This is a genomic window from Candidatus Pantoea multigeneris (assembly GCF_011752615.1).
Lineage (GTDB): Bacteria > Pseudomonadota > Gammaproteobacteria > Enterobacterales > Enterobacteriaceae > Pantoea > Pantoea multigeneris.
The window spans coordinates 57,672-173,014 of record NZ_VWXF01000008.1; the positions used below are offsets into that span (position 1 = coordinate 57,672).

At 52.8% G+C, this 115,343-nt stretch carries 110 protein-coding genes (2 of these 110 cut by a window edge); 42 read left to right on the forward strand and 68 right to left on the reverse strand.

From position 1 onward, the window contains the following. Positions 1-147, reverse strand: the beginning of a protein-coding gene (gene bolA, locus F3J40_RS17540) for a transcriptional regulator BolA (RefSeq protein ID WP_017347878.1). The gene continues 168 nt to the left of window position 1, outside the view; the window shows 147 of its 315 coding nt (coding positions 1-147); its start codon is at positions 145-147; the stop codon falls past the left edge of the window. Positions 148-411: 264 nt separating this feature from the next. On the opposite strand from bolA, the gene F3J40_RS17545 reads away from it, so the two are divergent. From F3J40_RS17545 to F3J40_RS17580, 8 genes are all read left to right on the forward strand, one after another. Next, positions 412-990 (forward strand): lipoprotein, encoded by a 579-nt coding sequence (locus tag F3J40_RS17545; protein ID WP_017347879.1) that lies wholly within the window; start codon positions 412-414, stop codon positions 988-990. A 48-nt stretch (positions 991-1,038) separates the two neighbouring features. Continuing rightward, positions 1,039-2,508, forward strand: a complete 1,470-nt coding sequence (gene ampG, locus F3J40_RS17550; RefSeq protein ID WP_167016603.1) for a muropeptide MFS transporter AmpG — start codon at positions 1,039-1,041, stop codon at positions 2,506-2,508. Between the two features lie 464 nt (positions 2,509-2,972). Beyond that, positions 2,973-3,893, forward strand: a complete 921-nt coding sequence (cyoA, locus tag F3J40_RS17555; RefSeq protein ID WP_167016606.1) for a cytochrome o ubiquinol oxidase subunit II — start codon at positions 2,973-2,975, stop codon at positions 3,891-3,893. Positions 3,894-3,897: 4 nt separating this feature from the next. Then, the gene (cyoB, locus tag F3J40_RS17560; RefSeq protein WP_167016608.1) at positions 3,898-5,880 is read left to right on the forward strand and encodes a cytochrome o ubiquinol oxidase subunit I; all 1,983 of its coding nucleotides are present in this window, start codon (positions 3,898-3,900) and stop codon (positions 5,878-5,880) included. Next, the gene (locus F3J40_RS17565) at positions 5,880-6,494 is read left to right on the forward strand and encodes a cytochrome o ubiquinol oxidase subunit III (RefSeq protein ID WP_017347883.1); all 615 of its coding nucleotides are present in this window, start codon (positions 5,880-5,882) and stop codon (positions 6,492-6,494) included. The genes cyoB and F3J40_RS17565 overlap by 1 nt, the downstream gene beginning before the upstream one ends. Then, entirely contained in the window at positions 6,494-6,823 is a 330-nt protein-coding gene (locus tag F3J40_RS17570) for a cytochrome o ubiquinol oxidase subunit IV (RefSeq protein ID WP_017347884.1), read from the forward strand. Before F3J40_RS17565 ends, F3J40_RS17570 begins: the two co-directional genes overlap by 1 nt. Positions 6,824-6,836: 13 nt before the next feature. After that, positions 6,837-7,724 carry a heme o synthase gene (gene cyoE / locus F3J40_RS17575; protein WP_167016610.1) on the forward strand — a complete coding sequence of 296 codons (888 nt, stop codon included), beginning with the start codon at positions 6,837-6,839 and terminating at the stop codon, positions 7,722-7,724. 130 nt (positions 7,725-7,854) lie between these two features. Beyond that, a complete protein-coding gene (locus F3J40_RS17580; protein WP_167016612.1) occupies positions 7,855-9,219 on the forward strand; it encodes an MFS transporter in 1,365 nt (454 codons plus the stop codon). A gap of 45 nt (positions 9,220-9,264) precedes the next feature. On the opposite strand, the gene adhP is transcribed toward F3J40_RS17580, so the two are convergent. After that, positions 9,265-10,290 (reverse strand): alcohol dehydrogenase AdhP, encoded by a 1,026-nt coding sequence (gene adhP, locus F3J40_RS17585; protein ID WP_017347887.1) that lies wholly within the window; start codon positions 10,288-10,290, stop codon positions 9,265-9,267. A 30-nt stretch (positions 10,291-10,320) separates the two neighbouring features. After that, a complete protein-coding gene (exaC, locus tag F3J40_RS17590; RefSeq protein WP_167016614.1) occupies positions 10,321-11,841 on the reverse strand; it encodes an acetaldehyde dehydrogenase ExaC in 1,521 nt (506 codons plus the stop codon). A 266-nt stretch (positions 11,842-12,107) separates the two neighbouring features. Here exaC and F3J40_RS17595 point away from each other — a divergent pair, with 266 nt between their 5' ends. Then, positions 12,108-13,880, forward strand: a complete 1,773-nt coding sequence (locus F3J40_RS17595; protein ID WP_167016616.1) for a sigma-54-dependent Fis family transcriptional regulator — start codon at positions 12,108-12,110, stop codon at positions 13,878-13,880. On the opposite strand, the gene F3J40_RS17600 is transcribed toward F3J40_RS17595, so the two are convergent. Further along, positions 13,877-14,368 carry a YajQ family cyclic di-GMP-binding protein gene (locus tag F3J40_RS17600; protein ID WP_017347890.1) on the reverse strand — a complete coding sequence of 164 codons (492 nt, stop codon included), beginning with the start codon at positions 14,366-14,368 and terminating at the stop codon, positions 13,877-13,879. The two genes, F3J40_RS17595 and F3J40_RS17600, sit on opposite strands and share 4 nt — an antisense overlap. Positions 14,369-14,498: 130 nt before the next feature. Here F3J40_RS17600 and panE point away from each other — a divergent pair, with 130 nt between their 5' ends. After that, the gene (gene panE, locus F3J40_RS17605) at positions 14,499-15,419 is read left to right on the forward strand and encodes a 2-dehydropantoate 2-reductase (protein WP_167016618.1); all 921 of its coding nucleotides are present in this window, start codon (positions 14,499-14,501) and stop codon (positions 15,417-15,419) included. Continuing rightward, positions 15,373-15,978: a protein deglycase YajL gene (gene yajL, locus F3J40_RS17610; RefSeq protein WP_167016620.1), complete on the forward strand. Its 606-nt coding sequence runs from the start codon at positions 15,373-15,375 to the stop codon at positions 15,976-15,978. Before panE ends, yajL begins: the two co-directional genes overlap by 47 nt. Positions 15,979-16,018: 40 nt before the next feature. Here the strand turns inward: yajL and thiI are convergent, their stop codons facing one another. Continuing rightward, positions 16,019-17,467: a tRNA uracil 4-sulfurtransferase ThiI gene (gene thiI, locus F3J40_RS17615; RefSeq protein ID WP_017347893.1), complete on the reverse strand. Its 1,449-nt coding sequence runs from the start codon at positions 17,465-17,467 to the stop codon at positions 16,019-16,021. 233 nt (positions 17,468-17,700) lie between these two features. Here thiI and xseB point away from each other — a divergent pair, with 233 nt between their 5' ends. The 4 genes from xseB to F3J40_RS17635 all read left to right on the forward strand — a co-directional run bounded on the left by xseB (position 17,701) and on the right by F3J40_RS17635 (position 21,787). After that, complete coding sequence (gene xseB / locus F3J40_RS17620; RefSeq protein WP_167016622.1) at positions 17,701-17,943, forward strand: exodeoxyribonuclease VII small subunit; 243 nt, start codon at positions 17,701-17,703, stop codon at positions 17,941-17,943. Beyond that, positions 17,943-18,842: a (2E,6E)-farnesyl diphosphate synthase gene (gene ispA / locus F3J40_RS17625; protein ID WP_017347895.1), complete on the forward strand. Its 900-nt coding sequence runs from the start codon at positions 17,943-17,945 to the stop codon at positions 18,840-18,842. Before xseB ends, ispA begins: the two co-directional genes overlap by 1 nt. A gap of 19 nt (positions 18,843-18,861) precedes the next feature. Continuing rightward, positions 18,862-20,727 (forward strand): 1-deoxy-D-xylulose-5-phosphate synthase, encoded by a 1,866-nt coding sequence (gene dxs, locus F3J40_RS17630; protein ID WP_167016624.1) that lies wholly within the window; start codon positions 18,862-18,864, stop codon positions 20,725-20,727. 85 nt (positions 20,728-20,812) lie between these two features. Next, positions 20,813-21,787 carry an aldo/keto reductase gene (locus F3J40_RS17635; protein WP_167016626.1) on the forward strand — a complete coding sequence of 325 codons (975 nt, stop codon included), beginning with the start codon at positions 20,813-20,815 and terminating at the stop codon, positions 21,785-21,787. 140 nt (positions 21,788-21,927) lie between these two features. On the opposite strand, the gene thiL is transcribed toward F3J40_RS17635, so the two are convergent. The 5 genes from thiL to nrdR form a co-directional block, all read right to left on the reverse strand. Continuing rightward, positions 21,928-22,905 carry a thiamine-phosphate kinase gene (gene thiL, locus F3J40_RS17640; protein WP_167016628.1) on the reverse strand — a complete coding sequence of 326 codons (978 nt, stop codon included), beginning with the start codon at positions 22,903-22,905 and terminating at the stop codon, positions 21,928-21,930. A 45-nt stretch (positions 22,906-22,950) separates the two neighbouring features. After that, positions 22,951-23,370 carry a transcription antitermination factor NusB gene (nusB, locus tag F3J40_RS17645; protein ID WP_017347899.1) on the reverse strand — a complete coding sequence of 140 codons (420 nt, stop codon included), beginning with the start codon at positions 23,368-23,370 and terminating at the stop codon, positions 22,951-22,953. A gap of 19 nt (positions 23,371-23,389) precedes the next feature. Next, positions 23,390-23,860, reverse strand: a complete 471-nt coding sequence (ribH, locus tag F3J40_RS17650; RefSeq protein ID WP_167016630.1) for a 6,7-dimethyl-8-ribityllumazine synthase — start codon at positions 23,858-23,860, stop codon at positions 23,390-23,392. Positions 23,861-23,950: 90 nt separating this feature from the next. Next, the gene (ribD, locus tag F3J40_RS17655) at positions 23,951-25,051 is read right to left on the reverse strand and encodes a bifunctional diaminohydroxyphosphoribosylaminopyrimidine deaminase/5-amino-6-(5-phosphoribosylamino)uracil reductase RibD (RefSeq protein ID WP_167016633.1); all 1,101 of its coding nucleotides are present in this window, start codon (positions 25,049-25,051) and stop codon (positions 23,951-23,953) included. A 3-nt stretch (positions 25,052-25,054) separates the two neighbouring features. Further along, positions 25,055-25,504: a transcriptional regulator NrdR gene (gene nrdR, locus F3J40_RS17660; RefSeq protein ID WP_017347902.1), complete on the reverse strand. Its 450-nt coding sequence runs from the start codon at positions 25,502-25,504 to the stop codon at positions 25,055-25,057. A 169-nt stretch (positions 25,505-25,673) separates the two neighbouring features. Here nrdR and F3J40_RS17665 point away from each other — a divergent pair, with 169 nt between their 5' ends. The 4 genes from F3J40_RS17665 (at position 25,674) to F3J40_RS17680 (ending at position 29,144) form a co-directional block, all read left to right on the forward strand. Then, positions 25,674-26,234: a DUF3251 domain-containing protein gene (locus tag F3J40_RS17665; protein ID WP_167016635.1), complete on the forward strand. Its 561-nt coding sequence runs from the start codon at positions 25,674-25,676 to the stop codon at positions 26,232-26,234. 168 nt (positions 26,235-26,402) lie between these two features. Beyond that, positions 26,403-27,221, forward strand: a complete 819-nt coding sequence (locus tag F3J40_RS17670) for a UDP-2,3-diacylglucosamine diphosphatase (RefSeq protein ID WP_167016637.1) — start codon at positions 26,403-26,405, stop codon at positions 27,219-27,221. Then, on the forward strand, positions 27,218-28,351 hold the full coding sequence (locus F3J40_RS17675) for a ceramide glucosyltransferase (RefSeq protein ID WP_167016639.1): 1,134 nt from the start codon (positions 27,218-27,220) through the stop codon (positions 28,349-28,351). The genes F3J40_RS17670 and F3J40_RS17675 overlap by 4 nt, the downstream gene beginning before the upstream one ends. Before the next feature lie 94 nt (positions 28,352-28,445). Then, positions 28,446-29,144, forward strand: coding sequence for a glycosyltransferase family 2 protein (locus tag F3J40_RS17680; RefSeq protein ID WP_167016641.1), 699 nt, complete (start codon positions 28,446-28,448; stop codon positions 29,142-29,144). A gap of 86 nt (positions 29,145-29,230) precedes the next feature. Here F3J40_RS17680 and secF read toward each other — a convergent pair whose 3' ends face one another. The 4 genes from secF to tgt are packed head-to-tail and all read right to left on the reverse strand — an operon-like array spanning position 29,231 to position 33,564. Next, a complete protein-coding gene (gene secF / locus F3J40_RS17685; protein WP_167016643.1) occupies positions 29,231-30,199 on the reverse strand; it encodes a protein translocase subunit SecF in 969 nt (322 codons plus the stop codon). A 10-nt stretch (positions 30,200-30,209) separates the two neighbouring features. Then, positions 30,210-32,057 (reverse strand): protein translocase subunit SecD, encoded by a 1,848-nt coding sequence (gene secD, locus F3J40_RS17690; protein ID WP_167016645.1) that lies wholly within the window; start codon positions 32,055-32,057, stop codon positions 30,210-30,212. A 25-nt stretch (positions 32,058-32,082) separates the two neighbouring features. Next, positions 32,083-32,415 carry a preprotein translocase subunit YajC gene (gene yajC / locus F3J40_RS17695; RefSeq protein ID WP_017347909.1) on the reverse strand — a complete coding sequence of 111 codons (333 nt, stop codon included), beginning with the start codon at positions 32,413-32,415 and terminating at the stop codon, positions 32,083-32,085. A 24-nt stretch (positions 32,416-32,439) separates the two neighbouring features. Beyond that, the gene (gene tgt, locus F3J40_RS17700; protein ID WP_017347910.1) at positions 32,440-33,564 is read right to left on the reverse strand and encodes a tRNA guanosine(34) transglycosylase Tgt; all 1,125 of its coding nucleotides are present in this window, start codon (positions 33,562-33,564) and stop codon (positions 32,440-32,442) included. 258 nt (positions 33,565-33,822) lie between these two features. On the opposite strand from tgt, the gene F3J40_RS17705 reads away from it, so the two are divergent. Then, positions 33,823-34,212, forward strand: coding sequence for a hypothetical protein (locus F3J40_RS17705; RefSeq protein ID WP_167016647.1), 390 nt, complete (start codon positions 33,823-33,825; stop codon positions 34,210-34,212). Positions 34,213-34,689: 477 nt separating this feature from the next. Here F3J40_RS17705 and queA read toward each other — a convergent pair whose 3' ends face one another. Beyond that, a complete protein-coding gene (gene queA, locus F3J40_RS17710; RefSeq protein WP_167016649.1) occupies positions 34,690-35,760 on the reverse strand; it encodes a tRNA preQ1(34) S-adenosylmethionine ribosyltransferase-isomerase QueA in 1,071 nt (356 codons plus the stop codon). 164 nt (positions 35,761-35,924) lie between these two features. Here queA and F3J40_RS17715 point away from each other — a divergent pair, with 164 nt between their 5' ends. Both F3J40_RS17715 and F3J40_RS17720 read left to right on the forward strand, forming a co-directional pair. Then, positions 35,925-36,506, forward strand: coding sequence for an ACP phosphodiesterase (locus F3J40_RS17715; RefSeq protein ID WP_167016651.1), 582 nt, complete (start codon positions 35,925-35,927; stop codon positions 36,504-36,506). Positions 36,507-36,634: 128 nt separating this feature from the next. Continuing rightward, positions 36,635-37,447, forward strand: coding sequence for an inositol monophosphatase family protein (locus F3J40_RS17720; protein WP_167016653.1), 813 nt, complete (start codon positions 36,635-36,637; stop codon positions 37,445-37,447). 88 nt (positions 37,448-37,535) lie between these two features. On the opposite strand, the gene F3J40_RS17725 is transcribed toward F3J40_RS17720, so the two are convergent. The 11 genes from F3J40_RS17725 to phoB all read right to left on the reverse strand — a co-directional run bounded on the left by F3J40_RS17725 (position 37,536) and on the right by phoB (position 50,671). After that, positions 37,536-38,171 (reverse strand): LysE family translocator, encoded by a 636-nt coding sequence (locus F3J40_RS17725; protein WP_167016655.1) that lies wholly within the window; start codon positions 38,169-38,171, stop codon positions 37,536-37,538. Beyond that, complete coding sequence (locus F3J40_RS17730) at positions 38,168-38,641, reverse strand: GNAT family N-acetyltransferase (RefSeq protein ID WP_167016657.1); 474 nt, start codon at positions 38,639-38,641, stop codon at positions 38,168-38,170. Before F3J40_RS17730 ends, F3J40_RS17725 begins: the two co-directional genes overlap by 4 nt. Further along, positions 38,634-40,652 (reverse strand): class I tRNA ligase family protein, encoded by a 2,019-nt coding sequence (locus tag F3J40_RS17735; protein ID WP_167016659.1) that lies wholly within the window; start codon positions 40,650-40,652, stop codon positions 38,634-38,636. The genes F3J40_RS17730 and F3J40_RS17735 overlap by 8 nt, the downstream gene beginning before the upstream one ends. A gap of 3 nt (positions 40,653-40,655) precedes the next feature. After that, complete coding sequence (locus F3J40_RS17740; RefSeq protein ID WP_167016661.1) at positions 40,656-41,723, reverse strand: NAD(P)/FAD-dependent oxidoreductase; 1,068 nt, start codon at positions 41,721-41,723, stop codon at positions 40,656-40,658. Further along, a complete protein-coding gene (locus F3J40_RS17745; protein ID WP_167016667.1) occupies positions 41,723-43,021 on the reverse strand; it encodes a lysine N(6)-hydroxylase/L-ornithine N(5)-oxygenase family protein in 1,299 nt (432 codons plus the stop codon). The genes F3J40_RS17740 and F3J40_RS17745 overlap by 1 nt, the downstream gene beginning before the upstream one ends. A 272-nt stretch (positions 43,022-43,293) precedes the next feature. Beyond that, positions 43,294-44,646, reverse strand: a complete 1,353-nt coding sequence (proY, locus tag F3J40_RS17750) for a proline-specific permease ProY (protein WP_167016669.1) — start codon at positions 44,644-44,646, stop codon at positions 43,294-43,296. A 70-nt stretch (positions 44,647-44,716) separates the two neighbouring features. Next, positions 44,717-46,036 (reverse strand): branched-chain amino acid transporter carrier protein BrnQ, encoded by a 1,320-nt coding sequence (brnQ, locus tag F3J40_RS17755; protein WP_167016671.1) that lies wholly within the window; start codon positions 46,034-46,036, stop codon positions 44,717-44,719. Positions 46,037-46,434: 398 nt separating this feature from the next. After that, complete coding sequence (locus F3J40_RS17760; RefSeq protein WP_167016676.1) at positions 46,435-47,541, reverse strand: cobalamin-independent methionine synthase II family protein; 1,107 nt, start codon at positions 47,539-47,541, stop codon at positions 46,435-46,437. 166 nt (positions 47,542-47,707) lie between these two features. After that, complete coding sequence (locus F3J40_RS17765) at positions 47,708-48,634, reverse strand: PstS family phosphate ABC transporter substrate-binding protein (protein WP_167016678.1); 927 nt, start codon at positions 48,632-48,634, stop codon at positions 47,708-47,710. A 19-nt stretch (positions 48,635-48,653) separates the two neighbouring features. Further along, entirely contained in the window at positions 48,654-49,967 is a 1,314-nt protein-coding gene (phoR, locus tag F3J40_RS17770) for a phosphate regulon sensor histidine kinase PhoR (RefSeq protein WP_167016680.1), read from the reverse strand. 14 nt (positions 49,968-49,981) lie between these two features. Next, on the reverse strand, positions 49,982-50,671 hold the full coding sequence (phoB, locus tag F3J40_RS17775; protein WP_017347924.1) for a phosphate response regulator transcription factor PhoB: 690 nt from the start codon (positions 50,669-50,671) through the stop codon (positions 49,982-49,984). A gap of 193 nt (positions 50,672-50,864) precedes the next feature. On the opposite strand from phoB, the gene sbcD reads away from it, so the two are divergent. From sbcD to F3J40_RS17790, 3 genes are all read left to right on the forward strand, one after another. Then, positions 50,865-52,070 (forward strand): exonuclease subunit SbcD, encoded by a 1,206-nt coding sequence (gene sbcD, locus F3J40_RS17780; protein ID WP_167016682.1) that lies wholly within the window; start codon positions 50,865-50,867, stop codon positions 52,068-52,070. Next, positions 52,067-55,738, forward strand: coding sequence for an SbcC/MukB-like Walker B domain-containing protein (locus F3J40_RS17785; RefSeq protein WP_167016685.1), 3,672 nt, complete (start codon positions 52,067-52,069; stop codon positions 55,736-55,738). The genes sbcD and F3J40_RS17785 overlap by 4 nt, the downstream gene beginning before the upstream one ends. Positions 55,739-55,949: 211 nt before the next feature. Further along, positions 55,950-56,309: a cell envelope integrity TolA C-terminal domain-containing protein gene (locus F3J40_RS17790; protein ID WP_240155513.1), complete on the forward strand. Its 360-nt coding sequence runs from the start codon at positions 55,950-55,952 to the stop codon at positions 56,307-56,309. On the opposite strand, the gene qhpR is transcribed toward F3J40_RS17790, so the two are convergent. Continuing rightward, a complete protein-coding gene (qhpR, locus tag F3J40_RS17795) occupies positions 56,269-57,330 on the reverse strand; it encodes an AraC-like transcriptional regulator QhpR (protein WP_167016689.1) in 1,062 nt (353 codons plus the stop codon). The two genes, F3J40_RS17790 and qhpR, sit on opposite strands and share 41 nt — an antisense overlap. Before the next feature lie 140 nt (positions 57,331-57,470). Then, positions 57,471-58,472 carry a phosphotransferase enzyme family protein gene (locus F3J40_RS17800; protein ID WP_167016691.1) on the reverse strand — a complete coding sequence of 334 codons (1,002 nt, stop codon included), beginning with the start codon at positions 58,470-58,472 and terminating at the stop codon, positions 57,471-57,473. Positions 58,473-58,722: 250 nt separating this feature from the next. On the opposite strand from F3J40_RS17800, the gene eat reads away from it, so the two are divergent. Continuing rightward, the gene (gene eat, locus F3J40_RS17805) at positions 58,723-60,087 is read left to right on the forward strand and encodes an ethanolamine permease (protein ID WP_167016693.1); all 1,365 of its coding nucleotides are present in this window, start codon (positions 58,723-58,725) and stop codon (positions 60,085-60,087) included. A 359-nt stretch (positions 60,088-60,446) separates the two neighbouring features. On the opposite strand, the gene mak is transcribed toward eat, so the two are convergent. Beyond that, on the reverse strand, positions 60,447-61,358 hold the full coding sequence (mak, locus tag F3J40_RS17810) for a fructokinase (protein WP_167016695.1): 912 nt from the start codon (positions 61,356-61,358) through the stop codon (positions 60,447-60,449). 135 nt (positions 61,359-61,493) lie between these two features. On the opposite strand from mak, the gene rdgC reads away from it, so the two are divergent. Beyond that, a complete protein-coding gene (rdgC, locus tag F3J40_RS17815; protein ID WP_167016697.1) occupies positions 61,494-62,405 on the forward strand; it encodes a recombination-associated protein RdgC in 912 nt (303 codons plus the stop codon). Between the two features lie 11 nt (positions 62,406-62,416). Here the strand turns inward: rdgC and ppnP are convergent, their stop codons facing one another. The 4 genes from ppnP to aroL form a co-directional block, all read right to left on the reverse strand. Continuing rightward, the gene (ppnP, locus tag F3J40_RS17820; protein ID WP_167016699.1) at positions 62,417-62,701 is read right to left on the reverse strand and encodes a pyrimidine/purine nucleoside phosphorylase; all 285 of its coding nucleotides are present in this window, start codon (positions 62,699-62,701) and stop codon (positions 62,417-62,419) included. Positions 62,702-62,969: 268 nt separating this feature from the next. Next, positions 62,970-63,737 (reverse strand): IclR family transcriptional regulator, encoded by a 768-nt coding sequence (locus F3J40_RS17825; RefSeq protein ID WP_167016701.1) that lies wholly within the window; start codon positions 63,735-63,737, stop codon positions 62,970-62,972. Positions 63,738-64,006: 269 nt separating this feature from the next. Then, positions 64,007-64,186 (reverse strand): YaiA family protein, encoded by a 180-nt coding sequence (locus tag F3J40_RS17830; protein WP_167016703.1) that lies wholly within the window; start codon positions 64,184-64,186, stop codon positions 64,007-64,009. Between the two features lie 103 nt (positions 64,187-64,289). Further along, positions 64,290-64,814, reverse strand: coding sequence for a shikimate kinase AroL (gene aroL / locus F3J40_RS17835; protein WP_167016705.1), 525 nt, complete (start codon positions 64,812-64,814; stop codon positions 64,290-64,292). A 279-nt stretch (positions 64,815-65,093) separates the two neighbouring features. On the opposite strand from aroL, the gene F3J40_RS17840 reads away from it, so the two are divergent. Further along, positions 65,094-65,792, forward strand: coding sequence for a DUF2076 domain-containing protein (locus F3J40_RS17840; RefSeq protein ID WP_167016707.1), 699 nt, complete (start codon positions 65,094-65,096; stop codon positions 65,790-65,792). Positions 65,793-65,794: 2 nt separating this feature from the next. On the opposite strand, the gene F3J40_RS17845 is transcribed toward F3J40_RS17840, so the two are convergent. Then, complete coding sequence (locus F3J40_RS17845; RefSeq protein ID WP_167016709.1) at positions 65,795-66,244, reverse strand: YaiI/YqxD family protein; 450 nt, start codon at positions 66,242-66,244, stop codon at positions 65,795-65,797. Positions 66,245-66,414: 170 nt separating this feature from the next. On the opposite strand from F3J40_RS17845, the gene proC reads away from it, so the two are divergent. Then, a complete protein-coding gene (proC, locus tag F3J40_RS17850) occupies positions 66,415-67,227 on the forward strand; it encodes a pyrroline-5-carboxylate reductase (protein ID WP_167016711.1) in 813 nt (270 codons plus the stop codon). Positions 67,228-67,260: 33 nt separating this feature from the next. On the opposite strand, the gene F3J40_RS17855 is transcribed toward proC, so the two are convergent. The 4 genes from F3J40_RS17855 to F3J40_RS17870 form a co-directional block, all read right to left on the reverse strand. Continuing rightward, positions 67,261-68,793, reverse strand: a complete 1,533-nt coding sequence (locus tag F3J40_RS17855; RefSeq protein ID WP_167016713.1) for an FAD-dependent oxidoreductase — start codon at positions 68,791-68,793, stop codon at positions 67,261-67,263. A 327-nt stretch (positions 68,794-69,120) separates the two neighbouring features. Then, positions 69,121-69,420, reverse strand: a complete 300-nt coding sequence (locus F3J40_RS17860) for a PsiF family protein (protein ID WP_167016715.1) — start codon at positions 69,418-69,420, stop codon at positions 69,121-69,123. A gap of 97 nt (positions 69,421-69,517) precedes the next feature. After that, positions 69,518-69,772 carry an anti-adapter protein IraP gene (iraP, locus tag F3J40_RS17865; protein ID WP_167016717.1) on the reverse strand — a complete coding sequence of 85 codons (255 nt, stop codon included), beginning with the start codon at positions 69,770-69,772 and terminating at the stop codon, positions 69,518-69,520. Positions 69,773-69,960: 188 nt separating this feature from the next. After that, positions 69,961-70,119, reverse strand: a complete 159-nt coding sequence (locus F3J40_RS17870) for a hypothetical protein (protein WP_167016719.1) — start codon at positions 70,117-70,119, stop codon at positions 69,961-69,963. A 759-nt stretch (positions 70,120-70,878) separates the two neighbouring features. Between F3J40_RS17870 and F3J40_RS17875 the strand changes: the two genes are divergently transcribed. After that, entirely contained in the window at positions 70,879-73,980 is a 3,102-nt protein-coding gene (locus F3J40_RS17875; RefSeq protein WP_167016721.1) for a beta-galactosidase, read from the forward strand. Here F3J40_RS17875 and F3J40_RS17880 read toward each other — a convergent pair. Continuing rightward, the gene (locus tag F3J40_RS17880) at positions 73,901-75,184 is read right to left on the reverse strand and encodes a multidrug efflux MFS transporter (RefSeq protein ID WP_167016723.1); all 1,284 of its coding nucleotides are present in this window, start codon (positions 75,182-75,184) and stop codon (positions 73,901-73,903) included. The genes F3J40_RS17875 and F3J40_RS17880 overlap by 80 nt on opposite strands. Positions 75,185-75,569: 385 nt before the next feature. On the opposite strand from F3J40_RS17880, the gene F3J40_RS17885 reads away from it, so the two are divergent. Next, positions 75,570-75,818: a biofilm development regulator YmgB/AriR family protein gene (locus tag F3J40_RS17885; protein ID WP_167016725.1), complete on the forward strand. Its 249-nt coding sequence runs from the start codon at positions 75,570-75,572 to the stop codon at positions 75,816-75,818. Positions 75,819-75,963: 145 nt separating this feature from the next. On the opposite strand, the gene F3J40_RS17890 is transcribed toward F3J40_RS17885, so the two are convergent. Then, positions 75,964-76,260 carry an I78 family peptidase inhibitor gene (locus F3J40_RS17890; RefSeq protein ID WP_017347948.1) on the reverse strand — a complete coding sequence of 99 codons (297 nt, stop codon included), beginning with the start codon at positions 76,258-76,260 and terminating at the stop codon, positions 75,964-75,966. A 455-nt stretch (positions 76,261-76,715) separates the two neighbouring features. On the opposite strand from F3J40_RS17890, the gene F3J40_RS17895 reads away from it, so the two are divergent. Further along, complete coding sequence (locus F3J40_RS17895; RefSeq protein WP_026042634.1) at positions 76,716-77,363, forward strand: CPBP family intramembrane glutamic endopeptidase; 648 nt, start codon at positions 76,716-76,718, stop codon at positions 77,361-77,363. A 108-nt stretch (positions 77,364-77,471) separates the two neighbouring features. Here F3J40_RS17895 and F3J40_RS17900 read toward each other — a convergent pair whose 3' ends face one another. Genes F3J40_RS17900 through F3J40_RS17930 form a run of 7 tightly spaced genes read right to left on the reverse strand, consistent with a single transcriptional unit; the run spans position 77,472 to position 84,616 of the window. Beyond that, entirely contained in the window at positions 77,472-78,620 is a 1,149-nt protein-coding gene (locus F3J40_RS17900) for a hypothetical protein (RefSeq protein WP_240155514.1), read from the reverse strand. Between the two features lie 15 nt (positions 78,621-78,635). After that, a complete protein-coding gene (locus tag F3J40_RS17905) occupies positions 78,636-81,203 on the reverse strand; it encodes a fimbria/pilus outer membrane usher protein (protein WP_167016727.1) in 2,568 nt (855 codons plus the stop codon). A 45-nt stretch (positions 81,204-81,248) separates the two neighbouring features. Then, positions 81,249-82,004, reverse strand: coding sequence for a fimbrial biogenesis chaperone (locus tag F3J40_RS17910; RefSeq protein ID WP_167016729.1), 756 nt, complete (start codon positions 82,002-82,004; stop codon positions 81,249-81,251). Further along, complete coding sequence (locus F3J40_RS17915; protein WP_167016731.1) at positions 82,001-82,726, reverse strand: fimbrial biogenesis chaperone; 726 nt, start codon at positions 82,724-82,726, stop codon at positions 82,001-82,003. Before F3J40_RS17915 ends, F3J40_RS17910 begins: the two co-directional genes overlap by 4 nt. Before the next feature lie 4 nt (positions 82,727-82,730). Further along, complete coding sequence (locus tag F3J40_RS17920; protein ID WP_167016733.1) at positions 82,731-83,297, reverse strand: fimbrial protein; 567 nt, start codon at positions 83,295-83,297, stop codon at positions 82,731-82,733. Further along, complete coding sequence (locus F3J40_RS17925) at positions 83,272-83,988, reverse strand: fimbrial biogenesis chaperone (RefSeq protein ID WP_167016735.1); 717 nt, start codon at positions 83,986-83,988, stop codon at positions 83,272-83,274. Before F3J40_RS17925 ends, F3J40_RS17920 begins: the two co-directional genes overlap by 26 nt. Before the next feature lie 58 nt (positions 83,989-84,046). Further along, entirely contained in the window at positions 84,047-84,616 is a 570-nt protein-coding gene (locus tag F3J40_RS17930) for a fimbrial protein (protein WP_167016737.1), read from the reverse strand. A 749-nt stretch (positions 84,617-85,365) separates the two neighbouring features. On the opposite strand from F3J40_RS17930, the gene F3J40_RS17935 reads away from it, so the two are divergent. Beyond that, positions 85,366-85,548 carry a hypothetical protein gene (locus F3J40_RS17935; protein ID WP_017347950.1) on the forward strand — a complete coding sequence of 61 codons (183 nt, stop codon included), beginning with the start codon at positions 85,366-85,368 and terminating at the stop codon, positions 85,546-85,548. 94 nt (positions 85,549-85,642) lie between these two features. Continuing rightward, complete coding sequence (locus F3J40_RS17940; RefSeq protein WP_017347951.1) at positions 85,643-85,879, forward strand: hypothetical protein; 237 nt, start codon at positions 85,643-85,645, stop codon at positions 85,877-85,879. A 25-nt stretch (positions 85,880-85,904) separates the two neighbouring features. Here F3J40_RS17940 and F3J40_RS17945 read toward each other — a convergent pair whose 3' ends face one another. The 3 genes from F3J40_RS17945 to lldR are packed head-to-tail and all read right to left on the reverse strand — an operon-like array spanning position 85,905 to position 88,362. After that, the gene (locus F3J40_RS17945; protein WP_167016739.1) at positions 85,905-86,330 is read right to left on the reverse strand and encodes an OsmC family protein; all 426 of its coding nucleotides are present in this window, start codon (positions 86,328-86,330) and stop codon (positions 85,905-85,907) included. A gap of 57 nt (positions 86,331-86,387) precedes the next feature. Further along, on the reverse strand, positions 86,388-87,575 hold the full coding sequence (lldD, locus tag F3J40_RS17950) for an FMN-dependent L-lactate dehydrogenase LldD (RefSeq protein WP_167016740.1): 1,188 nt from the start codon (positions 87,573-87,575) through the stop codon (positions 86,388-86,390). Positions 87,576-87,591: 16 nt separating this feature from the next. After that, positions 87,592-88,362: a transcriptional regulator LldR gene (lldR, locus tag F3J40_RS17955; RefSeq protein ID WP_167016742.1), complete on the reverse strand. Its 771-nt coding sequence runs from the start codon at positions 88,360-88,362 to the stop codon at positions 87,592-87,594. A gap of 128 nt (positions 88,363-88,490) precedes the next feature. On the opposite strand from lldR, the gene F3J40_RS25070 reads away from it, so the two are divergent. The 4 genes from F3J40_RS25070 (at position 88,491) to F3J40_RS17970 (ending at position 92,679) form a co-directional block, all read left to right on the forward strand. Beyond that, positions 88,491-88,613, forward strand: coding sequence for a hypothetical protein (locus F3J40_RS25070; RefSeq protein WP_255464880.1), 123 nt, complete (start codon positions 88,491-88,493; stop codon positions 88,611-88,613). Next, positions 88,610-89,989, forward strand: coding sequence for an ATP-dependent RNA helicase DbpA (gene dbpA, locus F3J40_RS17960; protein ID WP_167016744.1), 1,380 nt, complete (start codon positions 88,610-88,612; stop codon positions 89,987-89,989). The genes F3J40_RS25070 and dbpA overlap by 4 nt, the downstream gene beginning before the upstream one ends. A gap of 131 nt (positions 89,990-90,120) precedes the next feature. Then, entirely contained in the window at positions 90,121-91,083 is a 963-nt protein-coding gene (locus F3J40_RS17965) for a chemotaxis protein (protein ID WP_167016746.1), read from the forward strand. 33 nt (positions 91,084-91,116) lie between these two features. After that, positions 91,117-92,679 (forward strand): methyl-accepting chemotaxis protein, encoded by a 1,563-nt coding sequence (locus tag F3J40_RS17970; RefSeq protein WP_167016748.1) that lies wholly within the window; start codon positions 91,117-91,119, stop codon positions 92,677-92,679. Between the two features lie 50 nt (positions 92,680-92,729). Here the strand turns inward: F3J40_RS17970 and F3J40_RS17975 are convergent, their stop codons facing one another. Next, positions 92,730-94,022, reverse strand: coding sequence for an HAAAP family serine/threonine permease (locus F3J40_RS17975; protein WP_167016750.1), 1,293 nt, complete (start codon positions 94,020-94,022; stop codon positions 92,730-92,732). Between the two features lie 498 nt (positions 94,023-94,520). Between F3J40_RS17975 and F3J40_RS17980 the strand changes: the two genes are divergently transcribed. Continuing rightward, the gene (locus F3J40_RS17980; protein WP_167016752.1) at positions 94,521-95,642 is read left to right on the forward strand and encodes an AI-2E family transporter; all 1,122 of its coding nucleotides are present in this window, start codon (positions 94,521-94,523) and stop codon (positions 95,640-95,642) included. Between the two features lie 63 nt (positions 95,643-95,705). Here F3J40_RS17980 and F3J40_RS17985 read toward each other — a convergent pair whose 3' ends face one another. The 7 genes from F3J40_RS17985 to F3J40_RS18015 form a co-directional block, all read right to left on the reverse strand. After that, positions 95,706-96,686, reverse strand: a complete 981-nt coding sequence (locus F3J40_RS17985; protein WP_017347960.1) for a VOC family protein — start codon at positions 96,684-96,686, stop codon at positions 95,706-95,708. Between the two features lie 223 nt (positions 96,687-96,909). Continuing rightward, positions 96,910-98,397 (reverse strand): surface lipoprotein assembly modifier, encoded by a 1,488-nt coding sequence (locus tag F3J40_RS17990; RefSeq protein ID WP_205297416.1) that lies wholly within the window; start codon positions 98,395-98,397, stop codon positions 96,910-96,912. A 109-nt stretch (positions 98,398-98,506) separates the two neighbouring features. Continuing rightward, on the reverse strand, positions 98,507-99,280 hold the full coding sequence (locus F3J40_RS17995) for a Slam-dependent surface lipoprotein (protein ID WP_017347962.1): 774 nt from the start codon (positions 99,278-99,280) through the stop codon (positions 98,507-98,509). A 112-nt stretch (positions 99,281-99,392) separates the two neighbouring features. Then, positions 99,393-100,115, reverse strand: a complete 723-nt coding sequence (locus F3J40_RS18000) for a TonB family protein (RefSeq protein ID WP_167016754.1) — start codon at positions 100,113-100,115, stop codon at positions 99,393-99,395. Then, positions 100,115-102,757, reverse strand: coding sequence for a TonB-dependent receptor (locus F3J40_RS18005; protein WP_167016756.1), 2,643 nt, complete (start codon positions 102,755-102,757; stop codon positions 100,115-100,117). The genes F3J40_RS18000 and F3J40_RS18005 overlap by 1 nt, the downstream gene beginning before the upstream one ends. A 117-nt stretch (positions 102,758-102,874) precedes the next feature. Then, positions 102,875-103,789 carry a FecR family protein gene (locus F3J40_RS18010; protein WP_167016758.1) on the reverse strand — a complete coding sequence of 305 codons (915 nt, stop codon included), beginning with the start codon at positions 103,787-103,789 and terminating at the stop codon, positions 102,875-102,877. 34 nt (positions 103,790-103,823) lie between these two features. Continuing rightward, positions 103,824-104,327: an RNA polymerase sigma factor gene (locus F3J40_RS18015; protein ID WP_167016760.1), complete on the reverse strand. Its 504-nt coding sequence runs from the start codon at positions 104,325-104,327 to the stop codon at positions 103,824-103,826. 331 nt (positions 104,328-104,658) lie between these two features. On the opposite strand from F3J40_RS18015, the gene F3J40_RS18020 reads away from it, so the two are divergent. Continuing rightward, on the forward strand, positions 104,659-105,564 hold the full coding sequence (locus F3J40_RS18020) for a DMT family transporter (protein ID WP_167016762.1): 906 nt from the start codon (positions 104,659-104,661) through the stop codon (positions 105,562-105,564). 4 nt (positions 105,565-105,568) lie between these two features. Here the strand turns inward: F3J40_RS18020 and F3J40_RS18025 are convergent, their stop codons facing one another. The 4 genes from F3J40_RS18025 to F3J40_RS18040 form a co-directional block, all read right to left on the reverse strand. Further along, positions 105,569-105,895, reverse strand: a complete 327-nt coding sequence (locus tag F3J40_RS18025) for a hypothetical protein (RefSeq protein ID WP_167016764.1) — start codon at positions 105,893-105,895, stop codon at positions 105,569-105,571. A 36-nt stretch (positions 105,896-105,931) separates the two neighbouring features. Continuing rightward, on the reverse strand, positions 105,932-107,251 hold the full coding sequence (locus F3J40_RS18030) for an MFS transporter (RefSeq protein WP_167016766.1): 1,320 nt from the start codon (positions 107,249-107,251) through the stop codon (positions 105,932-105,934). Between the two features lie 9 nt (positions 107,252-107,260). Then, complete coding sequence (locus F3J40_RS18035) at positions 107,261-108,058, reverse strand: amidohydrolase family protein (protein WP_167016768.1); 798 nt, start codon at positions 108,056-108,058, stop codon at positions 107,261-107,263. 221 nt (positions 108,059-108,279) lie between these two features. Beyond that, positions 108,280-109,146 carry a DMT family transporter gene (locus tag F3J40_RS18040; RefSeq protein ID WP_167016770.1) on the reverse strand — a complete coding sequence of 289 codons (867 nt, stop codon included), beginning with the start codon at positions 109,144-109,146 and terminating at the stop codon, positions 108,280-108,282. Between the two features lie 717 nt (positions 109,147-109,863). Between F3J40_RS18040 and F3J40_RS18045 the strand changes: the two genes are divergently transcribed. Together F3J40_RS18045 and F3J40_RS18050 are read left to right on the forward strand one after the other, a co-directional pair. After that, positions 109,864-110,841: a DUF1852 domain-containing protein gene (locus F3J40_RS18045; RefSeq protein ID WP_167016772.1), complete on the forward strand. Its 978-nt coding sequence runs from the start codon at positions 109,864-109,866 to the stop codon at positions 110,839-110,841. 30 nt (positions 110,842-110,871) lie between these two features. After that, complete coding sequence (locus F3J40_RS18050; protein ID WP_017347974.1) at positions 110,872-111,903, forward strand: methionine synthase; 1,032 nt, start codon at positions 110,872-110,874, stop codon at positions 111,901-111,903. Positions 111,904-112,046: 143 nt separating this feature from the next. On the opposite strand, the gene F3J40_RS18055 is transcribed toward F3J40_RS18050, so the two are convergent. The 6 genes from F3J40_RS18055 to F3J40_RS18080 form a co-directional block, all read right to left on the reverse strand. Beyond that, complete coding sequence (locus F3J40_RS18055; RefSeq protein WP_205297427.1) at positions 112,047-112,424, reverse strand: type II toxin-antitoxin system YafO family toxin; 378 nt, start codon at positions 112,422-112,424, stop codon at positions 112,047-112,049. Positions 112,425-112,452: 28 nt separating this feature from the next. Next, positions 112,453-112,746 (reverse strand): type I toxin-antitoxin system antitoxin YafN, encoded by a 294-nt coding sequence (yafN, locus tag F3J40_RS18060; protein ID WP_167016774.1) that lies wholly within the window; start codon positions 112,744-112,746, stop codon positions 112,453-112,455. Between the two features lie 220 nt (positions 112,747-112,966). Continuing rightward, the gene (locus tag F3J40_RS18065) at positions 112,967-114,718 is read right to left on the reverse strand and encodes a putative phage tail protein (RefSeq protein WP_167016776.1); all 1,752 of its coding nucleotides are present in this window, start codon (positions 114,716-114,718) and stop codon (positions 112,967-112,969) included. 19 nt (positions 114,719-114,737) lie between these two features. Beyond that, positions 114,738-114,875 carry a hypothetical protein gene (locus tag F3J40_RS18070; RefSeq protein ID WP_167016778.1) on the reverse strand — a complete coding sequence of 46 codons (138 nt, stop codon included), beginning with the start codon at positions 114,873-114,875 and terminating at the stop codon, positions 114,738-114,740. Further along, complete coding sequence (locus tag F3J40_RS18075) at positions 114,872-115,219, reverse strand: DUF7940 domain-containing protein (RefSeq protein ID WP_167016780.1); 348 nt, start codon at positions 115,217-115,219, stop codon at positions 114,872-114,874. The genes F3J40_RS18070 and F3J40_RS18075 overlap by 4 nt, the downstream gene beginning before the upstream one ends. After that, positions 115,216-115,343, reverse strand: the 3' portion of a protein-coding gene (locus F3J40_RS18080) for a lysozyme family protein (protein WP_017347978.1). Its footprint extends 340 nt past the window's final position; only the last 128 of its 468 coding nucleotides appear in the window; its start codon lies beyond the right edge, outside the window; the stop codon is at positions 115,216-115,218. The genes F3J40_RS18075 and F3J40_RS18080 overlap by 4 nt, the downstream gene beginning before the upstream one ends.

Here is a 115,343-nt window from a genome sequence, read left to right on the forward strand (position 1 = left end):
TCCGGTAAAACGCTCACTGACAATCACCACTTTAAAATGGCTTTCTGATCCTGCCGGCACGTTGTGTCGGTAACTTTCGTCGACCACTTCAAGATGTGCCGGTTGGAACGCGTTACGCAATTTTTCTTCTATGTCTTCGCGAATCATGTTTACACTCCTTAACGGCGAGAGGGGTGCCTCATCTGTTTAAATATTAGTAGGTTTTGGCGTCACCGCTCCGGCGCATGATAAAAATCCTGACCTGTATCGCATGATATAGAGGAAAATGGCGAGATCAATCCAGCGTCGCCGTCCTCATGTAAAAAACTCCTTTACAATCAATTTCCGGCAAGTCGGGGCTTTTTTCACCGCACCGCTTTGTTATGATGGCCACAGTTTTGCAAGTCAACCTCAATGCTAACGAGAAAGAGTATGTTAAAGAAACTGTTCTTCCCCCTGCTGGCCGCTTTTATTCTGGCCGGTTGTGCAGCCAGCACCAACACCTTAGATGTTCAACCACGTATTCAACTGCCTTCGCAGGACCCAAGCCTGATGGGCATCACCGTCAGCATCAATGGTGCCGATCAGCGTACTGACCAGGCCCTGGCGAAAGTGAACCGTGACGGTCAACTGGTGACCTTAACCCCTTCCCGCGATCTGCGCTTCCTGCTACAGGAAGTGCTGGAGAAGCAGATGACCGCACGCGGTTATATGGTGGGGCCAAACGGCGCAGTCGATCTGCAAATTGTGGTTAACAACCTGTACGCAGATGTCACTGAAGGCAACGTGCGTTACAGCATTACCACTAAAGCCGATATCTCTATCATCGCGACAGCCCAAAACGGTAACAAGATGGTGAAAAACTACCGTCAGACTTACAGCCAGGAAGGCGCGTTTAGTGCGACCAATGACAAAATCACCAAAGCGGTTAACAGCACGCTGGGTGACGTAATTGCCGATATGGCGCAAGACACCACCATCCATAACTTCATCAAACAAAACGCACATTAATCTGTGCTCTTTGCCCGGCGCTCAGCCGGGCATTGTCTTAAGGTCACTATGAATCACTATCTGCGCATCTTTACGCAACGCAATACTGCCGTGTTGTTACTGTTGGGCTTCGCTTCCGGCTTACCGCTGGCACTCACCGCAGGCACCTTGCAAGCGTGGATGACGGTAGAAAATATTGACCTGAAAACCATCGGCTTCTTCTCTCTGGTCGGCCAGGCTTACGTCTTCAAGTTCCTCTGGTCGCCGATGATGGATCGCTATACCCCACCGTTACTGGGGCGCCGCCGTGGCTGGCTGCTCCTGACCCAACTTGCACTCATCGCAGGTATTGTGGCGATGGGCTTTATGCAACCCAACCGGGATTTAACCCTGTTAGCTGCACTGGCCGTTGTCGTGGCTTTCTGCTCCGCCTCGCAAGATGTGGTGTTTGATGCATGGAAAACCGACGTCTTACCCGCGGAAGAACGCGGAAACGGTGCGGCCATTACCGTACTGGGCTACCGCCTGGCGATGCTGGTGTCTGGCGGCCTTGCATTGTGGCTGGCCGATCGCTTTCTCGGCTGGCAGGCCACTTACTGGCTCATGGCCCTGCTGATGGTGCCTGGGCTTATCGCCACGCTATTGGCACGAGAGCCGGAAAACGCCGTAGCGGCACCCCGTTCGCTGAGCCATGCGGTGGTGCTACCTCTCAAAGACTTTTTTGGCCGCAATAACGCCTGGCTACTGCTGACACTGATCATCCTTTATAAGCTGGGTGATGCATTTGCCGCTTCGCTCACCACAACGTTTCTAATTCGTGGGCTCGGCTTCCCACCCGGTGATGTAGGGCTGGTGAACAAATCCCTCGGCCTGCTTGCCACCATTATTGGCGCACTCTACGGCGGTGTCCTGATGCAGCGCCTTTCACTGTTCCGCGCGCTGATGCTGTTCGGCATTTTGCAAGGCATCTCTAACTTTGCCTATTTGCTGCTGGCGATTACGCCGCCACATCTGTGGAGCATGGCCAGCGCGGTATTTATTGAGAACTTATGTGGTGGCATGGGCACCGCTGCCTTTGTTGCTTTGTTAATGACCCTGTGTAACAAATCCTTCTCCGCCACACAGTTTGCCCTGCTCTCCGCCCTTTCAGCCGTGGGCCGCGTCTATGTCGGTCCGGCAGCAGGCTGGCTGGTTGAACTGTGGAACTGGCCAGGTTTTTATGCCTTTAGCGTCATCGCGGCCATTCCTGGTCTACTCTTATTAGCAGCTTGTCGCCCTGCGCTGGAAAGCGTGCAGAAAACCGGTGCGTTTCTGCCCCGGACACGCTGGAAAGCGCACTATCGGCTGGTCACCCAAGGCTTTGGCTTTGGCTGTCTGTTGTTAGCCATCTGGTTGTTATCTCTGGCGATTAGCGCCGCAACCTCCTGGCAACCGGCACATCTGGCGGACTACCTGTTTAGCGCAGGCTTGAGTGTGACGCTGTTAATGGTGGCGGCAGGGGTAATACTGGATATATTTGCCACTCGCCGGGATCGCTGATTTTTTCAACAGAAATTCCAGTGAGTGTTTACTGGCAGGTCGTTAGATAAAAATGGCATAAAATTAATTGTGCAGATTATTTTTATCATCGGGTGTTATTTTTCTTAAATAATTACACAGCGGTTTAACATGCCCCTCTAATTATTTAAAGACTAATAAGCGACGAGTTGTGTCATTTCATCGCCAGAAATGATACAGAAATGTTAAATAATTGAGCACAATTAGTGAGGTTTATACTTTCCCTGTTTTTTCTGCGGTTACTGCCATCGCTTTTTGTTATAACAACGCCAAATCCTTGTCAGCACTCACAATTTGTCACGTCAGGCAACATCTGTGACACCCTTAGCAAAAGGTGTGAACACGCTGTTGACGCAACCTGAAGCTGGTTTACACTGCTGAAACCTTCCCGTAAAATGCGCGCACACTTAAACGACAATAGAGCCCTATGTCATTGAGGTCGTTAAATGAGACTCAGGAAATACAATAAAAGTTTGGGGATTTTGTCATTAATCGCAGGCACTGTATTACTCAGTGGCTGTGATAGTGCGTTGTTAAATCCCAAAGGACAGATTGCACTGGAGCAACGTTCGTTGATTCTGACAGCTTTCGGCTTGATGATGATCGTCGTAATCCCGGCAGTCTTTATGGCGGTGTTTTTTGCCTGGAAATATCGGGCATCGAACACTCAAGCGAAGTATAGCCCTAACTGGTCGCACTCCAATAAAGTGGAAGCTGTGGTCTGGACCATCCCGATCCTGATCATCATTTTCCTTGGTGTACTGACCTGGAAATCAACCCACGCACTGGAACCTAGCAAACCGCTAGTCTCTGATGTTAAACCGGTTGAGATCGATGTCGTTGCGCTGGACTGGAAATGGCTGTTCATCTACCCAGAACAGGGTATTGCGACCGTCAATCAGATTGCCTTCCCGGCAAACACTCCAGTGAACTTCAAGATCACCTCGAACACCGTCATGAACTCCTTCTTTATTCCTACGCTTGGCAGCCAGATCTACGCCATGGCCGGTATGCAGACTAAACTGCATCTCATCGCCAATGAGCCAGGAACATTCGATGGTATCTCGGCGAACTTCAGCGGTCGTGGTTTCTCTGGCATGAAGTTCAAAGCCATTGCAACCAAAGATGATGCGGAATTCCAGCAGTGGGTTGCCACCGTTAAAGCGGCACCTAACACGCTGACCACCATGGATGATTTCAAAAAGGTCGCAGCGCCTAGTGAAAACAACCCGGTGGAATATTTCTCCCAAGCTAATCCTGAACTGTTTAAGCAGGTTGTAGACCAGTTCATGAGCGGCCACGAGAAAATGGACATGCCTAAAGGTATGGACATGAGTCACACCGCTTCCGCTGGAGCAGAGGAATAATACGATGCTAGGAAAATTAACACTGGATGCAGTTCCGTACCACGAACCGATTATCATGGTTACGGTGGCAGGAATCATCTTAGGTGGTTTGGCGCTCATTGCAGCCATCACCTACTTTGGTAAGTGGCAATATCTGTGGTCTGAATGGCTAACCTCCATCGACCATAAAAAACTGGGTATCATGTACTGCATCATGGCTTTCGTCATGCTGCTGCGTGGTTTTGCCGATGCAGTAATGATGCGTACCCAACAGGTGATGGCTTCGGCCGGTGAAGCCGGCATACTCCCGCCGCACCACTACGATCAGATCTTTACCGCCCACGGCGTAATCATGATCTTCTTCGTGGCGATGCCATTCGTCGTAGGCTTAATGAACATCGCTGTACCGCTGCAAATCGGTGCGCGTGACGTTGCCTTCCCGTTCCTGAACAACCTGAGCTTCTGGTTTACCGCTATCGGTGTGGTACTGGTTAACCTGTCTCTGGGTGTTGGTGAATTCGCACAGACTGGTTGGTTGGCTTACCCGCCGCTATCAGGTGCCGAATATAGCCCGGGGGTCGGGGTCGACTACTGGATATGGAGTCTACAGTTAGCAGGTATCGGGACAACCCTGACCGGTGTGAACTTCTTCGTGACCATTCTGAAGATGCGCGCACCAGGCATGGACCTGTTCAAAATGCCGGTATTCACCTGGGCAGCACTGTGTACTAACGTACTGATCATTGCAGCGTTCCCGGTACTGACCGTAACTCTGGCCCTGCTGACGCTGGACCGTTACCTTGATTTCCACTTCTTTACCTCAGAGCTTGGCGGCAACATGATGATGTACGTCAACCTGATCTGGGTATGGGGTCACCCGGAAGTGTACATCCTGGTTCTGCCAGTATTTGGTGTGTTTGCAGAAGTTACTGCAACCTTCTCCAAAAAGCGTCTGTTCGGTTACACCTCTCTGGTATGGGCAACCATCGCCATTACCGTACTGTCGTTCGTTGTTTGGCTGCACCACTTCTTCACCATGGGTGCAGGCGCTAACGTGAACGCCTTCTTCGGTATCATGACGATGATCATCGCCATTCCTACCGGGGTTAAAATCTTTAACTGGCTGTTCACCATGTACCAGGGTCGCGTTGAAATGCACTCTGCGATGCTGTGGACCGTTGGCTTCCTGGTCACCTTCTCTATCGGTGGTATGACCGGTGTTCTGCTGGCAGTGCCAGGTGCGGACTTCATTCTGCACAACAGTCTGTTCCTGATTGCCCACTTCCATAACGTTATTATCGGTGGTGTGGTGTTCGGTTGTATGGCTGGTGTTACCTACTGGTTCCCGAAAGCATTCGGCTTCAAGCTGAACGAATTCTGGGGTAAAGCAGCATTCTGGTTCTGGATTATCGGCTTCTTCGTTGCCTTTATGCCGCTGTACGCACTGGGCTTCATGGGTATGACCCGTCGTATTAGCCAGGATATCGATCCTCAGTTCCACCCTCTGCTGGTTGTTGCAGCGTGCGGTGCGGGCCTGGTGGCTTGCGGTATCATCTGTCAGGTTATTCAGTTCTATGTTTCAGTACGCGATCGCGATCAGAACCGTGATGTGACCGGTGACCCATGGGGTGGCCGTACACTGGAGTGGGCAACCTCTTCTCCGCCTCCGTTCTATAACTTCGCTAAGATCCCTCACATCCACGAGCGCGATGCGTTCTGGGAAATGAAGGAAAAAGGCGAAGCGTATAAGCAGCCGGAGCACTACGAAGAGATCCACATGCCGAAAAACAGCGGCGCGGGCATCATCATTGCTGCATTCGCTACGGTATTCGGTTTCGCGATGATCTGGCATATCTGGTGGATGGCTATCGTCTGCTTCCTGGGCGTGATTGTCAGCTGGGTTGTTAAGAGCTTTGACGAAGACGTGGACTACTACGTACAGGTTAGCGAAGTCGAGAAAATCGAAAACGCGCACTTTGACGAAATCCGCAAAGCAGGTCTGAAATAATGTCGACGCAAACTGTGAATAAACACCACGACGCCCATGCGGAGCATGGGCATCACGATGCAGGAGCCAATAAAGTCTTTGGCTTCTGGATCTACCTGATGAGTGACTGCATTATCTTTGCCACCCTGTTTGCCACCTATGCAGTAATGGTAAACAGCACTGCCGGTGGTCCGGCAGGTAAAGATATCTTCGAACTGCCGTTCGTACTGGGCGAAACAGCACTGCTGTTGTTGAGCTCCATCACCTATGGCTTTGCAGTTATTAACATGAACAAGGAAAACAAAGGCGCCGTTCTCGGCTGGCTGGCGTTGACCTTCCTGTTCGGTCTCGGCTTCATCGGGATGGAAATCTATGAATTCCATCACCTGATTGAAGAAGGCTTTGGCCCGAACCGTAGTGGCTTCCTGTCAGGCTTCTTTACCCTGGTTGGTACGCACGGTGTGCACGTAACTTCTGGTCTGATCTGGATGGCAGTACTGATGTTCCAGGTTGCCAAACGTGGCCTGACCCCGACTAACCGTACCCGTATCATGTGCCTGAGCCTGTTCTGGCACTTCCTGGACGTGGTATGGATTTGCGTATTCACCGTTGTTTATCTGATGGGGACTATGTAATGAGTCATACTGCAAACGAACATGGTGCATCACACGGTAGCGTGAAGTCCTACATGATCGGCTTCATCCTCTCTATCATCCTGACCGGTATTCCGTTCTGGATGGTAATGGATGGCGGCGCATCTCACGGTGCTACCCTGGGCGTAGTTATTGCCTGTGCCATCATTCAGGTCCTGGTTCACCTGGTGTACTTCCTGCATCTGGATAGCAAGTCTGAGGGTGGCTGGAACATGGTCGCCATTGTGTTCTCAGCACTGATCATCCTGATTGTCGTGGTCGGCTCACTGTGGATTATGTGGAACCTGAACTACAACATGATGCCCCACTAAAGAGTCATAAGTGATGATTAAGCAATACCTGCAAGTAACTAAACCAGGAATTATTTTCGGGAATTTAATTTCTGTCATCGGCGGATTTTTGCTGGCCTCCAAAGGCAGCATTAATTACGCCCTGTTTCTCACCGCTTTGGTTGGCGTTTCGCTGGTCGTAGCATCAGGTTGTGTGTTTAACAACGTGATCGACCGTGATATCGACAAGAAAATGGAGAGGACCAGGAATCGAGTGCTGGTTAAAGGACTCATCTCCGCGAAAGTAAGCCTGGCTTATGCCACTGTGTTAGGTATTGCTGGCTTCGCATTGCTGTACGTTGGCGCAAACCCGCTGGCCATGTGGCTAGCGGTGATGGGCTTCGTGGTATACGTTGGTGTTTACAGCCTGTATATGAAGCGTAATTCCGTTTACGGTACGCTGATTGGCAGCCTCTCTGGCGCTGCGCCGCCGGTTATCGGCTACTGTGCTGTCACCAACGAATTTGATGCTGGCGCACTGATTTTGCTGGCGATCTTTAGCCTGTGGCAGATGCCGCACTCCTATGCGATTGCGATCTTCCGCTTTAAAGATTACCAGGCAGCCAACATTCCGGTACTGCCCGTTGTAAAAGGCATCTCGGTCGCGAAAAACCATATTACGCTCTACATTCTGGCGTTTATGATCGCAACCGTCATGCTCTCTCTTGGCGGTTACGCGGGTTACAAATACCTTGCCGTAGCAGCAGCAGTCAGTGTCTGGTGGTTGGGCATGGCACTTTCAGGTTACAAAACCTCAGACGACAAAGTTTGGGCGCGTAAACTGTTTGTATTCTCCATTGTCGTAGTCACCGCGCTGAGTGTGATGATGTCGGTTGATTTCATGGCTCCTGCCTCGAAAGACCTCCTGACCTACGTCTGGTAATACCGCAGCAACATGACTCTGAAGGGCGCTTAAAGCGCCCTTTCTTTTTGTTACTACTGCTTAAAAACTAATAATTTACCCGCCCTCCCCCACTGCTTAAAATGGTGGCAGTCGATAATAAGAGGTTGGAATGAACGATAATAAAATGACCCCCACGGAACGTCGTGCGACATGGGGTCTGGGTACGGTTTTTTCCCTGCGTATGCTGGGAATGTTTATGGTATTACCTGTGCTTACAACCTACGGTATGGCACTCCAGGGCGCAAATGAGACATTAATTGGTCTGGCTATTGGTATTTATGGCCTGGCACAGGCAGTTTTCCAAATCCCCTTTGGTTTGATCTCTGACCGGGTTGGCCGAAAACCGCTGATCGTTGGCGGGTTATTGATGTTCGTTCTGGGCAGTGTGATTGCCGCCTGCACAGTCTCCATCTGGGGCATTATTCTTGGCCGAGCCCTGCAAGGTTCCGGTGCCATTGCAGCCGCGGTGATGGCGCTGCTATCAGACCTGACTCGTGAGCAAAACCGCACCAAAGCCATGGCGTTTATCGGTATCAGTTTTGGTGTGACCTTCGCTATCGCGATGGTTATCGGCCCGATTGTTACCCATGCCTTGGGCTTACATGCCCTGTTCTGGATGATTGCGATGCTTGCCACTTTGGGGATTGTCATCACCTTGCTGGTGGTGCCAAATGCACCGAATCATGTATTGAACCGTGAATCAGGCATGGTGAAGGGCAGCATTCGTAAAGTGCTGGCTAATCCTAAACTGCTGAAACTCAACTTCGGTATTTTGTGCCTGCATATTTTATTGATGTCGAGCTTTGTCGCATTACCGGGTCAGTTTGAAAACGCAGGTTTACCCGCTGCCGAACACTGGAAAATCTATTTAGCCACCATGCTGATCGCCTTTGTCGCGGTGGTGCCATTTATCATTTACGCTGAAGCGAAGCGTAAAATGAAGCGCGTGTTTGTCGCCTGTGTGGCTTTAATCCTGCTGGCAGAAGTGATCCTGTGGATGGCGGGCGCTCACTTCTGGACGTTGGTTATTGGTGTTCAGGTCTTCTTCTTTGCGTTTAACCTGATGGAGGCGATTTTGCCTTCGCTGATCAGCAAGGAGTCACCTCCGGGCTACAAAGGCACCGCGATGGGCGTTTATTCCACCAGCCAGTTTATTGGCGTGGCAATTGGTGGCAGCCTCGGTGGCTGGTTATTTGGTCACTTTGGTGCACCGGAAGTGTTTTTGGTTGGCGCACTGGTTGCCGCCGTGTGGCTGGTGGTCAGTTTCACCATGGCAGAACCGCCCTACGTTAGCAGCTTGCGTATCGTACTGAGCGATGCCGTGTTGGCCGTACCAAACCTCGAGCAGCGTCTGAAAGCGCAGCCTGGCGTTGCTTCGGTGTTTATCGTGCCGGAAGAGAAAAGTGCCTATATCAAAATCGACAGTAAAGTCACTAACCGTGGCAACCTGGAAGCGATGATTGCAGCCTGCTGATGTTCAGGTAAAGAGTGCGCCTCATTGAGGCGCACTCTGCTGCGATTACAGTGCCATATCCACCACAATTCGCCCTTCAATTTTACCAGCATGCATGCGGGCGAAGATATCGTTGATATTCACCAACGGTTCTACCGCAATATTGGCTTTCACCTTGTGCTGACCGGCAAAATCCAGCGCCTCTTGTAAATCTTTCCGCGTGCCGACGATAGAGCCACGCACTGTGATGCCATCCAGCACCATATTGAAGATCGACAGATCAAACGTGCCTGGTGGCAATCCGTTCAAGACCATGGTGCCACCACGGCGCAACGTACCAATCGCCTGCTGGAATGCTTTCGGCGACACCGCCGTCACCAGTACACCATGCGCGCCACCAAAGGCTTCCTGGAACACCTTCTCGGGGTCTTCATTTTTAGCATTGACGGTGACGGTAGCCCCCAGGCGTTTAGCAAAGGCCAGCTTCTCGTCATCAATATCTACTGCGGCTACGTTCAGCCCCATGGCTTTTGCATACTGAACGGCCATGTGTCCCAAGCCACCAATACCCGAAATCACCACCCAGTCACCGGGTTTCGTCTCGGTCATTTTCAGGCCTTTATAGACGGTGACGCCCGCGCAGAGAATCGGGGCAATTTCGTTATAGCTGATGTTATCCGGCAGGATGCCAACATAGTTCGCATCGGCCAGACAGTACTCTGCAAAGCTCCCGTTTACCGAATAGCCCGCATTTTGCTGGTCATGGCACAGTGTCTCCCAGCTATCCAGACAGTGTTCACAGTGGCCACAGGCCGAATAGAGCCACGGTACCCCGACACGATCGCCAACTTTAAGATGTTTAACCCCCTCACCCACTTTGACAATCTCACCAACACCTTCATGCCCGGGAATAAAGGGTGGCGTGGGTTTCACCGGCCAGTCACCTTCAGCGGCATGTAAATCTGTGTGGCAGATGCCGGTCGCGGCGATTTTGACCAGAATAGTGCCGGGTTTTACTTCCGGCACCGGGACTTGTTCAATCACTAAAGGTTCACCAAATGCTTTAACCACTGCGGCTTTCATCGTTGTCATCTTGTCACCTCATAAATGGATTCAGCAGGCTCAAAACAGGCCCAGGGGAGTCGTGTCGTAACTGACCAGCAGATTCTTGGTTTGTTGATAGGCGTTCAGCGCCATTTTGTGCGTTTCACGTCCTACGCCAGATTGTTTATACCCCCCGAACGCGGCATGCGCCGGGTAGATGTGATAACAGTTGGTCCAGACACGACCCGCTTTAATGCCACGGCCCATGCGATAAGCGAGGTTAGTGTCGCGCGTCCACACACCCGCCCCCAGACCAAACTGCGTTTCGTTAGCAATGCGCAGGGCTTCTGCTTCATCTTTAAAGGTGGTAATTCCAATCACTGGCCCAAAAATCTCCTCCTGGAAACAGCGCATCGCGTTGTCACCTTTGATCAGGGTCGGTTGAATATAGAAACCACTATCCAGCTCGGCGGAGAGCGTTGCTCTGTCCCCACCGGTAAGAATTTGCCCCCCTTCCAGCCGGGCAATATTGATGTAGGACAAGATTTTATCGAATTGCTGGCGTGAGGCCTGGGCACCCACCATGGTTTCCGTATCCAGCGGATCGCCACGGCGAATCGTGGCGACTTTCGCCAACACTCGCTCCATAAAAGGCGCATAGATCGATTCATGAATCAGCGCGCGTGACGGACAGGTACAGACTTCCCCCTGATTAAAGAAGCCCAGCACCAGCCCCTCAACCGCCTTCTCAATAAAGGACTCTTCGCCCTGAAGTACATCGGCAAAATAGATGTTAGGCGATTTGCCGCCCAGCTCGACGGTACACGGAATAATATTCTCGGCGGCACAGGCCATAATATGACGGCCAACCGGGGTCGATCCGGTGAAGGCAATTTTCGCGATGCGTTTGCTGGTTGCCAGCGCTTCACCGGCTTCGCGACCAAATCCTTGCACCACGTTCAGCACCCCTGGCGGCAGCAGATCGCCAATCAGCTCCAGCAGTAAGGTGATCCCCAGCGGCGTCTGCTCAGCAGGCTTTAAGACTACGCAGTTGCCCGCCGCCAGTGCCGGAGCCAGTTTCCAGGCGGCCATCAGTAACGGGAAATTCCATGGGATAATTTGCCCGACGACGCCTAAAGGCTCGTGGAAGTGATAGGCGACAGTGTGCTGATCGATCTCAGCGGCACTCCCCTCTTGCGCACGCAGGCAACCGGCAAAGTAGCGGAAGTGGTCGGCTGCCAGAGGGAGATCGGCATTCAGGGTTTCACGAATGGGTTTGCCGTTATCCCAACTTTCCGCCACCGCCAGGTACTCAAGATTGGCTTCAATACGGTCGGCAATTTGTAGCAGCAACGTTGAACGATGCTGTACGCTGGTCCTTCCCCAGGCATCAGCGGCTCGGTGGGCGGCATCCAGCGCCAGTTCAATATCTCGTGCATCTGAACGAGGGAACTGGGCAATATCGCTGCCGTTCACCGGAGAGGTGTTAGTAAAATACTGACCGCTGAGCGGTTCTTTAAATTCGCCATCAATATAGTTGCCGTAGGTCGCTTTAAATGAAACCAGCGCACCTGGCGTTCCAGGATGTGCATAACGCATCGCTAACTCCTTCGTGTAGGGTCTGATGAGCAGAGGAGGAGATTTGAATGCGATTAAAATTATCCTCCCCGTTTCCCTAAAGCAGATGGCGTGCCACTTTTACACCTGTCAAAAATCGCTTTTAATATCATTGTATTAATGAAATCTAATTGAGCAGCAGTCGGATTAACCGCAAGAAATTTCTGCTTCTGTGTTGCAAATCGCAACACTGTAAAAACCACAACGCTACAATGTCGCAACATTCAGGGCTGGCGTATGAGGTCAAAATGCAGGGAACTCCATCCACACACATTGATGCTGATGCCGTTCTGACAGATTCCTGGTTTCGCAGTCAACAGTATGGATTAGAGCGCAATGCCGATGATTTTCCCCGTGTGCGTCAGGGTGAACTGGCCGATTTGATCGCCACCCATGCCGGTTTGCAGCAGTTTTCCCAGCCCATCGTTAACGCCCTCGCACAAAAAATTGCAGATAAACAATCTGTTGTGATTCTTTCCGATGCCACCGGCCTGGTGCTGAATACTTTTGGTGACATGCACGCCATGCAGAAAGCGCAGCGTTTCGCGTTGGCTCCGGGCAACCTGTGGAGTGAATGTGGCCGTGGAACCAATGCCATTGGTACGGCTTTAGCCATTGATGACAGCTGTGAAATCACCGGCGATCAACATTTCCTCACCAGTAATCAGAACCTCTACTGCGCTGCGATCCCGCTGCAAACCCCCAACGGCCAGATAGCCGGCGTGCTGGATATTTCCGGCCCGGCACACTTTTCCCATCCGCACACGTTGGGGTGGATTCAACAGGCGGCCCGGCAGATCGAATACCTGTGGGTGAAGCAGAGCCTACACCCGCAACAGTGGTTGATGAGCCTGCATGTTCAGCCACAGGGGATTGATACCGGTGAAGAGCTCCTGCTGGTGTTCTCAGACAATATTCTCATGGCGGCAAACCGCGTAGCGACGCGGGAACTGGCATTGGGCGCGGAGCAATTTGGCCTGCTGCGTTTTGATCAGCTGTTCCCGTTACAGGAACAGCTTGCGACTTCCCTGCCGCTGCCGGTGATCACCCACCAGCAACAAGCGTACTATTTCCGTCTGCGTGCCCCTGCCAGAGTACACCATGCCGTCAGCAGCGGCAGCGACCATAGCCTGCCCTTTTCTCTCCAGCGTGACGGCGAAAAAATGGTGCGCCTGCTTAACGCCGGTGTTTCTCTCTGTATTCAGGGTGAAACTGGCTGTGGTAAAGAGTACCTCAGCCGGGCATTGCATCAGCAAAGCCGCTGGCACACGGGTAAGTTTGTCGCCATCAACTGCGCTGCTATTCCCGAATCCCTGATTGAATCCGAGCTGTTTGGCTATCAGGCGGGGGCGTTTACCGGGGCCAGTAAAAATGGCTATATCGGTAAAATTCGTGAGGCGGATGGCGGTGTGCTGTTCCTGGATGAAATTGGCGATATGCCACTGGCACTCCAGACGCGCCTGCTGCGCGTGTTGCAGGAAAAAGAGGTCGCTCCGCTCGGCTCCAGCCGGAGCTGGCCGGTGAATTTTGCCGTGATCAGCGCAACGCACCGCAACCTGGCACAGCGCGTGGCTGAAGGGGCATTCCGTGAAGATTTACTCTACCGTTTACAGGAGTTCTCTTTCGCTATTCCCCCCCTGCGTGACTGGCCTGCATTACCGGACTTTATTCGCCGGTTGTGGCAAGAACTGGGTGGTGATACGCGCAATGTCCAACTGCGGCCAGAGCTGTTGCAGTCTTTGGCGCAATTGCCATGGCCAGGCAACGTCCGCCAGCTCCGCAGCTTGTTAAAAGTGCTGCTGGCCTTAGCGGATGATGGCGAAGTGCTTGGACAAGATAATCTGCCTCACGACTACCGTCCTCCAGAAACAGAAGCGCCGGTGATGTTACAACAACATGATGAGAAGCTGATTGCAGAAACGCTGCACCGCTTTGACGGTAACATCAGTAAAGCGGCGCAGGCGTTGGGAGTAGCACGCAGCACGCTCTATCGGCGGGCTGCGCGGGAAAAGCAGGATTAATCGCGGAAGTTTTTGAACTGGAACGGCTGTCCCAGGTTACCACCACGTACCAGCGCCATAGCGCCTTGCAGGTCATCACGTGATTTTCCGGTAACGCGCAGTTCTTCACCCTGAATCTGGGTCTGCACCTTCAGCTTGCTGTCTTTGATCAGCTTAACCAGCTTTTTGGCAACATCGCTTTCAATGCCTTTTTTCAGCTTTGCTTCCAAAGACCAGCTTTTGCCGCTGTGTTCAATCTGTTCCGGGACTTCAATCGCCGCCCCTTCAATGCCGCGTTTCAGCAGCTTTTCTCGCAAAATATCCACGATCTGTTTCACCTGGAAATCAGACTCGCTGGTGATTTTGATAGTTTCATTCTTTTCGTTGAGCTCAATGCTGGCGCTCACGTTACGGAAGTCGAAACGAGTAGAGAGTTCACGGTTGGCATTCTCGACTGCATTCCGTACTTCTGGCAACTCGACTTCTGAAACGATATCGAAAGATGGCATCTTTTCTTCTCCTGACGCTAAAGTGACAGGCATAATACGCGTCTTGTGCCAGTAAATAAAATCGCATAACGCTGAAAGCTATACTGTGTAGACAGGGCGTTAACACCAGAAACCGCCAGCGGGAGGCAAAATGAAGATTACCGTATTAGGCTGCGGTGCCATTGGCCAGGTTTGGCTCGCCGCTCTGGCCCGCCAGGGCCATGAAGTACAGGGCTGGTTACGCGTACCTCAGCCTTACTGTTCAGTAAAGGTGATTGATACTGAAGGTAACCGCAGCGAGAGCACATTTATTGCTAATGACCCGCTGTTTCTTTCACAAAGCCAATTGCTCTTAGTCACGCTGAAAGCCCCCCAGGTTTCCCAGGCAGTAAAAAACCTGCAGGCCCTGTTGCCTGCCGAGTGTCCGGTGCTGCTGCTGCATAACGGTATGGGGACCATGGAAGAGCTAAAAGGGCTGCCACAGCCGTTAGTGCGGGGGATCACCACCCATGCAGCACTACGCGAAGAGGGCTATGTGCGCCACATCGCCAATGGCATTACCCATATTGGCCCTGGCAACCGCGCCAGTATGGCGCACAGTGACCTCGCGGATGTGCTCCACCAGGCCCTGCCTGATGTGGCATGGCACGATAACATCGCGGCCGCCTGCTGGCGTAAGCTGGCGGTTAACTGCGTTATCAACCCGCTGAGCGTGGAGTACAACTGTAGCAACGGCGAACTGCATGATAAACATGCGCAAATCACGCTGCTGTGTGATGAAGTGGCGCTGGTTATGGAGCGTGAAGGGCTGCATACCAGCAGTGGCGCTTTACAGGACATCGTCTATGACGTGATTGCCAGCACAGCGGCCAACGTCTCGTCTATGCTGCAGGACGTGCGCGCACAGCGCTTAACTGAAATTGATTACATTAATGGTTTTCTGGTGCGCAAAGCACGTAAACACGGTTTCAGCGTGGCGGAAAATAACCGACTGTACGAACTGATTAAACGCAAGGAGTCTGATTATGATCGCGAAAGCTTCGGTACTGGTTTGCCTGGCTCATGGCAGTGAGGAGACGGAAGCGGTCACCACTATCGATCTGCTGGTGCGTGCGGGTTTGCACGTTGTCACCGCTAGCGTAGAGGGCGATGGCAGCCGTGAAATTCGCGGCTCACGCGGCGTGAAACTGCTGGCAGATGCGCCACTGGTTGAAGTGGCAGATAACGACTTTGCGGCGATTGTGTTGCCCGGCGGCTTGCCCGGCGCGGAAACCTTCCGTGATAGCCCTCTGCTGATAGAAACCGTACGTCAGTTTCATGTCTCTGGCCGTATTGTCGCGGCGATTTGCGCGGCACCCGGCACAGTGCTGATCCCGCACGATCTGTTCCCGGTAGGCAACATGACCGGTCATCCCAGCCGCCGTGACACCATCCCTGATAAGCACTGGGTCGATCGCCGTGTCGCCTGGGACCCAAGGGTCAATCTGTTGACCAGCCAGGGCGTCGGGACTTCTATCGATTTTGCGCTGAAGCTGATTGATCTGCTGGTGAATAAAGAGACGGCCCGAGCCGTTGCGGCCCAGTTGGTGGTTGCTGCTGGTATCTACAACTACGACGATGAGCCGGTATAACCCGTAATGAAAAAGGCCCCGTTTTTACGGGGCCTGATGCTTATGGGCGATAGATTTTAACGTTGGCATGGCCCTGCTCATGCAGGTAGAGCGCCTGCAAGCGACTCATCACACCACGGTCGCAGTACAGCAGCCAGGTTTTGCTCTGATCGAGGTCAGCAAACTGGGTGCTGAGTTTGTAGAACGGCAAACTTTTCACCTCAGCGCCTTCCAGCACCAACGGTTTGGCTTCCTGCTCATCGATAGAGCGAATATCCAGCACCACGTCATTTTCACTGAACGATGCCACGGTTTCGACTTCGGGAACTTCTTCGCGCGCCTGCTGTGCAATTTCGCGGATATCCATATTGCTGGCTTCTGCGATCACGCGCTCCAGAATACTGAAATCAAAGTTCGCCTCTTCCGCTTCGATCTTCGCCTTCACCGCTTTTACCGTTGGGCTTTTGGAGATAACGCCACAGTATTCCGGCATGGTTTTGGCAAAGTCTTCGGTGCCGATGTGGCGCGCCAGATTGATGATGTGCTCTTTATCATGGGAGATAAGCGGACGCAGAATCAGCGTATCTGAGGCGTTGTCGATCAGGCGCAGGTTGGTCAGCGTCTGGCTTGATACCTGGCCGAGTGCTTCACCCGTCACCAGCGCCTGCACGCCATAGCGTTCTGCAATCGTTGATGCCGCGCGTACCATCATACGCTTCAGCACCACGCCCATCTGGCCGTCATCCACTTTTTCGAGGATCTCGCCTACTACCGGCTCGAAGTTGATCGCAACGAAACGCACACGGTGTGAGCGGCCAAAACGCTGCCACAGATAGTGAGCCACCTGACGAACACCAATTTCATGCGCGGCACCGCCAAGGTTAAAGAAGCAGTAGTGAACGCGGCAGCCACGGCGCAGCAACATATAGCTGGAGACGCCGGAGTCAAAGCCGCCAGAAATCAGCGACAGCACATCTTCCTGGCTACCGATTGGGAAACCACCCAGACCTTCGTAACGGCCAGTGATTAACAGCACGCGGTCATTCTCAATTTCGAGATTGACGGTCACATCCGGTTTGGTGAGCTGTACGCGTGCGCTGGCAATGTGTTGATTCAGACCCCCACCCACGTAGCGCTCAACATCCTGTGAGCTAAAGCTGTGCTGACCACGACGCTTAACGCGGACGCAGAAACTTTTGTTCTCCAGCCCGTCGCGGTAAAGCGCCAGCGTCTGTTCAAAGATGTCATGGATGTCGTTATACGGGCGGTCTTCCACCGCCAATACGTGATGGATACCCGGAATACGGGTCAGTTCACCGGTGATAACTTCACGCAGGCTTTCATCTTTTGCACGGACTTCAATGTGATCCCAGTGGCGCACCACGGCCATCTCTTCCGTGATCGTCTTGAGTACATTGCGAATGTTTCCGCTAAGCATTTTGATAAAGCGCAGACGCACCGACTGACTTTTGATGGTGATTTCAGGAAATAATTTAATGATAAACTTCATGGCGGCACAGGTTCATTGAGCAAAATAGTGCTAAAAGCTTTCGCTGTTAGCGAGTAAAATCAGAGAATTCGCGGGATCAACTGCACCTCCGCGACCAGGGCGCGAAGTATACCACCTTTGTCTCCTGACTGCTTCTGCAAGCTGATTCACATTGAACATTTTGCTAATCAATCTGACTCGGCTACCATGACCGTTGATCAGACGATGACTAACTCTGTGAGTTGACACAAAATATGCCTAAAAAAGCCGAACAGCCCGCCAGTTTCGAGACCTCTTTGCAGCAGCTGGAACAGATTGTCAGCCGACTGGAGAGCGGAGAGCTCCCGCTGGAAGAGGCGTTGAATGAATTCGAGCGCGGTGTACAACTGGCGCGCAGCGGCCAACAAACGCTACAACAGGCAGAACAGCGCGTCCGCATCCTGCTGAGTGATGACAAAGACGCCTACCTTGCCCCTTTCATGCCGGAAAATGACTAATGGATTTTGCTCAACGGCTTAGCGCCTGTCACGATCGCGTTAATCACGCCCTGACCCAGTTTTTAGCGCCACTGCCATTTCAGAGTTCTCCTCTGGTGAATGCCATGGAATATGGGGCATTATTAGGAGGTAAACGCTTACGTCCGTTTCTGGTGTACGCCACCGGAGAGATGCTGCAAGCCGATGCCACCGCGCTGGATGCCCCTGCAGCGGCTGTGGAGTGTATCCACGCCTACTCCCTGATCCACGATGATCTGCCCGCCATGGACAACGATGCTCTGCGTCGTGGTCAGCCAACTTGCCATATAAAATATGGTGAAGATACCGCGATTCTCGCAGGTGACGCCCTGCAAACGCTGGCATTTTCTATACTGGCAGATAGCGAGATGCCGCGCGTGAGCCTTCAGGCACGGCTGGCGATGGTTTCTGAGTTAGCCCGCGCCAGCGGCGTGGCCGGCATGTGTGGTGGCCAGGCGTTGGACCTGGCCGCGGAAGGCAAAAACGTTGACCTGGCGCAACTGGAGCAGATCCATCGCCATAAGACAGGTGCATTAATTCGTTCTGCCGTTCGTCTTGGTGCACTGGCCGCCGGAGAGCGTGGCCAACAGGCGCTGCCTCTGCTCGATACTTATGCCGCCGCTATTGGCCTGGCATTCCAGGTACAAGATGACATCCTTGACGTGGTCGGTGATACCGCCACCCTGGGGAAAACGCAGGGTGCCGACCAGGCCTTAGGTAAGAGCACCTACCCTGCACTGCTCGGGTTAGATAATGCCCGGCAGAAAGCCTGGGATCTCTGTCAGGAAGCGCTAAGTGCCCTGGATGCACTGGCTGAGCAGTCACTGGATACCTCAGCGCTACGGGCGCTAGCCAGTTTCATAATTGAACGCGACAAATAACTTCCATAATGAGTCTCTGATGAGTTTTGATATTGCTAAATACCCGACACTGGCGCTGGCAGGCACGGTACAAGAATTACGTTTGCTGCCAAAAGAGAAGCTTCCCGCGCTGTGTGATGAACTGCGCCAGTACCTGCTGGATAGCGTAAGTCGTTCCAGCGGCCATTTTGCCTCGGGTCTGGGCGTCGTCGAACTGACAGTCGCACTGCATTATGTGTACAACACACCTTTTGATCATCTGGTGTGGGACGTTGGCCATCAGGCCTATCCCCACAAGATTTTGACCGGCCGTCGCGATCGCATCGGCACCATTCGACAGAAAAATGGCGTGCACCCATTCCCATGGCGTGAAGAGAGTGAGTTCGACGTATTAAGCGTGGGGCACTCCTCTACCTCCATCAGTGCCGGTCTGGGCATGGCCGCCGCCGCCGAGCGCGAAGGTAAAGGCCGCCGCACGGCCTGTATCATTGGCGATGGCGCGATCACTGCCGGTATGGCCTTTGAAGCGATGAACCACGCCGGGGATATCAAGCCCGATATGCTGGTTATCCTGAACGACAACGAAATGTCGATCTCAGAGAACGTAGGTGCGCTGAACAACCGCCTGGCACAAATTCTTTCCGGTAAGACCTATGCACGCCTGCGTGAAGGCGGCAAGCGTGTCTTGACCGGCCTGCCCCCCATTAAAGAGCTGGTACGGCGCACGGAAGAACATCTTAAAGGCATGGTGGTTCCCGGTACGCTGTTTGAAGAGCTGGGCTTTAACTATATTGGCCCGGTAGACGGCCATGATGTGCTGGCGCTGGTGCAGACGTTAGGCAATATGCGTAACCTGAAAGGGCCGCAGTTCCTGCACATTATGACCAAAAAGGGCAAAGGCTACGCCCCTGCCGAGCAAGACCCCATCACCTGGCACGCCGTACCGAAGTTTGACCCGGCCAGTGGCTCTCTGCCAAAAAGCGCAGAAGGTTTGCCGAGCTACTCCAAAATTTTCGGCAACTGGCTGTGTGAAATTGCCAAAGATGACAGCCGTTTAATGGCGATCACCCCGGCAATGCGTGAAGGTTCCGGTATGGTGGCGTTTTCCCGTCAGTACCCAAAACAGTACTTTGATGTGGCGATTGCCGAGCAGCATGCGGTGACCTTTGCCGCCGGTATGGCGATTGGCGGCTATAAGCCTGTTGTGGCGATCTACTCGACTTTCCTGCAACGTGCCTACGACCAGCTGATTCACGATGTGGCGATCCAGAAGCTACCCGTGCTGTTCGCCATTGACCGTGGTGGCATCGTCGGGGCCGACGGGCAGACGCATCAGGGCGCATTTGATATCGCCTTCCTGCGCTGTATCCCGGACATGGTGATCATGACCCCGAGCGATGAAAATGAGTGCCGTCAGATGTTGTATACCGGCTACCATTATCAGGAAGGTCCAAGTTCCGTGCGTTATCCGCGCGGCACGGGGACAGGTGCCACGCTTGAGCCGCTGGCAAGCCTGCCACTGGGTAAAGGGATTGTGCGCCGTAAAGGCGAGAAGCTGGCGATCCTTAACTTTGGCACACTGCTGCCAGAAGCCGCAGCCGTAGCAGAGAAACTCAATGCCACGCTGGTGGACATGCGCTTTGTTAAGCCACTGGATGAAGCATTGATTACCGAGCTGGCTGGCAGCCATGAAGCGTTGATTACCCTTGAAGAAGGGGCGATCAAAGGTGGTGCAGGCAGCGGCGTAAATGAGTTTGTAATGGCAAAGCGTTTGGCTGTGCCAGTGCTGAACCTCGGCCTGCCGGATGTGTTTATTCCGCAGGGTACGCAGGAAGAAGTGCGTCATGATTATCAGTTAGATGCCGTGGGTATCGAACAGCAGATCGCACACTGGCTGAGCCAGTAATCCCTTCCGCACGGATACTCCCTTCGTGGGGGTATCCGCCTGCTATGCTTACTGCACCTTTTTCAGGATAACGCAGGAAGCAACGATGAAAACCATTCAATTAGGCCAAACCGATCTCCAGGTATCGCGCCTGACTCTTGGCTGTATGACTTTCGGCGAACCAGAACGTGGACGTCACGCCTGGACACTGCCCGAAGAGAGCAGCCGCCCGTTGATTAAGCAGGCGCTGGATGCTGGCATCAACTTTTTTGATACCGCCAACAGCTACTCCGATGGCAGCAGTGAGGAGATCGTGGGCCGGGCGCTGAAGGATTTTGCCCGGCGTGAAGAGGTGGTGATTGCCACCAAAGTGTTCTTCTCACTGAGTAATCTCACCCAAGGGTTATCGCGCAAGAATATTCTGCAATCCGTCGATGATAGCCTGCGCCGCCTCGGCACCGACTATATCGATCTGTTGCAGATCCACCGCTGGGATTATGAAACGCCGCTAGAGGAGACGCTGGAAGCACTGCATGATGTTGTGCAGGCCGGTAAAGTCCGCTATCTCGGTGCTTCTTCCATGCATGCCTGGCAGTTTGCTAAGGCACTCTACACCCAGCAGCATCAAGGCTGGCACGCGTTTGTCAGTATGCAGGACCAGTACAATCTGATTCAACGCGAAGAAGAGCGTGAGATGCACCCACTGTGTCAGGCCGAAGGGATTGCGGTGCTGCCATGGAGCCCACTGGCCCGTGGCCGCCTGACGCGCCCCTGGGGAGAAGCCACTGCACGTACGGCTTCAGATGAATATGGCAAAACGCTGTATAGCGCCACTGAAGAGAACGATGCTGCAATCGCCCAGCGCGTGGCCCGTATCGCGGAAGATAAAGGCATTTCCCGCGCACAAGTTGCTCTGGCCTGGATGCTGCACAAACCGGCTATCACCGCACCGATAATTGGTGCTTCACGCGCGGAGCAGTTGAACGATCTGGTGCAGGCTGTTGATGTGCAACTCAGTTCAATTGAGATTGCTGAGCTGGAGTCGGCCTATCAGCCGCATCCCGTGGTGGGATTTGAGTAATAACCTCTAATCCCTATTATGCTGAGGACTTGCACCCTCTCCCGCAGGCGGGAGAGGGTTGGGGTGAGGGTGTAGATTTTAAGACAGTGCGACAGCTCACCCACTACACCGCCTTCTGGCAACCGCACTTTTGCTAAAACTTACTTCTTCACGAAGTGATCATATCCCTGAAAACTGGCACTGGCTGGCTTGCCATTTTCCAGCAGGGTAAACCCGTCAGCCTCGGGCAGAATTTGCCCTACGCAGGTGTAAGGGACACCCAGATGCCCTAATGCAACGTCCAGCGCCCCACGATTCACTTCCGGTACGGTGAAGCACAGCTCATAGTCTTCACCGCCGCTCAGCGCCCAGCGCATCACTTGCTCATGCTCAAAATGATCGCGCAGTACAGCAGAAAGCGGCAGCGCCTCCAGATTGACCCTGGCGCCACAGCGACTTGCCTGCAGCACATGCCCCAGATCGGAAATCAGGCCATCAGAGATATCAATCGCGGAACTCGCCAGAGCGCGTAAAGCCTGACCTTGCAGAATGCGCGGCATCGGCCGCAGGTGGCGTTTAATCAGCGCTTCATGCACCGCAGGATCGGCAATGCGCTGATGATGCTGTAACAGTGCCAAACCGGCAGCGCTATCGCCTAATGTTCCGGTGACATAGATCCAGTCGCCTGGACGTGCACCGCTGCGCCGTAACGCTTTACCGACTGGCACCATGCCGTGAATGCCGAGCGTCATGCTCAACGGACCACGCGTGGTATCACCGCCAATCAGCTGCATATTGTAGTAATTCAGTAGCTCAAACAGGCTGTCACTGAATGCCTGCAACCAGCTCTCATCGACTTCGGGTAACGTCAGCGCCAGCGTTAACCACGCAGGATCGGCCCCCATCGCGGCCAGATCGCTGAGGTTCACTGCCAGAGCTTTATAGCCTAAATCAGCTGGATGGATATCTCGTAAGAAATGCACCCCTTCGACCAACGTATCAGTGCTGATTGCCAACGTCTGTTTTTCAGGCAGGTTCAGCAGTGCGCAGTCATCACCAATGCCCTTCTCCACATCGCGGCGGGAACTGGTGACGCGGTTGAAGTAACGTGCAATGAGTTCGAATTCGCCACAGGCCATAATAAAATCCAGATAAAAAAAGGCCGGGATTACCGGCCTCTTACATTATTTTTTGTGGGGTCTAATTTGCGGAGCGGCTTTATCCAGCACACCGTTGACAAATTTGTGGCTGTCTTCAGCACCGAAGACTTTCGCCAGCTCAATACCTTCATTGATGGCCACTTTATAAGGCACATCATCGCGCTTGCTCAACTCATAGAGCGAAATACGCAGGATGGCTTTTTCAACCTGACCCAGTTCTTCCAACTGGCGCGACAGATATGGCTTCATCAGCCCATCCAGGTATGCACTATTGGTCGCCACACCGGCCAGCAGTTCGCGGAAATAGCTAATATCAACGTCTTTGACGTCTTGTTCCGCCAGAAACTGGTATTCCACATCAGCAATGTCGTTTTTCGACAACTGCCAGGAGTAGAGTGCCTGGACAGCGCACTCACGGGCGCGACGACGAGCAGCAGGTTTCACAAAATTCCCCTTACTAAAATCAGGCTTTGATAGCTTTCAATACGTTAATCATTTCGAGAGCGGTCAGAGCCGCTTCGGCACCTTTGTTACCCGCTTTAGTACCAGCGCGTTCAATTGCCTGCTCGATGTTTTCAGTGGTCAGAACACCAAAGGTCACTGGGATTTCACTGGTCATGGCAACATTGGCAATCCCAGAGCTGGCTTCACCTGCCACATATTCAAAGTGTGCAGTGCCGCCACGAATCACGGTACCCAGCGCCACGATAGCGTCATGGTTACCGGCTTTGGCCAGCGCACGCGCGGCCAGTGGCAATTCATAAGCGCCTGGTACCCAGACCACAGTGATATTTTTATCTTTCACCTGGCCAATACGCTTCAGGGCGTCAACGGCACCAGACAGCAGGCTGTCATTAATGAAGTTGTTAAAACGCGCGATAACAATGGCAATTTTTGCCTCAGGCGTGGCAACAGCAGCTTCGATAACGTTCATACATATCCTTTGGGTGTAGTTTATAGCCCCCGCAGGGGGGCGGATTCTATCATAGTCTAAGGCGGCTTGCTCTCGCTTTTCCGACCTGACTCAGCGAGGGGTCAACGTCAGGCGGAGATCTGGCCCAACCTGCCGAATATCACTGAAGGTAAACTGAGGTGCATCAATCAGTTGGCTCAACCCAGGCAACGCACACAGCCCGCGCGCCTCATCACCTAATAATTTCGGTGCCAGATAAACAATCAACTCGTCAACCACCCCGGCCTGCAACAGCGCACCGGCAAACGTTGCGCCCGCCTCAACCCAGACGCTGTTAATTTGCTGCTTGCCCAGCAGCATCAACATCGCGACTAAATCCAGCTGGGACTCACGCAATGGGACCGCTATCTGGCTGACGCTGTCCGGCCAGAGTTGGTTATCGGGCTGTGATCGCATCAGCCAGGTTTCCCCCGGCTGTGCAATTAAGCGATGCTGCGGTGTCACACGGTTCTGGCTATCCACAATCACACGGACGGGTTGACGCAAGGCATCCTGACTCAGCAATTCGCGCGTCGGTTCATCTAGCTCTTCCCAACGGACGGTGAGTGAAGGGTCGTCTGCCAGCACCGTGGCACTGGTAGAAAGAATAGCTGAACTTGCCGCGCGCAAACGTTGCACATCCTGGCGTGCCTGCGGTGAGGTGATCCACTGACTTTCGCCGTTGGCTAACGCGGTACGACCATCCAGAGAGGCCCCCAGTTTGAGCTGAACCCAGGGAAAACCGGTACGCATACGTTTCAGGAAGCCACGATTCAGGGCTTCCGCTTCGGCTGCCATCAGGCTGTGGCTGACTTCGATACCTGCCTGCTGCAAACGATACAAACCACGCCCCGCGACCTGCGGATTGGGGTCCTGCATCGCCGCAACCACACGGCTGACGCCAGCAGCAATCAGTGCGTCACAACATGGTGGCGTTCGACCATGATGGCTACAAGGTTCCAGCGTCACATACGCTGTCGCGCCACGCGCTTTTTCACCGGCCATACGCAATGCATGCACTTCCGCGTGCGGTTCCCCCGCACGGTGGTGCCAGCCTTCACCCACCACTTCCCCCTCGCGGACAATCACGCAGCCGACATTAGGGTTAGGTGTCGTTGTAAAGCGACCGCGCCGCGCCAGTTCCAGCGCGCGCGCCATGTAATGTTGATCCATGCTTTAGTCCTGTAAGCGGGCGATCTCTTCCCCGAATTCGCGAATATCTTCGAAACTGCGGTATACGGAAGCGAAACGAATATAGGCGACCTTATCAAGCTTTTTCAGTTCATCCATTACCAGATTACCAATCAACTTGCTCGGTACTTCACGCTCGCCGGTGGAGCGCAATTGGGTCTTGATGTGGTTAACCGCCCCTTCGATAGCATCGGCGCTGACCGGACGTTTCTCCAGGGCTTTCATTAAACCGCTACTGAGTTTGTCTTCGTTGAACGGCTCACGCACATCGTTGCTTTTCACCACGCGTGGCATCACCAACTCAGCCACTTCGAAGGTGGTAAAGCGCTCATGGCAGACCAGACACTGGCGGCGGCGGCGCACCGAAGAGCCCTCGCTGACCAGGCGGGAATCGATCACTTTAGTATCCACAGTGGAGCAGAATGGGCAGTGCATGGTGTTTCCTGAAACCAGATAAATGATCTTCACAGTGTAGCGCGAACTGGCAAGCAACAAAATGCATTAGCGTACCTTTCCAGACTATGAGAGAAGCGAAAACGGCCTCATGCTGCTAACATCTGTCGTCATGCTTGCGACTCACTTCATTGGCTATTCAGGAAAAAACATGTTCAACAGGACGCTTTGCGCACCCTTTGCCCTGTCACTGCTCATTTTAAGCGGCTGTAGCAGCACCACGCCCTCACCACAGGTCAAGCAACTGCATCAGGAAGTCAGTCAACTGAGCCAGCAGATGCAACAGCTTACTGGGCAGGCCGAAGCGCTGGAAACCCAGGGGCAGCTCAATAGCCAGGCAGCACAGGGGGCATGGTTACTGCCGCTGGCAAAAACGCCCGTATTGCTACAAACCCAACTGGGCGAAATCCGTCTTTCACTCGGCCAGGTCAAAGGGGATGTTGAGGGTAGCCGGGTTGATCTGACACTGAGCAGCAGCAACCATCAGCCGCTACCGGCGCTGAGCGCCAGCGTGGTTTGGGGTGAACTCGATCCCACCAGTGGGAAACCACTCAATGCCAGTAGCCAGCAACAGACGCTGGTTATTCCCGCCAGCCTGACGCCGCAATCTTCGGTAACCGTGCCTTTACATCTTGGTGGCTTAGCCCCGGAACAGCTTGGTTTCATTCGCGTACATGACGTGATGAGCAACGGCGAGCCGTTGACGCACTGATCCCCGGTTCAGCGGCGTCCACCAGGCGCTGCTGAACGTCAAACGCCCCTCTCCTGACTGCAACACAATTCTGCAACCTTACGGTCATCGGACGTCCATATACCGCCCCCTATAATGCGCCTGATCTGGAAACTGATTGATTTTCCGTCACCTCATCAGGAGGACGTTATGCCAGGCTATGCTGGTCTTCCCGCTGCGGCGCGATATCGCACGCTGTTCCTGTCTGATTTACATCTGGGTGCTCAGGGGTGTCATGTGGAGAAGATTCTGCACTTTCTCCAGACCCACGAAGCCGAAAACATCTATCTGGTGGGCGATATTTTCGATCTTGGCCGAAGGCGGCCACAATTCTGGAGCCCGCGGCACGATGAGATCCTCTCGCTGCTGAAAGCCCGTCAGGCGGCAGGAATGACGCTAATACGGCTCCCCGGTAATCACGATCCCTGTCTCGCTCCTCAAGATACCCATCCTCACTCTTCGTTAATTCCCGCTCACCATGACTATGTGATTCACCAGGCGGCCGACAAGCGTCGCTACCTGATTACTCACGGTCACTGCTGTGATTTCTGGCTTGGTCGCTCTCATCTGATGTCACGCGTGGGCAGTTATCTTGAAGGGCGGATGCGGCGCTGTGCCGCCAAACATCATCAGCCACGCCAGAGCGGGTTTGTCTCCGGCTTTGTTGATGCGTTTAACAGCTTGCTGACGTGGGGAGGATTAATCGAGAAGCGGCTGGTCGCCCTGGCACGTCAGCATGGGGTCGATGGTGTGGTTTGCGGGCACTTACACCGCGCCGCGTTGAACCACTATCAGGGCACACTTTACGCTAACTGTGGCGACTGGATCAGCAGCATGAGCGCGCTGGTAGAAGATCATCACGGAACATTAAGCCTGATTGACTGGTGTGGCGCACCGCTGTTGCAGGCGGCTGAGGCTCCCCTTTCCGTACTGGCAGAGCTTGAACAGCCTGAAGAGGGAATGGCATGAATCTGATGACGATTGTGGTACTGAGCGCCTGCATCCTCCTGACGCTCATTCAGCTCGGCTCACTGTTACTGGTGCGCTGGCGTTTACATCAACCGCTGCGGCAATCGGCAACTGCGCTGCCCTTTATTACACTTGCGCGCCCAGTGTGCGGGCTGGACTGCTTTGACGAAGCCACGTTGCGCTCCAGCTTTGTGCAGAACTATCCGCACTATGAAATCCTGTTTTGTGTTGCCTCTCCGCGCGATCCCATCATTCCTGTGATAAAGCGCTTGATGGCCGAATTTCCGCAGCAGCAGGCCCAGCTACTGATCGGCGACATGCATGCCACCGCTAACCCAAAAATCAATAATCTGATGAAAGCCACTCAGCACAGTCAGGCTGAATGGCTGGTCATGGCAGACAGCAATTTGCTGCTCCCGCCGGACTACCTGCGCGTGTTACTCGCTTCGGCCACAGATAAGACTGCGCTGGTGAGTTCTCCGGCGATTGGCATCATGGCAGAAAATTTGTGGGGTGCCGTCGAGGCGGCGATGCTGAATACCCACCAGGCACGCTGGCAGTTTAATTCTGATGTCATCGGCAAGGGGTTTGCCCAGGGGAAAACCCTGTGCTGGCGACGAGAGGTGCTGGAGCAGCACGGCGGCTTAATCGCCCTTGGGGCCGAGCTAGCAGAAGATGTCGCCTCCACGAAAATGGCACGCAACGCCGGACTGCAGGTCACTCTGCCACCACGCCCCTTCTATCAACCCATTGGTCGCCGCAGCTTTACTGCCGTCTGGCAGCGTCAACTGCGCTGGGCGCGTATTCGTCGCTTCGGCTTCTTCTGGCTATTCATACCCGAAATCTTACTCGGTGCCCAGCCCGCACTGCTCGGCAGTCTGTGGCTGGTACAGCAAGAGGTTATCCCGGCACTGGTGCCCGTGATGCTGATGGCGCTGTGGTACGGCGCTGAGTGGGCACTGGCGTACAGCGTTGGCTGGCCACACCGGGCAAGAGATGTGCTGGCGATGATGATCCGTGATGTGCTGCTGCCGGTACTGTGGCTATGGTGCTGGGCTGGACGCAGTTTTACCTGGCGAGGCAATGTCCTTTCCAGCGCACTGAATGCACCACAAATGAATGAGGAGTAAAGATCATCGCCAATATTGCAGAACGCCCCTCGCGGGGAGCACCACGGGCAAAACGCAGCATCTACATCCCGCCCTGTCGCGTCAGGGGTGAACGATGACTGAAAGTGACTGCATCACGGTGAGCTGCATTATCCCGGCCTTCAATGAAGCCGCCCGCATTGATGCTGTGTTAAGTGCAGTGGTAGGACATCCACTGATTCATGAAGTCATTGTGGTGGACGATCGATCTCGCGATGCCACCGTCAATGTGGCGCGCCGCCGCCGCGTGCGGGTCATTCAGCTGAAACGTAATCAGGGGAAAAGCGCCGCCGTTGCACAGGGTGTCGCCGCCAGCCATGGTAGCCACATACTGCTGTTGGATGCGGATTTAGTCGGCCTGAGTACCGATGACATCACCGCCCTGATCTACCCGGTGCTGCATCACAGTGTCGATGCCACCATTAGCCTGCGCAGCAATAGCCCGTTACTGTGGCGCGCCATCGGACTGGATTATATTTCTGGTGAGCGGGTATTTCCGCGCTCGCTGGTGGCCGATCGACTCAAAGAGATGCGCCAGTTGCCCCGTTTCGGTCTGGAAGTGTGGCTGAACAGCCTGTGGATTGAGCTACAACTGCACGTACAGGTGGTAGGCTGGTCGCATGTCATTAGCCCACTTAAGGGCCGAAAAATGGGCTGGTGGCGCGGTATTCGCGCAGATGCCCGCATGATGTGTGATATTTTCCGCACCATCTCCCCACGCGATGCCCTCCAGCAAATTTATGCCTTGCAGCGCAGTCGCTTTCGCGGCAACTAGCAGGCTAAATTCAGGCGATAAAAAAGGGCGCATATTGCTATGCGCCCTCTCTCACTCTGCTTCAGCGCTGAGGCGCTAAAACAGGCTTACGGCATGATCGATGGCTGATCCGCCCCTTCCTTCTCGACTTTTTGCACCAGCAAATGCTCGCGCTTCATGCCGAGTTTCAGCGCCAGCGCTGAAGAGACATAAATCGAGGAGACAGTACCAATGGTGACACCGATCAGCATGGTGAGCGAGAAGCCTTTCAGCAGTGCGCCACCAAAGATGAACAGAATCAGAATCATCGCCAGCGTCGTCGCTGAAGTGATAATGGTACGGCTCAGCGTTTGCGTCAGAGAGACGTTAGTAATGTCGTAAGGAGAACCGCGGCGAATTTTGCGGAAGTTCTCACGAATACGGTCAGATACCACGATCTTATCGTTAAGCGAGTAACCAATCACCGACATCAGTGATGCGACGATGGTTAAATCGATTTCGATATGGAACAGTGACAGCAGACCCGCCGTGATGATCACGTCGTGCGCCAGCGCCAGTACGGTACCCAGCGCCAGACGCCATTCAAAGCGAAAACCGATGTAGATCAGAATCGCAATCAATGCTGACATCAGCGCCATCGCGCCAGCCTGAGCCAGATCGCTACCAACGCTTGGGCCAACAAACTCAATGCGTTTCACAGTCGCGTTCTGCTGTGCAGTCTGGTTGATCACCGCCAGTACTTTGGTACCCAGCTCCTGCCCTGCCGCGCCGCTGGTCGGTGGCATACGCACCACCACGTCACGGCTGCTGCCGAAGTTCTGCACCTGCGGCTCATCAAAGCCAGCCTGTTGCAGTGCTGAGCGCAGCGTATCCAGGTCGGTTGGTTTTTCCAGGTTAATCTCGATCACCGTACCACCGGTGAAATCCAGACCCCAGTTAAAACCGCGCACACCCATGATCGCCACCGCTGCAATAATCAGCAGGCCGGAGATGAGAAACGCCAGCTTATCCCAGCGCATAAAGTCGACGACTTTACGCCCGTGGTTTAGCTGCTCAATAGTATATTCCTGTGCCACAACGCACTCCTTAGATAGACAGCTTGTTGATGCGTTTGCCGCCGTACACCAGGTTAACGATGGCACGAGTACCGATAATCGCGGTAAACATCGACGTACCGATACCAATTGCAGTGGTAATCGCGAACCCTTTGATTGAACCCGTACCTACCGCATACAGAATGATAACTTTGATCAGGGTGGTGACGTTTGCATCCACGATACTGGAGAAGGCACCTTTGTACCCCTCGTGAATCGCCTGCTGTACGCTTCGCCCATTACGCAGCTCTTCTTTGATACGTTCGTTAATCAGTACGTTTGCATCCACGGCCACCGCCAGCGTCAACACAATACCGGCAATGCCTGGCATGGTCAGCGTAGCGCCTGGGATCAACGACATAATGCCGACAATCAATACCAGGTTAGCCAACAGCGCACTGGTCGCAATCAAACCAAACTTCTTATAGAAGAACACCATAAACAGAACCGAGGCAATCAGGCCCCACAGGCAAGCTTCAAGGCCCTGAGTAATGTTCTGCTGGCCCATAGTTGGACCGATGGTACGCTCTTCAACAATCTGGATTGGCGCAATCAACGCACCGGCACGCAGCAGCAGCGAGAGCTGACGCGCTTCGTTCGGGTTATTGATGCCGGTGATACGGAAGCTGTTACCCAGACGAGACTGGATGTTTGCAACGTTAATCACTTCTTCCTGTTTCACCAGAATCGCACGACCGTTGGCATCTTTCTTACCGCTGTCTTTGTACTCCACAAACAGGGTCGCCATCGGTTTACCGATGTTGTCCTTGGTGTAGTTAGACATCAGCGAGCCGCCAGCACTATCCAGCGAGATGTTCACCTGTGGCTGGTTGTACTCATCCATGCTGGAGGTGGAATCCGTGATGTGGTCACCGGTCAGGATAACGCGTTTGTACAGCACAACCGGCTGGCCATCACGCGACATCTTCACTTCGGAGTCACCCGGCACGCGGCCCTGAGACGCAGAAAGTGCATCAACGCTGGTGTTAACCGGACGGAACTCCAGCGTTGCAGTTGCACCCAGAATCTCTTTCGCACGCGCGGTATCCTGAATACCTGGCAGTTCCACCACGATGCGGTCAGCACCCTGACGTTGAACCACTGGCTCAGCAACACCCAACTGGTTTACACGGTTACGCAGAATCGTGATGTTCTGTTGTACCGCGTATTCACGCGCTTCACGCAGGCGATCGTCAGACATGACGGCACGCAGCGCGTTGCTTCCACTGCTGGTGATAACGAGGTCACGATGACGTGAGGTCAGGTATGAGATCGCAGCGTCACGGCTGTTGGCATCCGCAAAGCGAATTTCCACACCGTAGTTGTCGATTTTATTGACGTTGGTATAAGGGATGTTTTTGTCGCGCAGATCGCCACGCAGACTGTCTGCATTTTGCTCTTGCAGTTTACCCAGCGCGGTATCCATATCGACTTCCATCAGGAAGTGCACACCACCACGCAGATCGAGACCGAGTTTCATCGGCTCCGCTGACAGCATCCGCAGCCATTCAGGCTGAGCAGGTGCCAGGTTGAGGGCAACTACATAGTTCTCGCCAAGAACCTTCATAATCGCTTCACGGGCGCTTAACTGCACATCCGTGTTAGCAAAGCGGGCGGTAATCGCCCCGTTTTCCAGCGCGATAGATTTGCTCTGGATATTATCTTGTTTTAATACGTTCTGAACCTGATCCAACGTTTGCTCACTGGCGGCGCCACCGCGCGCACCAGTGATCTGAACAGCCGGATCCTCACCATACAGGTTGGGAAGTGCATACACTAAGCCGACGACGAACACGACGATCAGCATGATGTACTTCCACAAAGGATAACGATTTAACACGGCAGTTCCCTTAGGGAAGTAGAAATTACAGCGCCTTCATGGTGCCTTTCGGCAGGACGGCAGCTACGAAATCACGTTTGATCACTACTTCAGTAGTGTCGTTCAGCGCGATAGCAATGTAACCCGTCTCAGCGACTTTAGTTACACGACCTACCAGGCCGCCATTGGTCAGGACTTCATCACCTTTGCCGATCGAATCCATCAATTTTTTATGATCTTTGGTACGCTTCTGTTGCGGGCGCAGGATCATGAAATAGAAGATCAGACCGAAAACCACCAGCATGATGACCAGAGAGTACGGACTGCTCTGCGACGGTGCACCTGCGGCAGCCACAGCGTCAGAAATGAAAAAGCTCATTAATTTTCCCTCATTGATGAATAATCAGACGTTTAAAGGCGGTACCGCTTTGCCCGTCCGTTGGTAGAACTCGCTAACAAAGTGCTCTAATTTACCTTCTTCGATGGCCTTGCGTAAACCCGCCATCAGACGCTGGTAATAGCGCAGATTGTGGATAGTATTCAGGCGTGCACCCAGTATTTCGTTACAGCGATCCAGATGATGCAAGTAGGCACGGCTGTAATTGCGACAGGTGTAGCAATCACACTCGGCATCCAGCGGCGAAACGTCATCTTTATGCTTCGCGTTACGGATTTTTACCACACCATCGGTAACGAACAGGTGACCGTTACGGGCGTTGCGGGTTGGCATCACGCAGTCGAACATATCGACGCCGCGACGTACCCCTTCAACCAGGTCTTCTGGCTTGCCGACGCCCATTAAATAGCGCGGTTTATCGTGAGGGATCTGCGGGCAAACGTGCTCCAGAATGCGGTGCATGTCTTCCTTTGGCTCCCCTACTGCCAAGCCGCCCACAGCGTACCCATCAAAGCCAATATCTACCAGACCTTTTACTGACACATCACGTAAATCTTCGTAAACACCGCCCTGGATGATGCCAAATAGCGCATTTTTGTTACCGAGGCTATCAAAACGGTCACGGCTACGCTGTGCCCAACGCAGAGACATCTCCATAGAGCGCTTAGCGTAGTCCCAGTCCGCCGGGTACGGCGTACATTCGTCGAAGATCATCACGATGTCAGAACCGAGGTCGTGTTGAATCTCCATCGATTTCTCAGGATCAAGGAAGATAGGATCGCCGTTGATTGGGTTACGGAAGTGTACGCCCGCTTCGGTGATTTTACGGATGTCACCAAGGCTGAAGACCTGGAAGCCGCCGGAATCAGTGAGGATTGGACCGTGCCACTGCATGAAATCATGCAGGTCGCCGTGCAGCTTCATCACTTCCTGGCCTGGGCGCAGCCACAGGTGGAAGGTGTTGCCGAGGATGATCTGCGCGCCGGTATCCTGTACTTCTTCCGGCGTCATGCCTTTTACCGTACCGTAGGTGCCCACAGGCATGAATGCTGGGGTTTCCACCACGCCGCGATCAAAAATAAGACGGCCACGGCGTGCGCGCCCGTCTGTGGTATCTAATTCAAACTTCACAGGACCTCCACCAGAGAAACAGTCTGGTGACTAAGAAAAAAGAGGCGCATTCTACCAACCCAGCCCGCTGCTGCCAACCGGCATAGGCACTTGGGGGCTGTTGGGCCGCTACTCGCATGCTCAATGCTTACATCATTCAACGCTCACTGACTGTTCCTAAAAACCGTGACATTTCTTGAAGTAAATATGAAATCTATCTTCACTAACATACTGTTTTTATATAATGCTTGCGAGTATAAACTTATGGAAGTCTCCAGCATGAATGCAAGGACCGAACACCGCCTCAATAAAATTGAAGTTAAGATTAAGAGCAATGGGTTCAGTAAATCCGAGCTGCTCTACTTTCGTGTTTTTCACAAGAAAACAAAAAAAACATTTAGTGAAAAATCAAGCGAAGAATTAAATTTAAAGTCTATTGTCGCTGTTTTATCTAATAATTCATTCTCAGTTGCTTCTGCTTACATTTACACTTTAATCTTCTTTTCTCTTGGCTATTTATTTACCGATGACTATAGCAGCGCTGTTTACTTCTATAGTGCAACATTCATCGTTGGAGTAGTACACATTATTTACAACTCAAAGAAAAACAAACTTCATATAATCACAGAATTAAAGTTAATAAAGCTTTATCTCAGAAGTTACTTTTGAAATGTTCATGCTCTCCCTGTGAGAATACCTACCCTCTTCTCAGTGCATCCTCTGAAGCACCAGAAAGATTTATTCAATCACAATTTACGCTTCATTTCTCTAATGTATGGAATTTAGGAAAGCAAAAGAGAAACTATCACGCAGGAATAATTCGCGTGATAAAGATTGACGTTTTGAATAACCGGCGCAGATACTGGCAGAATTAAATAACCGCCACCAGTGGCGTTTTCATGAAAAAAAGATATAGCCGTTACGCTAATAAACTCAGGGCAGATAACAAGCTGGTCGGCGGGTGAGCAGGTGTTTACTTATTCACACCAGGAAAGGGATTGAAAATATAATTACACGTATCGCTAACGCGAAATAACAAAGTTCACCGTGGCGAGAAATATTTATTGCGAGAGAACGCATAAAAAAGCCCAGAGATTTCTCTCCAGGCTCTTGCTTTATTCAAACGACTAACAATTAGTGAGCGAGTTATTCGCCGACTTTTTCGTCGATGGCCAGGTTATTTTTGCTGATGAACATCGCGTCACCATAGCTGAAGAAGCGATACTCTTTAGCCACGGCTTCCTGATAGGCAGCCATGGTATTTTTATAACCGGCAAACGCCGAAACCAGCATAATCAGGGTCGATTCTGGCAGGTGGAAGTTAGTGATCAGCGCGTCAATCACCTGATAGCGGTAGCCAGGGTAGATAAAGATCTGCGTGTCATCAAAGAAGGGGGCAATCAGCGCCTGGTCGGCTGCCTGGGCTGCACTCTCCAGAGAACGCACTGACGTGGTTCCCACGGCAACCACTTTATTACCCCGTGCTTTACACGCCAGCACCGCATCGACCACCTCTTGCGGCACTTCTGCATATTCAGAGTGCATGGTGTGATCTTCAATGCTGTCAACGCGTACCGGCTGGAAGGTTCCCGCGCCAACGTGCAAAGTCACAAACGCCATCTCAACGCCTTTTTCGCGCAGCGCCTGTAACAGGGGTTCGTCAAAATGTAGACCCGCTGTCGGCGCAGCCACCGCGCCTGGTTTTTCACTGTAAACGGTCTGATACAACTCGCGGTCGGCTTCTTCATCCGGGCGATCGATGTACGGTGGTAACGGCATATGGCCGACGCTGTTGAGGATATCCAACACCGCACGCTCATCGTCAAAAGCGATTTCAAACAGCGTATCGTGACGGGCGACCATGGTCGCTTTCACGCTTTCATCGTCACCCAGCAGCAGCTCGGCACCCGGCTTCGGCGCTTTAGACGCACGCACATGGGCCAACACGCGTTTTTCATCCAGCATGCGTTCGACCAGCATTTCGATTTTGCCGCCGCTGGCCTTACGACCATAAACACGCGCAGGAATAACCCGCGTGTTGTTGAACACCAGCAGATCGCCAGGATGCAATTTTTCCAGCACATCAGTGAAGACGCCGTGCGTCAGTTCACCGCTTGGACCATCCAGCGACAGCAAGCGGCAGCCACTGCGCTGCGCCTGTGGGTAGTGGGCAATTAACGACTCAGGTAATTCAAAAGCAAAATCGGCAACACGCATGGCAACAACGGACCAGGTTCAAAAAATAGGCGGCATAGTGTAGCGGAAAACCGGGCAATGCAGAACCATTGGCATGGAACTAACGCAAAAAGAGAGATTAGCCACTCAACGATTCCGCACTCAACGTGCTGGCTGGCACAGGGAACATTAGCCTATAATGCGCCATGAACTTTCTCGCTCATCTCCATCTGGCCCACCTTGCTGACAGCTCGCTGTTAGGCAATTTATTGGGCGACTTTATTCGTGGCAATCCCCATGACGCGTGGCCTGAAGCGGTTGCTGAAGGTATCCTGATGCACCGTCGGCTGGACGCCATGACCGATGCGCTGCCTGAAGTCGACGAGGCAAAGCAGCTGTTCCGGGCGCAAACCCGGCGCGTCGCCCCGATCACGCTGGATGTGGTATGGGATCACTTTCTGGCTCGTCACTGGCAAGAGCTGCATCCCCAGCAGTCTCTGACCACATTTGTCGATCTGGCTGAACAGGCCATCGTCCCCCATCAGGCGGGCACGCCCGAAGGATTTACCGAGCTAAATGCGATCATGTGGCGTCAACGCTGGCTGGAGCATTACGCCACGGCGGATTATCTGGCACCGGTACTCAATGGCATGGCTCATCGACGCCCTCGCCTCGCCGCCTTGCGCGACTCCTATGACGATTTCATTACAAATTATGCTGCGCTGGAGCAGTTTTTCTTCCGTTTTTACCCACGTTTAATGCAGTTAGCCCAACAAAAACAGCTGTAAACCCATGCGTAAGGGTTCAAATCGCTATAGCCCTTGCCACCGCCTCTCAAGTCCGGCTTAATAAAATAAATCTTAAGTATTTATCGCTTTTTGTCGCGTTTTAACACCGGAAGAAAGGACGAGGGAAGATGGCCTCTGCTGCACAGAACGAAATCGATGTCCGTTATCAATATGCCTGCGAAGTGGCACGCGCGGCGGCCAGTCGCGCATTATCCTGGTATCAGCAACGCCATCAGTTGATGGTGGAACACAAGCGGGATTTACAGGATGTGGTCAGTGAAGCCGACCGTAATGTAGAGGAGCTGGTAAAAAGCCTGATTGCCGAGCGCTTCCCACAAGATGGCATTTTGGGTGAGGAGAGTGGCGGTGACATCGAAGGGGCCAGCTTCATCTGGGTTATCGACCCGATTGATGGCACCAGCTGCTTTTTAAATGGCCTGCACAACTGGTGTGTTTCGCTGGCGGTGTTAAGCCACAATGAACCGCTGATCGGTATCGTATGCGATCCCAACCATCATGAGCTGTTCCACGCCTGCAAAGGTAAAGGTGCCTGGGTTAACGAAACCCGCATTCAGGCAAGCCCAGCCCAACAGCTGAGCGAAGGCGTTTTGGGTATCAGCCACTCCAGCCGCATGCCGCCGGAGAGCATTATACCGCTGCTCCACGCGCTACTGGCCGAAGGGGGAATGTTCGTACGCACCGGCTCTGGCGCACTAACCAGCGCCTGGGCCGCAGCCGGGCGGCTCATTGGCTATTTCGAAGCACATATGTCACCGTGGGATGGGTTGCCCGGCATCGTGCTGATGCGTGAAGCCGGCGGCGTCACCAATGATTATCTCGCCAATGATGGCCTGAAAAATGGCAATCCGGTGCTGCTGGCAAACCGCGCTATTTATGACCAGCTTAAAGCCTTATTGCCTACGGAATTATTTGCTGAATAGATCAGGTTTGAGTATGACCTCCTCAAAGGTCATGACTTATTGAATAAAATTATGGTCGCTTGCGAGATGCAAACGACCATAAGAAAAATCACACAGTGATCATTTTTACCCCAAGAAATATCAATAACAATCCCGTCATCAATTTGAGATAGTAACTGACATTATTTAACTCAAAGCGCTTAATAATGGTACCCAGGTAACCATACATTCCATAAGCAATAACATCCAGTACAGCTGTAATTACAGAGTAGATAACCAGTTGATAAAATAAACTCTCCTTCGGAATAATGAACTGGGGCAGCAAGGCAATGTAATATAATAAAGCCTTGGGATTAAAAGCTTGAATATAGAACCCCTGAACAAAAGAACGATATATTACCGACCTGAAATCTGACACACCTTTTTTTTCAGCAGCCAGTTCGAAATTACTAGTACGACTCGCTCTGACAAAAACAAACCCCATATAAATCATATAGGCAACACCTACCATCTGGATGACTTTATAGGTTTTAGGTGCTGCTACAATGAATGTTTTCACCCCCAATCCAACCAGGAAGAAAAACAGGGTGTTAGCAACGATGATTCCCGCAATTGTAGCTACCACACTGCGGAAACCATGGGTGGAACCATTAGATGCCACAGTCATTGCGGTTATGCCCGGGATTAGGCAGGTAAGCCCAGTTGTTACTGTAAAAAGAACAAGGTTACCATAGATGCCACTCATTCTGCTTCCTGTAGATTCAGAGCATATATTTCCACTCCGACTTCCTGTTCATATCCTCTTTTCTTATAAAGATTTTTCGCAGTGAGATTATCAGACATTGTTTCAAGGACAAGCATGCTGGCTTTTTCTTTTTTTGCATACGCTTCAGAGAAGCGCATTAATCTCTCTCCAACTTTTAACTGACGATAGTCGGCCCTGACGAATAAGTCATTAAGGATAAAAATCTTCCTGGCCTGAACAGAAGAAAAAGAAGGATACATTTGAATGAAGCCAACTACTTTCCCTGCTGCTTTCGCGACTAAAACGACCGACTCCTTATTGAAAAAACGTTCGCTGATAAAATTGTATGCAGCACTGACATCCGTTTTCTGCTGATAGAAAACTCGATAGTCGTTGAAGAGTAATGCAACATTATCAAGATCACTTTCACTAAGAAGATCTACAGCTAACTCACATTCTTCCTTAAACATAGTTCATATCCTCTTCAATTTTAACGTCTGAGTAATTTTTTTGATGAAAATCACCAAATGATAATCCTTTAATTGCTTTGCAGTTTTGTAATAGGCTTATTTCATCATGCCACAATATTTCCCCCTCATGACCTAAGTATTTCCATAATGACAATGAAATATTAGGCATGATTGGGCTTGCAGCTATAGCGAATATTTTTAGTCCTTCACAAGCCAATGCGATACTCGTGCGATAGTGATTATATGATGCTTTGTTTCCACGGAAGAAAATTTGTGCATCTATAAAATTATGTAATTTACGAGCATGCTCTAACAGGAGATAAGAGGCATTTTGTGGAGAGAAATTCTCCAATTGGTAACACTGTCGTAAATTCCCCATTATGGTGCCAAGCGACTGGAAATAGCTTATCTGCTCTGTCGACCATGCTCCAGCCTCTGGAATGACCCCTGAGAAGTCCTCATAAACCAGGTGGGTGATTTTATCAACCATTGTTAAAATCCCACCATGTATATTTTCTTCAACAAACTTCTCAAATGCACTCAGCGTGAAATTTTCTTTTTTACTTTCAGGACGAATATAAGAAAGATAAAATCGCAGATAGTCAGCAGGCTGCTTCTTAAGCATATCTGCCGCCCAAATAAGATGACCACGACTTGTCGAGAACTTCAATCCATCCAGGTTCAGTAATTCATTAACAATAAAAGCTGCTGGAAGGTTAACATCCTTATTATGCGCCATAAGAATCGCAGGAATAAGTAGTGCATGGAAATAACCGTTATCGAAGCCGAAGAAGTGCACATAACGGTTCTCCGGGTTAAGCATGAATGTTTTCCAGTCCGTCTGTTCTGTTTTATTCAGTGCAGCTATACTTGAAAGATATCCAGCTGCCATTTCAAACCAAACATATACTCGCTGCTCAGAATAGGTTGGTACCGGGACATTAATTCCCCAGTCTGTTGGGTTAGAAACACAAATATCTGGCAACCCTTCTTCCAACATACTATTACAAAGCTTGCGCAAATGCGCAGGCATTGTTACCTGATTAACATATAACTTTAGCTCTTCAGTAAAAGCCGATAGTTTGAAATAGAGGCGTTCAACTTGCCCACGAATTACCTCTCCACTCCCATATTTACTTTTAACATTAAGGAGATCGCTAACATCATTTGGCCGCCCGCACTGTTCACAAGCATTTCCATCGGACTCTTCACCACAATGTGGGCAATCGCCACGAACATGTGCTTCAAATAGATATCGTCCTGTCGTTGCACAGAACAATGCCGCAGTTTTTTTGGAATAAATAAACCCTTTATCATACAGATCACTAAACAGTTCGCACGTAATCTTATCATGTGTAGTTGAAAGTAGAGGGTTCTCAAAATGATCAATTTCAATGTCTGATAATTTTAGCGTTTCTAAAATTTGATTAGAATAATCCTCCGCCAAAATATCCGGAGTACGCCCCTCATCCCAGGCTTTCTTTAGTACATATGTCTGATTGTCATCGCGGCCGCAGGAGTGATACGCCTTTCTCCCCTCTAACAGCAATCCCCGCTTAAAGATATCTGCACCGCTGTAAGGTCCGGAAAGATGCCCAAGGTGTAGGTTTCCGTTAGGCGTTGGCGGCGCGGTAAAAATAACCGTCTCACCAGAATATTCTTCGGATGACTGTTTCTGATTTTTCACATCTTCCCACCAAAGTGTAATAAAATGAAGTTCATCATCACAGTCATTGTAAATAGCATGCTTATCGAACTGTTCAAAAATAATAAGATCGCCAGCTTTAATTTCACTCTTAACATTATTGCAGATAATATAGCCACTACCCTTTATTATATAAAAACTTTCTTTCTCATGATGGCAGTGAGAAACTGAATGTTGGAACGACTTAACGCTACAATGTGCGGTCCCAAAGGGCATCTTTCCCACATTAATTTCATGTAACAGTGTGGCACACTCAATTCCATAGAACGTATGCGCATTTTTATTTACATCACGTAAAATTTCCACTCATCAACTCCTGTTAATTATCTCAAAAATTCTTTCTGCGACGTAAGGTGCAAACTTAAACCCACCACCACTAAATCCAGTAGCCCAGAATAGTCCCCTGGTATCAGAACTACAGACCAAGGGACGGTCATTATCCGTATAGCAATCGAACATTCTTATCTGCTGGCAAGAATCAATATCGGGGAGGTTAAAAAGCCTTTTACACTCTTTCATGATAATTTCATGTTGCAATTCATCATGAGTGGGAAAATCATTTGGGTCGATATCCCACATATTGTATGAAGCGCCAAACATCAAGCCCCCTTCTTGAGCACCTCGCCCGTAAGCGCCAGTCACTTCATCTAAAAATGCCGGTATAACATTCTCCCTTAGCACATTAGATTGAACGCTTGCCATTTGAATGGCTTTCACCCGAAGCGATGCTGGCAAGGTAATGTCTGAATCCTCGGCTAACCTACCAGACCATGCACCCGCAGCAACAATAACGATATCCGCAGGAATAAACCCAGCCGTCGTCTCAACGCCGATAACATTACGATATTGCCTCACTATTCGCAGGCATTTTGTTTTGTTAATTACCGTATTTTCAGCATTAGAACCTTCATCAATAAAAAATTGAGAAGCGGCTCGCGGGCATAAATACCCTGCATCTGGTTCAAACACAGCCCCTTGATAATTTGACCAGTTAATAAAAGGCATTAGCTCTTGTACTCTATCGCTATCAAAAATTTCAATATTGATAATTGATTTATACTTTATGGCTAACTCTTTAACATAGTCAAAATCGGATTGTGTATGAACTGGATAAACACACCCAGTTTGAATAAAATTACCAGGGAAGTTTTCCTTCTGTGCGATATCTCGATAGAAATTTAAACCATAATTTGCTTCAGAAGTTAATGATAATGAATTATGGAAACATCGTAAAATACCGCCAGAGACTGATGTCGCACCTTGCTGTCCTACCTCATCTTTTTCAATTAAGGTTACTTTATTATTCCCATATTTACTCAGATGGTGAAAAATGGCAGACCCAATAACACCACCGCCGATAATCACAACATTTTTCATCAGGCAATAGTACTTTCTTCTTTTAGGTAAGATGAATATTTACTCGTAGTTTTAGACACATCTTTAAGTATTTCATTTGCCCGGACCGCTAAAACAGACAGCAATGTATCACTTAGACCATGCGTGCTTTCATTTCCGGTCGCCATATAAATACCTAAGTCGAGTTTATTCTTAACTTTATAATTCCGCCCAACAACCAGATTGCCACTCTCATTGCTATCCAGTTCATCAAGCATATTACTCAGTAGTTTAATACCGGCATCAGATTCATATCCCGTCGCAAGAATAACTGCATCATATTCTTCATGAGTGTAAATATCATTCATCTTTTCATGCAAATCTACAAAAATTTTACCGTCGCGTTTCGTTGCTTCAAGCACTCGGGTCATTTTCTTGAATTTAAGCCTTTTATTACCTGTAACTTGCTCTTCATACGCAATACGGTACAACTCTTTGATTAACTCAAGATCAACCACTGAGTAATTGGTATCACCATGCTTTTTAAGTATTTCATCACGCACTTCAGAGCTGGCAAAGAAGAACTCATCGACTGTCGCAGTACAAAAAACTTCATTTACAAATTCACTGTCATCAGCAGGTTTGAGCCCAAATCCTGAAAATGCGCAGGTTACAGAGGAATTTTTGAATTGTGCATGCAGATCTTTAGTTATCTCAGCTGCACTTTGTCCTCCGCCAATAACAAGGAAGTTCAATTCTTTATTGTGATCGGTAAATTCTTTAATTTTATAAGCATAATGTGCAGCATGGAAAAATCCTTTTTCTTCTGAAAGTTCTTTCCCAATAGTCAATTTTGGTGTTAATCCACAAGCAAGAATAACATTACGTGTTATTTTTATCTCTTTTTGACCTGTGATTTTATTTATTGACTCCACTTCAATAAGTGACTCTTCGTTAATTGTCCTCTTTCTTATTTCTGTAACTTCCTGCGAGTATATAACATAGTCATTTAGCTTTTCAGCCACCCACTTAAAATAGTCGTTAAACTCAATTCTTGTTGGGTAAAAAGTCCTGAGGTTTGCAAATTGCTCTAGTCGATTCTTTTCGTGCAAATAGGATAAAAATGAAAACTTGCTATTCGGATTACGTAAGGTTGCAATGTCTTTTAAAAAAGAAATTTGCATCGTAGCATCTGAAATTAGCATTCCTTTATGCCATATAAAATTGTTTTTCTGCTCTAAAAATACAGCATTTAAATTTTTATATTCTTCTTCAATTGCTGCTGCAACAGCAAGATTAGAGGGGCCAAATCCAAGACCAATAACATCATAAATAATCATTCTTTCCCTTATGATTTATCCATAGTGAGTAGCGCAATGATAGTAGGATCAATTTATTTATCGGTACAATACTTAAATTTACCACTGCTATTCATTTTTGATATAGCTGGAATACAGATAAAAAAGAATGTTTATTTGAAACAATGAATGATTACGTAATATGAGCTTCACGCAATTCTGTTGCAGGGATTGTTTACAGGCGTTTTTTTGCTGAAGGGATAGAGATTGATGAAGACAACCGGCCAGCAAACTGACCGGTTGTTAAAGCAGGATTAGGCTGGCTTACGCACGAAGCGATAGCCGATCACCAGGGCAATGACCCAGGCGAAACCGGCGTACAGTGATACGCGGGTATCCGGGAAATAGCCAATCAGGGCGATGATAAAGCACAAGAACACCACACCTACGCCTGCCGTCCAGCTCCCGCCTGGCAGCGCGAAGTTAAGCTTCGCGGCAGCTTCTTTACCGATTTTGCGGCGGAAAGCGATCTGCGACAGCAGAATCATGATCCACACCCAAACGGTGGCGAACGTAGCCAGTGACGCAATCACCAGGAACACTTTTTCCGGCATCAGGTAGTTGAGATACACCGCAATCAGCAGCGCCGTCATCATCACCACAACCGTCACCCACGGCGCACCACGGTCACTGGTATTGGTGAAGATTTTGGGCGCATGGCCCTGCTGTGCCATACCGTGCAGCATACGGCCAACACCAAACACATCACTGTTAATGGCCGACAGCGAGGCGGTAATCACCACGAAATTCAGAATGGAAGCGGCTGCTGCAATCCCCAGGTGCTGGAAGGTCATCACAAACGGGCTACCGTGCGTCCCTACCTGATTCCACGGGTAGATAGACATGATGACAAACAGCGTACCCACATAGAACACCAGGATGCGCCACGGCACTGAGTTGATGGCACGTGGAATAGATTTAGCCGGGTCTTTTGCTTCGCCCGCGGTGATACCGATAATCTCAATACCGCCGTAGGCAAACATCACCATCTGCAACGACAGCAGCATGCCCACAATGCCATGCGCAAAGAAACCACCGTTGCTCCACAGGTTATGAATGCCGGTTGGCTGACCGCCGTTACCGATGCCCCAAATAATCATGCCTAAACCCGCAATGATCATAATGACAATGGTCGCGACCTTGAAGAAGGAGAACCAAAACTCCACTTCACCAAACACTTTGACACTCATCAGGTTGATAGCGCCGATAATCAGCACCACGCTCAACACCCACACCCAGTGCGGGACTTCCGGGAACCAGACGCCCATGTAAATACCGAACGCCGTCACATCGGCAATCGCCACAATCAGGATTTCAAAGCAGTAAGTCCAGCCGGTGATATACCCCGCCATTGGGCCGAGATAATCCTGCGCATAGCGTGAAAACGAACTGGCCTGCGGATTGTTGACTGACATCTCGCCCAGCGCACGCATGATGATATAGGCGATAAGGCCACCGATGATGTAAGCCAGCAGTACGCTCGGGCCAGCCATCTGAATAGCGTCCGCCGAGCCGTAGAACAGACCGGTGCCGATGGCCGATCCCAGCGCCATAAAACGGATGTGACGAGTGCTCAGTCCGCGTTTGAGCTTGTTGGTTTCTTGCATAACAACCTGTACCTGTGAAAATGAAAAAACCACGGGCAAGCCCGTGGTTGTCGAAGAACGGCGATGTCACTTACGAGTGAGCAACCACCTGTTCGCGCCCCTTCACGCGATCAACCACTGCTGCAATCACCAGCATCGCAACAGCCGGTGGCAGCCAGGAGAGACCCTGATCCGCGAGCGGCAGATGCTGGCTGAAGGCCGGCAGAGCGTCTTTAAACGCGGTGGTTTTGATGGCATCAACGATACCAAACAGCAGGCTAACCAGCATGGTTGGAGCCACAACACGGCTGCTTTTGTTCCACCAGTTCAGGGTGAAACTCAATACCACCAGCACGATGCACGGCGGATAAATCGCCGTTAACACCGGGATAGAGATCTGGATCAGATGGCTCAGACCGAGGTTTGACACCACCATGGAGAACAGACCAAGAATAAAGACCAGGGCTTTATACGACAAAGGCAGGTACTGCGCAAAGAATTCTGCACAAGCACAGGTCAAACCGACGGCGGTTACCATACAGGCGACGAAGATCAGTGCAGCCAGGAAGAAGCTGCCCATACCGCCGAAGGTGTGAGCAACGTAAGCATGCAAGATGGCGGCACCGTTGGCATTCTGGTCAACCAGGCTGCCACTGTCGGAGCCCAACTTGAACAAGCTGAGGTAGACCAGCGTCAGGCCCACGCCCGCAATCAGGCCAGCAAGAATGGTGTAACGTGTCAGTAAACCGGTGTTTTCCACACCTCGTGAACGGGCGGCATTAACGATAACAATACCGAACACCATCGCACCCAGGGTGTCCATGGTGAGATAGCCGTTAACGAAACCGCTGGAGAACGCCGCGTGTTGATACTCGCTTGTTGCAGAGATTTCGCCACCCGCTGGCCACACCAGCGCAGCGATGCCCAGTACGGTCAGCGCGACGATTTTCAGTGGTGCAAGGAAATGGCCCACGGTATCCAGCAGTTTGCCCGGATACAGCGAGATGCCGATGACCAGTGCGAAGTAGATCAGGCTATAAATAAACAGCGGTAATGCGCCATCGCCAGTCAGCGGGGCGATACCCACTTCAAATGAAACGGTCGCGGTGCGTGGCGTTGCGAACAACGGGCCGACGGCCAGATAACATGCCGTTGCCAGCAGCAGACCAGCGGCTTTACCGATTGGTGAACTCAGCGCATCAACGCCACCACCCACGCGGGCCAGTGCGATAACGGTCATCACCGGAAGGCCTACAGCAGTGATCAGGAAGCCAAAAGCCGCTACCCAAACGTGTTCGCCAGATTGAATACCCACCATCGGTGGGAAGATGATATTACCTGCGCCAACAAACAGGGCAAAAGTCATAAAGCCCAGCGCGAGGATATCCTTCGAGGTTAAACGATGTGTCATTAAACTGTACTGCCTGTCATTGGTGTTGCGGTGGAAGTTGGTTTCTGCCGTCCCTTTCTGCGTCACTACAACGGGTTAGCATGTGATGCCAGAGCATTATGCTTGCGGTTGTGGAGTAACACAGGTGATATGAGCTGATTTTATTCTGTTCACAGAGGGATTAATCGACAACGGCGCTAAGTAAAACGTTTATAGCGAAGAAAGGCAAGACGGGATCTAAAAAGCAGTATGATCTACTGGAAATACCCCAGCGACCAGCTTAAGTGTTTAGTTTAGCGCGAATGAGCATCAGATGATGTGCTTATTATTTCTCCAACAGGCAAGAAATATCAGCAGCAATGGGGAAATAAATGCACAAAAGGCGCGATTTACGCGCCTGTGTGCACAAGTTTACAGCTTTACCAGACTTGTTTAGCGATATCGACCACCAGACGAATCTTCTGCCACTGTTGCGCTTCCGTCAGGCTGTTGCCCTCTTCGGTGGACGCAAAGCCACACTGCGGGCTCAGGCAAAGCTGGTCGAGGCTGATGTACTGCGCCGCTTCCTGCAAACGCGCCTTGACCTGCTCAGGGTCTTCCAGCTCGCCGTTTTTGGTAGTAATCAAACCTAACACCGCTTTCTGTCGACCCGGCTTGATGAAACGCAGTGGTTCAAAGCCGCCTGAACGTTCGTTGTCATATTCAAGGAAGAAAGCATCGATATTGACCCCACCGAACAGCACTTCTGCGACCGGCTCGTAGCCGCCTTCAGAGATCCAGGTGGAGCGGAAATTGCCGCGACAAACATGCAGCCCGACCGTTAAGTCGTCAGGCTTACCTTCCAGCGCTTTGTTCAGCACGCGTGCGTAGGTCCGCGCTAGCTGCTCTGGATCTTCGCCGCGCGCCCGAATCTGACTTTTTTGATCTTCCGAGCACAGATAAGCCCAGACGGTGTCATCCAGTTGCAAATAGCGACAGCCGATAGCATAAAACGCCGCGATGGCCTCTTTGTAGGTCTGCGCTAAATCGTCAAAATACGCATCCAGCTCAGGATAAACAGTGGCATCAATCACTTTACGCCCACCACGGAAGTGCAGCACGCTGGGGCTAGGAATGGTCATTTTAGCCACCGCGTCCCCCGCGACGCTTTGCAGGAAGCGGAAGTGATCCAGCATCGGATGTTGCGGATTAAAGGCTACCTTGCCGGTAACTTTTACGCCGTGAGATTTGGTCTGCACGCCATTAAACTGAATGCCCTGCTCGGCTTCATACAGCTCTACGCCGTGTAAGTCGCCAAAGAAGTCAAAATGCCACCATGCGCGACGGAATTCACCATCAGTCACCACCTTAAGGCCATTCGCACGCTGCTGTTCAACCACGTGACGAATCTGCTCATCTTCCACCTGACGCAGTTTTTCAGCGCTCAACGCGCCTGCGGCATACTGCTCACGTGCGGTTTTGATGGCTGCCGGACGCAGGAAACTGCCGACGGTATCGGCACGGAAAGGGGCGCTATTGTTTGGCATTGGAACTCCTCGCGTCTTCCCGCTCGCTAATCACGGCAGGAAATAATTACCTCAGGTTATTTATAGCCGTCTGGATGGCTACATGTCTAAAGCAAGAGTGACATGACGCAGCGCCGGGTGCAACGGAAGAAAATTCAGGCCACATGAATAAAATTCATTATGGTCGCTACGGCGCGCCAATCGCCGCGCGTGCCTGTGCCATTTGTGCATCAGAGAGCGGTAAATATCCGGCTTCTTCCACACGAGCCTGACCTGCCGGGGACAAGACCTGGCGCATAAACGCCGCAACCAGCGGAGGTAACGGTTTGTCCGGGGCTTTGTTCAGATAGATATAGAGTGGCCGCGACCACGGATAGCGCCCACTGCGAATAGATGCGCTGTCTGGCAACACGGCCTCATGACCGGGACGTTTAATCGCCAGCATTTTCACCCCGCTGAGGTGAAAACCAAAGCTGGCATAACCAATGCTGTAAGGGGATGCCGCTACGGCTTGCACCACGGCGGCCGATCCTGGGAATTCAGCGACATCCGCGCGGAAATCACCGCGACACAGCGCCTGCTGCTTAAAGAAACCCCAGGTTCCGGAGGCAGAATTTCGCCCAAAGCGCTGAATGCTGCGTTGCGCCCATCCTGTTTGTGTAATCCCCAGCTCTCCCCAGTGTTTCGGCACGCTTTCTCCGCCGCACAAACGGGTGATGGAATAGAGTGCATCGAGTTGCGTCGGTGAAATTTCCTGCATGGGATTGCGCTGATTGACCACCACCACCAGGGCATCCATTGCCACCGGTACTGCCAGCGGCGGATAACCATAGCGATCGATAAATCGCTGTCGCTCTTCCGCCTGCATCGGGCGGCTCATGGGGCCGAGTTGGGCGGCCCCCGCCGCCAGTGCGGTAGGGGCCGTGGAGGAACCGGAAGCCTGAACCTGAACGTTCACGCCCGGTGATTGTCGGCTAAAATCCTCGCCCCACAGCGTCATCAGATAACCCAGCGTGTCCGATCCTACGCTGCTGAGATTACCAATCAGCAGCGGCATCTGGGCCTGCGTCAGCGCGGGAAAAAGAAGAGCAACAATCAGCAGGAGTGGGCGCATAAGTTCACATTACAAAGAGTCAATGCGTCACATTCTCCCGTATCTCGCTGTTGACAATCAACCGTGCCGGTAACGTAAAGGTAAAACAGGTCTCCACGTCTGGCTCGCTGGTGATATCTAACCGCGCATTGTGGTGGCTGAGCGCGTGTTTAACAATCGCCAGTCCAAGGCCACTGCCGCCTGTTGCACGGGAGCGGGCTTTATCTACCCGATAAAAACGTTCGGTCAGACGCGGCAAATGCTCCGAGGAAATGCCTGGCCCGTTGTCACACACTTTAAATTCTGCGCCGTGCCGGGTATGTAACCAACTGATATCAATGCGCGTTCCCTCGGGCGTATGATTTACCGCGTTGTACACCAGGTTAGAAATGGCGCTACGAAGCTGTTCATCATCGCCAAACACTTTGAGGTGCGGATCGGTATGGAAGTGGATTTCATGCCGCCCACCGCTCAGCGTCTCCGCTTCCGGCTGCAACATGCGCAGCATCATGGGAACATCGACTTTCTCTTTCAGGTCAATAACCGGTGCGGCCTCAATGCGGGACAAAGTGAGCAGTTGCTTGACCAAACTATCCATGCGCCGCGTTTGCTCTTGCATGGTCTGCAACGCTTTAACGCGTGATTTCTCGTTCAGCACCTCGTCATTCATCATTTCGAGGTAGCCCTGCAACACGGTCAACGGGGTGCGCAGTTCATGACTGACGTTGGCAAAGAAGTTACGCCGCGCGCCTTCCAGTTGGTGCATCTGGGTGACGTCACGCGCCACCATCAGCCACTGCCCTTCACTGTAGGGCATGACGCGAAACTCCATATGGCGTTGATTATTCAACACCAGCGTCAACGGTTTATTGAAATCCCGCTGGCGGATGTAGCGCGAAAATTCAGGATAACGCAGCAGGTTGAGGATATTTTGGCCATTATCTTCCGGCCAGCGTAGCCCTAAATGCTGCTGCGCCAGACCGTTGCACCAGAAAATCGTGCCCTCTTCCGTGGTGAGGATCACCGCATCTGGCAGAGATTCAGCACCACTGCGAAAGCGCTTGATCAGATTGCCCAGCTCACGCCGACGACGTCGGTTGCGCATCTGCATCTGATAAAGGCCATAAAACAACGGCTCCCAACTGGCGCGGCCGGTGGGGGGCGTCATGGTGCGATCAATCCACAACCAGTGCGACAAGCGCATCAGATTGCGGAAGTGCCAGACCAGCATGATCAGCACACTTGCAAACAGGAACCAGGGCAAATATCCAAATAGCAGCCCTAACAACAGCGCGGGCAAACAAGCCAGCGCCAGTTCCGACACTAATCTCTTCCAGGAGAGTCGTTCCAGCACGGTGAAGGCTCCGTTTAGTAGCGACCCGAGAAACGATAGCCAGTGCCACGCACGGTCTGCACCATGCGGTCGTGGCCGGAAACCTCAAGTGCTTTACGCAAGCGGCGGATATGCACATCTACGGTACGATCTTCAACGTAGACGTTGGTGCCCCAGACGTTGTTCAGCAGTTGTTCACGGCTGTAAACACGTTCTGGGTGAGTCATAAAGAAGTGCAGCAGCTTGTATTCGGTTGGCCCCATTTCCAGCGGGGTGGTTTCGGCCATCACGCGGTGAGATGAAGGATCAAGGCTGAGGCCCTGCATTTCAATCACTTCTTCTACTGCCATCGGTGAGATGCGACGCATCACGGCTTTAATACGCGCCATCAACTCTTTCGGCGAGAATGGCTTGGTGATGTAATCATCCGCGCCCACTTCGAGACCCCGTACGCGGTCTTCCTCTTCGCCGCGCGCGGTCAACATCATGACCGGAATATCGCGTGTCATCGCTTCACGTTTCAAATGCTTAATAAACTGAATGCCGCTACCACCGGGTAACATCCAGTCAAGCAGGATCAGGTCAGGCCAGGGTTCGATCAGCTTCCCGATTGCACTGTCATAATCTTCCGCTTCAATCGGCTGGTAATCATTTTGTTCCAGCACGAAACATAACATCTCACGGATGGGAGCTTCATCTTCCACAACCAAAATGCGCTTTGCCATTGTTACTCCTGCAGATGTGACTGATGTCACTGGGATTTTCGGCGTCATTATGCGTCAGTTTTATGACATTTTTATGAAAAACGCACCCCCTGCGTGACAGTTTAGCCCGGCTTTTGTGACAGTGCCGCTACGTTTCGGCTTTTGCAGCAGAATCGTTATAATCACCCCGGCAAAAATGACAGCAGGGAGAGTTATGCGCATCATTCACACCGCCGACTGGCATTTGGGTCAGTTCTTCTACAGCAAAAGCCGCGCTGCGGAGCACCAGGCCTTTCTCGACTGGCTGCTGGCTGAAATTCGCACTCACGCAGTGGATGTGCTGCTTATCGCAGGGGACCTGTTTGATACTGGTGCTCCCCCGAGTTACGCCCGTGAGATGTTTAACCGTTTTGTGGTCTCGTTACAGCCCACAGGCTGCCAGTTGATTGTGTTGGCGGGTAACCATGATTCAGTAGCCACGCTTAACGAATCTCGCGAATTACTCGCTTGTCTGAATACCCTGGTGGTGGCTGCACCGCAGGATGTGCCCGATGTACTGCCATTGAAAAATCACGCGGGTGAAGTGGCTGCCCTGCTCTGTCCGGTGCCGTTTTTACGTCCACGGGATATCATGCGCTCTCAGGCCGGTCAGTCTGGCCGCGATAAACTCCTGAGCCTGCAAGAAGCCATCGCCAACCACTATCAGCGCTGTTATGACGCCGCGCTTACGCTGCGGGGAGATAAGGCGCTGCCGATCATTGCCACCGGCCACCTCACCACGGTGGGCGTGAGCAAAAGCGATGCGGTACGCGACATCTATATCGGCACGCTGGATGCTTTCCCGGCCTATGCCTTTCCCCCGGCAGATTACATCGCCCTCGGCCATATTCACCGCGCTCAGCGCGTTGCCGATAGCGATCACATTCGTTACAGCGGCTCACCGTTGCCACTGAGTTTTGATGAGCTGGGGCGTAATAAAAGTGTGTTCTTACTCGATTTCGCTGCCGGCGGATTAACCCAGGTGACCACGCTGGAAATCCCGCTCTTCCAGCCGATGCAGACGCTGAAGGGTTCTCTGGCACAGATTGAAACCCAGCTCGGCCAGTTTGCCGATCACACCCACGAACTGCCGGTTTGGCTGGATATCGAAGTAACGACCCAGGAGTACCTGAGCGATCTACAGCAGCGCATTGAGCAGTTAGCCGAAGGGCTGCCGGTAGAGATCTTATTGCTGCGGCGCAGTCGTGAACAGCGTCAGCGTAGTTTGAGTAGGATGGAGAATGAAACGCTGAGTGAACTCAACGTAGAAGAGGTGTTTGAACGCCGCCTGGCGCTGGAAACCGAGCTAGAACCGGAGCAAAAAGCGCCGTTACGCGATCTGTTTCGTCGCACTCTGGCCCGCATTGAGGAGCAGCCATGAAAATTCTGACGCTGCGGTTTAAAAACCTCAATGCGCTGCGCGGCGAGTGGTTTATTGATTTTCGTCGCGAACCTTTTGCCAGCAACGGCCTGTTTGCCATTACCGGCGCAACCGGGGCCGGTAAAACCACCCTGCTGGATGCGATTTGCCTCGCGCTCTATCATCAAACCCCGCGTTTAGGGGGGATCTCGCAAAGCCAAAATGCCCTGATGACGCGAGATACCGCAGAGTGCCTGGCGGAAGTCGAGTTTGAGATTAAAGGTGAAGCCTGGCGCGCCTTCTGGGGCCAAAACCGGGCACGCGGCAGCGCAGACGGTAAATTACAGGCTCCACGCGTTGAACTGGCTCGCTGCGCAGACAACCAGATTGTCGCCGACAAAGTGAATGACAAGCTAAAGCTGATCGAAACGCTCTCCGGCCTCGATTTTGATCGCTTTACCCGCTCCATGATGCTGTCTCAGGGACAGTTTGCCGCCTTCCTCAATGCGAAAGCGGGCGACCGGGCCGAGCTGCTGGAAGAACTCACCGGCACCGAGATCTACGGCACCCTGTCGATTGCGGTCTACGAACAGCATAAAAATGCCAAAACCGCACTCGATCTGCTGCGCAGCCGTGCCACCGGTCTCGCCTTGCTGGAAGATGAAGCGAGAAGCGGACTTCAGCAACAGCTCGAAGGGTTACAGAGCGGTAGCCAGGCGCTGACCCAACAGCAAGATATCGCCTTAAAAAGCCAACACTGGCAAACCCAGGCCGCGCAGTTGCAGCAGCAACAGCAGCAAATCCAGGCCGCGCTACACGAAGCAGAACAGGCCTGGGCACAAACGGAAACCGGACGCCAACGCCTGGCACAGAGTGAACCAGCAGAAAAGCTACGCCACAAGCTGCAACAACGCGATGAGCATCAAGCCGCTGCCACCCAGTCAGCGACGCTGTATGACCAGCTTCAGCAGCAGCGACAGGCCTCTCAGGCGCACCAACAACAGGCCGAGCGAGATTATCAAACCGCGCTGGAACAACGTGACGCTCATCAGCACCATCAACGGCAGCAGGAAACGCTGTTAACCGATGAGGTGATCCCCCGCGACCAGCACATTGCCACGCTGGAGAAACAGCAGCAGACGGACCAACAGTCAGCCCAGCAGCTACAACAGCAGCAAGCGGCGTTGGTCCAGCAATTACAGCAGGCCCAGCACGAACAGCAACAGTTGCAGCAAACGCTGGAACAGCAGCAGGCATGGCAGGCAACCCAGCCGGGTGTGGCCTCGTGGGGCCCAGAGTTGCCCGTGTGGCAGGTGCATTTCAGCCAGTTGACCGAGAGCGAAGTCGGGTTACAGGCAGCACACCAACAGGCGACGCAGGCCGAACAAGCCCTCAGCCAGCAGCAAGCCGATATGGCCCGCTTACAACAGCAGGCAATACCGCTGGCGCAAGCTGAACAACAGTCGTCACAGCAAGTGGTGGAAGCGGAGCAGGCGCTCACTCGCCTGTGGCAAGCGACACCGCCTGAAAACCTGCGTACGATGCTCGGGCAGTTTCAAAACAGCCGGGATGCCCGCCAACGTTTAGCGGTTATCAGTTCGCAGTGGCAGCCTCTGCAACAGCAGCGCACGGCACAGCAGTTACGTCTGACGGCACTGGAAAAACAGCAGCAGCAGGCGGAGCATGAGTTGCTGCAACTGCGCGAGCAGTATAAACAGCAACTCCAGCAGCTACAGGATGTGGAGCGCATCTGCGAACTGGAACGGCAAATTGCCGATCTGGCACAGCAGCGTGCTCAGCTTCAGCCAGATCAGCCCTGCCCGCTGTGTGGCTCATGCCAGCATCCCGCTATCGAAGCCTACAGCCAACTGGAGGTAAGCCAGAACCAGCAGCGCCGTCTGCAACTTCAGCAGGTGGTGGAAAAAGCCAAAAGTGACGGCACGGAAAAACGCGAGCAGTTCTTACTGTTACAGCAACAGGTGCAGACATTACGGGAAGAACTGGCAACGCTGGCGCAGCGACAACAGGATCTGATGCAGCAGTGGCAGGCCGTTGGTAGTGAGCTGGCACTTACTTTTACACCTGATCAGGCCGATGAATTAACCGCCTGGCAACAGGAGCAGCATACCTTTGAGGCCAGCCTGCAACAGCAGTGGCAGCAGCAGGATGAGGCGCAGCGCCAGCTACAGCAGCTGAAAACCCAACATCAGCAGCATCAACTCGCCTGGCAGCAGCATCAACAAGCGCAGCAGTTGGCCGATCAGACGCTGAGCTCGCTGCACAGCCAGCTGCAAAAACAGCAGCAACAGGTTGTGACACTTCAACAGCAATGCCTGCAAGTTGAACAGGATTTAGCCGGTAAAGTGGCCGCCTGTGACTTGTCCCTCCCAACCGCCACGGAACGCCACAGTTGGCTCGCGGCTCGTCAGGATAGCTGGCAACAGTGGCAGAAGAGTGAGCAGTTACTTGCCACGCTGCAACCGCAGTTAGTCCGCGCAGAGATGCAGAGCAGTAATCTGCAACAGCAGGTCACTGAATTCGCACGGCGTGTCGAGCAACAGCAGCAGGTCGTCACAGGCCTCAATCAGGAGTTGCAGGAGAAACGGGCACAACGCTTTGCACTGTTCGGCGATGGCAATGTCAGCACCACCCGCCAGCAGTTGCAGGCACAGCAGCACCTGCTGGAACAGCGCTTGAGCCAACAGCTGCAACAGTGGCAGCAGGCGCAGTCAGGTTTGAGTGCGCTGGAAGGCCAGTTAGCCGCTGCACAGCAGCAGCAACAGGAGATGGCATCGCGTGCCAGCAGCGCCAGTGAGCAGTTACTGCAAGGCTGGCAAGCGGCCGGATTTAGCAGTGAAGACGCGTTACGGGCAGCATTACTGGATGAGGCCGAAGCGTTACGCCTGCGTGAGCAGATACAGCAAACGGAGCAGCTACGCAGTACCCAGCTCACCAGGCTGGCCCATCTGCAACAGCAGCAGGAACAACATCAGCAGCAACAGCCAGCGTGGAATGACAGCGACGAAACGCCACTACAGGCGCTGGATCGGCTGCGTCAGGCGTTACATGACAATGCCAGCCAGCAGGGGGAAATTCAGCAACAACTTCAGCGTGATGCGCAGTTACGTGCTGAGCAGCAGAGCCTGCTGGCACAAATCAGCGAGGACGATCGCGCGTTGAGCCATCTGAGTGTTTTAAAAGAGTTGATTGGCTCCGCCAGCGGTGACAAATTCCGCCTGTTTGCTCAAGGGCTGACGCTGGATCATCTGGTGATGCTCGCCAACCGTCAGCTCGATCGCCTGCATGGCCGCTATCAGCTTCAGCGGCGCAGTGAAGACGCGCTGGATTTAGACGTGGTGGATACCTGGCAAGCCGATGCAAGACGAGATACGCGAACCCTTTCCGGGGGTGAAAGTTTCCTCGTCAGTCTCGCCCTTGCCCTCGCCCTGTCTGACCTGGTGAGCCATAAAACGCGCATTGAATCGCTGTTCCTGGATGAAGGGTTTGGCACACTTGACGCAGAAACCCTGGATATCGCGCTTGATGCGTTGGATACGCTCAATGCCAGCGGGAAAACCATTGGGGTGATCAGCCATATTGAAGCGATGAAAGAACGCATCCCGGTGCAGATCAAAGTGCAAAAACAGAACGGCCTCGGTTACAGCAAGCTTCTGCTGCCCGAAGCCTGAGATTAACGGGTGCGCAGGCACCCGTTATTTTTTAGCACGCCTTCTGCCGTTACGCCCATCCGCATTGGGAGGTTTTCACCTGTTTCCCATGAAGACAGGGGTGACTAAGGAAGTGAAATAACCAAAGGTGTACCCATAGCCGGTTAATGCGTAGACTTTATGCAACGTCCCACGACCCGGCTTGAATGGCGATATGAATGAGGCAGGAATAATGAAAAGCGTTTTCACCGTGGTAGTCGCGCTGGTTTTGACCGCCTGTTCCGGGACATCACCGGAAAAACACGCTGTCGCGCAATATAACCAGGCGGTACAACAGGCTGTGATGAAGCAGTTTGGATCTGGAGAGAAGTATGCAGGTCAGCACTGCACGGTCACTGCGGAGCGCCGTGCCGATGGCGGCTATAACGTGATGAGAACCGAAGGTGATGAGCCACTATGCCTGGCCGCATGGCACAGCGTTAGCAGTGCCCAGCGTTTGCCGTTACCGCCACAACAGGCAGCTAAAACCGCCATTTTCCTGTTTGCCCCGCTTAAACCAACGCCTCATGCTGCCGCCACTGGCGCGGGCTAACGCCAAACCAGCGACGAAAAGCACGTGAGAAAGCGCTGACTTCTGAATACCCCAGCAGCAGCGCCATCTCCGAGATCGGCAGCTGTTTCTGTTGCAGATAATGGGTCGCCATTTCGCAACGCACTTTATCCACCAGCGTGGTGAAACTTCCCCCTTCTTCACGCAAGCGACGTTGCAGTGACCAGCTCGAGAGTCCCATCTTATCTGCCACCTCTTCCAGTACCGGTTCACCCTGTAGCAGTGACAAGCTAATTTGTGCGCGAACCTGTTCGACCAGGCTCTGCTGTGAGGCCGAACTGTTGAGGCGACGAATCGCATCCTGCATTACCATCAGCAACATCGGGTCGCTCTCCGGCATGCTGCGTTGCAGATCCCGTTTGGCAATCACCAGGGAGTTAAACGGCTGATCGAACCAGACTGGCGCATCAAAGATTTTGCAGTGCTCATGCCACTGCTCCGGGCGTGGATGTTCGAAATGCACTTCGCGGGGAGCCCAGTTTTTGCCCGCCACATGACGAATGATATTCAGGAACATGCCCAGCGTGAGTTCCGCATCCTGACGGCGAGCAAGAATCGCACCGTGACGTACCTGATAATCGAGCCGCCAGCTGTCACCCTTATCGACTAAGCGTGTCAGCGTGTCGTGCTGATGCCAGGGAAATGCCGTAACGACGTTGTGCAGTGCCTGTTCCAGCGTCGAGGAGCAAAGGCCAATGTAGCCAATCAGCCCTAATGACTGCGGTTTAAACTGCTTGCCGTAGTGTAAACCGAAGTTATCAAAACCTGAGACGCGCGCCGCCTCTTCCATCACCCGGCAATAGTTGACCAGGCCTAAGCTCAACGTTGGGCTGCTGAGCTGTTCAGGATTGATGCCACTGAGGCCGAAAATACGATCGGCATCGCCCCCTTTGCTGTGAATGAAGTCCCCTAACCCGGTCGCCGCTGCGGCGAGCACACCGCGGTTAGCCGCGCCAGCGGAGAGTGCACTAAAAGCATCGGGTGTGGTGATAAGCGTATTCATGGTTGCCTCACAGCAAAAAAGGGCCTGAGAGGAATAAAGCAATTTTCGTACCAGGGTTGATCGCCGCCATTTCAGGCGGCTGATCCGTTTCAGCCGGGGTGCAGCACTGGGAGTGCGCACCTCTGCCTCTTAGTGGTGCATCAGGCACCGACCGGGAGCATGCTGTTTTCCAGGTAGCGGCGTGCCAGACGCACAGAGTGATCCGCCCACTGCGGTCCGAGGCTGAGGGCCATTTCGGTTTCTGCATGGGATCCCACCCACGCGGTGAGCTGAATGCGGCGTTGGATCAGCAGCGTCGGTACGATCGCCATCTCTTGATCGCTGATATGTGCGACCTGTTCGTAGCCGTGGATCCAGTTTTCAACCCACTCTTCTGCACGCGGATGGTGCTCAACAAAGCTGATGGCTGCGGCCAGATCGTGCATATACCAGCTGAAGCCGCAGTCATCAAAATCAATAACGCGGGTTTCGCCTTTGTGCAACAGCAGGTTCGTCAGGCGCAGATCGGCATGGATCAGCCCATAGCGATCGCTGTTTTTACCGAAGTCCGCCAGTTCATGACCAATACGGGCGATCGCTTCTTCTACCACGGCATGATCGGCGATCTTCAGGTTAGGTGCATCCTGCCAGCGGCCCCAGTGGCTCTGGGCGCTGACCATGGTGTGGTGATCCCAGATGATGCGCTGGAAGCCAGCCGGTTTGTGCCAGGTTTTACTGTGCTGATGGAGCCGCGCGGTAATGTTACCCAGTTGGCGGAAAGCTTTGGGGTCCACATCGGTGGTGGGCATTTCCCCGTCAATCCAGTGGAACAACACCGCGTAGCGCACACCGCCATCCGGCAGAGCCAGCGTCAGTACAGGCTCGCCCTGCAGGTCAGGAACGGCTTCTGGCACCATAATGCCGGTTTCACGCAGCGCATCCAGCCATTGCAGTTCACTGATGATATCGGCCCTGGCGTGATAGTTACCGCGATGCAGGCGCAGCGCATAACGTTTTCCCCCTGCCAGCAGCAGGAAGGTGGCATTTTCTGAACGGCATAGCAGGCGGAGTTCACCCTGCAAGGCGGTGGGATAACACTGCAGCGCCTGTTGCGCCAGCATAGTGAGTTGTTGGTTGCTCAGGGTATCGTATTGTTCGCTCATGTTGTCTGGCTCCAGCTCGTTGCGTGTTATCAGCATGAGATGCAAGAAGCGCTCCCGCTTGACCGTAAAGCAGTAAAAGTTGACATCAGCGTAGTACTGGCACTGTTCTTGCCTGTTATTTGACTGTGGAAGACAACACTCTGTACGCCAGCGTCAAGTTTCCCCACCTGGGCGGCGGCATTATTCCTCCACAGCCAGTTTTTCTTTCGCGGTGATTTCACCGCTATGACATAACGACGGGGAAGATACGATGACAAGCACACTAAAACCTACGTTGGGCACCCTGCATTTGTGGGGGATCGCAGTTGGGCTGGTGATCTCTGGTGAGTACTTCGGCTGGAGTTATGGCTGGGGCGTTGCCGGGACACTGGGCTTTTTGATCACCACTGCGCTGATCGCAACCATGTATACCTGTTTCATTTTTAGTTTCACCGAATTGACCACGGCCATTCCCCATGCAGGTGGGCCGTTTGCTTACAGCCGCCGTGCATTTGGCGAAACAGGCGGGCTGATTGCCGGTATGGCCACGTTGATTGAGTTCGTGTTTGCGCCACCGGCTATCGCCATGGCGATTGGTGCCTATCTGAACGTGCAGTATCCCGATTTAAACCCTAAAACAGCGGCGGTCGGGGCTTATCTGGTGTTTATGACGCTGAACATTTTAGGTGTGAAGCTGGCCGCAATGTTTGAGCTGGTGGTCACCATTCTGGCCGTGCTGGAGCTGCTGGTGTTTATGGGCGTGGTGTCACCGGGCTTTAGCATGGTGAACTTCGTTTCTCACGGCTGGGCCGGTAGCGATCATTTTGGCATGCCTGCGCTATCCGGCATTTTCGCTGCGATCCCGTTTGCCATTTGGTTCTTCCTGGCGATTGAGGGTGCCGCCATGGCCGCAGAAGAAGCCAAAGATCCGAAGCGCACTATCCCTAAAGCGTATATCGGCGGAATTTTGACGCTGGTCGTTTTAGCCATCGGTGTGATGCTACTGGCTGGTGGTGCCGGAGACTGGCGTAAGCTGTCGGATATCAACGATCCGCTGCCACAAGCCATGAAGATGATTGTCGGCGAGCACTCGAACTGGATGCATATGCTGGTGTGGATTGGCTTGTTCGGTTTAATCGCCAGTTTCCACGGCATTATCCTCGGCTATTCGCGTCAGTTTTTTGCTCTGGCACGCGCAGGCTATTTGCCGCCTTCGCTGGCTAAACTGTCCCGTTTCCAGACGCCACACCGTGCAATTATTGCCGGTGGAGTGATTGGTATTCTGGCGATTTACAGCGACGGTTTGATTAACCTGCAAGGCATGACGCTAACTGCCGCAATGATTACCATGGCGGTGTTTGGTGCCATCGTGATGTATGTGATGAGTATGCTGAGCCTGTTTAAGCTGCGCCGCACCGCACCCGATTTGGTCCGTAGTTTCCGCGCACCGGGTTACCCTGTGGTGCCAGCCATTGCCCTGGTGCTTGCCGTGGTGTGCCTGGTCGCCATGTTGTGGTTCAACCCGGTGATTGGTGCGTTGTTCGTTGCGATTATGGCGGCAGGTTATGTCTACTTCCGCGCCACCAAAGCCCAGCGCGACAACGCGCCACAGGACAGTATGCTGGTGGGGGAATAAGCCGGTACAGGTCCAAAACCGCACGGACGATGGCCCTCACATCACTGACATAAAGGCATGGATGAAGGTCTGCACATCACTCACATAAAGGCGGGGATGGCGGGGAGTAGAGTAAAGCTTCCGCCGCAAGGATGCGGCGGCAGAGCCTCCAGGGACGGATTCACGGCGTCTTTACGGCACTCCCCGCCATCTGCGACTGGAACGCACGAACCCAACCCGCACCGTCCCAAACTGGAACGCACGAACCCAACACGCACCACTCCAACTGGAACGCACGAACCCAACCCGCACCACTCCAACTGAAACACACGAACCCAACACGCACCACTCCAACTGGAACGCACGAATCCAGCCACTCCCTACCTCTCAAGTGGCCACAGCCAGGCGGCACCGCGTACACCACTGGAATCTCCATGTTGAGCCTTCAGCACAGGCGTCTCGCATTCACGTCCAAACACCCACTTTTTCATCAAACCCGGAACCGTCTGGTAAAGCCGATCCACATTACTCATACCGCCGCCTAGCACGATCACATCCGGATCGAGCAAATTCACTACCTGCGCTAGCGACTTCGCTAACCGCAACTCATAACGCCCGATCGTCAGTTCTGCCAGAGGATCTTGTTGATCGATCAACTGCACGATCTCCGCACCCTTACGCGTAATGCCGCTCAGCCGTTGATAATCAGTGGCGAAACCAGTACCGGAGACAAACGTCTCAATACACCCCTGTAAGCCGCAATAGCAAGGCACCTCTTCCCGATAGCGCAGTTCGTCGGCATCCATCCACGGCAGCGGATTATGGCCCCACTCTCCAGCGACCCCGTTGCCACCGGTCCGTGACGCACCGTTAATCGCCAGACCGGCCCCTGAACCAGTACCTATGATCACGGCAAAAACCAAGGCTTGACCTGCCCCCGCCCCATCAACAGCTTCAGAAACCGCCAGACAATTGGCATCATTAGCAATACGCACTTCCCGCTGTAAGGCATGCGCCAGGTCTTTATCCAGCGGTTGGCCGTTGAGCCAGGTCGAATTGGCGTTTTTCACCAGCCGGGTAAAAGGCGAAAGCGTGCCGGGAATACCCACTCCCACACTGCCACGCTCTCCGGTCTGTGTTTCCGCAAGTTGCACCAACTCAGCAATAGTGCGCACCGTCCCCTGATAATCATTACGTGGCGTATCAACGCGGTGGCGAAACAGCTGAACTCCCTGGCCTGAAAGCGCGATAACTTCCGTTTTAGTGCCGCCCAGATCAATCCCAATACGCACGATTTATTCCTCACTATTCAGGGTGATGACATCAACAGTAGAAGGCAAGAGACGGAAAGGCAATGAAACCCCCGCCGGGTTTCGTTATCATGCGCGCAGTTTTGCAATGTTGTGTGTCAGAGCCAAGGAGCTGAGATGTTGTGGTTTAAAAATATGATGGTCTATCGACTCAATCGTGACATTCCCCTGTCGGCAGACGAAATGGAAAAACAGCTTGAGGCGTTTACCTTCTCACCTTGCAACAGCCAGGAGATGGCAAAAACCGGCTGGGTTGCACCGATGGGCAACCGGAGTGAAGCACTCACTCACGTCAACAATGGGCAGATTATTATCTGCGCGCGCAAAGAAGAGAAAATTTTGCCTTCGCCCGTGATTAAACAGGCATTACAGGCAAAAATTGACAAGCTGGAAGCGGAACAGAGCCGCAAGCTGAAAAAAACCGAAAAAGATTCACTGAAAGATGAAGTCCTGCACAGCCTGCTGCCACGCGCGTTCAGCCGTTTCAGCCAGACCTTTATCTGGATCGACAGCGTTAACAATCTGATTGCCGTAGACTGCGCCAGCGCCAAAAAAGCGGAAGACACGCTGGCACTGCTGCGTAAAAGCCTGGGATCGTTGCCGGTGGTGCCGCTCACGCTGGAAAACCCGGTCGAGCTGACGCTGACACAATGGGTAAGATCCGGTGACTTGCCAGCCGGTTACGCCCTGATGGATGAAGCCGAGTTAAAAGCGATTCTGGAAGAAGGTGGCGTGATTCGCTGCAAAAAACAGGATCTCGTGAGCGATGAGATCGCACATCACATCGAAGCGGGTAAAGTGGTAACAAAACTGGCACTGGACTGGCAGGAGCGCATTCAGTTTGTGCTGTCAGAGGATGCTTCGATCAAACGTCTGAAATTCAGCGAAGAACTGCGTGAGCAGAATGATGATATCGACCGGGAAGATGCGGCACAGCGTTTTGATGCCGATTTTATCCTGATGACCAGTGAGCTCGCTGCGCTTATCGCTAGCCTGACCGAAGCCCTCGGCGGAGAAGCGCAGCGTTAATCGTCTGCCGCTTACAGGTAGCGACAAAGATAAGAAGTGGATTCCGCAACCTGCAAGTGGAATTCACTGTTGCCTGGCACGTTGAATGACGTGCCGGCTTCAAACCAGACCCACTCAGTTTCACCTGGGAGCAGCACTTTCAGCGCGCCGCTAACCACGGTCATCTCTTCTGGCTGAGCAGTACCAAAGGTGTACTCGCCCGCAGCCATCACGCCTACACTGGCACGGCCAATGGTGTCAGCCTCAAAGCCAATTGATTTTACTTTTCCGTCAAAATACTCATTTACATTGAGCATGGGTCTTCCTCACTGCACGTTAAACAGTGTGGCAGTGTAGAGGGGAAAATAGCGTGCTGTCACGCGAATTGAGCAAGCGGTGGGAAAAGCTTAAAACAGTCTGATTTTAATCACATAACCAGCAAAATACACTGGAAAACCGCAAACTTTCTAGTCAGAACGCGGTGCGGGCCAAATCGACCCGCACGCGCCCTTTTATGTTCTTCCTTGATAGTACATCAGACAGAGTCAGAAACCTGTCTATCCCCGGTGTGGCGAAATATTACGCCTACAATTCATTCCGCTCTGCGCCATATTTGGCCATCAGATCGGCGGCAGTGGTCTGCAACGCTTCAAGCAGCGCCTGCGGATAGCCTGGCGGCTCAGACTGAGATAAAAACGACAGACAGAGCGCCATTGAATCACCAAACTGCTGGTTACTAATGCTCACGGCTAGCGAGCTGATGCCGAATACCGTTTCGTTACACGCCAGCGAAAAACCTTTTTTGCGCACCTCAGCCAGCCTTACGCAGAGATCGTCACAGCTCTGCGGAGAGGATGGCGTACCCGGATGCCACTCATCGCTGTAACGCTCGCGCACCTCTTCATCACTCAGTTGGGCCAACAAAATCCGCCCACCTGAAGAAGAGGCAGCGGGAATACGACTGCCGGGCGGTGTCATCACCTGGGTAAATTGCCCGCCGTGGAACATGCGTAAGATCACGCTCTCACGGCCACTCAACACCGAAATGTACCCCATACATCCGGTACGCTCGGCCAGTTTCAACATCACCGGCGTAACGCGGTCGACCAACGGCGCGGCCAAATAGCTGCCCGAGATAGAAAGTAGCAAGGCACCGGGATGAAAGCAGCGGCTGTCGCTGTCTCGTTCCAGTAACCCTTCGCTTTCCATCACTGAAAGCAGGCGCGAGACCGTGCTTTTAGGTAAACGCAGAGCATCCACGATTTCGGTAAACGTCAGTCCAGGATGCCCTTGAGTGACGCCGAAGCGTCGAAACAATTTCAGTACCGACGCCGCATTTTCCAGCGTAGTCATAATGACAGTTTCACTATATGGAACTCAGTTCCTGATTTAATATCAGCAAAGTATAGCCTCACTTGCTAACGGTCAAGTTGGCGCGGAGCAGCGGGTGACTTTTCGCTGGCAGTATCAAGAGGTCAACGTTGGCAAGCTCAGAACTCATCAATAACTCTTCATAGACGAGCAGAATAATTGACTGATAAATAGGCAAGAAAGAAGTGATAAATGGTGTTTTTCAACAGAGGTTAAACGGGCTACGCTGGTCTCCCTTCCAGCGTGTACGATCACTCTTTTTCCACATCCTCGTAGCGATCTTTGGCGTCCCGCGCCTCCGCTTCCGTTTTATGTTCACTGATCAGTGTATTGGGATTCGGGTGATCGGCTCGCAGCTCATATTTGCTGTGAGGACCCTCACCGACTTTAACAATACGGGCTTCGCGTGGATAAGGTGGTTTTGTTGGCATCACTCTTCCCTCTGTCATTGAGATTACGTTCCACAGCTAAGTATAGTCCTTAACTGTGGAGCATCAGCAAAAGAGGGGACTGGAAAGGCGTGATTCAGAATAATCAGCTGGCACGTGCCATCGCGAGGCAATGCAGAATTTGTTCTACCACTGCATCGGGTGCCTGCATCGCATTCACTTCATGATGGGCGACCTGACGGTAAAGATGGGCACGGGCACGTAACACTTCGCTCATCTCTTCAGCAATGGGACGTCCGGTTAAGGTCGGGCGCTGATCGGCATCAGGCTGTTTTTCTAAACGATCAGCCAACACGTGTGCAGGCGCACTGAGCCAGATGACCCGGCCGTGTTCACGCATATAACAGCGATTACCTTCTGCCAGCACCATGCCACCGCCGGTGGCAATAATGGTGGCTGGCGCAGTGACGGCATAGAGCGACTGGCTTTCACGGGCACGAAATCCTTCCCACCCCTCATCCGCAACAACTTGCGCCACGCTACGCTGCATGGTGAGTTGCAGATGTTGGTCCGTGTCACTAAAAGCGTAGCCCAGCGCCTGTGAAAGAGCCTGACCTACTGTGGTTTTGCCACAGCCGCGTGCACCGACCAAAAAAATGGGTAAAGACATTAGAGCCGTTCCTCCGCCATGCTGCTCTCAGCATCAAAGCAAATAAATGTTGCGACGCATGATAACTGGATTTCTTTTCATCAGCCACCGATGAAGCACGATTTACGCGTCATTACAAAGCAAAAAACAATAACGTGTTGTTTTTAAATAATTTAATCATGCGTGTTTTGTGCATGGCGCAAAAAAACACCGCTCAGCAACAATTTTTTACCGCAACGTTTTTCCTTTGCCAGAATTCGCCCCCATATAATGTAGTGACATGCAACCGGAGAATCCCCCATGCAGAGCCAGGAACAACAACTGATTGAAAATCTCTTCAGCCGTCTGAAACAAGCTGAAGGGCAGAGCGGCCCACGTGATGCCGCCGCTGAACAACTGATTAAACAGCACTTACAAGAGCAGCCCGGTGCCCCTTATTACATGTCGCAGGCGATCCTGATTCAGGAAGCCGCGCTGAAAAAACTTAACGAGCGTATTGCGCAGTTAGAAAGCCAGGTGACGCAACTGCAACAGCAGCAGCAACCACAACAGAGCAGCGGCGGTTTTCTGTCAGGCCTGTTCGGTGGTGGTTCACGTCAGCAATCACAGCCTGCGCAGCAGCAGTCCGCCTGGGGCAACCCAGCGCCACAGCAGCAATATAATGCACCGCAGCAGCAGTATGGTGCAGCGCCTGCCCCCGCGCCTGCGCGTGGCACCGGCTTCCTGGGTGGTGCACTGCAAACCGCCGTTGGGGTAGCGGGTGGTGTTGTGATGGCAGATATGCTGACCAGCATGTTCCACCACTCTCAGCCAGAAGAGATTGTGAATATCATCAACGAGCCGCCGTTACCGGAGGTTGATACCAGTCTGGATACCTTTAACGGTGGCGACCGTAATTTCCTTGATCAGGATAACGGCTGGGGCAACAGCTTCACCGATAACACCGATTTTGGTAATGACAGCTTTGACAGCGACTACGATGACGACAGCTTTGTCTGATTCTACGCTTTGCGCTGTCTAAGCCAGTTATCCAGCGCATTAGCAAACTGTTGGCGATCCCGTGGACTCAGCGCTGCGGGACCGCCCGTTTGAATACCACTGGCGCGCAGCGTATCCATGAAATCGCGCATCGTCAGCCGCTCACGAATGGTTTCCGGCGAGTAGCGCTCACCGCGCGGATTTAACGCCTCTCCCCCTTTCTCCAACACTTCTGCCGCCAGTGGGATATCTGCGGTGATCACTAAATCGCCGGGTTCGACCCGCTTCACTATTTCATTATCAGCGACATCAAAGCCCGCAGCCACACGCAGCGATCGCAGATAGGGTGACGGCGGGATACGCAGTGACTGATTCGCGACAAACGTCACCAGCGTTTCGGTTCGTACCGCTGCACGGTACAACACTTCTTTGATGACGTTTGGACAGGCGTCAGCATCAACCCAGACAGGCATTTCGATTCCTTACTTAGCACGGAGTAACTGTGATCTTGCCGTGACGGCGCTGAATGGCAAACTTTATTTAGCCTGTTGAGGTGATCGGTGGCATCCGCTTACTTGTTATTCATTCAACGATATGTAAGCTTACCTCTCCAGAAACTCAAGAATATTCATAGGATACAGTGATGCTGCAGAAGAAAATTGGCTTCGTGGGTGGCGGTAATATGGCGCAAGCCATTATCGGTGGGCTGGTAAACAGTGGGCAAATTGCGCCAGAAAACATCTGGGTGTTTGACCGCAAACCGGAGACCAACCAAGCCCTGGCGCAGCAGTATGGGATTCATGCCGCAGCAAGCGCAGAAAACCTGGCGCAGGAAGTCGATATTCTTTTTGGTGCCACTAAGCCAGCCGTATTACCTGGTGTGTTGAAGTCGCTGGCAAATGCGTTAAAAAAAGAGGCCGTGGTGGTATCGATTGCCGCAGGCGTGAGCCTGGAAAGCCTGGCAACCGTGTTGGGACACGATCGTAAAATTATCCGTGCGATGCCCAACACCCCGGCGCTGGTGAATCAGGGGATGACCTCCGTAACGCCAAATGCCTTGGTGAGTGAACAGGAAGTCGCGGATGTCGTGGCTATTTTCCGCAGCTTTGGTAAAGCGGAAGTGGTGAGCGAATATCTGATTCACCCGGTTGTTGGCGTCAGCGGTTCTGCCCCGGCCTATGTGTTTATGTTTATTGAAGCCATGGCAGATGCCGCCGTACTGGGCGGGATGCCACGTGCGCAGGCTTATCAGTTCGCAGCTCAGGCCGTCAAAGGTTCCGCGGAGATGGTGCTGGAAAGCGGGAAACACCCTGGCGAGTTAAAGGATATGGTGTGCTCCCCGGCCGGCACGACGATTGAAGCCGTGAAGGTATTAGAGGAGCAGGGTTTCCGCGCCGCCGTGATCAACGCGGTTGAGGCCTGCATGGCCAAGTCAAAATCCATGAGTCAAAAATAAGCAGGGTGTGCCCGAACCTGCTTCGGGCACGCTTCAGGATAAATAGGGCTGCACGGTAGCACGAGCCTGGGACAGCGTCATTGGCTGCTGCATTAATTCCACCAGCTCGGCCGTCAGGGTATACATCCCGCATGAAAATGCGGCCGCCAACTGTCCACCCCGCCCGTAAAGGGCAATGCATTTTTTCTTTTCCAGCGAACCCAGCAGTAAATACTCATCCCACTCCTTAACATGCCCGAGATACTCATAACGTGTGCCGTAATGGGCGGTCCAGAAGAACGGGACTCGGTTATACAGCAGGTTCTGTCCCAGCATATTCAGTGCCGCTATACGCCCCTGCTGTTGTGCTACGCGATAATGTTCAATTCTTAACGGCCCACGCGCCGTCGGATAGCTGGCAATATCTCCCGCCGCCCAGACCTGGGGCGCAACCTGCAGAAAGCTGTCGGTCTGGAGGCTGTGATCTTTTAGCTGGGGCAACTGGCTGATGAATGCTGTCACAGGCGTTACTCCGGTTGCGAATAACACCAGGGAGGTGTCGATTTTCCCCCCTTGTTTTAGCTGCAACCCCGTGACGTGGTGGTGTTGATCGCCCAGCAGGCGTTCCGGCTCACCTTGAATGAATTTGACGCCGTTGGCCTCATGCAGTTCGCGGAAATAGTGACCGATCTCCTCACCAAATTGTGCCACAAACGGCAACGGCTGACGGGCAACAACGGTGACATCAATACCCCGGTTGCGCAGTGCTCCAGCCAACTCTAGACCAATAAAACTGTTACCAACGAGGGTAAGCTGCTGCTGATCATCAACCCTTTCAAGCAGCTGTCGCGCTTGCTCACGGCTACGTAAGACCTGTACACCATTCAGGTGCGTGCCAGGCAAATGGGGCAGAACGGGTTCACTCCCGCTGGCAATGAGCAGCTTGTCATACGGCACTTCGCGCCCATCCTGCAACTGTATACGCTGCGTCTGAGTGTCAATATGGGTTACCTGTGCAGCGATACGATCCACTTGCTGTAGCAGTTGTGGCGTGAGCGGGCTGGGAACATCATCAATGTTCATTTTACCGGCAGGGACAAATTTACTCAGTGCGGTGCGGTCATACGGCGTATTTTCTTCACGCTCAATCAGAATAATACGGCCGCTGAAACCTTCATGGCGCAAGGTCCAGATAGCGGCACAGCCTGCGGCGCCTGCACCAATCACCACCCAAACCGGCGCGTGGCCCGCCTGAGCGGTAAAGCTGGCAGGAGACATCGGTTTGGGGGTGATGCGTACCCTGCCATTTTCAATGCGCAGCGGGTATTGCTTAAGATCTGCCAGTGCCAGAGGTTCGCACAGTTTTCCATCGGAGAGCTGAAATACCGCTTTGTGCCACGGGCAAACCAGCTTGTCACCACACACCGCACCTTGCTCAAGCGGTGCACCCGCATGGGGGCATGTCGCCTGGAAGGCTTTCACCCTGTCACCGGTGCGCAGTAGCACCATCTCTGTTTCACCCACCTTAACTTTGGTGAGTTTACGTTCAGGAAGATCGCTGAGGTCGATAGCATATTGTTCGTGCACTATAGGCTCCTTAGGTTGTCAGTAGTGAATGACAGCATCGGGCTTAGTCGAGCAATAAAAACCTTACAATGTGTAAGCCTGGCAAAGGTCGCCACAAAAATTCACCCGCAACGAGACAAATTGACTAATCAATTGTTCTGCTTAAATTTTAATGCAGATTGAACTATTGCAGGATGTGTCAGTTAATCCGTGGGAAGGACAATAAGGTGAGTTTTAGTCGGTGAGAGTGTTCCAGAACTTTAGGCTCGCGCTACGTTTAATAAAGAATGAATAAATGAGAATAATATCGAAAACCCTCCTGCAACACAGGTTGCAAGAGGGCGATAATTAACTTTTTTTCAGGCAAGTGCTCATAAAGGTTTTACGTTCATCCCCTTTAAGCCCTTTTGTACTGGCATCACTGTTACAGGTTTTCATTTTCATTTGCTGCGGCGTCATGGTAGACATTTTACTGTCTTTCTTGAGGCAGTTGCTCATGAAACTTTTGCGTGCATCACCGCTCAGATTTTGCGTCTTCGCGTTTTGATTGCACATGGTCATTTTTTCCTGTTGCGCGGTTTTTTCTGCGGCATAAGCGCCACTGCTCAGGCACACACCCGCCAGAGCCATTACCAGTAACCATTTCATTGTTTTTCTCCGAGTGGACTGTCGTCGCCATAAGTTTGGCAGGAAAAAAACGAAGTGCGCATATTTATATGCAAATTATGCAGATCGACTTAAATGGTTATACACGAGGATGATTTAATAACTTATTAATATAGCCGTATAAAACTTGTGCGTCGTCAGGACTGGCATCCACGCTGGCTTTTTGCATAGCGGATTCAATGCCTGCGGCAATTTCGTTTTGTTGCGTGGGTTCCAGTTTGCGCAGTATTGCCGTGACGACAATTTCCAACGCTTCAACCTGGGCGAGTAATTCTTTCGATTCTTCTTCTTTTTCAGCTAGCTTAACCAGCAGCTCGGCAATTAGATGCTTCATGCCATTATCCTGGCGGTGAGAAAAGCAGAAGTTAGCATTGCGAGACGTAAAAAAACAGCGATTTCTTACGCTAAAGGTGCGGTAATTAGCGTTTTGGACAGAAGTTTACTTCTTTTTATTCAGCGAAACGTTTTACTGACATTTTTTAACGAGAGCAAAACGTTTCGCGGATAACAATAAATATCTAATTAGCGTGGACCGCCGCCACCGTGCCAGCCGCCACCGCCGCCACCCCAGCCGCCACCGCCGCCGCCCCAACCGCCACCACCACCTGGAGGAGGAAAGAGGCACCCGCTCAGGGCAGTAACTAACGCAACTACAGCAGCCAGTTTTACGATTCGTACCATAATTAACCTCAGGGTAAAGAAAACAGGCTGAGTGTATGAGTGGCGGTGTCGCTCCACAATACAGAATTTTCTGCAAGCCGCCGCTATTCACCGCCAGGGGTGAATATTTTCGATATTCATACAGTTAACTAGCAAAAAACCCCCAATTATCAGATTAATGCTTAGCCGGGTGTAGCAGACATCCCCTCACCCCAACCCTCTCCCGCTCGCGGGAGAGGGAGCCCGTCCGGTGACGCATGTGATTACTGTGCCATACATCCCCTCTCCCTTTTAGGGATTGGGGGCCAGTCAGGTGATGTATGTAATAACAGTGCCATACATCCCCTCTCCCTTTTAGGGAGAGGGTCAGGGTGAGGCTAAGTCTGTGAGTTGTGCAGCCACAAATCGCACGGACGAAGGTCTGCACATCACTCACATAAAGGCGGGGATGGCGGGGAGTAGAGTAAAGCTTCCGCTGCATGGATGCAGCGGCAGAGCCTCCAGGGAGGATTCACGGCGTCTTTACGGCACTCCCCGCCATCTGCGACTGAAACGCACGAATACTACCCGCACCACACCCATTGAAACGCACGGACACCAACCGTACCGCACCGCACCGCACCGCACCGCACCGCACCGCACCGCACCGCACCCACTGAAACACACGAGCACCAACCGCACCCAAACCAGACAAAAATATCTCCAAAATGCGCGGTCCATCGCTTTACTCCTGAACGCATCTCACGCAATGTGAGCGCATAACATTTACAGGAAAACATCATGCCACATAGCACCTCAGCCTTTATTGATATCCTGTCCCGTCGCGACTGGGAAAACCCGGTAATCACCTCCTTAAACCGGCTGGACAGCCACCCACCGTTTGCCAGCTGGCGCGATGAAAACGCGGCACAGCAGGAACACCCCTCCCCCTCGGTGGTCAGCCTCAACGGGCAGTGGAACTTTAGCTGGTTCCCACGCCCCGAAGCCATTCCGGCCAGTTGGTTGCTGCAAGACATGGCGGATGCAGACACCCTGCCCGTCCCCGCAAACTGGCAGTTGCATGGTTATGATGATGTCCCAATCTACACAAACGTCCAGTATCCCATTCCGGTCAATCCGCCGTTTGTTCCGGCAGAAAACCCCACCGGTGGCTATTCACTTCACTTCCACGTTGACCCCGCCTGGCTGGAACAAGGTCGCACCCGCATCATCTTTGATGGTATCAGCTCGGCATTCCATCTCTGGGTAAACGGCCACTGGATCGGCTACTCTCAGGACAGCCGCCTGCCTGCTGAATTCGACCTCAGCGATCACCTCCAGCCCGGCAACAACCGCCTCAACGTCATGGTGCTGCGCTGGAGCGATGGCAGCTACCTGGAAGATCAGGACATGTGGCGCATGAGTGGCATCTTCCGCGACGTCTCGCTGCTGCATAAACCCGACATCCACCTCGCCGATATTCAAATCAGCACCCCACTGAGCGCGGAATATCACAGCGCGCAGCTCTGTGCCGATATCAAACTCGCCAGTCACAACCAATCCGTCGAAAACTATCGCCTGCGCCTCAGCCTGTGGCGCGGAGAAGCGCTGATCGGGCAATGCGAAGCCCAGCCGGGCAGCGCCATCATTGATGAACGCGGCCACTACGCTGAACGCACCCAACTAAAACTGCATGTAGAAAAGCCATTACTCTGGAGTGCCGAAATTCCCACGCTCTATCGTGCGGTTATCAGCTTAATGGATGCGCAAGGCCAGGCCGTGGAACATGAAGCCTATGACGTCGGCTTCCGGGATGTGGCGATTAAAAATGGGCTCCTCTGCGTTAACGGCCAGCCGCTGCTGATCCGTGGCGTCAACCGCCATGAACATCACCCGGAACATGGGCAAGTCGTCGACGAAGCCACAATGCGCCGCGACATTGAGCTAATGAAACAGCACAACTTCAATGCCGTGCGCTGCTCGCACTACCCTAATCATCCGTTGTGGTACCGCCTGTGCGACCGCTATGGCTTGTATGTCGTGGATGAAGCCAACATTGAAACCCACGGCATGCAGCCGATGAGCCGCCTGTCTGACGATCCGCGCTGGTTCGCCGCCTACAGCGAACGCGTCACACGCATGGTGCAGCGCGACCGCAACCATTGCAGCATCATCATCTGGTCACTGGGTAATGAAGCAGGACACGGCAGCACGCACGATGCCCTGTGGCGCTGGGTCAAAAGTGCCGATCCCAGCCGCCCGGTACAATATGAAGGCGGGGGGGCCAACACCCAGGCCACAGACATCATTTGTCCGATGTATGCCAGGGTCGATCAGGATCAACCCTTCCCCGCTGTACCGAAATGGTCATTGAAAAAATGGATCGGACTACCGGGGGAAAACCGCCCGCTGATCCTGTGCGAATATGCTCACGCGATGGGAAACAGCCTTGGCGGCTACGCAAAATACTGGCAAGCCTTCCGCCAGTTCCCTCGCTTACAAGGCGGTTTCGTCTGGGATTGGGTTGACCAAAGCCTCACCAAATACGATGCGGCAGGCAACCCCTGGCAGGCCTACGGCGGCGACTTTGGCGACACCCCTAACGATCGCCAGTTCTGCATGAATGGGCTGGTCTTTGCCGATCGCACGCCACATCCGGCACTGTTTGAAGCACAGCGTGCCCAGCAGTTTTACCAGTTCCACGCCGATGCCAACAATCCGTGGCAGTTCACCATCACCAGTGAATATCTGTTCCGCCACAGTGACAACGAAGTACTCTGCTGGCGCATTGAACAACAGGGCGAAGTGCTGGCTCAGGGGGAAATCACGCTGGATATCGCACCACAGGGACAGCAACAGATCACCCTACCCGCGCTTGCAGGTTTACAAGGCGCGTGCTGGCTGAATGTGGCCGTGCACCAGCCTCAGGCCACGACCTGGTCGGCGGCGGGTTGGCGAGTTGCCTGGGATCAGTGGCCGCTGCCCGCCGCTCTCCCGCGGCCTGCACTGCGCGTTAACCACACAGCACCCCAGCTTGAGCAGACCGAGCACAGCATCAACGTCCGCTATCAACAGCAAAGCTGGACAATCTCACGGCTGAGTGGCGAGCTGGAACAGTGGCACATCAATCAACAACCCAGCATGATCACACCGCTGCAAGCCTGCTTTGTTCGCGCACCGATTGATAATGACATCGGCACCAGCGAAGCGGATAAAGTGGATCCCAATGCCTGGGTCGAGCGCTGGCGTAGCGCGGGATACAACGAACTCCGTGCCACGCTGGAAAGCTTGCAGGCGGAACAGCTCTCAGACAGCGTCATGGTCGAGAGCCTGCACAGTTGGTATGCCGGGGAAATCCTCGCCTTCACGCAACGCCAACGCTTCCAGTGGGATAACCAGGGTCAACTGCACATCGCCGTAGAAGTGGAACAAGCCCCAGGGCTGCCGCCACCGGCACGTATCGGATTACGTTGCCAACTGACAAAAGCACCGCAGCAGGTAAGCTGGCTCGGGCTGGGGCCGGAAGAAAACTACCCAGATCGCCAACTGGCGGCGCAATTCTCTCGCTGGCAACAGCCGCTGAGCGCCATGTCGACGCCTTACGTCTTTCCGGGAGAAAATGGTCTGCGCGGGGGTACGCGGGAACTGGAGTGCGGTGCATGGCAAATCGCGGGCGACTTCCACTTTTCGGTCAGTCGCCACAGCCTGGAACAACTGCGTGACACCTCTCATCGCCACCTGCTACAGCCAGAAGCGGGCTGCTGGCTCCACCTTGACGCCGCGCATATGGGGTTAGGTGGCGATGATTCGTGGAGCCCGAGCGTTAGCGCTGAGTATCTGTTGACGCAGGGGCGCTGGCGTTATGCTCTGATTCTGCGGGCTCAACCTGCTGAGCAGGGGTAAACAACGGCGCAGGTCGGCGATAAAAACGCTTCAAAAACAGTACGTTGATTATCACCACCAGCGCCGTGCTGGCAAACACCCAACGATAACCGGTTAACGCAGAGACCGCTGCACCCAGCAGCGGTCCTGCCACATTACCGAGATACATAAATGACTGGTTATAGCCAAAGATGCGCCCGGTGATGTTATCGCGGGAATGACGCACCAGCAGCGTCTGCACGGCAGGCATCATCGCCCCGTCAGCGAAGCCCAACAGAAAACGTAAAATCCCGAGCTGCGTAGGCGTGGTGACAAAGGACATCGCAATCAGCAACACAAAGGTCGCCGTCATGGTCGCCAGCAAAATACGCTGCGTGCCGATGCGGTCGCCCAGCTTGCCCAATCGAGGTGCCGCCACCAGCGCGGAAACGCCCGGCATTGCCGCGATAACGCCACTGATAAACGCGATATTTTGGATACCCGGATCAAGCTGACGCACAAACAGCGTCAGAATCGGGTTCACCGAGCCGTTACACATCTGAATCACCATGGTGGTGATAAACAGGCAGACCATCAAACGGGGATTTTCCAGTGAACGAAACACCTCACGCCCACTGAGTTTGTCTTTTTTGCTCACCGGCACATAGCCGGTCTCTTTAATTAAAAACAGGGTGACAAAAAAACTGATCATCAACAAAACGGCGGTGACGATAAACACCAGTCGTAGCCCAAGCCAGTCTGCCAGTAAACCACCCAACATCGGCCCAAGAATCACTCCACCGATCTGTCCAGTAGCCACACAGCTGAGCGCCCAGCCACTGCGTTCACGCGGTACTTGTGAAGCCACGAGTGCCATAGCATTAGGAATATAGCCGGAGGTTAACCCCATCAGCGCGCGTAACAGCAAGAGCTGCCAGGCTTGGGTGACAAAGGCTTGCAGCAGAATCACCACGCCCATGCCAAAAGCCGCACGCAACAGCATCAGTTTGCGCCCTTTACGATCGGCGAGGCTCCCCCACAACGGGGCCACCAGAGCAGAAACAATAAAGGTGATACTGAAGGTCAAACCGGACCAGATGCTTAACGCCTCTCCGCCGTGGATGCCTAACTCTTCAACGTATAAGGGTAAAAAAGGAATGATCTGGCTAATCGCCAGCCCGGTAAAGAAACAGCCAAACCAGACCGAAATCAGGTTTATTTTCCAGGATTCAATGTTGCGCAGCATGAGGGTAGACAGCTAATCAGCAGGAGAAAAACGCAGTCTAGCAGCCCACTGACGTGGCTGAGCGGCAAAACATGGCACAAAATGTAAAACGCATTTTTTTGCTGTTACGCTTCCCTTCAGCTTTGGCATCTGCGGCAAAGCGGCCATTTCCCCTGCAATTATGTGGTTTCGAACCTTTTCTACGTATCGCTCTGTCACAATGATGTCAACAGGATGAAAAAAGATGACCAAACGTTACTGACAATTCTGATACGCGCAACTATGTTTAAAAAACCAACAGCCCTGCTGGTATTATCCGGCGTCCTGCCGGAGACAACAAGAACATGACGGCGTAACCCGCAGCGATTCTGGCCTGCGGCGAACTGCATTTTTGCCGAGGTGAAACATGAGAATGCAACCTGAAAGTGCCAGCCGTGCCATCACTGACTACTTCAATAGCCCAACATGGAACGCTCCCCAGGAAACGGATGTGCTCGCGACGGTGATGAGCGAACTGATGCGTGAAGGGCAACCGGTAAGCAGCAAAGAACTGCTTATCCGTCTGATTAACAAGCTCGAACAGGAAGGTGACCAGCAACAACTGGAAAATTATCGTCGCCTGCTAACGCAACTGATGGAAAACTCGCTGCTGTAAATCCCCCGCTACGGGCAAAAAAATTCCCGCCGTAGCGGGAAGAAACAAGACGAGCATTGCATATGAAGAGTGACGAGGAAATCTCCGTAATACCCGGCTATCTTCTTCGTCTGGCGTGACAGGCAGATGACAATGCTCGAAATTTTTAACCGCAGAACACCCGGTTAATGTTGTCCGCTTTATCCCCCGCGAAGTTTAATCGATTCGGGAAGAAATCCATGGTTGCGGCGCTGTTCCACGGCAGGATACGCACCGGCACCTGTTTCGGGATAGAGAGTTGCGCCACGCTGTTAAGCGGTTTACCAATCTGGTGCTGATAGTGCGCGGCACCGCAAACATCACCGGCGTCAGACAGGGTCTTGGTTGATGCCGGGTCGTGCCACTGACAGCCCGCCAGCAGTGCCATCGCGAGTACACCCCACAGCATGATACTTTTCTTCATTTTTTTATCCTCGGTGGTCTGCAAACCTGATAATGCAGAGTGCCGGGAAAACCGCGCTGCAACAACCAGATAGCTCCCAAAAAAACCGTCCTCCAGAGCCGAACTTTCAGATAAATCACACGTTGTGTGCAAAGCAAGTCCAGATAAGGACTACACTTAACTAAGATTTATCTGAGGAAAACATTCATGGCTATCATCATTTTTATTCTCTGCGTGGTGCTAATGACCGCTGTCGCAGTCAAAGTGCGTTAACGCCTGCTGTAGAAACAGCTTGTTACGCTCTTCACTTCAGACTTTTGCCCACAAAGCAGGATTGAAGGTGCTTAAGCTACCGTTACGTTTGATTTACGACGTTTTTTCTGCCTTTCGTCCTGTTTACGCCGTCTCTGCACACGCTCTCGACAGCTTTCTGAGGCGTTGCTACTATGCGTCAATCTTCTCTGGCTGAGTCCACTATGAACACCCATTCTGACCGTATGACGCTAACGCTGTTCTATGGCGGTTGTTTCATCGTTTACTACCTGGTGACGATGCTGATTACGCTATTCCCCAACTATGGGGTACTGCGCAGTGATGGTCTGTTGGTACCGGTGCTTTGCCTGTTCGAATTCGCGGTGATTTATCCGCTGTATCGCTTCTACTGCCAACGCCGCACCGATATCCCGCTGGGCTATTTACATCCAGGTCAGACGTTGTTGTTTGTCGGCGCACTGCTGGTGTTGATGGTGGCGCAAACCCAGTTCTTACAGCCAGAGGGGTGGTTGATCGCCCAAAGCCAGCAGGGCCGCAGCTCAATGTTGATGCTGCTGCTCACGGCGGTATTACTGGCTCCGGTGTTTGAAGAGGTGTTATTTCGGGGATTTCTGCTGCAAGGGTTTCTGCTGTGGGCACCCAAAAGCCGCTTTGCCTGCACGTTGCTGACTTCCCTGCTGTTTGCCGCGATGCATACTCAGTATGTGCACTGGGAGACCATTGTAGCGCTGACGCTGTTTTCCATGCTGTTATGTTACGCGCGCCTGCGCAGCAACAGCCTGGCGCTGCCCATCTTCCTGCATACCCTCAACAATCTGATCGCGATTCTGCCTGCGTGGTTATACGCCTGATTCAGCACTCTGTTGCTTAAAATCGCAGTAGCAAAAGAGGTACGATGCGTTCAGTGGGATATGTAACCCATCACGTATCCCACTTTCAGCACAACTCAGCAGGGGTTTTTAATTGTAAGTGACCAGCATCTCGGTTGAAGCCGTGACTTTCCCGCTGGGAAGAGATGCACCGCCAGAGCAGAGCCGCCAGTCGATTTGATGATTTAGCCTGATGCTCAACTCCCCTTTCGCAATGCTGCCCACTTTTATGGGCTTGTTATCGAAAGTGACACCCGCCGCTGCACTGCCACAATGACCTTCGCTGGTTACCCCAGGGATAGAGCCAGTGATATAGCCCCCACCCTCGTTAAGCGCCAGTTTATTGATCTCCCCGTTGTAAAGTCCGCTGAGCGGACGGAACTGCACATTAATATTAGCATCAATCGTGGGACCCGTACTGTCCTGTGAGCAGGCAACATAGAGTTCATTGTTTTTTTGCGCCAGTTCAGCGTGAGGGGTGAGATTACGCGCTACGGCACCAAAATTAATTTCCGTTGGCGTGTCTACCGAGCAGGATAAAGTTGAAATACGCAAATCAACATTTGTAGGTAAAATAGTACGATAATCGGTTTGAACATCAAGCGTTGTAGAAACATACATTGGCATTATTTTAATATTATCTTGTGCTGTTTGATTGCCATCAGCAACAATAGCCCAGTCTCCGTTGACAGATGCATGTGCATAAGAACCCGCCTTATAAAAATAAGGAGTATAATGATCAGTGGTATTTTTTGGTGGCAAGCACCAGTCGCGGGATTTACCATCAATGGTGAAAGGGACTACAATACTGTTACCTGCTGTATTTTCCCCTCTGGTTTGAGGAAAACCAATTGTACCCGTAACGTGGTAGCGTCCAGATGAAAAATAATCAGTATAAGATGCTGAACCAAATGCACGTGGTACCAATCCTATGCCATCAACTAGTTTTAAGGTCTGTATACCATTTACTGCATAAAGTTCAGAAGAGGGGATACAAGAGGTCTCCGTTGAGCCATCTTTATCAGAAATAGATAATAGTCCATCAGCACCATACATGTCGGGGTTATTAACATAAATCATCATGGACGCACTAAATGGTAACCCCTCCCACACGATACCTGCCCCTTTACCAATGGTAATTTTTTCCGCCTGCGCTGAAAATACCGTAGCGAAAAACAGCCATAAAAATCCAGAAAACCTATAAGACTTCACTTTGAAAATTAGTTTGTTCTTTATCATAAAAAATAGCCTTAATTATTTACAACGCGCGGCCAGGGTGAGAATAGGATTATTATCCGAAGCCGCAGGAATATTTTTCAGGCTATAACGGGCAACACATTGCTGATCGTCCTGACGCCCCCATTTCACCCTTATTTCGCCCACTTCGGGCAAGCCACTCATATATAGCTGCCCGGCATCACCAACAATTCCGGTGTTTGGCAAACTGTTTTCATCGCTGATTAAACTCGCAATGGCACCAAACGGCACCGTCCCCGTGCGGCGTTCCAGGGTGATTAGCGCCTGATGGCCCACTTTAGTCGCGAATGTTGCCATAACCACTGCACCTTTAGTGGGGTAGACAGTGGCGCTGTTATGGACCAAATCAACATTGTCCGGCAGTGACGCCGGGTTAAGGTTAATATTATTGCCCTGATAGTTGATCATATGCGGCACTAAGGCATAACCACGGCTGTCTATTTTTGCCCCACCATAGCCAACGCTGGCACCAGTAGCCTCCGGCGCGCTAACGATCGCAACCGAGCTACCGAGTGATTTACTGAACGTAATCCCTTCGGGATGCACCACCAGGCCACCGTTGCCACTGAAGTTAATTGAACGGTTACCGCTAGTCTGGCTGTAGCCGCCTGACAGGTTACCCTTGCTGCCCGACCAGGCAGCATTAAGCGTACTGTTGTCGCTCTGCCCGCCATTCGACCAGCCCTGCATCGCACTGTAAGAGAATCGGGAATCAAAGGCGCTGCCGCTCACCCCTGCGGATTGCTGCACTCGCCCATTTTTCTGATGCGTAGCTTGATAGCTGGCGTAAGCATTACTGCTGGCAAGTTTCGACCCCAACACATTCAACGGCACTGACATGTTGAAGGCGTAGGTGCGATTTTCCGGCCAGTCACCGTTGCCTCGGGTACGATCAATACTGTAAGCCAGCCCGTAGCTAACACCTTTATAATTGCCGCTATACCCTGCTGACACCGTGTTCATGACCTGGTTTTTTCCCCAGTAATCATGACGCGATGCTGAAATGTAAGCCGCACCCCAGCGTCCTAATGCTTGACTTGTTCGTAACTGGAATGCGGAACGCTGGCGTGCTAAAACCCAAGGGGCCTGATCGTCACGTAACTGATAACCCGTGTTGTTGTAGTCGGCAAAGCTATAATAGTGACGCGTTGAATAACGATATGCTGCGAGATCAATACTGGTGCCGGTGCTCAACATACTTTTGGCATAACGCAGGCGATAAGATTCCCCTTTTTGTTGCTCTCCCAGGCCGCGAATCCTGGCGCGAGAAGCAGTCACATCCGCTGAGAGCGCCCCCATCATTCCCAGCGAAACGCCCGTTCCGGCAACCGCGCTGCGATAATCTCGCGCCATTAGCGCACCGCCATACAGTGTCATGTTAAAAGGCAGGCCATAAATAACCGTGCCTTGTAAAAATTCTGCCTCACGTGAACCGGCGGTGATACCACCGTTATAACGCCCTGCCGTCACGTCATATTTGAGGCTGCCTTCACGGCGCATAACGGGTAGAGAGGAGACCGCAATCACCTGAGTGCGAACGGTGCCGTCAGCTTCGGTGATATTCACCGTAAGATCTCCACCCTGACCGGTCTGCCCCAAATCCTCCAGACGAAATGGCCCTGGTGCGACATAAGTTTGATAAATAATGCTGCCATTTTGTAGAACGGTAATGCGAGCATTGCTTTGTGCAATGCCTTCAATCACTGGGGCAAAACCGCGCATCACATAGGGCAGCATTTCATCGTTCGAGCTCATGCGCACACCGCTAAAAGGGACACTGTCAAAGACATCATTACTGGTACTGTTTTCACCTAACAGCAGTTCTGCATTCAGTGCCCTGATGTCACGCATTAAATAGATGTTAGAAAACGCCAGCTTTTCTACGCTGTGTTTACTTTGGCCTGGTGCTTTTTGCATGGTTTTATAGCCGTACATGCTGCTACGTAGTCGCCAGACATCAAGATTAAAACCCCCATTGGCCGCGACAAACAGGCTGTTGCTATCAACGCCACCAGATTGCCAGCTACGACTGCCGTTCAGGTTATAGTTGAGCAGAAAAGCGGGGACACCGTGATCCCATTTAGCCGGATCAATCGCTCCGCGCGTACTTGGCTGCATCGCAATCTGTGGAATACTGATATCCAGCTGTAATTTTGCGAAGCTAAAGCGAATGCTGGCATGTTCAATTAAGCTCGCAAGATTCTCTACAGGCTGATCGAGGGGAAGATTGCGCATATTCGGCATTCCTTTGACATTCACCCCCATCTCTTCGAGGAATGCGGGGGTGAGCTGAGCTTCAACCTGACCTTTGGCATCAGGTGCAAATGTCAGGCTATGCTGGCCCATATCGTTACGGTTGACGAAAACACTTACCATATAAGTGCCTGGCGGTACCCTACCTGAGGTCGCGAAGTGGCTCAGGTCCAACGTTTCTACCTGTATTCCGTTCATGGTTAAAAATGCCGGATCGAAGTAGTCGTCCGCCTGCACGGGATGGTTATTTGCCAGCAGAGCAAGACCAATCAGCACGGCCAGTAATTGAGGATGAGGGAATTTCGTTTTCATTATTATCGGGCCCACAAAAACTTCAAATCAGCAAAGATAAAAATATTAATTCTGGTATCTGACCTTGGTGCTCCAGCCATCTTCATCAATGAGCTGCCACTTAATTTTGCCGGTCACTTTTTGCGGCAATGTATAAATTCGCTCCCCTTCAGGCGGAACCATCAGGCGTAGCTGTTCCTTATTTAGCGCCTGCTTGCCTGCCTGAAGGTGGGAAAAAGTGATCCAGTAAGGCGTCGGGTTAACAGCAATAAGCTGATGATCTTCTTTGCGGAAGCGCAATTCATGATCGAGGTATTCAATAGCGCGTTTTTTGAGCCCAATCGGGCGATAGAACACTTTCATGTTATTAACCACCGCCAGCACCACTTTGCTCTCGCCAGTACCCTGGTTCTCCTGCTGTGCCGGGATGGCTTTCATGGCGATGAAAAACACGGATTCACGATCGTCTGGCAGTGAAACTTCATTGCGACGAATGCGCAGCGTCAATTCACTTTGCGCATCCAAACGCTCCAGCGGCGGTGTCACGATAAACGGCATTTTGGCGTTGCTGGCACCGTCAAAATCGGGCAGCCCCTCCTCGCCTACGGGCCGGATAAAGGATTGCAACAGCCATGCACGGTCTGTTTTGTTATACGTTGTCAGCGTAACTCCCCCTTTTTCGTTTTCAGGGTAAATCACGCGCATCACGTAATAGGTCAAACCCGGCCGTTCATCATGATCTGCCGCGTTAGCAAAAGTACTGCTGAGGCACATCAGGCTGAGAACCAGCAGTGAATGCTTTAAAATACGGTACAGACTCATGACGTCTCCTGGATTGCGGTAATGGTGGTTTGGCAAGCAGGATAGAGACCGCCATAGTCGTCAACCGCCTGCCACTGCGCCTGCTGTGCCGACCTATGATTGACTGCGTGTGATTCACCAGGCAGCAGCATCAGCGGAGGCGCGGAAACCATGGCGTGGTTATCCAGTTTCAGATTGATAAGCGTGACCACCCACGGTGTGGGGTTATCAATGCGCACCGCGCCTGTCTGATTTGAAAAGCGCAAACTACATATTTTTCCGGCCGAGGGCGCAGCTACGCGGGTTGGCCGATAGATCAGCTTCAGGTTGAAGCGCATGCCCATGCTAACCTGTGAGGCATCCACATCTGACTGAAGTCCGGCGGGAATAGCGCGTATCGCTAGAGTAAAGAGAGATTCTTTATCTGCTGGTAAATCTGTTGCTGACGACAAAATGCGCAGTGTCTGTGAACTTTGTGCTGTCAGCTTGAACATCGGCGGCGTGATAATAAAAGGCGCAGCTGTCTCTTCACCCTCTTCCGCCAGCAAAACACGGCTTTGTAGCAGGTAATTTTTATCCCCCTGGTTTAGCAGGTTCAGCGTTTGCGCTTTATCGCCAGCGTTAAAAATAATGCGACTTCTATCGAGGCTTATACCGCCTTTCGCCGCTTGTGCCGGACCATAAAGCCAAAGCGAGCTGCCCACGCACAAGGTATGGAAAAAAAGGGTTGATAACTTCATCATGGCCTCAGGGGAAATCGAGCATAAATTCAATATTGGCAGCCAGCGTACCGGCTTTAAGGCCTGCGCAAGTGCCAGGTGTTCCGCAGATAGCACCAACATAAAAGGGCACATCCTGATCGGGCACAGTACTTCCGGTGGTGCGTAAATTTACCGTGTCATTGTTCCCTAATGCCGTGCTGCCGTAGGACGGTGGCGTATCGGTTTGTACCAGCATCACGCCAATGTTTTCACTGGTGGAGGTGTTACTGCGAAACGCCCATTTTCCCAGTGTTTTTCCTGTCCCGGATACGCGAATTACCGGGCTGAGAGAGGCGTCTACACCACTGCAATTCGACACATTGAGATTCACTCTTTCCGCCGCCACCAGCGTACCCGGCAAAATACTGGATTCCTGAATTGGCATGCCACCGAGCACCACATGCGGCCGATCCAACTCAAAGTCACAGCTGCCGTTCACCAGGGTGGCAGAAAAATTCAGCGTTATGGCATATGTCTGAGTGCTATAAAGCCCTGACAATACGAGCAACATCAGCGCCACTGCGTTATTACGGCAGCTTTTGGCTAAACTCATGATATTCCCCGTTATCACCAATCGTTTTCCACTTCACATCACCTTGCACACCACTCGCGCGCCAGATATAGCTCGCGTGTGGTGCAATCATTTTTGCTTCATTTTCATCGAGTGGCAGCTTTTTCCCACCAACGCTCATTGCAGCAAAACTGACGTGATAGGCCGAAGGGTTACTGACTTTCAGGCCCTGTTCGACGCGTGAAAATTGCAATCCACGTTGAGCATCAATCGCCTCTCCGGGTAAATCTTGAGGACGGTAGAACAGCTTAATGGTGTTGGACACGCCAAAACTGGCCTTGCCTTTAATCCTTGCGGTCTCTTCAAGGCTTTGATTCGCCTTTGATGCAGGAATGGCTAGCGCGCGAAAGTAGAAAACCGATTCACGATCGGAAGGCAGCGAGTGAGGTCGCATCACAATTCGCACCTGATGTACGCTGGCAGGCTCCAGGCGAAACAGCGGTGGAATTACATCAAAAGGGGTAGCTTCCATAGCGGATGAGATGCGACTTACGCCAGCCTGAACTAAATTTGGCGTAGTGGGGTCAGTATTACGCAGGGTCACTGTGGTCGTAGATTCACCTTCGTTATAAATCACCCGCAGGGCATTAATCCCAAAACCTTCGGACTGGCAGGTAAACGGCATCACAAGTAACGCAATAATAGCTGATAACGTAAATACAGAGCGAGACATAGTATGCGGCCTTTAATAAGCGGCAGGATAAAATTCACCTGCCGATAATTAAGCGTGATTAGTTATAATCGAACTGGAAGGTAATCGGAGCACGAATTGAACCGGTGGTAACTGGATCAGCACCTGTTGCTACCGTTTTAGCAACGCCGACAGTAAAGGATTTAGTCAATGCATTCAGTTCAGGCGCTGTAGCACCATTACCGGATGTAAATTCCTCCAACTTAATTTTTTCGTTTTTCTTGATATAGTCGTCAGGTGTTGCCAAATCTGCAACCATAATCGCAATGTCATCAGAAGGAGAGATGTTAAACATATCAGCGTGAGCAGCCAGCGTCTCACCGGTAATAATCAAACTTGCGGTGCCGTCCTCGGTAGTAGCCTGGCAGTTTGCCAGAGAAACGGTAACCGTATCGCTTTTAATTGGTTCTTTTGGGTTTGCTGCGCTGAAATCAGCTTTTGTAAAGTTACCAAGGTCAATCGCATCACGCGTCAGGTTAACGTCACAGGTGGTTTTCGAGATGTTGGCCGTCACTGACAGCGTGGCGTTTTTACCCGCCGCCAGTGCAGAACCTGAAGCGGCGAGCAGAATCAGGGCAACAGGTGCCAGAATAAAGGTAGATTTGCGCATTAGTTTTCCTTATTACTTATTAAAAATATAAAATCACTGCGTGTCTGAAGATGTAAAAAATGAACATGACAAATTGGAAAATGAAGCTTCATCCTTCCATGATGTTTAGTCATATTCATGGAAAACAAATAGTGCAGTTGCCAGGAAGAAAACAAAACAAGCCTGGTCTTGAATATTTTAAAGATTAAATAAACCCAATCCATGGGAGAGATGAACACCTTAAAAAAGAACAAGAAAATCTTTATAATACAAACAACTTAGCCGTAACAATAAAAGTTCAGTAGTGAAATTGGTGTTGTGGAGAATTTGATTAGCAAAGCAAGCATCATCTTATACATTGCACGCACTAGTGAAATTAAAACATCGCCACAACCCATTCCTGCAATAGGTGTTTTCATTCATCTGCCAAAAAAATACATTTTAACTATGATAAACAGCAGTAGATCGGCAGTAATCACCACTAATCAGGAGAGCGGTAGTATTGGCTCTTCAGCGCAGCAATTTATCTGTACTGCTAAAAAGGGGCCCTCAGGGTAGACTTCCATGCGCCACACCACAGCATCTTAAGGGCTACACTGTTTAACTCAATGCATAAGGCGACGGCCTCAGTGCACATAATTTGGTCGCTTACGCTTGAAAGCCGCTCTGGGAGATAAGTGACTCTGGTTGCAATTGGCTATACTGGGTGGAAAAATGCTTCATCACCCTTCAGTTCTGTGCCATCAGGAATGAGTCAAAGGAGCCCGATCATGCTGATTGGTTTTGTGTTACTTGTGAGTGCATGTGGTAACGATGCCTGTGATGCCTTGCCGGTGTCAGAGCGTATCTACCCCACTAAAGCACAGTGTGAGCAAATGGCAGTGCGCATTCAGAAAGTCCGCCCACATGTGGTCCTGCTGTGCGGTGAAGTGCACCGTGACGAAACGCCTTGAGATCGAGGCCGAAGAATTGCCGTCTGAACATTGCGCATAGGGTGTTTAGCGTACAAAATATAACCTGTTTTAGACTTTAGTCGTTGTGAACCCCATGAAAAAAACTCGTCCCCGTCGCCCTAATGGGCGTTGGGTCTATTACATTATGTACGAGGATATTCTCTGGCCATGCCCGGTACGCTGGGAGTGGGAGAGTGGCTATGGCGGCTGGCTGCCGTTCTACTACTCACCGACTTTCGAGTTTCTGGTGGGTGACCCGGAGAAGGCGCAGCGTATTGCCAAAAGCAATGTCCGCCAGCGCCGGGATCATGATGAACACGCGTATGCCTGATGTGCCGGTGGCACATCAGTTGCTATCAGTTGAGCTTATAGTCGAGGGTAATCTCGGCTTTTAACAGTTTGGAGACTGGGCATCCCGCCTTGGCTTGCTTAATAATCTCATCAAACTTCGCACTGTCGATGCCCGGCAGCTTAACCGAGCTGGTCAATGCCACTTTGGTGATGGTAAACCCCTCACCGTCTTTATCCAGTGAAACATCCGCCGTGGTATCAATGCTTTCTGCCTTATGACCCGCGTTGCCCAGCATCAATGAGAGCGCCATTGAGAAACAGGCCGCATGTGCTGCGCCAATCAGTTCTTCCGGGTTGGTCCCTTTTTGTCCCTCAAAGCGGGTATTAAAGCCATAGGGCTGTTGGTTGAGAACGCCACTTTCCGTGCTGACGGTCCCTTTGCCTTTAATATCGCCTTCCCAGTGAGCTGAGCCTTTCTTATGAATAGACATCTTGTTCCTCCTGTTGGTAAGAGAGAATAAGTATAGCCAGGGAAGGCAAATGTGCGGTTAGCACACCGAGAGTGGCCGCGCAGCGCGAGCCCGTTGCTGTAACTCTGCATCGGCCTGCACCAGCGAATCCTGGCTGATCTCTGCAATAGACTTCGCGCCAGTGAGCGTCATGGCGACTTTCATCTCTTTCTCAATCAGCGACAGCAGGTTTTCCACCCCGCGCTGGCCATGAGTCGCTAACGCATACAGGAAAGCCCGGCCCAGCAATACCGTATCTGCGCCCAGCGCAATCATACGCACCACATCCAGTCCGTTACGGATACCGCTGTCAGCCAGAATCGCAATATCCCCTTTCACTGCATCAGCAATCGCAGGAAGCGCACGGGCGGTGGATAAAACCCCATCCAACTGACGTCCACCGTGATTGGAAACGACAATCCCATCGGCACCAAACCGCACTGCATCACGCGCATCTTCCGGGTCCAGAATGCCTTTGATGATCATCGGGCCATCCCAGAATTCGCGGATCCACTCCAGATCTTGCCAGGAGATAGAGGGATCGAAATTGTTCGCCAGCCAGCCAATGTAATCTTCGAGGCCCGTGGGTTTCCCTAAATAGGCGGAGATGTTGCCTAAGTCGTGTGGCCGGCCATGCAGGCCCACATCCCATGCCCATTGCGGGTGCGTCACCGATTGCGCGTAACGGCGCAGGGCAGCGTAAGGGCCACTCATGCCAGAGTGCGCATCACGGTAGCGCGCGCCGGGCGTCGGCATATCCACGGTAAAGACCAACGTTGAGCAGCCAGCGGCCTTTGCCCGCTCCAGCGCATTACGCATGAATCCCCGGTCACGCAGCACGTAGAGCTGGAACCACATCGGGCGATTAATTTGCGGAGCGACCTCTTCTATCGGACAGACTGAAACCGTCGAAAGCGTAAAAGGAATCCCTTTCAACGCCGCCGCGCGCGCCGCCTGCACTTCCCCGCGTCGGGCATACATGCCGCATAAACCGACCGGTGCCAGCGCCACCGGCATCGCCAGCGTTTCATTAAACAAACGGGTTTCCAGGCTGAGATCGGCCATGTTTTTTAGCACTCGCTGGCGCAGCGCAACATCAGAGAGATCGGCCACATTGCGCCGCAGGGTGTGCTCGCTGTACGCCCCACCGTCAAGGTAGTGAAACAGGAACGGGGGCAGAATACGTTGTGCAGCAGCGCGATAGTCACTGGCGGCAGAAATAATCATTTTCGGTTTCCTTGTATCAAAGCGGTTCAACGCCAGGCAAACGAGTAATGCGTGCCAGACGGGCCTCATTCTCCTGTTGTCCCTTTAGCGTGGAGTGAACAAAACTGAGGTGTGCCGTCGCGGCCTGACGGGCACTTTCTGGCTCACCCGCGAGGATCGCGGCCAGCAACGTCTGATGCTGTTCAGTGAGTTGAGCAAAGACTTTGGGGTGCAGATACATATGCTCCCGACTTTGCTGTACCGAGGAGTGCAGCAGCGTAAAGAACCCCCGCATCGTTTGTAACAGCACCAGGTTATGCGACGCCTCGGCAATCGCGAGGTGAAAGCGCACATCGGCCTGCGCCGCGAGCTGCGGGTCATCGTGCTGCTGGATTTTCAGCGTGGCATCAAATGCCAACTGCAATCGCTCTTTATCCGCCGCCGTGGCGCGCAGTGCGGCATACCAGGCCGTTCCTCCTTCAATGGCATAGCGCGCTTCTAATACATCAAAGCCATAGTCGGGGTCCTGCGCCAGCAGGGGGCGAATGGGCGCAACGATTTGCTGCTCGCTCCAGCTTGCCAGAGGCTGGCATAGCCAGGTCCCTCCGCCGCGTCGGCTGGTCAGTAAGCCGCTGCTAATGAGCTGTTGCAGCGCCTCGCGCAGAGAAGAACGCGATACGCCTAACTGTGCCGCCAGTTGGCGTTCAGCCGGTAGCCGCATGCCGGGTTCAAGCGCCTGTTGCTCAATCCAGCGCTGTAGCCGTTCAACCAGATTCAGCGAAACAACCGCCGTAGGGGGATAAGACATAAAAATTGGTCCTACCAAACGAGGTCACGGAGTGACAGATAACAGAGGATTTACCGGTTCTTGGGCTGTTGCAACGCTGGCAAGAGGAAATTTAGCGATGTGTGACAGCGCAGGGGGTTTTCTCTTGATTGGTAGGACCAATTCAGACCCGGTATTACCCTACCGGGATGCAGGAAAAAATTGCCGATGTCGCCCCTTTCTGCCAGACTTACCGCCGCAATCCTACCCGCTATTTAGAGACCATCCCGTGACTGCTTTTTCTACCCTGACGCAACTGCCTGCCAGCCAACTCGATAACCTGCGCGAGATGGGCTTCGACGCCATGACGCCGATTCAGGCCGCCGCCCTGCCCGCCATTCTTGCAGGCCGCGATGTGCGTGCGCAGGCGAAAACCGGGAGCGGAAAAACCGCTGCTTTTGGTGTGGGCCTGCTAAACCAGATCGACAACACCCGCATCCAGACCCAGGCGCTGGTCCTTTGCCCAACCCGCGAACTGGCCGACCAGGTCAGTAACGTGTTGCGCCAGTTGGCCCGTTTTACCCGCAATATTAAGATTCTGACCCTGTGCGGCGGCCAGCCGATGAGCGCCCAGCGCGATTCACTGGTGCATGCGCCGCAGATCGTGGTGGGCACACCGGGCCGTATTCTCGATCACCTGAAGCGCGATACGCTCGATCTCAGCCAGCTGCAAACCCTGGTGCTGGATGAAGCCGACCGGATGCTGGAGATGGGCTTCCGTGATGACATGGAAGCGATTATCGCCTTCACCCCGGAATCACGTCAGACCCTGCTGTTTTCCGCCACCTGGCCCACCACCATTGCCAGCCTGAGTGAGCGCTATCAGCGTGATGTGTTGGCGGTTGCCACCGAAAGCGAAGAAGTTTTGCCTGCCATTGAACAGCGCTACTTTGAAGCAAGCAAAGGCGAGAAGCTGAATTTCCTCAGCGCACTGTTAAGTCAGGAACAGCCCGCTTCCTGCGTGGTGTTCTGTAATACCAAACGCGAATGTGATGACATTGCCGCCGCGTTGAACGATCGTCAAATCAGCGCCCTTGCGCTGCACGGCGATCTGGAACAGCGCGATCGTGAGCGCGTCTTGATCCGTTTCGCCAATGGCAGCAGCCGTGTGCTGATCGCCACTGACGTGGCCGCACGTGGTCTGGATATCAAATCACTGGCGCTGGTGGTGAACTACGAGCTGGCGTGGGACCCGGAAGTGCATCTGCACCGTATTGGCCGCACTGGCCGTGCCGGTGAAGAGGGGCTGGCGGTGAGTTTTGTCGCCGCCGATGAGATGCAGCGCGCCCATGCCTTAGAAGATTTCCTCAAGCAGCCGGTTAACTGGGTTTCCAGCGGCACGCTGAAAGGGAAAGCGTCTCAACCATTACCGGCTGCGATGATGACGCTGTGCATTGATGGTGGCCGCAAAGCCAAGATCCGTCCGGGCGATATTTTAGGTGCCCTGACCGGTGAAGCAGGCTTCAGTGCCGATCAGATTGGTAAGATCGATCTGACCCAGACGCACGCTTTTGTCGCCATCAGCGCCAATAAAGCCAAAAATGCCCTGATCAAGCTGAAAGAAGGCAAGATCAAAGGCAAAAGTGTTCGCGCCATTCTCCTGAAGTAATCCGCTCTCGTGCGTGAGGGGCAACCCCTCACGCAAAATCACCCCTCCCGCCCTGTTTTTTTCCTCCCCTCTGCCGATAACTCCATCAAGGCGACGTTGCCCTGCCCTTAATTCTGCCCAGAGAGGCCCGGATGGATAATTTTCAGAAAGAGATCGATGAGAGGGCCAATCTGGCGCTATCGAATAAGTTTGAATTACTGCTGTTCCGCCTGGGGTCCGATCGGGTAAAAGGCAAATCCGAGCTGTTCGGCATTAATGTTTTTAAGCTACGCGAAATTGTGCCGATGCCACAGATCACCAAAGCGGCGGGCATGCACTCGCCGCTGCTGGGTATGGCCAGTATTCGCGGTCAGTTTATTCCGGTCATTGATTTACCCGCCGTAACGGGCTGCAAACCGGAAACCGGTTTGAATTTGCTGCTGGTGACGGAGTACGCGCGCAGCACGCAGGCCTTTGCCGTGGAGTCAGTCGAGAATATCGTCCGCCTTGACTGGAATCAGGTACACACCGCCGAAGCCGGGCTTGGCGGCCACAATATTACCAGCATCGCCCGCCTTGAAGGTGAGCATCAGGATAATCAGCTGGCAATGGTGCTGGACGTCGAGCAGATCCTGTATGACATCATCCCCTCCGTGCGCGGCAGTGAGCCAGAAGCCCAGAGCCAGCGTCATTTCCGCGTCCACCCTGGCGCGGTCGCTATCGTGGCAGAAGATTCCAGAGTGGCACGTCAGCTCCTGGAACAAGGCCTGAAGAGCATGGGTATTCCCGCCATCATGCACAATACCGGCCTCGAAGCCTGGCACAAGATCCGCCAGATAAGCCAGGAAGCCGCCGCGGCAGGCGTTCCTTTACACCATAAAATCGCCCTGGTGTTAACCGATCTTGAAATGCCCGAGATGGACGGTTTTACCCTGACGCGCAATATCAAACGTGATCCGCAACTCCGACAGTTACCGGTCGTGATCCACTCTTCGCTTTCCGGCAGTGCTAACGAAGATCATGTGCGCAAAGTGGGTGCTGATGGCTACGTCGCCAAGTTTGAAATTAATGAGCTTTCCAGTGTGATTCAGCAGGTACTGGATCGCGTCGGGTAGTCATTTTGTTCGCTGTGATAAAAAGGGAAAGCAATGTTGAGTATTAAAAATATGAAGGTGGGTGTACGGCTGGGTGCAGCTTTTGCACTGGTTGTGGCCCTGCTGGTGATTATCAGTGCCGTCACCGTTGATAAAATCTACGCCATTAATAAAGGCATGTCGGCCATCGTTGACGATCGCTATGTGAAAGTGCGTTTAGCCTATGACGTGCGTGATGGTGTCAACGATCAGATCAAGTATCTGCGCGGGATCGTGATTGATACCACGCGGCCACAGTTTAATGAAAAGCGCTTCCAGCAGTTGGCGGTCGCAACCGATCAGACACATAAGAGTATGGATAAGATCGCTGCGATCCAGGTGACCGCGATCGGCAAGCAAAAAATTGCCGGTCTGCAAGCGGCGGCTGAGCGGTTCGAGCAGGCCAAACAGCAGTTGATCGTGTTGGTTAAGGCCGGAAAAGTGGATGAAGCCAGTGCCTTCGTCCTGAAAGCCCTGACGCCATCACAGAATGATTTTCTGGATGGTGCCACCCAGTTTGCCGCTTCTCAGGATCAGCAGCTAAAAGCCGAAGGCAAGATGATTGTTGCCAATGCCGATACGGCAATTACGGTGATTCTGGTGCTCTCTGTGATGGCGATTGTCGCGTCAATTTTACTCGGCATCTATCTGACCCGTTCGATTGTGCGCCCGTTGACCCGCGCCGTTGAAATTGCCGGTAAAGTCGCTGCCGGGGATTTAACCTCGTCAATCACGGTGACATCACGCGATGAAACCGGGGCATTAATGCTGGCGTTGCAGCAGATGAATACCAATCTGTTGACGATTGTGCGCGAAGTTCGCAGCGGTTCCGATACCATTGCCGTGGCTTCCGGCCAGATTTCGGGTGGTAACCTTGACCTCTCTTCACGCACCGAACAGCAAGCCAGCTCGCTAGAAGAGACCGCTTCTGCCATGGAGCAGATGACCGCTACCGTGAAGCAAAACGCCGATAACGCCCGCCAGGCGAACCAACTGGTGGCGGAGACTTCCGGTATTGCAAAAGAAGGCGGTGAGGTGATGGTCGCCGTGGTGGATAAGATGGAGGGGATCGCCTCTGCCTCGAAAAAAATTGAAGATATTATCGGCGTGATCGACTCCATCGCTTTCCAGACCAATATCTTGTCACTGAATGCCGCCGTTGAAGCGGCACGCGCCGGGGAACAAGGTCGCGGTTTTGCCGTGGTCGCTTCTGAAGTGCGTAATCTGGCTCAGCGTTCAGCTTCTGCCGCCAAAGAGATTAAGCAGTTAATTGCCGATTCCGTGGCCCAGGTGGATGAAGGGAATCAGTTAGTGAGCCATGCGGGCGCGACCATTGGCGAAGTGGTGAATAGCGTAAACGGTGTTGCCGCGATCATGCAGGAGATCACCGTCGCCAGTAATGAACAGAGCAGCGGGATTAGCGAGATTAACCAGGCAATTACGCAGATGGAGGCGGTGACGCAGCAGAATGCAGCACTGGTTCAGGAAGCGTCTGCCGCTTCGCAAGCGCTACAGGATCAAGCTGAACGCATGGCGCAGGCCATGAAGGTGTTTAATACCGGGCATGCCGTGGCCTAAGCTTTACGGCTGAGAAGCGTGCCGCCCTGAACGGCGGCACGCTTGCAGGTTTAGCTGAACAACGAATAGAAAATCGCGGAGATAGCCACCAGGCCGAGCAGCACCACAAAGACATTGCTCAGACGACCACGATATTTTTGCATCGCAGGGACTTTGCTGATCGCATACATCGGCATCAGGAACAGAATAACCGCAATCACCGGCCCACCGAGATTTTCAATCATCCCCAGTACGCTTGGATTCAGCGTGGCCACCAGCCAGGTCGTCACCAGCATAAACAGCGCCGTAATGCGGTTTAACTTCTGCGGGGCAATCTCTTTGCCCGCACTGCGCAGTGACTTATTCACCAGACCATTAAAACCTTCACGCGCACCCAGATAGTGACCGAGGAACGATTTAGCAATCGCCACGATGGCAATCAGCGGTGCCGCCCAGGCAATCACCGGGACATTAAAATGGTTCGCCATGTAAGACAGAATCGTGATGTTCTGCTCTTTGGCTGCATTCAGGTCCTCTGGCGACAAGCTCAGCACGCAGCTAAACACAAAGAACATCACCGTCAGCACCATCATGGTGTGTGCATAGGCCAGAATACGCGAGCACTTCTTCTCAGCTTCTTCACCGTACTCAGCACGCTTTGCCACCGCAAATGAGGAGATGATCGGCGAGTGGTTGAAAGAGAACACCATCACGGGAATCGCAAGCCACAGGGTCATCCACAGGCTGCTACCGCCAGTGCTGTGACTGAATGAGAGCGTCTCCAGCGCGGCACCGTGCCACTGTGGGATCAGGTACAGCGACAGCAGCAGCAGAACAATGACAAACGGAAACACCAGCAGGCTCATCGCTTTCACAATCATCTGCTCACCGAAGCGAACAATGGTCATCATGCCGACGATGAGAATCAGTGACAGCAGCGCGCGCGGTGGCGCAATCAGTCCCAGCTGATGGGTAATAAAGCTGTCTACGGTATTGGTAATCGCCACGCTGTACATCAGAACGATGGGATAAATGGCGAGGAAATAGAGCAGCGTAATCACACCACCGGCTCTCGCCCCAAAGTGCTCTTCCACTACGCCCGTGATGTCCTGCCCGCTGTTCTTGCCAGAAAGCACGAAACGCGTCAGCGCCCGGTGCGAATAGTAGGTCATCGGGAAGGCCAACAGCGCCATGATGATCAGTGGAATCAGTCCACCTACACCGGCATTGATCGGCAGAAACAGCACCCCAGCGCCGATCGCGGTGCCATACAGCCCTAACATCCACATGGTGTCAGTTTTACGCCATGTGCCGGTCTCTTTAGTCTCAACGATACCCAAGGTATCGGTTTGAGAGGTTTCCATTTGCTTCTCCGAACTCAGTTGATTTTAGGACCCTGAAAGCAGATATGACACCAAACAGGAAAAATGCAGTGTTTATCGCCAGAGCTTAAGTTTTAGAAAAATGCATCTTTTTAGCGTGGCAAACGTTTGCATAGCGCGTATTTGACACCAAATAACCCTGCGGTAGCAATATGCGTGCATTTTCATTGCGCTTTACACAGAGACTTAGCGTGACAATGATACTGACTTTTAAACGCGCGGTAGTGTAAACCACCGAAAATGCCCATAAAAAGCAAAAAATATCACTACCCATGAGAAATATATGGCTGATCACATTATTTATCTGATTGGTTAGAATCCAGGCAGGACAAAAAACTACGTTGCTGTTAATTGATGGTTAAATAACCCAATTGCAGCATAAAAGCGCAGAGTGCAACACATGCATCACGGCTGGCGGAATTGCATTCCCCGGACAGGCATCTATAGTTTCGGAGCAAAACAATGCACAGAGGACGTCATATGCGCTTTAAAGGTCTGACAAAAGGTTTCTTCATTCTTATTCTGCTGCTGGTCAGCATTGCTTTTTTTGATGTGCTAACACCTTACTACTCGGCGATTCTGTGGGCGGCGATTCTGGCGGTGATTTTCCATCCGCTGAAATCCAAACTGCGCCAGAAGCTGGGAGACAGTAATGGTGTTGCCTCACTGCTCACGCTGGTGATCATCTGCCTGATTGTGTTCACGCCGCTGGTGCTGGTCTTCTCTTCGCTGGCAGTGGAGATCAATCTGGTTTACAACAAACTGCAAAACAGCAGTTCTGAGTTGCCTCAGGTGCTGGCCAGCACTTTCCAGCACTTACCGCTCTCACTCCAACATTTCCTCACGGAACATCAGCTGAACGACCCGGCGACTATTCAGCAAAAACTCTCCGGCGTGGCACTCAAAGGTGGGCAATATCTGGCGGGTAGCGTGTTCCTGATTGGGAAAGGCACGTTTGGCTTTGCCGTGAGTTTCGGCATCATGCTCTATCTGCTGTTTTTCCTGCTGAAAGACGGTGCCTACCTGGTCGGCTTGATTCTCGAAACCCTGCCGCTCTCGACCTATGTCAAACATCATTTGCTGATGAAGTTTGCTGCGGTCTCACGCGCAACGGTCAAAGGAACGGTGGTTGTGGCGGTGGTTCAGGGGGCGCTGGGGGCATTGGCCTTCTATATTACAGGCCTTGAGGGCACGCTGTTATGGGGGGCGTTAATCGCTTTCCTGTCGCTGATTCCGGCTGTAGGCTCAGCCATCATCTGGGTACCGGCCGCTATCTGGTTCTTCGCCACGGGCGTCGCCTGGAAGGCCCTGTTCCTCGTGGTGTTCTTCGTGGTGGTGATCGGTCTGGTGGATAATATCCTGCGCCCGCTGCTGGTGGGTAAAGACACCAAAATGCCGGACTACATGATCTTAATCGCGACGCTGGGCGGCATGGAGATTTACGGTATCAATGGCTTTGTGATTGGCCCGTTGATCGCCGCACTGTTTATCGCCTGCTGGAACCTGCTCTCCGGGCGTGATAACCGCGAAAACGCTGATGAGATTGATGAAGATCTGCTTGAGGAAGCGAAACAACTGCCAGAAAGTGATAAGCAGGCTTAAATTTACCTCCAGGGGCAGCTTACGCTGCCCTCTTCTTTTCCTTACTCGCTCAACACACCACATTTATTCATGCAGATGCTTCGGCACCGGCGGCGTGCCGTGGGTGTGGAAAGTCTCAATGGTTTTCAGTCCCCATGCCTGGCCTTTCTTACGTTCGCTTTCGGTCCACACCACGGTTTGCCAGTCCGGGGCCAGAATCAAACGCGCGCCCGAGTTAGCTAACTCAACGCGGTTGCCCGCCGGTTCCCAGACGTAGAGGAAGAACGTGCCCTGAATCGCGTGCTTATGCGGCCCGGTTTCAATATGTACACCGTTTTCCAGAAAGATATCCGCCGCACGCAGAATGTCCTCTCGCGTGTCAGTCGCATAGGTTACATGATGCAGACGCCCGTTGCCGCCACCGTGCTCCTCGGTGCAGGCTAAATCATAGGTTTTGTTATTGATGGTAAACCAGCAGCCGCCGATGCGGCCATTATCCAGCTGGATCATCTCGGTCACGCGTGAACCCAGACAGGTTTCCATGAACAGCTTAAATTCGCGCACGTCAGCAGCCAGCAAATTCAGGTGATCGAGACGACGTGGAGAAGCACCACGGCCATGATAGCGCTGCGCCAGGTTTTTCAACGAGGGCCGTTCACAATCGCTGGCCTGGTAACGCACCGTGTCATAGTAAATTTCAAAGACATGACCAAACGGGTCTGCAAAGCGGAAGGCTCTACCGTGCCCCTGTTCACCTTCAACCCAGCCAATCACCTCATATTTACTGGCTTCAATCGCCGCCACCCGACGCATTAAGGCCGCTTCAGAGCTGGCACGATAGGCAATATGACCAACGCCAGTGGTGTGATGGCGCGTCAGCTTCAGGCTGTGGAACTCATAGTCATCCCAGGCGCGCAGCCAGGCATGGTTTTCGTCCTGTGCAGAAACGGTAAGACCATACACATTCACGAAGAAATCAAGGCTCTCCTCAAATTTGTCCGTGTACATCTCAACATGTGCCAGATGCGCAATGTCATAGCAGGGTTCTGGAAGTTGATTTGTCATTGTGGTCTCCCTCTTTTTTATAGGCGTACAGATGTTGTCACATTACTTTCAGAGAGACAGGTTAACTGCCCGCACGCAGCGGGTCAGTTGGAATCCCGTTATAGCGGTATGAATTCCATTTATATTGTGACAGCGGTAACAATCGGTACTGCGAGGAAATCAGGGGGATTTGGGCGTCGCCTATGCGTTTTTTCAATGGCCTGCCAACAGGCAGGCCAGAGGTTCAGAAACTGTACTCCAGCTTCAGGCTGAGATCGTTGCGATCGTAGTTGTAGAGCCAGTCAACATTGCTGCGGACCTGATTATGTTGCCAGCTCAGGCTGGGCGTGAACCCCGCCATCTTCCAGCGCGGTGCGCGCAGCGTCAGGGTATAGTTCAACTCGTTATCGCGCCGGGTCGCATCCAGCAGTGGGCTATAACGGGCATAGGTGCGATGGCGTAATGCGGTAAACAGCGTCGCTTCAAAACCCGCGTACTGCAAAGAAGCGCCTAACCGCATACCCGGTTGCTGATAGGCATTGGCGCGATCTTTCGCATCCGAATCGAGATAGTCTACGCCGCCAAACAGCGTCCACTGATCGCTGAGTTGATAAAAGTAGGTGGCATACAGCGAACGCTGACCGCCATTATAGCTGGCCGCATATTGCTCACTGCGAAAACGCAGCTGTTTGTAGTCGCCTTCCAGCCGGAACAACGACGCGGCAGAGAGCAGCGCACTCCATTCACTGTGTACGCCCCATGCGCCATAAAAGGCATCGTTGCCCCAGGCATAATATTCAAACACCGGGGCCAGTAAAAATTGATAACGGGCATCGCGGTAGCTGTATCCGGCTTGCACATTCACGGTGGTTTCGTTGAATTCGCCGTGATGTTGATATTGCGTGCCATACATTAGCCCTCGCACGTAAAGCCCGTGATGTCCCTCAATGGCAATACGGCGCTGCAAGGTCGCATCATAATCCCAGCCGCTGCCTTTGATCGCCTGCGGCAACGTCCGCTGGTAATAACAGAGCCCACTGATATCCGCCAGCAGGCAGGTAGAACTGGCCGACGTGCGGTTGATATTGTCACTCCAGACCGGGCCGAATGAGAACGATCCATGCCAGGCATCGCGATCGGTCAGCGCCTGCTGATAGGTGCTGATCGACTTACGCACCCCTGCCGTGCGCGCATCACTGGCATTGATCGCGGCGTCAGCTGCGTCAAACTCACGCCGTGACTCACGTAAACGCCCGTCGTCAAACAGCGTGCGCGCCAGCTCTAAACGCGCCAGCACAAAATCGGGCTGCTGCTGCAATACACCCCGCAGTGCCGTTTCCGCTCTCTGATAGTCCCCCTGAGCGCGCGCCAGCAATCCTTGTGCATACTGCACCAACAACGGATCGCGATCCGCCAGCGTTAAATATTCGTCCAGAAACCGCTGTGCCAGCGGCCACTGATGATATTGCAGGCTAAGGTAGAGCGCCTGTCCCAGCTCACTGGCATTGTGCCCCACGCGATAGGTTTGCCCGTCAATGGTTAATACCGGACGTTCGCCCTGGGTCGGATCGTTTTGCAAAATGCGCGACTGACGCGTGGCATTTTGCTGTTCAAGGTGGTTTTCCAGCATCCGCCGGGTGTCGTCACGATCCTGTGCGGCAACTGCATGCAGCGTAGGCAAACTGAGGGCCAAAGCCAGCAAAGTATGAAACGGGCGAGCAAAAAACAGCATAACGAACCGGTCCCTGAAGCGATAAAAACGCAAAAAGCACAGCCTGGATTGCGCCAGCCTGTGCCATGGTGTTAATTACGCCGTCCTGCGTGGGGGCGTAAGAAAATCATTAGTTTTTCGTACCACCGAAAGCGGTATCTTTCGTACGGTCGCTAAAGGTGACAATCCCCGCCACGCCGGTCGCGCCAGCCCCGAAGAAGTTACCTTTCAGCGCACCGCCAGTGCCGTTAGCACTCACGACCTGAACGCCGCTCGCCGCTAAATTCACCGCTGCGCCAGAGGTAGAGATGGTGCCGTTAGAGAAGTTGATATCACCGGTAGAGCTGGCGGCTTTGGTGTTGAAGTTCGCCGTCAGCGTACTGGTTGGCAGCGCTGCGCCGCTGTAGTTGTTGATCGATTTCACCGCATAAGTCACTGGACCGGTGGTTGGCAGCGTGGTCGCCACCGTGCCGTTTTCACCGGCATAGAACACGGTGTGTTTGCCCGCAGCTTTGGTGCCTGCCGTGGTAGATTCAGCATCCCACTCGCCGAACCAGACGTCCTGGCTACCGACCTTAGCGAATGACCAGACACCCAGATTGGTGTGATCCGGACCTGGGCCTGCTGGGCCAGGTGCGCCATCGGCAACTAACTGACGGCCAGTGAAATGATAGACCCCAGTGCTGGTGCTCTGATATTTCGCATCGGCAAAGTGAGTGAAAGTCGCTTTCGCGTTATAGAGCTGACCATCAACGCCCGCGCCTGCTGCACCTGTGCTGGTCGCACCCACGCGGATGCCGCCTGTGTCACTATTGCTTTGCGCGCTAACCACCGCTGCCTGCGCCATTCCCATTGCGCCCATCAGTGCGGCTGCCAGTACTGCCTTCTGCATGATCTGATTCATTTCTGATTCCTTGAGGTCAATAAACATTGAATGAAAAGACAAATGATTAGCATTTCACTTTTTGGCGATCGCGCCTCCGTTAGCTGCGGTGTTTCACCGCGTACTCCCTTTATCACTCCAGTGAGAAATTCACCGGGGCGGTAATCGTTTTCTGCACGCCTGGCGGTGGCGGTGGCACCGGTGAAGCACGCCGCACCATATCCAGCGCGGCCTGGTCCAGCGCGGCGGATCCACTGCTGCTTACCACGCTATAGCTCAAAACATTGCCCGCATCATCGAGGCTGAAACGCACCCCCACAGTGCCGGTTTGTCGGCCAGGATAACGCTTAAACTTCTCCAGATGCGCCATCAACCGCGAAGCCCAGGTGATCCGCGCCTGGGGCGTTGCCACCGCGCCCTCTGTACTCTGCTGTGCGGCGGTACGCTCAGACGGTGCGGCCTGCGCCTGCGCCCTGTTTTTCTCCACCGCTGAGCGGTTTTGCTGCGGCGCTGGCGGTTGCGGTGCTGTTTTCTTCTGCGGACGCGGCCTGTCAGGCTGCGGCATCCGCCTGGGCAAGACGATTTTCGCCCGATCGTGCTGGGGCAACGGCGCGCCAGGAGAGACCTGCGTCTTTACTTCCTGCTGCGCCTGCGCCGCCTGCGACTGCTGAAGTTCAGGCGCAACCTCATTCCGCTCGGTGTTTTGCACCTGCGGCACGGCTGCCTGTTGCAACATAATCGCCGCCTGTGGCAGTGGCTCTGCCGCTAACACGGGCGGGCGGGACATCAGCCACATCAGTAACAGAGCATGGCCGATGGCCGATATACCGGTGGCAATCACCGTGGGTCTTTGCATCAGAATTTAAGCGTCACACCTGCCCGCAAAGTGCGTCCTGGCCCCGGTACCGGAATGGTGTTCAGGGCATCGACGTAGAAGCGATCGGTCAGGTTATCCAGCGCCACATCCACACTGGCGTTCGGGCTGATACGGTAATTGGCGTAGAGATCGATCAGCGTATACGGATGCCATTTAGACGCCGCGATGGAATAGGAGCCTGCGACCTGCCCTGGTGCAGAAGTCGATCCCATCCCTTCGGCATAGCGGCTACCCACATAATTGACGCGCGTGCCAAAGGTCAGATCATCGTCCAGCGCGTGGGCTCCCAGGTTGAGCGTCACCGTATCGCGCGGGGGAACCTGTTGCAGCGAGAAGCTGTTGTAGATCCCGCCCGCCGCACAGTCAGCTGCACCCGGTGCCAGTACCTCAGAAGGCGCGCAGAACATGACGTGGGTGTAGTGGTTCCAGCTCAGGCTACTGAACACCGGGCCGATGTTATATTCCGCCGACAGTTCAAAACCGCGCATTTCGGCATAGTTGAGGTTTAAACGGCCCAGGACATAGTTGTAGTAATCACCAAAAGTCGACTTACTTTTCAGGTTGCCACGGGTGATGTAGTTGCTGATGTGGTTGCTAAACCAGGCCGCATGCAGACGCAGTTTGTCATCACTGGTCAACAAACCTTCCTGAAGATCATTGATGCCAAACTCAATGCTTTTATTCCGTTCAGGCGCGACGGGGTTGTTATTCGCTGGATAGAGGAATGAGGTGCCAGAGAGTGATTCAAACAGGCTTGGTGAGCGTAGCACGCTGCCATATTTGCCGTAGATCTGGAAGCCTTCTACCGGTTCAACGGTAAGACTGAGGATATGCGACCAGCCATCATCACTCCGCTTGTAGTTATCCGCCAGCAGAGAACTTTTATCCATGCTGTCAAAGTGGGAGTAGCGCACATTGCCGCTCAGGGTCAACCACTGGCGCGGCTTCCACTCCAGCGAACCAAACCCGTTCGACTCTTTACGCCAGCCATCACGCCCGGCCAATAGTCCTGGGGTATTTTCCAGCGAGATACCGCTGGGCAAGCCAGAGTTCTCACGGGTGAAGCCGCCACCGTACTGCACGCTAAAGTCACCGAAGTCGGTGTAAAAGCGCGAAGTATTCGCGACAGTTGCCCCTTTACGATCGGAACCCACCCAGAAATATTGTGGATAGAGCCGGTCGGTGTATACCGTCGAATTAATACGGTTATCGATGTTGTTGTAGAAGGCATCGACTTTCAGATCGATCAGATTATTGTCCGCCGGATGCCAGCCATACCGGGCGGTCCAGGTGGCGAGATCGATGGTACTCATCACCCCTTGATACTGCATCGGCGCAATAATGCCCTGTGACTGTGAACCCAGAATATGGCCATAGGTGCTCAGGTAACGGGAATAGCCCAATTCCAGATGTTGTTCATCACTGAATTTAATGTTGCCTTTCAGCAACCAGGATTCGTTATCCGTGGAGGTATTCAGCACCTGCTCACCGTTACGGTACGGGGTCAGCGTGCCCGCTACGCCGATCCCGTCGTCCTGCACCGTGCCACCGCCGTGGCCATGCTTACCGGCATAATAGTTGCCGTTATTACGCTGAGCATAGGCGGCGGTGATATCAAAATGGTCGCTGGTATTGGCTACCGCAATGCTGCCGGAGTAACCGTGCGGATGAAGAAAGGCCGGGCGATTCTGCGTCCCTTCGGCTCCACCGCTGTATCCGACACCGCCATAGCTACCCGCAGCCGGTGCCGTTTTGCTGTTGGTGGTCAGCCCACCCTTGATGCGGACACCAAAGGTCTGTCCCGGCAGCAGAATATCTTTCGGTCCAATGGTGCTGATACGCACCACTCCGCCAGTAGCTCCTGTGGCATCAGCCCCACTGCTGGCACCACGTTCAATATCCAGCGATCCAATAAAATCGGGATCGATATAGGTTGATGAGGTTGATCCGTTGTAGCCCTGGTAGATCGAAGTTTCCTGGCTGGCTCCGTCAACGATCACCGGAACGCGGCCTTGCCCCTGCATCCCACGAATGTTCACATCCACCGCGCCAGAGTTACGCCCATCGCCATTGAGAACACCGGGTATACCGGAGAACAGATCGCCGACTGAAGTACCACGAAAGCGGTCGATCTGCTCTCCTGACAGGTGGGTGAGCGAACCTGCGGTTTGGTAAGGTACATCGGCGGGATCGGCGGCTTTCGGTTTGGTGACAGTGATGGTGCCGAGTTGCAGCGTATCATCGGTGGCATTGGCTGCTGCCGCATTGTGCAGGGTTACACTGTCGCTACCAGTAAATGAGTAAGTTAAACCGCTGCCTGCCAACACCGCTTGCAGCGCTTGTTGCGGAGCCAGATCGCCCTGTACACCCGCGCTGCTTTTACCGCTGGCGTAGTCCGGCAGATAACTCACCTGTATGCCTGACTGCCGACCAAACTCTGCCAGTGCATTCGACAGCGATCCTGCCGGGATAGCAAAGCGCACGCTGGATGCGGGCTGTGCCAGCGCACTTTGCTGTGCAGCCACCAGCGCCAGACTGATCGCGCTGAATTTAAACAGGGTGGCAAACATCATGGCAGTGCTGTGACGCCTGCGTGGCGGCGCAAAAGTGGCTGAACCCATTATTCCCTCTCGTTATTAATATGCTTTCCGGCGGATGCACAACGTGCACAAAAAGCCGGTGATATTATTGAAACGAACGAGAGGGGGATTTTTTCTCTTTGAGAATGATTTTTTTTCTTATTTAGCCGAAAGCAGGGTTAACCACGGCGTGAGATGGCGCACTTCAGCCTGAAAAGGGGCCACTACCGCATTCAGCGCCTGCTGCGGATGTGCCAGATTAAACACCCCGCTGATGCGCTGCTGTCGCAGCCATGCACTGGCAATCATCACTTTACCGGGCAGCCAGCGCGCGATACGTGCCACCACCACGGCCACGTGTTCGTTGTCGGCCACCAGCATGCCGCTGCGCCATGCAGCAAACTGATCGACCGGACGTTCACCCAGCGCGATTTGCCCGCTGTCGGAGATACTGAGCCACTGTCCGGCATGTAGCGGCTGTGAACCATTCACCACGACGCTGCCCTGCTCAACCGCTACGCTGGTGATATCTGCATCCTGACTCAGCGTAAACGCGCCCGCCTCACTCACCACCTGCTGACCGTTTTGCCGGGCAATCAACGGCGAAGCGGCACCGGGCTGAACGGCAAAAAAGGCCATTCCCGCCAGCAGGTCGACCTGACGCTGGCTGGCGCTAAAGTGACTGCGAATGGCACTGTCCGGCCCCAGCGTGACGTGGCTGCCATCAGCCAGTTGTAGCTGCTGCAGTTGGCCAGTATGTGTGCGATGGTCTGCCCGCAGCGGTAGCAGCAGATCCGGTGCAATGGCTAACGTCGCGCCCGTTGCCGCAATCGCCACTGCACCGCCGGTAATAAATCGCCGCCGGGAAAAGTGCGCCACCGCGTTGGTATGCGTGACGGGCACCAGTCGGCCACTGAGTTGGTGCAGATGCTGCGCCTCCTGCCACACGGCTTGATATTGCGGGCCACGCGCACGCCAGCTTTCCGCCCGCGCCAGCGCGGCGAGATTTTCTGGTTCGCTATGCAGACGCATGATGAGATCAAACGCCTCTTCAAACAGCTTTTCGTTTCGCACTATGTTTTCCGTTTATCTTCACCAGGGGCATCTTTCACTGCTCGTTGTCATCATCCAGCGCGCTGCGGAGTTGCACATAGGCCTGACGGATCAAGGTCCAGGTGCGTGTGACAGAGAGCCCAAGCTCCCGCGCGACTTCAGCGATGGTCAGATCCTGCAACCGATACAGTTCAAAAGCGCGGCGCATCTGCGGTGGCAGCGCAGCCAGTTTTTGCTGGAGCAACGCGAGCTGCTGACGATCGGAGACGATGGTTTCCGGCCCCGGCGCGTCATCGGCCAGTTCAAGATAGCGCTCTTCACTGATGGCGTCGATGGCGGCAATTTTCTCTCGTCGATAGCGATCTACCGCCAAATTTTTAGCCGTCCGGTGCAGATAGGCACGCGGATTATCTGCCTGCTGCGGCGCTTCTGCGCCAAGGATACGCAGAAAAACGTCCTGAGTTAAATCCTCTGCCTCATCCGCACCATGGCCAGACTTTTGTAATACACGTTGAATTTCGTGAGCATGTTTCTGAAACAGATTTTTCAGATTCCACATCTCCCAACCCCTTTTTGCAGCCCGTCTGTGCTACGCGCTGCCCATCAACCCGGTGCGACACTGACCCTAAGTCAGCGCCAGGAAAGCGATCATTTTTTCGTTGTTATCAGGTTTGCTGCGTGAAGTTGTCAGGTAACCGTCAGCAAAGTAGCAGGAGAATATAAAAAATTTTCACCAAATGGTAATGATTTTCATTTGTATTACAACGAGTGGGGATTTAGAAATTTCGCTGTGCTATCGCAGTAAACCCGCAATAAACCGGGTAAAATTGCCGATTCGGTTGCCGTTGAATCAACTTGTACTCAGCACTTTTTTGTTAAGGAGAACGTCCATGCGCGCCTCAGATACTCTGAGACTGTTACTGCTTGCCGCTATTTGGGGAGCGAGCTTTCTCTGTATGCGCGTTGTCGCACCGGAGTTTGGTGCGATCAATACAGCATTCCTGCGAGTGCTGTTTGCCTGTACCGGCCTGGGGGCTATTTTGTTGTTGTTGCGCCATCAACTGGCGTTTAACGGGAAGTTTCGTGTCTCTCTGCTGCTCGGTGTGATTAACTCCGGGATCCCGTTTTTGATGTACTGCCTTGCCGCACGCTGGTTGCCTGCCGGTTACTCCGCCATTCTTAACGCCACCGCCCCGCTGATGGGTTCACTGGCGGGATGTCTGTTTTTCCAGGAAACCCTGAGTGTAAAAAGGTGGCTGGGGGTGTTTATCGGTCTGATCGGCATTATGGTGATCACCGCCACCGGTGAAGCCGCGCTGTCAGGGGGGATCATTGCGGGTGTGCTGGCTTGTCTGGTCGCTACCGGGTGTTACGGCGTGGCAGGCTTTCTTACCCGTCGCTGGCTGACCGAGCGAGGTGGCCTCAATGCCCGGCTCTCAGCGTTGGGCAGCCAGATTGGTGCCACGCTGTTCCTGCTGCCCTTCTTCGCCTGGTCCGTCTCTTCCGGTCCGGCGGTACACTGGGCACAACCGCATCTGTGGTTCTTTGTGGCGGCACTGGGTCTGATCTGCACCGCCAGCGCCTATATTCTTTACTTCCGTTTGATTGGCGATATCGGGCCGCTGCGCACGCTGACCGTCACGTTCCTCATTCCCCCGTTTGGCGTGCTGTGGGGCTATGCCGTGCTGGGTGAAACCATCAGCCAGGGCTTTATTGCGGGTGCGCTGGTGGTCACAGCGGCGGTGTGGCTGATCGTCAGCCCGGAAAAAACCGCCAAGCTGACCGAAGTGAAGTAACCGCTTAGCGGCTCTGGCGGTAGCGCTGCCAGAGCCAGCCTGACCAGGCCACCAGCCAGAGCAGCAGTAACCCCGCCCCTAGCGGCAGCGTAGCGATCATCAACCAACCCATCACATTCATAAAGCTGAGCCACTCCCCCACATCCCTCCCCGCAATGATGCAGGGATAAACGCCTGCTTCATCCACATGACAGCCAGCAGCACGGGCAATCATCCCGCCAATCACCACGGAGATAACCGGAAACAGTCCCAGTAGCAGAATGCTCAGTAACGAAACCAGCCAAAAGCGCCAGCGACGTGTCGCCCAGTGGCTGAATAAGATCCCACGCATCACACTCTCCTCTTTTCCCTCAGAGAGTAGCACCCCTCAGGGGAGTTGTGATGCCGTTTGCGGCTGTGGACGGCGTGGATTGAGCATCCGCCACAGGCAAAGGCCACAGAGCGCGGCGATGAGCAGGAACAGCGCAAGGAAGGCCAGGCCGTAGCTGAACGATCCGCTGAGTTGTTTGATCACCCCAACACTGTAAGGTCCGAACAACCCGGCGAAATTGGCAAAACAGTTGATGAAAGCGATAGCACCCGCCGCCGCCGCTCCACGCAGGAACAGCGGCGGAATGGACCACAATGCGGTACGCGCCACGTTGACGCCCACCATCGCTACCGTGATAAACACCATCTCCCACGGGAACTGGTGGGCAAACGTGGACGCAAGAAAGCCCGCCGCCGCAACCAGTGAAAACAGCGCCAGACTCAAGGCATAGCTCTGCCTGCGATCCATCATGCGGGCAAAGGAGAACATCACCAGCGCAGAGCAGAGATAGGGCAACGTTGAAACCATGCCGGTTTGTAGATTACTTAGCCCAGCCTCTTTGATCATCAGCGGTAGCCACATACCAATGCCGGTAATGCCCACGGAAATCGCGAACAGCGCCAAAGACAGGACCAGCACGCGCTTGTCGCGTATCGCACTGGAAAATTTATGCACGCCCTGCTGCTGAGAAGGTGCATTAAGCGCCTCCTTCATCACCTGTTTCTCCTGTTCACTGAGCCAACGCGCCTGATCCGGCGAATCAGTCAGCACAAACAGCGCTACGATGCCAATCACCGCAGCCGGTAACCCCTCGACGATAAAAATAAGCTGCCAGTCCGCCAGCCCCCATGCGCCGCCGAGACTGAGCAGGTAGCCGGAAATCAGACCGCCCACCACAGACGAAAGTGGAATGCCGAGTGTAAACAGCGCCAGAATGCGGGCACGCCACGCGGGGGGAAACCAACAGGTTAGATAAAAAGCGACACCGGGAAAGAACCCCGCTTCGGCAATACCGAGCAAAAAGCGCAGGGTATAGAAAGAGTGCGCACCGGTAACAAATGCCGTGGCAGCGGAGATCAGTCCCCAGGTAATCATGATGCGCGAGAGCCAGATACGCGCGCCAAATTTATTTAATGCAAGGTTGCTGGGAATTTCGCAGAGGGCATACGTAATAAAGAAAATACCGGAGCCAAAACCAAACTGCGCTGGCGTAATACCCAGTGCGCTATTCATTGAGAGAGCAGCAAAACCAATATTCACCCGATCGAGATAACTAAAAATATAAGCCAGCACTAATAACGGAATCATCCGTAGAGAAGCTTTGCGTACTGCACGGTGTAAAATAATCGCTTTTTCATGGTCTGGAATGGTGAGCATGTTCTTCCCCTAACGAAAATAGAGTTGCTGCGGATTATTCACCAGTACTTGCGCTAGCTGCTGGGGCGTTGCGGCCCAGTCAAATAGCGGGGCAAGATTGTCACGCTCATTGATCGGCGTGCGCGAGGTGGGATGCGGCCAGTCGCTGCCCCACAACAAACGATCCTCGCGTTCATCCAGCAAACAGTGGGCAAACGCGTTAATATCCGCCGTGCTGGCAGGCTGGCCGAGGTACAGACCGCTGAGTTTGATCCACCACAGCCCTGAGCGTAGTTTTTTCCGTATCGCCGCCACATAGCGGCTGCTCTGCCAGCCGGAAAAATCCACGCGACCAAAGTGATCCAGCACCACCTCGCAAGGCAGACTTTCCAGCAGCGGCGCGGCTTCAGCGTAGTGTTTCGGTGTCAGATGCAGGTTGATATGCCAGCCGAACTCCGCCAGCAATCCCGCGTTAGCCGCCATGTGTTGCAGCACCTCAGGCGCCGATCGCACCAGGTTATAGCGCAACCCCGTGATGCCTTGCGCACTGAGTTGCACCAGCTGATGTCGGCTTACCCGTCCGTCCAGCACTGCCACCCCCCGCGCCTGATGACGATGGCACGCCAGCGCATCAAGAATGATTTGGTTGTTATCCTGGTAAGTGGAAGGCAATACCAGAATGTGGCGGCGAAATCCGAGTGGCTGAAACTGCTGTTGATATTCGGCCAGGGAAGCATTTGCTGTATTAAGCGCAGGATTATTAACGGATTGATAGCGGTCATCATAAATATGCATATGACAGTCGCAGGCATTAAAGGGTATTTGCATCTTCTGTCCCTTCTGATATTAAGCGATAGCAGGCCTTTCCCTTAGTGACGGGAATATTTATCGGTGATAGTAAGAAGAGAGTGGCGCGTGGCTGAGATTTTCACAATACAGATATTACGGGTTATGTGACCCGCCTTACGCACAGCGGGTTATTAATTCATCACCTTGAGTTATCATTTAACGTAAAAAAGGGAGCCAAAGCTCCCTTCTCCTTGTGGCACTTAGGCTATTTTACGCGGCGCTTTAAACACCAATACAATGCCGGCGATAATTGCCGCCATTCCCATGACGCCTGACCAGGGTAAAGCATTGCCGAGCAGCAGATAATCCAGCAGCGCAGTAATCACCGGCACCAGATAAAACAGGCTGGTAACGTTGACGATATTTCCGCTGTTCAGCAGGCGGTAAAGCAGCAGTTGAGCCACGACGGAGATCAACACCCCAAGGAATAACACCGCCACCGCGAACTGCCAGTTGATCACCAGTTGAAATTCTCCGAGCGGAGCCAGCAGCACGCACAACAGCAGGCTGACGCCATACTGCAAAGGCAACACATCTGCCGGTTGTTGATGAATTTTCTTCTGCATGATAGCGCCGTAGGTCATAAAGCCCAGCGCGGCCAGCGCGAACACAATCCCCGAGGCTGCCACATGAGCGGCGGAGATACTGCGCCACACCAGCAGAATCAATCCCGCCAGAGCAACCAGAAGCCCTACCAGACGCAGCCCCTGCATGCGCCGTTCAACCAGACATAGCGTCAGAATCGGTTGAATGCCCATAATGGTGGCAATCAGTCCTGGCGTAACACCTCGTGCCATTGCCTCGAAGTAGCACACCGCATACCCGCCGATCATCATTAAGCCGCTGCCCATCACCTGCCCGCGCGTGCCTGGTTGTGGTAATACACGCCCACGAATCACGGCCACCAGCAGCAACGCCACCAGTGCGATAGCAAAACGGCAGATCAACAATGCCAGAGGAGAGGCATTATCCAGCCCCAGTCGGGTGAAAATGGCGGCACTGCCCCACAGTAATACAAAGCCCGAAGTCGCGCTCTGTGCGGCAAGGGTACTTTTATTCAAGCTCATGAAAAAACTCCAGATTTCTGCATCTGATTATTTTTGGCGTAAGCATACCGTTGCGCGTTTGCACAGCAAACTTACGCGGTTAAAAAAGTGCGGGATTAAACCCCAGCAACCACAGAAGAATCAGGAGGAGGTGGTGGGCAAGTGATGGAGAACAACGCGTGACGCAAAGAGACAACCCGCCACACTGGCGAGCCAGTGAAGTTAAGCGCTTGTGGTTGTGACATCGTTGCGTTCATGGACACGTAGATTCTTAATGAGTGAGTCGTGACGTTAACATGATGTTTCTCAGGCCTCAATGAATTCCTGCTTAGAGGGCTAGCCGTCTGCGTGAAGTTACCTCACCTCTGCCCGCTGAACAGGCCGCAAAAACCGGTTTAGATTGAGATTGAGGTCGGGGTAAAGGCCCGAATGGTGCTGACGGGCGGCGTGATATTGGCGATTACCCCATACTCAAGACGCGACATAAGCACATGAATTAACTGAATAAAAACAAAAAAACGTCGATACCAACTCGTCACGGTGCAAGAGCACAAAATCGATCATGAAGATGGCTCATGATGGTTTGAATTTATATCACTTTTCCTCACTCAAGCAGTCTGGCATAAAGTAAGCATTGTGATTGACCACGGTCAATGAAGATTACTCAATGATGTGAACCTCCTCCTGGTTAAACAAGAGAATCGCGGTTTACCTCAGAAATCAGGAAGCCAGATTAAAATGAGCAACGATTTTAAATTCACCATCAAATACACTTCTTTCGATGAGAATTATAATCCATCAGAGAACACGCGCATTACCACCAACTTCGCTAACCTGGCACGTGGTGAGAGCCGTCAGGCAAACCTGCGCAATACCGTAGTGATGATGAATAATCGTTTTAACTCGCTGGCGCAGCAGGATAATCCGAAAGCAGACCGCTACGCGGTTGAGCTAGATATCGTCTCGGTTGAGCTGGATATCGAAGGGAATGGCGAGACCTTCCCGGTGATTGAAATCCTGAAAACCAATATTGTTGACCGCAAAACCAATCAGCGTCATGAAGGCATTGTGGGAAATAACTTCTCTTCCTACGTGCGTGATTACGACTTCAGCGTGCTGCTGTTAGAAAGCAACAAAGATAAAGCCGAATTCAGCCTGCCAGATAACTTTGGCACCCTGCATGGCAACATCTTTAAATCTTTCGTTAATTCAGAGGCGTTCAAAACCAGCTTTAAGAAAGCCCCGGTTATCTGCCTGAGCGTTTCCAGCAAAAATGTCTATCAGCGTACCGGTTACCAGCACCCGGTGTTGGGCTATGAGTACAAGCAAGACGCGGACTCCCTGACTGACGTTTACTTCGGCAAAATGGGATTACAGGCGCGCTTCTTCATGCCTGCCAACAGCGCAGCACCTCTGGCCTTCTATTTTGCAGGTGACCTGCTGAATGATTACACCGATCTTGAGCTGATCGCCACTATCAGTACCATGGAGACATTCCAGAAGATCTACCGTCCGGAGATTTATAACGCTAACTCTGCGGCCGGACAGTGGTATCAGCCAAGCCTGAATTACCAGGACTACTCCTTAACACGTATTGTTTATGATCGAGAAGAACGTAGCCGTTTAGCGGTTGAACAGGGTAAGTTCACTGAAGAGAACTTCATCAAACCAAACCAAACTGTTCTTGAGCAATGGTCTGCAAGCTACGCTCTTTGATTAACCAAACTCACAAGGTGTCATCTATTTATGAAAATTTTGTTACCGACGTCGACCGCAGGCAGCTTGCCTAAACCTTCCTGGCTGGCGCAGCCGGAGAAACTTTGGTCGCCATGGAAATTGCAGAATGAAGAGTTAGTTGAAGGGAAACAGGATGCTCTGCTGGTGTCACTGCAGGATCAGCAGCAGGCCGGTATCGATATCGTCAGCGATGGTGAGCAAACGCGTCAGCACTTCGTGACCACCTTTATCGAACACCTGAGCGGCGTTGATTTCGAGAAGCGTGAAGTGGTTAAAATCCGCGATCGCTACGATGCGAGCGTCCCGACAGTAGTAGGTCCAGTAGCGCGTCAGAAGCCGGTGTTTGTGGAAGATGCTAAATTCCTGCGTAAACAGACCAAGCAGCCAATTAAATGGGCGTTGCCTGGCCCGATGACCATGATCGACACGCTGTATGATGCCCACTACAAAAGCCGTGAAAAGCTGGCGTGGGAATTCGCGAAGATCCTGAACCAGGAAGCGAAAGAGCTGGAAGCAGCAGGCGTGGATATTATCCAGTTTGATGAGCCGGCATTTAACGTGTTCTTCGACGAAGTGAATGAGTGGGGTATTGCCACTTTAGAGCGCGCGATTGAAGGCCTGAAGTGTGAAACTGCGGTACACATCTGCTACGGCTACGGCATCAAAGCCAATACCGACTGGAAGCAGACGCTGGGTTCAGAGTGGAGACAGTACGAGGAAGCCTTCCCGAAACTGCAAACCTCTAACATCGATATCATCTCACTGGAGTGCCATAACTCCCGCGTTCCAATGGATCTGCTGGAACTGATTCGCGGCAAGAAAGTGATGGTGGGCGCTATCGACGTGGCAAATCACGCTATCGAAACGCCAGAAGAAGTGGCCGATACCTTACGTAAAGCCCTGCAGTTCGTTGATGCGGATAAACTCTATCCTTCAACCAACTGTGGTATGGCCCCGCTGCCGCGTCACGTGGCTCGCGGCAAACTGCACGCGTTAAGCGCAGGTGCAGAAATCATTCGTAAGGAACTGCTGGCGAAGTAATTTTCGCAGCACTCCACACGACGAAAACCGGGTTAAGCTTGCGCTTAACCCGGTTTTTTTATGCACAAAAGAAGCAGAAGACATCAATTCGTTCACTCGAATACTGGCCTACAGGCGCGCTACTTTGATTCTATGTCAGGAGGTTAATACTTCATTCGGAAAGCTTCGGCCATCATGCCAATCTTATGCATATGGTTATTATTACGTGCCAGCTTATGTGCTTCCGGCCTCAAAATGATAATCAATAAAAAGGCTTTGGGATCCATCACACCCTGGCAGTAAACCAAATGCGCCTGGTCACTGGTTCGTTTGAACTGACGAAGAAACTTCGGAAAAGGTGCATTTGAATTAGCAAGGTGAATATGAGCCACCTGCTCCTCTTTGACCAGGGGGTAGGTACGATCATCATCGTAAGGTGCATCACGGCCAAAAATATCGGGTAAGACGCCTTCTTTTTTATACGACAGAAAATCTGCTGCCAAATCATCCAGCTCTTGCTGAGTGAGCTGCTGACGGATCAGATCAGATCAGATTTAAAAATTCGTATGCTCACTCTGAGAACCCGGTGAGGTCAGAATCCGAAGCATTTTGCAGGAGTGTGAGCCCATTATCTGCAATATCACTCAAACGCTCAGATGTGGGTCTGAAACGCGCAGTGGTATGAACCCGACCCTGCTTCTCTTCTAACAGATCAATGAGCTCTTCAAATACCTTCGCACTCACCATATAACCAGCAGGGCGGTTATTTGATAAGACTGCGACAGGCTCATCAATGAAAAACTTGGCAGGATTTTTTCTTAACTCGGTGATGTTAATCGCTTTTTCTGCAAGGATACGTTCCATAACCCACCTTTTTAACATTTAATTTAGCACATAAAAACATACACTAAAGCGTACATTAAATGTTGCACTTATCAAGTGATAAAAATGACGATCAGGATAAAAAAAACGCCATCCCTGGCATATTCGATGAGGTCCTGGTAGAGGTTTTATTGGCGTTTCCCCTGAACCCTCGAAAACAGGCAATGCCTACATAAACAACAACGTTAGCGCACGCTCTACATCAATCGTAATAGGGCACCTTGTGATCTACACCGTTGATATTGACCAGCACAAAACCGGTGGGTGTGGTTTTGTCGGTGGGCGTACCCACGGCGCTGGCCAGGGTCAGAACGCCCTTCTCATTTGCCCCGATCCCCGCCAGACCATTGTGCATACCAAACCGGGCGGCCGGTTTCAGGCTACCGAGTTTAGTGGTGTCACTGACTACCGAGAAATCGGGCTGGAACAGCGAGCACGAACCCGCATCAAAACGCGTTGGACCGGTATTACGCAGCGTGAACATGGTGTCGCCACTGTTGGCCGCCAGTTTCACCCACACCACCGCATAGGTAGTGCCGACCCGGCTGTAGCGGATATCTTGCACCGCAGGTGAACCCATGTGGCAGGCATCCGCCCAGACGGTGTCCAGCCGTTGCAGGTTAATCCAGGTTTTACCGGTACCGGTCATATTCACCGGACTGCCTGCGGTGGTGGATGGCGTGGTGGTGGCATCCGCCTTACTGATCATCTCCATCACCCACTGCTGGTTTGGATTCGGGAAAAAGAACTGCCCGACGCGATACCAGTTATCCGTGGTGGTGTTATTGGTGATTTTATAGCCGCTGTAGTAGCCCGCAAACAGAGAGCCCGTGATGATGGTGCCGTGGTTCTCTTCACGACGATAACCATATTCAAAGGTGGAGAGCCATTTACCGGAAGCCAGGCTGGTATTGATGGTGGCACCCGCCTGTAAGCCAATCTGGCGCATAATGACGCGCGCATTGGTGAGGTCAAAGGCGTTGTCACAATCTTCGATATTCAGGGTATCAATGGTCCAGCCACCGTCCGCCAGGGTACCTGGATTGATGGTGTGCTCAATCCAGACGTTACGAATGATCCCCTGCGTGACACGCGGCATATACAGGGTGTAATCGCCATATCCGGTCTGGAAATTGGCATTACACAACTCGACCGCCGTTGAGTGATCCCAGTTACCGGCCACCGTATTGGACCAGCCAATATCAAAGATGCGCGAATAGGTATAGAGGGTATAAATCTGGTTGAATTTACTGTCGAGGGTGTCCAACAGCTTAATCACCGTCCCGCCGGTGTAGGAGGCGCGGAAACAGTCGATATTCACAGTTTCCCCCCCGACCGTGGTGTTCTCGAAAAAGGGCTGCACATTACTGCACATCTCTGCGGTGATGGTGCCGGTATTGGTGGTGGTATCCGCCGTACACTGCCCATTCCACGCGATCCCTTTGATGTGGGTTCTGCGCGCTTTTACCTTGAATACGGTACTGCTGGTTTTATCGGAGATGATGGTGGTTCGCGGTAAAGAACCCAGTTCCAGGTCATCGCCAATCAAACCAAAAAACGCCACTTCGGTGCCGCTGATATCGATGGGTTTAATCAGAAATTTACCGCCAGGGAAACGGACCGGCAGGTCTTTACAGCTCGCATTCCAGCCTTGCGTCCAGGTCAGCATGCGTTTGAAGGCATCGGTGTCATCCGTGGTGCCATCCCCTTTCGCGCCAAAGTGCAAAATATTCACTTCAGTCGGATCGTTAATGGTGCGCTTCCAGTAAAAGCCGCTGCCCACCGCTAATGTGCCGCCATCATCCGTTGACGTGGTCGTGCCGATGAAACCGACAAACGTACCGCCGCCGCGAAAAGTGGAATCCTTGTCGTAATAACGATTAAGTTTTGCAACAACACCAGATGCTGAAGGTGTAGTGGTACGTAATTCCGCAAATGAATTCACTTCAATCATCGTATCCTCCTCAGGATCGTTATAAAACAGCAAAAGCATTCAGGGTATGGCTGATAAGCCGAATCATGTTTTCAACTACGGGCAGTGCGCCTTGCAGTGCGCCACTGGAAACCAGCCAGCCCCAACGGCTGCCAGCCAGTGAAGTCAGCAGCGTCATGGTTTCTCTTCCGGGGGAACAGGCTTGCCGAGCTGGAGATTTTTTTGTCGCACGAACTGGGCAATCACCCCCATCGCGACCATAAAAGCACCGATAAACCCGAGATAGTTGTGCGGCAAAATGGCTTTAACCTCCTCGGGCAGCTGATTCCATGCATCCAGAGCGGAAGAGGGAAAGGATTGCACCCAGGCACTCAGCACCGAGCCTAACGAGGCAAGCCAGACAGACCAGGTGCGAAACAACAGGCGGGCATGTGCAACGAATTGCAGCGTGGTAAAGCGCTGCAGCAGCAGCACCACAATGATGAGTAACAACACGGCAATCAGAAAAAACAGCCATCTCATAGCAGCCCCCGATACACATCCCAGGTTCCGCTGCGGATCACCTCTGCGTGGCGGCGAGCGCGGCCCGGCGTCTGGTGCGCCCACAGGCTGTTGAGCATCGCATTAGCTGCGTCACTAAAATCCG

What these genes read in the sequence shown, in the direction of transcription:
- F3J40_RS17545 (WP_017347879.1), top strand. Translation starts at nt 412, where the DNA reads ATGTTAAAGAAACTGTTCTTCCCCCTGCTGGCCGCTTTTATTCTGGCC.
- ampG (WP_167016603.1), top strand. Translation starts at nt 1,039, where the DNA reads ATGAATCACTATCTGCGCATCTTTACGCAACGCAATACTGCCGTGTTG.
- cyoA (WP_167016606.1), top strand. Translation starts at nt 2,973, where the DNA reads ATGAGACTCAGGAAATACAATAAAAGTTTGGGGATTTTGTCATTAATC.
- cyoB (WP_167016608.1), top strand. Translation starts at nt 3,898, where the DNA reads ATGCTAGGAAAATTAACACTGGATGCAGTTCCGTACCACGAACCGATT.
- F3J40_RS17565 (WP_017347883.1), top strand. Translation starts at nt 5,880, where the DNA reads ATGTCGACGCAAACTGTGAATAAACACCACGACGCCCATGCGGAGCAT.
- F3J40_RS17570 (WP_017347884.1), top strand. Translation starts at nt 6,494, where the DNA reads ATGAGTCATACTGCAAACGAACATGGTGCATCACACGGTAGCGTGAAG.
- cyoE (WP_167016610.1), top strand. Translation starts at nt 6,837, where the DNA reads ATGATTAAGCAATACCTGCAAGTAACTAAACCAGGAATTATTTTCGGG.
- F3J40_RS17580 (WP_167016612.1), top strand. Translation starts at nt 7,855, where the DNA reads ATGAACGATAATAAAATGACCCCCACGGAACGTCGTGCGACATGGGGT.
- adhP (WP_017347887.1), bottom strand. Translation starts at nt 10,290, where the DNA reads ATGACAACGATGAAAGCCGCAGTGGTTAAAGCATTTGGTGAACCTTTA.
- exaC (WP_167016614.1), bottom strand. Translation starts at nt 11,841, where the DNA reads ATGCGTTATGCACATCCTGGAACGCCAGGTGCGCTGGTTTCATTTAAA.
- F3J40_RS17595 (WP_167016616.1), top strand. Translation starts at nt 12,108, where the DNA reads ATGCAGGGAACTCCATCCACACACATTGATGCTGATGCCGTTCTGACA.
- F3J40_RS17600 (WP_017347890.1), bottom strand. Translation starts at nt 14,368, where the DNA reads ATGCCATCTTTCGATATCGTTTCAGAAGTCGAGTTGCCAGAAGTACGG.
- panE (WP_167016618.1), top strand. Translation starts at nt 14,499, where the DNA reads ATGAAGATTACCGTATTAGGCTGCGGTGCCATTGGCCAGGTTTGGCTC.
- yajL (WP_167016620.1), top strand. Translation starts at nt 15,373, where the DNA reads ATGATCGCGAAAGCTTCGGTACTGGTTTGCCTGGCTCATGGCAGTGAG.
- thiI (WP_017347893.1), bottom strand. Translation starts at nt 17,467, where the DNA reads ATGAAGTTTATCATTAAATTATTTCCTGAAATCACCATCAAAAGTCAG.
- xseB (WP_167016622.1), top strand. Translation starts at nt 17,701, where the DNA reads ATGCCTAAAAAAGCCGAACAGCCCGCCAGTTTCGAGACCTCTTTGCAG.
- ispA (WP_017347895.1), top strand. Translation starts at nt 17,943, where the DNA reads ATGGATTTTGCTCAACGGCTTAGCGCCTGTCACGATCGCGTTAATCAC.
- dxs (WP_167016624.1), top strand. Translation starts at nt 18,862, where the DNA reads ATGAGTTTTGATATTGCTAAATACCCGACACTGGCGCTGGCAGGCACG.
- F3J40_RS17635 (WP_167016626.1), top strand. Translation starts at nt 20,813, where the DNA reads ATGAAAACCATTCAATTAGGCCAAACCGATCTCCAGGTATCGCGCCTG.
- thiL (WP_167016628.1), bottom strand. Translation starts at nt 22,905, where the DNA reads ATGGCCTGTGGCGAATTCGAACTCATTGCACGTTACTTCAACCGCGTC.
- ribH (WP_167016630.1), bottom strand. Translation starts at nt 23,860, where the DNA reads ATGAACGTTATCGAAGCTGCTGTTGCCACGCCTGAGGCAAAAATTGCC.
- ribD (WP_167016633.1), bottom strand. Translation starts at nt 25,051, where the DNA reads ATGGATCAACATTACATGGCGCGCGCGCTGGAACTGGCGCGGCGCGGT.
- nrdR (WP_017347902.1), bottom strand. Translation starts at nt 25,504, where the DNA reads ATGCACTGCCCATTCTGCTCCACTGTGGATACTAAAGTGATCGATTCC.
- F3J40_RS17665 (WP_167016635.1), top strand. Translation starts at nt 25,674, where the DNA reads ATGTTCAACAGGACGCTTTGCGCACCCTTTGCCCTGTCACTGCTCATT.
- F3J40_RS17670 (WP_167016637.1), top strand. Translation starts at nt 26,403, where the DNA reads ATGCCAGGCTATGCTGGTCTTCCCGCTGCGGCGCGATATCGCACGCTG.
- F3J40_RS17675 (WP_167016639.1), top strand. Translation starts at nt 27,218, where the DNA reads ATGAATCTGATGACGATTGTGGTACTGAGCGCCTGCATCCTCCTGACG.
- F3J40_RS17680 (WP_167016641.1), top strand. Translation starts at nt 28,446, where the DNA reads ATGACTGAAAGTGACTGCATCACGGTGAGCTGCATTATCCCGGCCTTC.
- yajC (WP_017347909.1), bottom strand. Translation starts at nt 32,415, where the DNA reads ATGAGCTTTTTCATTTCTGACGCTGTGGCTGCCGCAGGTGCACCGTCG.
- F3J40_RS17705 (WP_167016647.1), top strand. Translation starts at nt 33,823, where the DNA reads ATGAATGCAAGGACCGAACACCGCCTCAATAAAATTGAAGTTAAGATT.
- queA (WP_167016649.1), bottom strand. Translation starts at nt 35,760, where the DNA reads ATGCGTGTTGCCGATTTTGCTTTTGAATTACCTGAGTCGTTAATTGCC.
- F3J40_RS17715 (WP_167016651.1), top strand. Translation starts at nt 35,925, where the DNA reads ATGAACTTTCTCGCTCATCTCCATCTGGCCCACCTTGCTGACAGCTCG.
- F3J40_RS17720 (WP_167016653.1), top strand. Translation starts at nt 36,635, where the DNA reads ATGGCCTCTGCTGCACAGAACGAAATCGATGTCCGTTATCAATATGCC.
- F3J40_RS17725 (WP_167016655.1), bottom strand. Translation starts at nt 38,171, where the DNA reads ATGAGTGGCATCTATGGTAACCTTGTTCTTTTTACAGTAACAACTGGG.
- F3J40_RS17730 (WP_167016657.1), bottom strand. Translation starts at nt 38,641, where the DNA reads ATGTTTAAGGAAGAATGTGAGTTAGCTGTAGATCTTCTTAGTGAAAGT.
- F3J40_RS17740 (WP_167016661.1), bottom strand. Translation starts at nt 41,723, where the DNA reads ATGAAAAATGTTGTGATTATCGGCGGTGGTGTTATTGGGTCTGCCATT.
- F3J40_RS17745 (WP_167016667.1), bottom strand. Translation starts at nt 43,021, where the DNA reads ATGATTATTTATGATGTTATTGGTCTTGGATTTGGCCCCTCTAATCTT.
- proY (WP_167016669.1), bottom strand. Translation starts at nt 44,646, where the DNA reads ATGCAAGAAACCAACAAGCTCAAACGCGGACTGAGCACTCGTCACATC.
- brnQ (WP_167016671.1), bottom strand. Translation starts at nt 46,036, where the DNA reads ATGACACATCGTTTAACCTCGAAGGATATCCTCGCGCTGGGCTTTATG.
- F3J40_RS17760 (WP_167016676.1), bottom strand. Translation starts at nt 47,541, where the DNA reads ATGCCAAACAATAGCGCCCCTTTCCGTGCCGATACCGTCGGCAGTTTC.
- F3J40_RS17765 (WP_167016678.1), bottom strand. Translation starts at nt 48,634, where the DNA reads ATGCGCCCACTCCTGCTGATTGTTGCTCTTCTTTTTCCCGCGCTGACG.
- phoB (WP_017347924.1), bottom strand. Translation starts at nt 50,671, where the DNA reads ATGGCAAAGCGCATTTTGGTTGTGGAAGATGAAGCTCCCATCCGTGAG.
- sbcD (WP_167016682.1), top strand. Translation starts at nt 50,865, where the DNA reads ATGCGCATCATTCACACCGCCGACTGGCATTTGGGTCAGTTCTTCTAC.
- F3J40_RS17785 (WP_167016685.1), top strand. Translation starts at nt 52,067, where the DNA reads ATGAAAATTCTGACGCTGCGGTTTAAAAACCTCAATGCGCTGCGCGGC.
- F3J40_RS17790 (WP_240155513.1), top strand. Translation starts at nt 55,950, where the DNA reads ATGAAAAGCGTTTTCACCGTGGTAGTCGCGCTGGTTTTGACCGCCTGT.
- qhpR (WP_167016689.1), bottom strand. Translation starts at nt 57,330, where the DNA reads ATGAATACGCTTATCACCACACCCGATGCTTTTAGTGCACTCTCCGCT.
- F3J40_RS17800 (WP_167016691.1), bottom strand. Translation starts at nt 58,472, where the DNA reads ATGAGCGAACAATACGATACCCTGAGCAACCAACAACTCACTATGCTG.
- eat (WP_167016693.1), top strand. Translation starts at nt 58,723, where the DNA reads ATGACAAGCACACTAAAACCTACGTTGGGCACCCTGCATTTGTGGGGG.
- rdgC (WP_167016697.1), top strand. Translation starts at nt 61,494, where the DNA reads ATGTTGTGGTTTAAAAATATGATGGTCTATCGACTCAATCGTGACATT.
- ppnP (WP_167016699.1), bottom strand. Translation starts at nt 62,701, where the DNA reads ATGCTCAATGTAAATGAGTATTTTGACGGAAAAGTAAAATCAATTGGC.
- F3J40_RS17825 (WP_167016701.1), bottom strand. Translation starts at nt 63,737, where the DNA reads ATGACTACGCTGGAAAATGCGGCGTCGGTACTGAAATTGTTTCGACGC.
- F3J40_RS17830 (WP_167016703.1), bottom strand. Translation starts at nt 64,186, where the DNA reads ATGCCAACAAAACCACCTTATCCACGCGAAGCCCGTATTGTTAAAGTC.
- aroL (WP_167016705.1), bottom strand. Translation starts at nt 64,814, where the DNA reads ATGTCTTTACCCATTTTTTTGGTCGGTGCACGCGGCTGTGGCAAAACC.
- F3J40_RS17840 (WP_167016707.1), top strand. Translation starts at nt 65,094, where the DNA reads ATGCAGAGCCAGGAACAACAACTGATTGAAAATCTCTTCAGCCGTCTG.
- F3J40_RS17845 (WP_167016709.1), bottom strand. Translation starts at nt 66,244, where the DNA reads ATGCCTGTCTGGGTTGATGCTGACGCCTGTCCAAACGTCATCAAAGAA.
- proC (WP_167016711.1), top strand. Translation starts at nt 66,415, where the DNA reads ATGCTGCAGAAGAAAATTGGCTTCGTGGGTGGCGGTAATATGGCGCAA.
- F3J40_RS17860 (WP_167016715.1), bottom strand. Translation starts at nt 69,420, where the DNA reads ATGAAATGGTTACTGGTAATGGCTCTGGCGGGTGTGTGCCTGAGCAGT.
- iraP (WP_167016717.1), bottom strand. Translation starts at nt 69,772, where the DNA reads ATGAAGCATCTAATTGCCGAGCTGCTGGTTAAGCTAGCTGAAAAAGAA.
- F3J40_RS17870 (WP_167016719.1), bottom strand. Translation starts at nt 70,119, where the DNA reads ATGGTACGAATCGTAAAACTGGCTGCTGTAGTTGCGTTAGTTACTGCC.
- F3J40_RS17875 (WP_167016721.1), top strand. Translation starts at nt 70,879, where the DNA reads ATGCCACATAGCACCTCAGCCTTTATTGATATCCTGTCCCGTCGCGAC.
- F3J40_RS17880 (WP_167016723.1), bottom strand. Translation starts at nt 75,184, where the DNA reads ATGCTGCGCAACATTGAATCCTGGAAAATAAACCTGATTTCGGTCTGG.
- F3J40_RS17885 (WP_167016725.1), top strand. Translation starts at nt 75,570, where the DNA reads ATGAGAATGCAACCTGAAAGTGCCAGCCGTGCCATCACTGACTACTTC.
- F3J40_RS17890 (WP_017347948.1), bottom strand. Translation starts at nt 76,260, where the DNA reads ATGAAGAAAAGTATCATGCTGTGGGGTGTACTCGCGATGGCACTGCTG.
- F3J40_RS17895 (WP_026042634.1), top strand. Translation starts at nt 76,716, where the DNA reads ATGAACACCCATTCTGACCGTATGACGCTAACGCTGTTCTATGGCGGT.
- F3J40_RS17900 (WP_240155514.1), bottom strand. Translation starts at nt 78,620, where the DNA reads ATGATAAAGAACAAACTAATTTTCAAAGTGAAGTCTTATAGGTTTTCT.
- F3J40_RS17905 (WP_167016727.1), bottom strand. Translation starts at nt 81,203, where the DNA reads ATGAAAACGAAATTCCCTCATCCTCAATTACTGGCCGTGCTGATTGGT.
- F3J40_RS17910 (WP_167016729.1), bottom strand. Translation starts at nt 82,004, where the DNA reads ATGAGTCTGTACCGTATTTTAAAGCATTCACTGCTGGTTCTCAGCCTG.
- F3J40_RS17915 (WP_167016731.1), bottom strand. Translation starts at nt 82,726, where the DNA reads ATGATGAAGTTATCAACCCTTTTTTTCCATACCTTGTGCGTGGGCAGC.
- F3J40_RS17920 (WP_167016733.1), bottom strand. Translation starts at nt 83,297, where the DNA reads ATGAGTTTAGCCAAAAGCTGCCGTAATAACGCAGTGGCGCTGATGTTG.
- F3J40_RS17925 (WP_167016735.1), bottom strand. Translation starts at nt 83,988, where the DNA reads ATGTCTCGCTCTGTATTTACGTTATCAGCTATTATTGCGTTACTTGTG.
- F3J40_RS17930 (WP_167016737.1), bottom strand. Translation starts at nt 84,616, where the DNA reads ATGCGCAAATCTACCTTTATTCTGGCACCTGTTGCCCTGATTCTGCTC.
- F3J40_RS17935 (WP_017347950.1), top strand. Translation starts at nt 85,366, where the DNA reads ATGCTGATTGGTTTTGTGTTACTTGTGAGTGCATGTGGTAACGATGCC.
- F3J40_RS17940 (WP_017347951.1), top strand. Translation starts at nt 85,643, where the DNA reads ATGAAAAAAACTCGTCCCCGTCGCCCTAATGGGCGTTGGGTCTATTAC.
- F3J40_RS17945 (WP_167016739.1), bottom strand. Translation starts at nt 86,330, where the DNA reads ATGTCTATTCATAAGAAAGGCTCAGCTCACTGGGAAGGCGATATTAAA.
- lldD (WP_167016740.1), bottom strand. Translation starts at nt 87,575, where the DNA reads ATGATTATTTCTGCCGCCAGTGACTATCGCGCTGCTGCACAACGTATT.
- lldR (WP_167016742.1), bottom strand. Translation starts at nt 88,362, where the DNA reads ATGTCTTATCCCCCTACGGCGGTTGTTTCGCTGAATCTGGTTGAACGG.
- F3J40_RS17965 (WP_167016746.1), top strand. Translation starts at nt 90,121, where the DNA reads ATGGATAATTTTCAGAAAGAGATCGATGAGAGGGCCAATCTGGCGCTA.
- F3J40_RS17970 (WP_167016748.1), top strand. Translation starts at nt 91,117, where the DNA reads ATGTTGAGTATTAAAAATATGAAGGTGGGTGTACGGCTGGGTGCAGCT.
- F3J40_RS17975 (WP_167016750.1), bottom strand. Translation starts at nt 94,022, where the DNA reads ATGGAAACCTCTCAAACCGATACCTTGGGTATCGTTGAGACTAAAGAG.
- F3J40_RS17980 (WP_167016752.1), top strand. Translation starts at nt 94,521, where the DNA reads ATGCGCTTTAAAGGTCTGACAAAAGGTTTCTTCATTCTTATTCTGCTG.
- F3J40_RS17985 (WP_017347960.1), bottom strand. Translation starts at nt 96,686, where the DNA reads ATGACAAATCAACTTCCAGAACCCTGCTATGACATTGCGCATCTGGCA.
- F3J40_RS17990 (WP_205297416.1), bottom strand. Translation starts at nt 98,397, where the DNA reads ATGCTGTTTTTTGCTCGCCCGTTTCATACTTTGCTGGCTTTGGCCCTC.
- F3J40_RS17995 (WP_017347962.1), bottom strand. Translation starts at nt 99,280, where the DNA reads ATGAATCAGATCATGCAGAAGGCAGTACTGGCAGCCGCACTGATGGGC.
- F3J40_RS18000 (WP_167016754.1), bottom strand. Translation starts at nt 100,115, where the DNA reads ATGCAAAGACCCACGGTGATTGCCACCGGTATATCGGCCATCGGCCAT.
- F3J40_RS18005 (WP_167016756.1), bottom strand. Translation starts at nt 102,757, where the DNA reads ATGGGTTCAGCCACTTTTGCGCCGCCACGCAGGCGTCACAGCACTGCC.
- F3J40_RS18015 (WP_167016760.1), bottom strand. Translation starts at nt 104,327, where the DNA reads ATGTGGAATCTGAAAAATCTGTTTCAGAAACATGCTCACGAAATTCAA.
- F3J40_RS18020 (WP_167016762.1), top strand. Translation starts at nt 104,659, where the DNA reads ATGCGCGCCTCAGATACTCTGAGACTGTTACTGCTTGCCGCTATTTGG.
- F3J40_RS18025 (WP_167016764.1), bottom strand. Translation starts at nt 105,895, where the DNA reads ATGCGTGGGATCTTATTCAGCCACTGGGCGACACGTCGCTGGCGCTTT.
- F3J40_RS18030 (WP_167016766.1), bottom strand. Translation starts at nt 107,251, where the DNA reads ATGCTCACCATTCCAGACCATGAAAAAGCGATTATTTTACACCGTGCA.
- F3J40_RS18035 (WP_167016768.1), bottom strand. Translation starts at nt 108,058, where the DNA reads ATGCAAATACCCTTTAATGCCTGCGACTGTCATATGCATATTTATGAT.
- F3J40_RS18040 (WP_167016770.1), bottom strand. Translation starts at nt 109,146, where the DNA reads ATGAGCTTGAATAAAAGTACCCTTGCCGCACAGAGCGCGACTTCGGGC.
- F3J40_RS18045 (WP_167016772.1), top strand. Translation starts at nt 109,864, where the DNA reads ATGAGCAACGATTTTAAATTCACCATCAAATACACTTCTTTCGATGAG.
- F3J40_RS18050 (WP_017347974.1), top strand. Translation starts at nt 110,872, where the DNA reads ATGAAAATTTTGTTACCGACGTCGACCGCAGGCAGCTTGCCTAAACCT.
- yafN (WP_167016774.1), bottom strand. Translation starts at nt 112,746, where the DNA reads ATGGAACGTATCCTTGCAGAAAAAGCGATTAACATCACCGAGTTAAGA.
- F3J40_RS18065 (WP_167016776.1), bottom strand. Translation starts at nt 114,718, where the DNA reads ATGATTGAAGTGAATTCATTTGCGGAATTACGTACCACTACACCTTCA.
- F3J40_RS18070 (WP_167016778.1), bottom strand. Translation starts at nt 114,875, where the DNA reads ATGACGCTGCTGACTTCACTGGCTGGCAGCCGTTGGGGCTGGCTGGTT.
- F3J40_RS18075 (WP_167016780.1), bottom strand. Translation starts at nt 115,219, where the DNA reads ATGAGATGGCTGTTTTTTCTGATTGCCGTGTTGTTACTCATCATTGTG.